This window comes from Pseudomonas sp. PDM09 (genome assembly GCF_014852305.1).
GTDB lineage: Bacteria > Pseudomonadota > Gammaproteobacteria > Pseudomonadales > Pseudomonadaceae > Aquipseudomonas.
Genome location: NZ_JACVBI010000015.1, coordinates 1 through 84,595, shown reverse-complemented (window position 1 = coordinate 84,595; position 84,595 = coordinate 1). Strand labels below are relative to the sequence as shown.

Below are 84,595 nucleotides of genomic sequence, written 5' to 3'. Positions count from 1 at the left end.
TGAATGCAGGTCTATGCCACAGAATTTCATCACGGCCTCCTCACAGCAAAAGTCTAAGTTCGCACCTTGAATTTTGCGCCACCTCCGTGAGGTGGGGAGGCCGGCTAGATGATTCTCAGATTTATTTACCCCAATTACCCCCAGCAAACTTAACCTGTGGCAGGGGAGCTGACGCCCTGGCCACAGGGAAATCCGGCTATCACTAAGGCGGGTCGTTATGCCGTCGCGACTTCTTTTGGTGTAAATGTATCGCGCGCTACGTTACCAATGGTGTTGGTCGTGTAGGCATCGAAACTTCCACCAATCAAGCCACCCAGCAGGGGCACGGCTTTACCGAGATTGATCACGCCTTTTTCACCAAATTTGGTGAACAACTTGAAGCCTACCTTTTTGTTTATCTCTATCAGCGTCTTACCGGAAATCGACTTCACTGCGTTCATCGCCAGCTTGTTGCCGACGGCAATGCCGATGTCTTTCAGCACTTCCTTGGCGGAGTTGGCTGTGAGGCAGGCGAAAACCAGGGTCTTTACCTTGTCATCCTTGACGTCGTAGCCACCCAAGTGGGCGATGGCGGCGATCATGCGAATTTGTACGAAAAGCACACTCGTGATGTTGGCGGGCAACGCGACGGGCAGTGTGATCAATCCACCGAGGCCGGTAATGAAGCCTGAGGTGGCCGATTTGGTGTTCTGCCAGCGAATCAGGGAATTAGCTTGATCGTAGGCAGGGCTTTCTTCCTTGGAGTAGCTGGCTGCGAGCTCCTCGGCGGAATCAAGACCGGAGAATCCATTCACAGATCTCTCGTAGGCCCAGTCGAGGACTTGCATTATCTTTTCTTGACTTATCAGTTCCATCTTCAGTCTCGGTGCATGATTGATGGCTTTATGATGCCATACATGTTCCTTTATCCGCATTACCTTGCTTTGAACAATTTTCCTTCGCCACATCCATCCGCCTGCGCCGACGGCAGCACCCCATTTACTAAATAATTGCCCACATCCGCGACTGTATACCTGCGGATTGTGGTTCGCCAACGTGCGGGGATTCTTGAGGTTCTGACCCCCAGTTAGCCGTCTCCACCTGATCAGTAGACTGACCGCTATTGGCCGATTCTGTTGAAAACAGTCGACCCGGCCAAATGGGCAATGCATTGAGCGGTGAAAACGTCATTTTTGTACGCTGCTATGCAAAATCCGAGTCCTGATCCTTCTACGAGTAGTGCGGATTTCAATCTCAGACGCGTTCTTTTCTGACCCGAAAACGGAAGCCGACTTTTTCAACACAATCGGCCGTTCTCCGCCGGTCGTCACTACGGCTTTGCTGGTCACGTCGAATGCAAACGGTTGATCAGCACGAATGCAATTGACTGGTCAGTGACGATGTAAATTGGTGGTCAAGTCCATGCAATTACGCAGGCTCACATTAAAAACCGACAAACGACCACCCGGCCATGGAAAGCCACCGGCCTCCAAGGTCTTCCAGTGCTATCGATTGGCGCAACAGCCGCCCTCAAAATACGGTTGACCTCGAGCAGAACGAGCGCTAAACCAGAACTGTACCAGCGCTGTCCTCGACAGCACCCAGGTAGCCAGAACCTTTGAGGCTACGCCACATCGTGGTGGTTTTCCCCAAGTGCGATTAGCGTCCGGCGGCTCGCACGGTCACAGCGATGTGATGGATGCCCACTCTTCCAGAATGCCCAATGCGGCAACTCATGCCCCCTCCTGGCTGCTTTGCAGCAACTTATCCGCTTGGCCATTTCTTGCGCCAACCTTTTGCCCGTCTCTTTGCCCCCTAAAGAGACGGGCGCATCTCACACTGCTGCAGCCCTGCTCGCATGGGGCTTTGCGGCTTTCCCCCTCGTGACAATCGGCGTGACAAACGCCGAATGCTCACTCGCCACAGCGATGCCGATGATGGTGCCGCAGCCCATGAAATGGACTGCACCTGACTGACAGTCAGGCATGCCCCGGTCATCACCTCGCTGCCTTCACCCGACTCAGGATCTCGCGGCGCTGGTCTCGTCAGCCAGTGCAGCCTCCACCCGCCCACCGCTATCGGTGTTCAGGAGGCCAGATCATGAGATGCCCAAGCTCCCGGTCGTAAAGAGCCGTCAGTCCCGCGTCAGTGGACAAACCTCACAGGTCGCAGGGACCTTGATCCCTGATAACACTCAGCAACCGTGGCGGGATGAGTGGGGAGGAAGTCGATCATCTCAGGAGAATGGCGATGCACCTGTGTGAAGCGTTCGAGCCACCACAACCCTTGCTGGAATACCAGCAGGCGCCACTGCCCTACCCCGTCGAAGCACTCGGGGAACTGTTGGGCCCTGCGGTCGAACGACTGGCCGAGGTGATCGGCGTGCCCTGCGCCATGGCCGCGCAATCGGTGCTGGCTAGCGCTGCCCTGGTGAGCCAGGGCCATGCCAATGTCCAACTCGATGGTCGAACCTATCCCTTGTCCCTCTACCTACTGACGGTGGCGTCCTCGGGGGATCGCAAAAGCGCGGTGGATCACCTGGCATTAAGGGCAGCGCGCGACTGGGAGCGGCAACAGTGGACCCTGTATGCGGAAAAGCTCAAAGCCTATCGCGCCGCTACCAGCATCATGGCCAAACCCAAAACCTCAACAGTCCGTGCTGAGGCGAAAGGCGGTGAGCTGTCCGAGCCGGTACCACCGAGACTGATCATTGCCGAGCCCACCATCGAGGCCCTGATCAAAAGTCTGTGCCATGGCTTGCCCAGCATGGGCTTGTTCAATGATGAAGGCGGCCAGTTCTTGGGCAGTAGCACCATGAGCAAAGAGAACCTGCTCAAGGCGATCACCACCTTGTCGACACTGTGGGATGGCAGCCCGATCGACCGGGCGCGTTCCATGGCCGGAGAAAGCCTGCGCGCCTATGATCGCCGCCTCAGCCTGCATCTGATGCTGCAGCCCTACCTGGCCAACCAGCTGTTCAAAGACCCGGTGATCAATGGCCAAGGCATCCTGGGCCGTTGCCTGATCAGTTGGCCCGAGCGCCTGGCCGGCCAGCGACTCTACAAGGCGATCGACCTGAGCCGGGATGCCAAAGTCCAGTGCTACCAACAGCGGATTACCGCCCTGCTGCAAAAACCCTGGTCGCTTCACCAGGATGGCTCACTCAATCCCGCCACCCTGGAGCTGACTGCCCGTGCCCGCCGAGCCTGGATTGATATTCACGACACCATCGAGTGTCAGTCTGGCGAGTTTGGCGAGCTGGCCGGCATCCAGCCTGTTGCGGGCAAGGCGGCGGCGAATGTGCTGCGCATCGCGGGCGTGCTGGCCATGGTCGAAGAGGCCAGTGCGTTGGACGAAACACACATCCAGCGCGCCTCCACCCTGATGGATTACTACCTGGCGGAGATCCAGCGTTTGACCGAACAGGAGCCGGTCAATAGCCGATGCGAAGAAGCGGATCGGCTGCTGCGCTGGCTGGTACAGAAAGGCTGGACCCACTTCAGCATTCGCGACGTCAATCGCAACGGCCCTCGCTTTGCCCGCAAGAGCGCCGACCATACCGCCTCTTTATTAGTCGTACTGATCACTCATCGCTGGCTGAGCAGCCGCGACGGCAAAACTTTCGAGGTCCGCCATGTTTCGCCTCAATGACGCGGTGCGCAGCTACCAGGCGCAACATCAACCGCCGCCAGAATCGCGACGTGTCGCCACCCTGTCGCCACGTGCCAGGCCAGAAACGACGCGGGTTGTCGCCACTGTCGCCGCTGTCGCCACGCCACCAATTGACCCTGCCAACCTCGCCCTGCTGATCGAGCAACTGCGTGAGGAAGGTGCACTACTGCAACACCACGAAAACACCCTCCTGATCCGCCCGACACACTGGCAGCAGGTGGACAGGCTCAGTCCCCATTGGAAAGCCCTGCTGCTCTTTCTGCAAGACAACGAAAATGGTGATGATGATGTCCTTGGTCGGTCGGCGTGAGGGTCGCAACTTTGGCTATGGCCGCCAGCTGAGCTACGCCGGCCCACAAGCGCTAAAGGATCTGTTTGCCGGCGGCCACTTCGCCACGGTCAAAGCGCATAGCAATCGCTGGCAAGCGTTCGTGCGTTGGTGTCGGTCAGAGAACGGCCCCGGTTTCAACGATGCGCGTCAGATCGATCGACGGACGCTGCAAGACTACGCCGCTTACCTTCGCCAGCAGATCCAGCAAGGCGAACTCTGCATCGCGACCGCGCAGAACCGCCTGAGCAGCGTCAACCGCACCCTCGCCGCGCTGCGCGGTGATCAAGACGTGAGAATCGCCAGCCCGAGTCAGGCGTTGGGACAGCAGCGCTCGAGCGTACGCACCCGCGCACCGGATGGCCAAGACCATCAACAGATCCGGCGAGTGATTGAGGCGCTTGGCGAACAGCACCGCGAGCGGGTGGCCGCGATTGTCCTGTTGGCCCGAGCAACCGGTATGCGTCTGCGCGAAGCGATCCTGGCTGACCTGCCACGACTGCAACGCGAAGCCGAACACTTGGGTCGTATCAACATCCAGGACGGCACCAAAGGCGGCCGCTCGGGGGCATCAGCGCCGCGATGGATTGTGGCCAATGAAGCGGTGAAAACGGCCCTGCAGTTGGCCCGTCATGCGTCGCCGCCCCATAGCCGCAACTTGCTGGTCCGAGACGAAAGTTACGCCGCGTTCCTGCAACAGACCGTGCTCCCTGCCCGCGAAACGCTGCATGAACACGGGCTGAAGGGTTTCCATGAACTGCGAGCGGCCTACGCCTGCGAACATTATGAGCAGCTCACTGGCCACGCGGCACCGGTCAATGGTGGCCACGGCTATCGCATTGATCGCGACCTTGATCAGCAGGCGCGCCAGCAGATCAGCCATGAACTCGGGCATAACCGGATCGATGTGGTTTCGGCCTATATTGGAGGTCGAGCATGACCAAGCTGTTCGATATGGCACTGTTCCTGAGCGGCGTACTGACTGGCTCGAAAGCCACCCAGCAACGACACTTACGCCAAGCCCGAATCATGCAAGCGGCCATTCAACGACGATGGAAGCGAGACAATCCCTGGACCTGGCAGCTCAAGCATGTGCGCTGGTTTCTCACTCAGCACCTGAAAGACCATTCCGACGCTACCCGGTATTACTATGAACTCACCGCTCTATTGATCTGGAAGCGATTAGGGAATGATAGAAAACACTGATCTATCGCTCGAATCTAGGTGACTTTTTATCAAATTATTCTTGGCAATAAACGATGGGATGTATACCCGCTTCTTTAGCGGCATGCACGAACGACGATAAGATCCAGTAGAGCTGGGTTATGTTCCCTGCCACACTCTTTCCTTTCTGGATTTTCTTGAATTCCTTCTCAATAATTTTCTTCGATATGAACGAACAGCAGATGATACACCTTCGATTGAATCGATAGTCCTGCCTGATTTTGTATAGATAGTCTTCAAACTTGCCAGGAATACTTTTTCTCGTGCGATTCAAAAGACCACCGCTATATTTCTTTTGAAGCTTTTCCTTGTGCTTTTTTAGAAATAGCTTCGGGTCAACGTCCATATTACCGATGTTTTTAATGGCCTGACCCACGACATCATGGAGATTACTGGCCGACTTGCTAGGCTTCCCATGTTTGGAGTGTATGAAAGACACGGAAAAATCAGCTTGATTAAACGTGATATGATCCGCCCATTCGTTGCCTAGATCATCGCAGAAAACGTAGTCGTCAGCACCGTGAGCTATCTCAACGATATCGAATACCGAGGTGGAGTCGAACTTGGTTATCTTCTTCGTGATTTCACCTTTCTCAGAGGTCGCTGAGGCTAGCGTAGGTAGGACTTTTAAAGTCCGAAGCATTGAAGGGATTTCGTTGATCCCCGCACCGTCCTCAAAGCACTGTCCCATAAAGTACATGTACCTTGGATCGGAGAATGTGATGGTTGCCAAACTCTGCTTCTTGATGTACGCCTGGAGTGTGGTCCGTTTGCCGTTCTGCTCAAAATGAATATTTCGGAGTGCTCGGCTATTGACGGCAATCGAATGAAGATTTTTTTTGAGTGTGGCCGCCCTAAAACTACCTAGGAGTTCGTAATCGGGCGCCGGACCAATTTCGTAAACCTGTTCCATTTCCGCAATCAAGGACTTGATCTGCTTAGATGTCATCTCAATAACACGACCATGTTTGGTTGTGTAAAAAACAGGGATACCTTGATCTATTACGTTTTCAACAAAAAACGAATATTCCAGCAGAATTGCGTTTGGCGCACTCGATTTCCAGACTAAATCAAGCTCGATAAATTTTGCGAAATTATTGAGAAAGTCTTTTTCAGTAGAAGGATTATGGATGTCGTGCAGTTGTGCCTTAGCCCATTCCACGGCGTGATGTACCGATTTCCGTTCCGATGCCTCGACCACGCGACCGCTTTGCGCGGAAATAGTTTTAGTACGCCCCTTCAATTTAAGCTTAAAGAAGTATGGTATTGATCTACCCGCAGCGTGTACAGACATAAGCCCTTTCAGATCTGAAGCTTCAAAGGCCCGGCCACGCATTGCTCGATCGGACACAGTCATGTTACGGGTCGCCATCTTTTGATACTGCGCATCGACGTCGCTAAAAGCAGAGGTCAGCTCACTACTCCGAATTAGCAACGCATGTTTGTCCATGCTTTCCGTTATGCTGGCACAAGACTTTTTGAATATAGCGATACAGTCATCTATGGCAATGATCAAAATGAACGCATAGATCGTATCTTTGAGTGGCTGCTGCCAAAAATGTACATCACGGTCGGTCTTGAAGACGCGGAGGCTATAGGAGAACTTACTGCCGTCTGGAAGCGCATCATCCTGGTCCAGAATGTCCGCGATAAGCGCGCTGCCAATAGTCATATTGGAGCTGGCAGCTTCGAGGATTACCGTGAGCGTAGCCTTAGTAAAAGGGGCCGTAGGGCGGTAAAATTGGGCATTCTGTGTAAGCAGGAGATCTTGCGACATCAAGCACCCTTCCGTGGAAATTCTGATAATTGGTAGCATAATGCCACTTATGACTTGGGGTCTACGGCATACAACTCTCGACTTCACGCCGAAAGGTTGAGTCCCCCGCCAAAAACCACCACTAAAATTTTTAGAATCAACCATCCTCTGGATACCTGTCGAGTCCGGCAGGAAAGTACAGAGCCCCAAATTTTTAGGCTTCTTTGCCGATTGCCTAACGGCGTTGCTTCCTAGCCACCTTCACCCTGCCCTAGGGCACGATCCAAGATAAAAGCACTGCAGGGACGACGCGAAACACTAGTCCTGCTATGGCCTCGGCTTATCTTGCCTACAACTCCATCACCAAAATCCGATCTTCCCCCGTGCCACTATTAAACAAGGTACATTTACACCCATCGCGCACGATCAGCAGTGCCGGAATGGAGCGACCAGGCCGGCTTGAAAAGGGAATTGAGGTTATGGACAAAAAGTCGCTTTCCGAGCGGGACATCTGCAGCAAGTACATAGCCCCAGCCGTTCAGCAAGCTGGATGGGACATGCACAAGCAGGTGCGCGAGGAAGTCAGCTTTACCAAAGGTCGCATTATCGTCCGAGGCAAACTGCACAGCCGTGGCGAAGCACGCCGTGCAGACTTCATCCTCTACCATCAGGCCAACCTGCCTATCGCTGTAATCGAGGCTAAAGACAACAAGCACTCCGTTGGGTCCGGCATGCAACAAGCCCTGGGCTATGCAGAGGCGCTGGACGTACCGTTCGTGTTCTCCAGCAATGGAGATGGCTTCTTGTTTCACGACCGCAGTGGCACATGCAGCCAGGTAGAAACCGAACTCACCCTTGATCAATTCCCCAGCCCTACCGAACTTTGGCACCGCTACTGCCAGTGGAAGGGGCTGGATACAACAGCCCAACACAAGATCGAAGCGCCCTACTACGACGACGGCTCCGGGCGCATGCCCCGCTATTACCAGATGAATGCCATCAACCGCACCGTCGAAGCCGTAGCGCGCGGCCAAGACCGTATCCTACTGGTAATGGCCACGGGCACCGGCAAAACCTACACCGCCTTCCAAATCATTTGGCGGCTGTGGAAATCGAAACAGAAGAAACGCATCCTGTTTCTAGCCGACCGCAACATCCTGGTCGACCAGACCAAGAACAACGACTTCAAGCCCTTCGGCCAGGCGATGACCAAAATCGCCAAACGCCAAATCGATACCTCCTACGAGATCTACCTGTCGCTCTATCAGGCCGTCACCGGCACTGATGAAGAGATGAACATCTACAAGCAGTTCTCCCGCGACTTCTTCGACCTGATCGTGATCGACGAATGCCACCGTGGCAGCGCCTCCGAGGATTCAGCCTGGCGTGAAATCCTCGACTACTTTTCCAGCGCTACCCATGTCGGCCTCACCGCCACACCGAAGGAAACCAAAGAGGTTTCCAGCATCACCTACTTCGGAGAGCCGATTTACAGCTACACCTTGAAGCAAGGCATCGAAGACGGCTTTCTCGCCCCCTATAAAGTAGTGCGTATCGACTTCGATAAAGACCTGCAAGGCTGGCGGCCCCCCAAAGGCATGCTCGATAAGAATGGCGAGCTGATCGAAGACCGCATCTACAACCTCAAGGACATGGACCGCACCCTGGTTATCGAGGCGCGCACCCAACTGGTGGCACAGAAGGTCACCGAACTCCTCAAGGCCACCGATCCGTTTCAGAAAACCATCGTCTTCTGCGACGACATCAACCACGCCGAGCGCATGCGCCAGGCCCTAGTCAACCTCAACCCCGAGCGTGTGGCCGAGAATCGCAAATACGTCATGCGTATCACCGGCGATGACCAGGAAGGCAAGGCCGAACTGGATAACTTCATCAACCCGGAAGAGCGCTACCCGGTGATTGCCACCACCAGCAAGCTGATGACCACCGGCGTCGATGCTCAGACCTGCAAACTGATCGTGCTCGACCAGCACATCAAATCGATGACCGAGTTCAAGCAAATCATCGGTCGAGGTACTCGCATCAACGAGGACTACGGCAAGTACTGGTTCACCATCATGGACTTCAAAAAGGCCACCGAGCTGTTTGCCGACCCCGCCTTCGACGGCGACCCGGTGGTGATCTACGCCCCGGAAGGCGATGACTCCCCCGTACCGCCGGATGACCCGCTTGCCGATGAAGATGGCATCAGCGCAGGCAACGATAGCGAAGGCGATGACCTGGATTTTACCGGCGAAGATGAGGGCAAAAAACGCATCAAGTACATCATCGACAACGTCCCGATTTATGTCATCGCCGAGCGTGTGCAGTATTACGGCCCGGATGGCCGACTGATCACCGAATCGCTGCACGACTACACCCGCGCCTGCGTGCAAAAGCAGTTCGCCTCATTAGATGACTTCCTTCGGCGTTGGAGTGATTCCGAGCAAAAGAAAGTCATCATCGAGGAGATGGCCGTCCAGGGCGTGATGTGGGAAGCCTTGGCCGAAGAAGTGGAAAAGAAACAGGGCAAGCCGCTCGATCCGTTCGATCTGATCTGCCACGTCGCCTTCGATCAGCCTGCCTTATCACGCCGCGAGCGAGCAGAGCAGGTGAAAAAACGTAACTATTTCGCCAAGTATTCTGGCGCAGCCCGTCAGGTACTGGAGGCCTTGCTGGATAAATACGCCGATACCGGCATCGAGCATATTGAGGACATCAAAATCCTGCAGCTTGACCCTTTCAGCCAGTTCGGTGCGCCCATCGAGCTGGTCAAGGCCTTTGGAGGCAAGGCTGGCTACAACAAGGCTATCCACGAACTGGAAGACGAACTTTACGCAAGCTAAGGGCTGAGCACCGACGACATGCCAAAGCAGTCGTCCCCACTATCCGGTAGAATTTCGCCCCCCTTGCGGTACGCGTTGAGAGAACTTCATGTCCATTAGCTCCACCATCAAGTCCATCCAGGACATCATGCGCAAAGACGTTGGCGTAGACGGCGACGCTCAGCGTATCGGCCAACTGGTTTGGCTGCTGTTCCTGAAGATCTTCGATGACCGCGAGCTTGAATGGGAACTGATGGATGACAACTACCGTTCGCCCATTCCCGACAGCTGCCGCTGGCGTACCTGGGCCGCCGACCCGGAAGGCATGACCGGCGACGCGCTGAAGGACTTTATCGACAACAACCTGTTCCCCCAGTTGCAGAACCTGCACGAGTACAGCAACACGCCATCGGCCTTTGTGGTGCGCAGCGTGTTTGAAGACGCCTACAACTACATGAAATCCGGCCAGTTGCTGCGCCAGGTGGTCAACAAAATTCAGGAAGGCGTGGACTTCAACAAAGCCCAGGAGCGCCACGAGTTCGGTAACCTCTACGAGCAATTGCTGCGCGACCTGCAGAACGCCGGCAACGCGGGTGAGTTCTACACCCCGCGCCCGGTCACCGAGTTTATGGTGCGCATGGTCGACCCAAAACTGGACGAGAAGGTCATGGACCCGGCCTGCGGCACCGGCGGCTTTCTCACCTGCGCCATCGAGCACAAACGCAGCCGCTATGTAAAAACCGCCGAAGACGAACGCACCTTGCAGGCCAGCATCTTCGGCGTGGAGAAAAAGCCGCTGCCGCACCTGCTGGCCACCACCAACATGATCCTGCACGGCATCGAGGTGCCCAGCCAGATCCGCCACGACAACACCCTGAGCAAACCGCTGATCAGCTGGGGCCCGAGTGAGCGCGTGCACTGCATCGTCGCCAACCCGCCGTTCGGCGGCATGGAAGAAGACGGCATCGAAACCAACTTCCCCGCCGCCTTCCGCACCCGCGAAACCGCCGACCTGTTTCTGGTGCTGATCATGCAACTGCTTAAAGACGGAGGCCGCGCCGCCGTGGTGCTGCCCGATGGCTTTCTGTTCGGCGAAGGCATCAAAAGCCGCATCAAGGAAAAGCTGCTCACCGAGTGCAACCTGCACACCATCGTTCGCCTCCCCAACGGCGTGTTCAACCCCTATACCGGCATCAAAACCAACCTGCTGTTCTTCACCAAAGGCACACCGACCAAACAGGTGTGGTTCTACGAGCACCCGTACCCGGCCGGCGTTAAGAACTACTCCAAGACCCGCCCCATGCGAATCGAAGAATTCGCCGTGGAAGAGGCCTGGTGGGGCAGCGAGGCCGATGGTTTTGCCGCACGGGTGGAGAACGAGTTTGCCTGGAAGGTCAGCGTCGAAGAGCTGCAAGGGCGCAACTGGAACCTGGACTGCAAAAACCCGCATATCGGCGAACAAGTCAGCCACGACCCGGACGAGCTGCTGCGCGACTACGCCAGCCTGCAAGGCGAAATCAGCGACCTGCGCGACCAACTTAAAGCCGTGCTAGCCGAAGCCCTGGAGCGCCAGGTATGACAGCGTTGCTCACCGACAATCTGCCGCTGCTGGCCGGTGCACCCAATGGCATCAAAAAACTGCGCGAGCTGATTCTGGAGCTGGCGGTGCGTGGCAAGTTGGTGCCGCAAGATCCCAGTGATGAGCCAGCAAGTGAGTTACTTAAGCGGATTGCTGAGGAAAAGGCACTCTCAGGAAACCTCAAAAAAACAAAGTCACTTGCAGAAATTACAGAAGACGAAAAGCCTTTCGCCGCCCCCATCAGCTGGGTTCTTAGTCGGCTGGGACATGTCGGAGAGTGGGCTGTCGGCTCAGGATTTCCCACGCAAGAACAGGGGCTAACAGATCAGCCAATTCCATTTTGCAAAGTCAGTGACATGAACCTCTCAGGTAACGAGCGATTCATTCTCACTGCAAACAACTCCATAGATGAAATCACTGCTTCGCGGCTTCGAGTTAATGTTCATCCTGCAGGAACAGTTGTTTTTCCAAAAATTGGCGGAGCTATTGCGACTAATAAACGGCGCTTGCTAGTCAAGCCAACGGCAATTGATAACAATTGCCTCGGCCTAACTCCAAACGGAACCTTGTCGTCAGATTATTTGTACCTCCTTTTGTCTTCGATTGATCTGACTAGGTATCAAGCAGGGACTTCTGTGCCTGCGCTTAGTCAAGGTGTCTTAGCCGATATCATCGTGGGGGTTCCGCCACTCGCCGAACAACACCGCATCGTCGCCAAAGTCGATGAACTGATGGCCCTGTCCGACCGCCTGGAAGCCCAGCAGGCCGACGCCGAAAGCGCCCATGCACAACTGGTGCAAGCGCTGCTCGACAGCCTGACCCAAGCCAGCGGCGTCACCGACTTCGCCGCCAACTGGCAACGCCTGGCCGAACACTTCCATACCCTGTTCACCACCGAACCCAGCATCGACGCCCTCAAACAAACCCTGCTGCAAATGGCCGTGATGGGCAAATTGGTTCCGCAAGATGCCAGCGATGAGCCGGCCAGTCAGCTGCTTAAGCGGATTGCTGAGGAAAAGGCGCGGCTGGTGGCGGAAGGGAAACTTAAAAAGCATAAGCCTCTGGACGAGATCGTTGATGAAGAACGCCCATTCTTGCTGCCGCGAGCTTGGGCATGGGTAAAGCCTGAAGAGTTTTCGATGAAAATTACCGATGGCGAACACTTCAAGCCAGATACGCAAAAAACAGGTGTTTATTTTCTGTCGGCTAAAGACATTCGAGATGATGGGGTTTCGCTGGAAAATCCATTGTTCATTTCTGAAGAGACCGCAAAAAAGGCGTTACAAAGATGCGACCCTCAATACGGTGATTTACTCATAGTTAGTCGCGGGGCAACTGTTGGACGAATGTGCAAGGTCAATGTACGTGAGAGATTTTGTCTCTTAGGTAGTGTGATATTGATCAAGCCATCTGAGCATGTCCTCAGTGATTTTCTATCGATTGCCCTTAAATCACCTGACTCATTTCGCCAGCTAGTTAATGCATCGGGATCTACGGCGCAGCCTGCAATTTATCTACGCGACCTGAAGAAAATTGCACTGCCGCTGCCTCCCCTCGCAGAACAACACCGCATCGTCGCTAAAGTCGACCAACTAATGGCCCTCTGCGACCAACTCAAAACCCGCCTCACCCAGGCCCGCCTGTTGAACGAACAGTTGGCCAGCACTTTGGTCGAACGCTCCCTCGCTGAAGATGCCCAACAAATTCCTATTGTCACGGATAGGCAAGTAGCCCGCACCCTCCTAGCCGCAGAGGTCACTCATCGACTGCACAGCCAACGCACCTTCGGTCAACGCAAGTTGCAGAAGGTGATTTACTTGGCCGAACACGCAGCCAAGCTTGCCGCTATCCAAGGTTACTACCTGCGCGACGCCGCCGGCCCCCACGATCGCCAGTTGATGAATAAGGTCGAAGGTGAGATGCAAACCCATCAGTGGTATGAGCGCATCGAGCGCGAGACGGTTGGCCATGCTTACCGCCCACTTTCCCAAGCAGGGCAGCATCGGCAGGCATATAGCAACGCCTGGTCGGTCGCTGAGCAGGCCACCATTGAGCAGGTCATCGAACTAATGCGGGACTGGGATACAGATCGTTGCGAAATGACTGTGACGCTCTATGCCGCCTGGAACGACTTTATTCTTGAAGGCCGCCCGATTTCCGATGATGCCATCGTGGGCGAAGTCATGCATAGCTGGAATGACACCAAGCTGCGTTTTGGCAAAACCGAATGGTTGGCGGTACTCGCAGAGATGAAAAAACACAAGATCCTAATGCCCACCGGCTTTGGCAAGCGCACCAAAGGCGGCATGCTCAGCTTGCCCGGCTTCGAATAAACAGATGACCCTTTTGGCCGTCCTTTGCAAGATACGGAAACGAAGCATATTGCTCATTCCAGCTTCTCTCGGTATTCCAATCGGTATTCCAAAGAAATTTACAAACCAATATTAATCAATTAAATCAAACACCTAAAAACTCAGTTCAGATTACCCCGGCCCACCACTTCATCATCTAAAGACGTCCACGGACGTCTTTTTTTGTGCCTGAAATCCAGTAAATACAGGGTTTTCAGCGCCATCGGGCTCCACTGCACTTCACGCAGATCCATTTTGAAATGTATTCCAAGGCGTATTCCAAGCCTGTGGCTGGTAAATTTTGGAATACACAAACAGCGTTGGAGTACCCATGGGAGCCCAAGCCACACGCCTTTCAGACATGAAAATCAAAGCCGCCAAGCCCAAGGACAGGGACTACACACTGACCGACGGCAATGGCCTTCAGTTGCGAGTCCGAACCAATGGTTCAAGGCTGTGGAATTTCAACTACGTCGGGGACGTTCCCAGAACTCGGCTTGGCTCAAGCGCGAAAACGCACCGTTGAGGCTAGGGAATTGGTCGCCCAAGAACTGGACCCCAAAGAGCAGCGCGATGCAGATCGCCAAGCGAAAAAAGCCGCGACAGAGCACACCTTTCAAAACTTGGCGACAGCATGGTTTGAACTGAAGAAAGACTCCGTAACAACCGCCTACGCTGAAGACATTTGGCGATCGCTCACGCTGCACGTCTTTCCGGATTTACGCGCAACACCAATTTCTGAAATCAGCGCTCCTCAGGTCATCAAGTTGCTTAGGCCACTTGAGACCAAAGGCAGCTTGGAAACGGTCAAGCGCCTGACCTAACGCCTCAACGAAATCATGACTTACGGGGTGAACTACGGACTCATTCATGCCAACCCCCTGAGCGGAATTCGATCGGTCTTCAAAAAACCAAAGAAGAAAAACATGGCGACATTGCCCCCCGATGAGCTCAATGAACTCATGGTGGCGATTGCCCACGCCAGTATCAAAAGAACCACCCGGTGCCTCATCGAGTGGCAGCTCCACATAATGACTCGACCAGCAGAAGCTGCGACTGCCCGATGGTCTGAGATCGACCTCAAGAAGAAGATCTGGACGATCCCAGCGGAGCGAATGAAGAAACGTCGCACACACATCATCCCGCTCACGGAGCAAGCTTTGGCGCTCCTGGAAGCCATCAAGCCCTACAGCGGACACAGGGAGTACGTGTTTCCCGCAGACCGTAATCCCCGTACCCATTGCAACAGCCAGACCGCCAACATGGCGCTGAAACGGATGGGGTTTGAGGGGCGACTCGTAAGCTACGGAATGCGCTCCATGGCGAGCACCATCCTGAACGAACATGCATGGGACGCCAAACTGATCGAGGTTGCCCTGGCTCATGTCGACAAAGATGAGGTTCGAAGCGCATACAACCGCGCAGACCACATTGAGCGTCGACGTCCAATGATGGCCTGGTGGAGCGAGCACATTCTAAAGGCGGCCACGGGTGACTTTTCAATAGCAGCAATCCATGAAAACAGAAGCCGGAAAGTCGTCTCGATTCGTTAATCAGAGTCAACTTGATGGCGACGGCGGCGACGGCGGCGACGGCGGCGACAGCGACAGCGGCGACAACCCTCGTCGTCTCTGACCACGGGCGAGGCGACAAACTGGCGGCCGTCGCCACCACAAGTTTCGATCATGCTTTTCCGCCAAAGCCGCTGCGGTCGGGAAGGCTTCGCAGCAACGTTTGCAGTGGCTCGCTTGGCGATCTTACAAACGGTAAAAAATCTATCTAGAGCCACCGAGATCCAAGGTCTTCTACGTCAATTGCATTCCCCAATGGCCCGGTTGATCGCTAGTCGAACGCGGGGTACACCAACGCCTCACGAGGCGCAGTTAGCGGCGATCCTGAGTAAGTTCAAGAGCGCTGAGACTACGACACATCGTCGTGCTTCTTCCCAAGGAGCGAGGAAAAACTGACCTCATAAGGAGATTGTTGTCGATGCAATTGTGCGAAAAATGCGATCCACCGCGCTCTCTGCTGGATTATCGGCCCCAACCATTGACCTAATAAAATCTGTGAACTATCCGAACCCGTCCAGCCCAGGCTGATCGCCACCGAGCCCACCATCGAAGCACTCATAAAAAACCTGTGTTATGGGCTGCCAAGCATGACGAAGGCGGTCAATTCCTCGGTGGCAGCACCATGAGCAGGAGAACCAGCTCGCCTGGCAAGCGAGGAGGCGATCATCCATGCGGCACGACAGGAAAGCCACTTCCTGGAAACGATACGAGGCATACGCCCCCTGAAACTTTTCCAGCGTCAGGGCGAGCGACGCTCTGCCTGGCTGGGGCTGCTCGTGGGCCAGATCAACGCCGGCTTGCGAATCCAGAAGCTGCAATTGATCTACACACAACTTAACAGCCTAATTTTCGGACTGGAAAATCTACTAGCGCTCGGATTGGGGGCAAACCTGGTAATGAACAACCAGTTCAGCATCGGTGTGCTGATGGCGTTCATTGCTTATAAAAGCCAGTTTGTCAGTCGCGTCGCCAGCCTGATCGATCATCTGTTCGAACTGCTGATGCTGCGCTTGCACGGCGAACGCCTCGCCGACATTGTCCTGCCCCCCCGAAGACATCGCGGTCAGACCGAGTACCGTGAACTGGCCCGCGAGTCCTAAAAGTCGACGTTTAGAGTCAATACGTTAGCAGGGGTTAGCGGTAAATCAATGGGTTGTGTCAGCTGGGGTTAGCGGGCTTTCGCCCCAGTTAGCGGGGTGAATGTGGCAAATTTGTGGCATTCGCACGCTATTGCCGCCGCGTGGCCGACTGCAGTAATCACAGCATTGAACCTTTACCCACCTACTACCGTGCAAAGGGGAAGATATTTTGAAAAAGATACAGCGAGTTCGCGGGTGCACTGCAGCCAATATTTTGCAGAAATTCTTGTGATAGTGATGTAAATCACCAAAAAAATCAGTTAGGCGAGATTTAAGTGCGGCATTTAGACTTTTTGCGCGTAAATACGCAATTGGTATTATCGACTTTCGTTTAATGTTGGATCTAACGAACGGTGGTGAACAGTCGAAAAGGAGAACCCCCATGATGCTCAAGGATCCTTCCAGCAAATATCGTCATTTTAAAACCGTGGATTTGCCAGACCGCCAATGGCCCGGCAATGTCCAGGCGCTTGCCCCCACTTGGTGCAGCGTCGATATGCGCGACGGCAACCAAGCGTTGATCGAGCCGATGAATGCCGAGCGCAAACGCCGTTTCTTCGAGTTACTGGTCAAGGTGGGCTTCAAGGAAATCGAAGTGGGTTTTCCGGCCGCTTCCCAGACCGATTTCGACTATGTGCGTGAGCTGATCGACAGTGGTGCGATTCCCGACGATGTCACGATTCAAGTGATGACACAGGCGCGTAGTCATCTGATCGAGCGCACCTTCGAGGCGTTGAAGGGCGTCCCCCGGGCGATTGTGCATGTGTACAACGCGACCGCTCCGGTCTTCCGCGACGTTGTCTTCGGTGTGGACCGTAACGGCTGCATCGAGATCGCTACCCAAGCGACGCGTGAGATCAAGCGTCACATGGACAATAATCCCGGTACGCAGTGGACATTCCAGTATTCCCCGGAAACCTTTTGTTTCACCGAGCTGGATTTCGCACTCGAGGTCTGTGAGGCGGTGACGGATGCTTTCGGGCCTACCCCGACCAACAAAATGATCCTTAATCTGCCGACAACGGTGGAAGTCTCCACTGCCAATGTGTTCGCCGACCAGATCGAATGGTTCTGCCGGCATTTCAGCCGCCGTGACAGCGTGGTCATCAGTGTCCACCCCCATAACGACCGTGGCACCGGCGTTGCCACCGCGGAGCAGGCGTGCCTGGCCGGAGCTGAGCGTGTCGAGGGCACGTTGTTCGGTAACGGTGAGCGAACCGGCAACGTGGATATCCTGACGCTGGCGATGAACCTCTACACCAGCGGCATCGACCCTCGGCTGGATTTCTCGGACATCATTCATGTCCAGCGTGAAGTGGAGTTCTGCAATCAGTTGCCGACCCATCCTCGCCACCCTTACGCCGGCGAGTTGGTGTTCACCGCCTTCTCCGGTTCGCATCAGGACGCGATCAAGAAAGGCTTTGCGGCACGCCAGGCCAATCCAAACGGTATCTGGGAAGTGCCGTACCTGCCAATCGACCCCGCCGATATGGGCCGCAGCTATGAAGCGGTGATCCGCGTCAATAGCCAGTCGGGCAAAGGTGGCGTGGCTTATTTGCTGGAGCAGCATGGCATCGTAATGCCGCGTCGCTTGCAGATGGAATTCAGCAGCCTGGTCCAACAGGAGGCGGATGGCTCCGGCCAGGAAATCAGCGGTGAGATGATCCTTGCTTGCTTCACCCGGCATTACCTGGAACAGGGCAAGCCTTACGCGTTGCGGGTGCCAAAACTGGTCAGCGAGGGTGATGTAACCTATCTGGAAGCCACCCTTGAACACGGTGCGCAGCGCATCGACTTGAGCGGCGAGGGCAACGGCCCGCTGGCGGCGCTGGTCGATGCCTTTGCCCAGCGCGGCATTCACTTCGATATCGCTGATTACCACGAACATGCCACCCGTGACGGGGCCCAAGCCGAAGCACTGGCCTATGTGGAAATCCGCGTGGGCAACCAGTTGCTGTTCGGTGCCGCCCGCGATGGCAGCAGCTTGCTGGCTTCCCTCAAGGCGGTGACCAGTGCCGTCAACCGCGCATCGCGCCTGGGCCTACTCAGCGTGGTGAGCGTCGCGGTGCCTTCGTGAGATGAACGTGCATACCGCATTGGCGTCGCTCGCCGGTAACTATGGTCACGGCGATATAGTGGCTTCGCATCGGCATGAAGAGGGTCAACTGGTCTATGCCATTAACGGTGTGATGCTGGTATCGGTCGTCGGGACCACTTGGGTGGTTCCTTCCGGGCATGCGCTCTGGGTCCCTTCGGGGGTGGAGCACCAGATCCGCATGACTGGCGAGGTGCGCATGCGCACCTTGTTGATCTCACCGGGTGCGCACCGAACGTTGACGGAGGAATGCCACGTCCTCAAGGTTTCGCCGCTGCTGCGTGAGCTGATTATCGCAGCGGCCGATGAGCCTGACAGTGAACCGGCGTCAATACGCCACGTGCAGATTGTCGATCTGATTTTTTCGGAGCTCGACAGGGCGCAAAGGGTACTGGCGCATGTGCCGATCCCGGATGAGCCGAGGCTCAAGTCGCTGTGTGCCGACTTTATCGACAACCCTTCCCAGGAGTCGAAACTGGAGAGTTGGGCGGTGCAACTCAATATGAGTTCGCGCACCCTGGCCCGGCTGTTCCAGAAAGAGTTGGGCATGAGTTATGGCGAGTGGCGCAAGCGCACTCGTTTGCTGCTCAGCATGCGGCGGTTGGCCTGCGGTGTATCCATCCTGGAAGTGGCATTGGAACATGGCTACCAGAGCCCCAGCGCTTTCACCGCGATGTTCAAGCGCACCATGGGCTATACCCCGAGCAACTGCCGCCTGGTCTGATTCTCCCCCGGCGATAGCACAACCCAATCGAACATGGCCCGCCTCCAGGCAGGGCCATGTTTTTGCGCGCGCCCGGCGTGCAGGCGAGCGCAATGCAGCGGTCCGCAGGCACGTTGTCCCAATCGAAACGATGGTTGTCTGGAACTCGGGAGATGCGCAGCCCGTAGCTCTTTTACCCTGCGTCTCTACTTGGCATTCTGGATTTATTCGATGGGTTCGCCTTCCTTTTCCCCACGGCATGGACGTCTTTCGCTGCTTGGCGTAGCGGTGGTGCTGTTGGCGGGTTGTTCCCCCTGGGTCACCCATACGCCGGCACAGCCGCACCCGGAACGCATTAATGCCCTAAGCCGCCTGCCCCAAGGTGTCTCGGCTCAAGCGTTACCCGAGCGCTGGTGGCGGTTGTACAACGACCCGAAACTCGATGCGCTGGTGCAGCAGGCATTGCTGCACAACCGCGACTTGGCGGCGGCCCAGGCCCATGTGCAATCGATGCTGGCCGGAATCGTGCAGGCCGATGCCGAGCGCTGGCCGTCGACCCAGGCGTCACTGGGCGCCGAGTACGGCAAGACGGCTGATGATCAGACCCTGGCCAAGGCGACCGATAGCCATGCGCCGTCACAGTGGGCGTTCAACCCAGGCTTTGAACTTGCTTATCAAATGGACGTCTGGGGCCAGGTCCAGCGTAGCATCGAACGGGCCCAGGTTCAGGCGGCCGCGGCGCAGGATGCCGAAGACTTATTGCGCATCACGGTGGTGGCGCAAACCACTCGCGCCTATGTCAATGCCTGCGCCCTGGGGGCACGGGCGAAGGTCCAGCGCCACTCGCTGGAAGTTGTCGGGCACAGCCTGGAGTTGACCGACCGCCAGCGTCAGGCCGGTATGGTTACAGATCTCGAATACACCCGCATGCAGGCGCTACAGGGCGAAACCTTGGCGCTGCTGCCGATGCTGGAGGCGCGCCGGCAAGCTGCGCTGTACGAACTGGCGATGCTGACCGGCTTGGCCGACCTGGAACAAGGCTCTGGCGCTGCCACCTGTGAGGTCGTACCGCAACTCAATGCCGAACTGCCGGTGGGCGACGGCTGGCAATTACTCGCGCGCCGCCCAGATATCCGTCAGGCCGAGCGAGCGCTGCAGGCGGCCACGCTGCAAGTGGACATCGTCCAGGCCGACCTGTATCCGAAGGTGACCATTGGCGCTTCAGTGTCCTCATCCGCCAACAAACCCCATGAGCTGGGAGACAGCAGCGCGATGATGTTTGGCATCGGCCCGCTGATTACCTGGCAATTCCCCAACTGGCGTGCCAATCGCGCGCGGGTCAACCAGGCCCGGGCGTTGGAGCAGGTGGAAGTGGCGCAATTCGAGGCCAGTGTGCTCAAGGCCCTTAAGGATGTACGCCAGGCCCTTGCGTTGTATGACGGCGAGCGTCAGCGCCACGCCGCTTTGAGCCAGGCCCTGGACAGCAGCCGCCAGGCCTACAAGTTGGCCCAGTTCAATTACAACGCCGGCTCTATCGACTTTCTCGACGTGCTGGACAGCGAGCGTGAGCTGATCCGCTTGCAGGCCACGCGCGCCGATGCCGATGGCCAGCTGTTGCAGCGCCAGATCAGCCTGTTTCGCGCGCTTGGCGGCGGTTGGCAGTCTTCCTCTTCCGCTACCCCGACCGCTGCGCTCAGCGGTGCTTCCGTCAATTTTTCCGGTACCCAGCCATGAATATCGCTGTCGATGAAAAAACCGCTGTCCAGGACGAGCAGGAGAATGTGGTCGAGCAACTCATGCATGCGCGCAAGCAACGCCGCAAACGCAACCTGATCCTGCTGGGAGGCGTTGTGCTGTTGATCGCAGCGGGGGTGTTCGGGGTGTACTGGATGACAGTGGGGCGTTACCTGGAACAGACTGATGACGCCTATGTGCGTGCCGACTGGATTCCCATCAGCCCGAAGGTCTCCGGATATGTGGCCCAGGTGCTGGTGGAGGATGATCAGCCCGTCAAGGCCGGAGATGTGCTGGTGCGCATCGAGGACCGCGATTACCAGGCCCGCTTGGCGGAGGCGCGTGCGCAGCTGGCGGAAACCCAGGCCTCGGTCGCCGCCCAACAGGTCAACCTGCAAGTCACCGACAGCCTGATCGCCCAGCAAAAGGCCGGCGTGGCCCAGGCTGAGGCTCACACCCGCAGCGTGGCTGCCGAGCTGCATCGCGCAAGCCTCGACCAGCGCCGCTACGAAGGCTTGGTACGTGAACACGCCGCCAGTGCCCAGCGTCTGGAATCGGCGGCCGCCAGCTACACCCAGGCCAACGCCGCGGTGGAAATTGCCAAGGCCATGCAACGTCAACAGGAAACCCGGTTGACCGTTGCTATCATTCGGCGCCAATTGGCCGAAGCCTCGCTCAAACAACAGATTGCCCGGCGCAGCCAGGCCGATGCGCAGTTGAACCTGGCGACTCATGCGCTGGAGGACACGTTGATCCGCTCGCCTATCGACGGGGTCGTGGGGCAGCGCAAAGTGCGCACTCGCCAATACGTCGCACCAGGGTTGCCGCTGTTGGCAGTGGTGCCCTTGCAGCAGGCCTATGTGGTGGCCAACTACAAGGAAACCCAGTTGCGCGACATGCGCGCCGGCCAAGCGGTGGATATCAGCGTCGACAGCTATTCGGGACGCAAGCTCAAGGGCCATGTGGTGAGTTTCTCTCCAGGTTCGGGGGCCGTGTTCGCGCTGTTGCCGTCGGATAACGCCACCGGCAACTTCACCAAGATCGTGCAGCGCTTCCCGGTGAAAATCGTCATTGATGAGCATTACGAGGGCGGGCCTATCCTGCCGGGCATGTCGGTGATCACCACCGTTGATACCCGGCCAGCTACCCAGGGCGCGGCACATGACTGAAGTCGCTGAAAAGACCGTCTCCTTTCGCGCCTGGGTGGCAGTGATCGGCGGGCTGTTCGGCTGTTTCATGGCCGGTATGAACGTGCATGTGACCAGCGCCGCGCTGCCGGAAATCGAGGGTTCCCTGGGGGCGACCTTCGAGGAGGGCTCCTGGATCTCCACCGCGTACCTGGTCGCAGAAATTGTGATGATTCCGCTGACCGCCTGGCTGGTCCAGGTATTTTCCCTGCGCCGGGTGATGCTCGTGGGTTCGTTTGTGTTCCTAGTGGCGTCCATTGCCTGTTCCTGGGCACCCAACCTGGAAGTGATGATCATCATTCGGGTGATCCAGGGCGCCGCTGGCGCGGTGCTGATCCCCTTGTCATTCCAGCTGATCATCACCGAGCTGCCGCCCAGCAAGATTGCGATGGGCATGGCCTTGTTCGCGCTGTCCAACAGCGTTGCCCAGGCCGCCGGGCCGTCCATAGGCGGCTGGCTGACGGATGCCTATTCCTGGCGCTGGATTTTCTACCTGCAACTGGCCCCCGGCATCCTCTTGTTGCTGGCAGTGGCGTGGTCCATCGATGCCAAGCCCATGCAGTTGAGCCTGCTCAAGCGCGGCGACTGGGGCGGAATCCTGGCCATGATCGTCGGCCTGGGGGGCTTGCAGATCGTGTTGGAAGAAGGTGGGCGCAAGGACTGGTTCGGCTCTGATTTCATTGTGTGGATGTCACTGATCGCCGGCATCGCCCTAGTGTACTTCGTGCTGTCGCAGCTGTACGGCAGCCGCTCCTTCATCAACCTGCGCCTGCTCAGGAGCTACAACTTCGGGGTGGCCAGCGCGGCAATGTTCATTTTCGGCGGGGCTACCTTCGGCCTGGTGTTCCTGGTACCCAATTACCTCTCCCAGTTGCAGGGCTACAACGCCCGGGAAATCGGCGTCAGCCTGATCGCCTACGGCATGGTGCAATTGGTGCTGGCGCCGTTCATGCCGCGCCTGATGAAGTGGCTCAACCCGAAACTGATGGTCGCCAGCGGTTTTTTCATCATGGCCGTGGGGTGTTACCTCGGCGCGCACCTGGATGTCGATAGCGCCGCCAATGTGATCATTCCTTCCACCGTGGTACGAGGCATCGGACAGCCGCTGATCATGGTGGCGCTTTCGGTGCTGGCGGTGTCCGGCTTGGCCAAAGATGAAGCCGGTTCCGCTTCCGCTTTGTTCTCCATGCTGCGCAACCTTGGCGGGGCGGTGGGCACCGCGGGGTTGACGCAGATCGTCGCCATGCGCGAGCGCTTTCACTCCGAACGGGTGGGGGAGTCGATCACGCTATTTTCCCCGTCCTTGCAGGAACGCCTGCGCGCCAGCATGGCCGGCAGCGAAGATTTCATCTTCAACCAACTGTTACCTGCCCAACAGCAGGTCCTGGAGGGCTTGATCCACACCGTGCGTCGTGAGGCGTACTTGATGGCCTATAGCGATGCGTTCTATGTGTCCTGTATCGCATTGATCTTGTGTGGTGTGGCGGCCTTGGCATTACGTCAACAAGCGAAGAATTGAACAGATTATGCCCGCCAGCACTGAACGGGTCTTTGTCAGCGAGCAAGAGGGAACTTGAATGGAGAAAAGGCGAAGGCCTCTTCATGGATTGATTGATTGCTAACTTAGCAACGACATATAGGTTTTTTGCACTCCGAATGGGGTGCCGGCCAACTATTGCCTGACGAAGTTGATGTTATTAACTTTGGTCGGGCTTCTGTTGTTTGCGTATTTATAGTTAAGAATTAAATTGTATTAATTTTCTAAAAAACACTTGCTGAACATCATGAGCTTACTCTAAGTTTCGCCTTGCTTCGGTGGCTGAGGTTTTGCGCTAACGAAGCATAAGCCTATAACTGATTTGAATAAGACTTAAATGCTGGCCAGCAATGGCAAGACAGGCTTGCTTATGCCTGAAAAATGATAAGCAGGTAAGTCTTGCGCGGCCAGACCTAACTAAAGCCTGATAAGGAGCGCAATATGGAAGATAAAAAGTCGCTGTTGAACGCAAAGAAAGTAGAACTGGGCAATCATCGGATCTTTGCTGAAATCAATTCCTTGCCGGTGCTGCGCGCCTTTATGGAAACCCATGTGTTCGCGGTGTGGGATTTCATGTCCCTGGCCAAGCGCCTGCAACAGGACCTGACCTGTACTCGCCTGCCTTGGCTGCCACCGTTAGACCCGGCGGCCGCTCACCTGATCAATGAGATCATCCTCGGCGAGGAGTCTGACCAGAACCTGCAAGGCGGTCATTACAGCCACTTCGAACTCTACCTGCACGCTATGCGGGAAGTGGGCGCCAGCACCGACAAAATCGAACATTTTGTCAAACTGATGCGCGACGGCGTCGACCTGCAATCGGCTCTCACGCGTTGCGGCGCCGGCTTGGCAGCCTCTGCCTTCGTGACCGACACCATCGAAACCGCTATCAACGCCACCACCCACTGTGTTGCCGCCGCCTTCCTGCATGGCCGTGAAAGCGTCATCCCCGAAATGTTCCAGCGAATCCTCGATGATTGGGACATCACCGCAGACGATGCGCCCACCTTCCGTTACTACCTGCAGCGTCACATCGAGGTCGACTCGGAAGACCACGGCCCTGCGGCGGAAAGCTTGTTGGCGCGACTGGTCAATGGCGATGCCCAGCGCCAGGACGAAGTCTACGTGTCGGCTATCGCGGCGGTGCAAAGCCGCTTGGCCCTCTGGGACAACTTGCGTGTGGCCATGCGCGAAACTGTCAGTGAGTGCGTAGCATGAACTTCGAAGTCATCGAGGCTGACCAGGCCCAATGGTTTGAGGTGAAGTCAGAACGCGACATTACCCTGACGGTATTCAAGGACACGCTGGACCCTGTGACGAAAACCGGTGTTCGCACGCGGTTGGTACGTTTCCATCCAGGGGGCGGCACGCGTGAAATCTACACCCATGATTATCACGAAGAAGTGTATTTGATTGAGGGCGACCAAACCGAGCTGGCAAGTAAGGATCGTCCCGAGAAAACCTACCGCGACGGCAGTTACTTCTTCAGGGCGGCACACACCGAGCACGGACCGTTTAATTCAAAGGACGGATGCCTGTTGTTTGAAGTGCATTACTACTGATAGTCATGAACAAAGGGAAAGATTCATGAGAGCTGAAGAATACCAATCATTTTCCGAGTCATGGGAGGAGCGTGCGACCATTCGTACGCGTCCAAGACGACGTTTGGAAGATGATGGAAAGTTGATATTCCCGATCAGCCGCCAGCCCTTGGTCATGGGCGCGACATTTATACGGGAATGCGCTCACTTGCAGCACTTTGTACTTGTTCAAAGCTTGTACAAATTTATTAATGATGTAGTGATTTTTGAAACCGAAATTGTCGACAAGACTGCCAGGAGCATTGCGAAAGATAACTTCGCCATACGCTTCCCGTTTGCCTGTCGATATGACGCGATGACCGTAGTGGTCGATGAGGACTATCACGCCCTCGTGGCGATGGACTACATGCAACAGACCATCGAGCTGACCGGCATCGAACCTATTGACTTGCCGGCGGAAATCGAACTCAGCCGTTCGATTCCCAAGGCACTGGCCATGGCGCCCGAGCACCTCAAGGCGGCCGTCGAGTTGATCTGTGTCGCCATTGCGGAAAACACCCTGACCAATGATGTCGCGGCCTTTGCCCGCGACGACTCGGTCAAGGCATCGGTTAAGGGCTTGATGGCAGACCACCTGGCTGACGAGGGGCGACATTCGGGCTTCTGGGCCAAGTTGACACGTATTTACTGGAGCACTGCGAGCGAGGAGGACAAGCGTGCGCTGGCCTCGATCATGCCGGTGTTCCTGGGTGAGTACCTGACCAATGAGATCCAGCAGGGGTTTGATTTCGCGCTAATCGAGCAACTGCCGGTAAGCCCCGGGGTCAAGATGGCCTTGCGTAAGGAGGTCGAAGGCATGAGTTTTCCGATCACGCCGTCTCACCCGCTGGTAGGCAACATCGTCCGATTCTTCAAACACAGCGCCCTGCTCGACGCTCCCTGCATGCAGGAAGCGCTCGCCGATTATCTGCGCTAGAGGACAACTTCAATGAGACATCTTGATATCGTTCTGTGTGGGCGCAGCCATGCGCTCGCCTGCCTTACGCAAGAGCTGGAACAGATGGGCCACACGGCCCACTTGTTGACCAGTGATAACGCCATTGATCTTTGCCGGTTACCGGCGCCCGACTTGCTGATAGATGACGCCAGCACGGCGCAATCCCCGCATTATCCATCGTGTCACCGCCTGTCTTTGCGGGCACACTCCCACGATGTCAGCGATGTCGTTGCGCCCGTGCGGGTGGACTGTCTATGGCGTCCTGGCTATGGCGATTGGATGTTGCTGGGGCGTCGCGAGATCTGCGCCGATACCGCCGGCAACGGGGCCGACCTGGCACGTGAAGCAGTGGCGCAGGTGGTGGAGATGGCCAGTGTGCACATTGGGCGTTTCTCGCGCAGTGCCGACTATCTTGAGGTGACCCGTGAGCCGGTGCAGGCGATCGACCGGCTGTCGAGCCTGACCCTGCTCGACAGCCTGGCCTGGCGCCATCGCCACAATGCAACTGTCAACGCCGGGATCCTGGAGGAGGCCAAGCGCCCCTTTTTACAACGCCTGGCCGATAGCCTGCTGGCCAATGCCGAGCGCAACGCCCTGAAAGTGCAGGGGCGTGGCATGTCCTACGCGCAATTGCATGCCTATAGCGTGGCGATTCAGGAACGCTTGCAGCCGTTGCTCGAGGTTTCCGCCGGTGGGCTGACGGTGGTCGCGATCTCGTTGCCCAAAGGGACGGCACTCTATGCGGCCATCCTGGCCGTGATGGGTTGTGGCGCCGTGTACTTGCCGCTGGATCCGAGCCATCCTGCGGAGCGCCGTGCGGCGATCCTCAAGCATGCCGGTGCCAGCTTGCTGATCCAGGAGACGCAGGCAGACAACCCACTGCCGAGCCTGGCCACCCTGGACATCAGCCACCTGGATTTCTTCCACCACGGCGCCCAGGGTTACAGCCGGGTAGCCCTGGCTCCGGATCAGAGCCTGCTGCGAGTACCGCTGGCCGGTTCGGCGCCCTGTGTGGCGATCTACACCTCGGGCACCACCGGGCAACCCAAGGGCGTGTTGCTGACGGTCGATAACCTGAGCCACTTCTGCGCGTGGTATGCACGCTATGTGGAGCTGAACCATCACAGTCGCGCCTTGCAGTTTTCCACCATCAACTTCGATGCCTCGTTGCTGGATATCTTCCCGACGCTAATCCAGGGTGGCGAGTTGATCGTGCCCACTGAAGACCAGCGCCGCGACCCGGTAGCGCTTGCCGAATTGATCCAGCAAGAGCAGGTCACCCATGCATTTTTGCCGCCAGCCTTGCTCAGCATCATTCCGCTTGAGTCGCTGTACGGAATGCAGCATTTGGTAACGGGCGGCGATGTATGCGAGCCCCATGTGATCGAGCAACTGGTGGGCCACTGTACGCTGCACAATATTTACGGTCCCACCGAGACCACGGTGCTCGCCACCTGCCGCACCTTCCAGCCGGGAGACAACAATCGCAACCTGGGCGTGCCAATTGCCAATACCTCGGTTTACCTGCTGGATGAACACGGCCAACCGGTAGGCGAAGCGGATAGCGGTGAGATTCACATCGCCGGGCCCGGCGTAGGTGCAGGCTACCTGGGCGCTTTGCAAATGACTGCCGAGCGTTACCGTCTGCATGAGTTGCCCGACGGTCAACGGGTGCGCCTGTACCGTACCGGCGACCTGGCGCGTTGGACCCAGGAAGGCATCCAGATCATCGGGCGCCTGGATAACCAGGTGAAGATCCGCGGGTTCCGGGTCGAGCCGGAAGAAATCGAGCACCTGCTGCAATCAAGCCAGTTGTTCCGTCAACTGGCGGTGGTCATCGATAACCAGCGGCGCATCCTGGCGTTTTTCTCCCAGCCCCAAAGTGGCGAGGGCCAAGTGGCTGGCGAACAGTTGCAGGCTTACGCGCTCAAGCATTTGCCCGACTACATGCGCCCCAGCGCCTACTGCCTGCTGGAGCACCTGCCGGCCACGGCCAATGGCAAGATCGACCGCAAAGCCTTGATAGACCTGCCGGTCAACTACAAGACCCAAGGACCGCGCCTGGCACCCCAGAACGCCACCCAACAGCAGTTGCTGGAGCTGTGGTCCAGGCTGTTGGACCTGCCCGGGCCGGACATCTCCGTAGATGACAGTTTCTTCAACCTGGGCGGTCATTCGATCCTTTTGTCGCAGATGCTCATGGGCATTCGCGAGACGTTTGGCAAAGGGGTCTCGATCAACCGTTTTATCGAACAACCCACACTGGTCAACCTTGCCAACCTGATCGACCAGGACGTCGAGGCCACCGCTACGGTCAGTCCCCAGGCGCTGCAAGACGCGATGATCCGGCCTGAGCTGGACGTGTTGCCGATCAGCCGGCTGGGAAACATACATAAGGTCATTGTGACCGGCTCCAACGGTTTCCTCGGCGTGCATATTGTCGAGGCACTGCTGGAACTGGGCAGCACCGAAGTGGCTTGCCTGGTTCGCGAGTCGGCGGGGATGAGCGCCCAGCAGCGCTTCGAGCAGGCGCTGATCCAGAACCGTCTCGAGCATCTGGACCTGAGCCGCGTGAAAGTGCTGGCGGCGGACATCAGCAAGCCGCGCCTGGGGTTATCCGAGCACGACTATGAATGGCTGGACCGTGAATATGGCGTGTTGATCTATAACGCGGCCAACGTCAACCACGTGCTCGACTATGAGTCGCTGGTCAAGGACAACGTCACTCCCGTGCTCGAATGCCTGCAACTGTGTGAAGGGCGCAGCAAGAAGATTTTCAACTTCATCTCCACCCTGTCAGCCTCAAGCACAGTGGATGAACAGGGGCGGGTGTTGGAAGAGCCGCCGGCCTTCACGCCGCCGATCTACATTCGCAACGGTTACAACCTTTCCAAGTGGGTGGCTGAGCGCATTTTGTGGAATGCCAGCGAGTCAGGCGTCTGGGTCAACCTCTACCGCCCGGGAAACATTGCGTTCAATACGCGAACCGGCGTGTGCCAGCCGCATCAGAACCGCTTGATGTTGATGCTCAAAGGCTCATTGCAGCTTAAGGAAGTGCCCGAACTGGCACTCAATTTCGACCTGATGCCGGTGGATTTCCTCGCCCGATTCATCGCCTTTCATGCCAGCCGCCATAACCGTTCCAAAGCGGTGTTCAACCTGCACAATCCGCAGCCCCTGTCATGGACTCACTATCTGGAGGCGTTTCGCGTTGCCGGTCACGACTTCCAGATGGTCCCGGTGACGCAATGGCAGCAGCGCCTGTCGGCTATCAATAGTGATAACGCGCTGTTCGGCGTGGTCGGCTTTTACCTCAATGGGTTTGAAGAAGACATCGGCGATATCTCGATGATCGAGTACCGCAATGCGCTCTCAGGCATCCAGAGCATGGGGGAAGACTACCCGGCCAAGAACAGTGCACTGCTGCAAAAAGGCTGTGACTACCTCAAGCAAATCGATTTCATCTGAACAAAAAAGGAGCTTTCTCATGGAACATTTTGAACCCGATACCCTGGTCCGCAACCCAGTGGGCAACCCTGTCGTCGCCAGCGTGACCGTGAATGGCGATGCCCGCAGCGTGTGGAAGATCGTCGGAGATTTCGCCGGTTTCGCCAAGTTCATCCCGGCGTTGTCCCATATCGAAATGACCGGCGAGGGCGTACGTTCGGTACGCAAGAAACTGTTCAAGGACGGTAATGTGGTGATTGAGCAACTCAACACCCATGACGACCGAGCCATGACCATGACATGGTCGCTGATCTATACCTCACTGAACATCGGCAACCTCTGGGCAGTGATGCAGGTGGTTGCAAAAGGAGATAAACAGAGTCAGGCAACCTGGACCATCATTGGAGAACCCTACACAGGAGGCAAAGAAGACATATCGGGGTTCGAAGCTTTCCTGCAGGGCTTTGCCGATAGTGCGATGAAAAATGTACAGGAACTGTTTGTCTGACTTTAAACACCTGTGCTGACGTAACCAAAGTGTCCTTCTGGAGGGCGCTTTGGTTGCGCTCGATCTCAACCAGACGCACACCATCAGCCTGTTTGGGTGGCACATAAGACACGGTCGAGCTCTATCGCTTACCTCTCGGGATACGAAGTACGCATTCATCCAGGCGGTCTGCTCGCTCCGCTGGATTTTCTGAGCCGGGTAAGTAATGCGGAACTGGGATACAGATCGTTGCGAAATGACTGCGACGCTCTATGCCGCCTGGAATGACTTTATCCTTGAAGGCCGCCCAGTTTCCGATGAAGCAATCGTGAACGAAGTCATGCATAGCTGGAACAACACGAAGCTGCGCTTTGGCAAAACCGAATGGTTGGCGGTACTCGCCGAGATGAAGCAGCACAAAATTCTCATGCCCAGCGGCTTTGGCAAACGCACCACAGGAGGCATGCTCAGCTTGCCCGCTTTCGAGTAAATAGAGATCTTTTTTGGCCACCCTTGGAAAGATTCGGATACACCCACCCTGCTTGCTCACGCCAGCGAAACCCTGGCCTCCATGAATGTCATGACCACCGATCTGGCCGACCCGCTCGAAGGCTCGCATCGCAACGTGGCATTGGCGATTCAGCAACTGGCCGTGCTGGCCGAGATGTTGATCAACCGAGCGCTGGATAACCTCGATTCGCCCCTGCCGGCGGTCACGCCCGTCTGCCACTGAGTGATTACGCTCGTTGATCGAATGGAGGTTTTGTCATGGATCGATACATGCCGGTCACCGGCATCGACTGCACCATTGCGTCGCTGCTGATCGACACCGAAGCACCGCTGGACGTGCTGCATGAAACGGCGGCCTACCGCATCCGCACGGCGACTCAATTGCTGGAGAGTTTCGCTGTGAACGAAGGCGTTCACAGCGAACTGGCGCGGGTGTTGGTGACTTCGCTACGCGATGGCTGCGATTTGCTGGATGTGGTTGGGCGAAGGTTACAGATGCAGGTTTCGGCGTTGTAACGAACCCAGCATGTTACCCCAACACAAAAAGGCACCTGACGAACATATCGCAGGTGCCTTTTTTGGATTGAACAGCATTAGATGACTCAACAGTAGGTTTCATGATCTGTAACTTACTGTCGACTCAATGGACGCAGAGTTGCCACGCTTTCGGCCTTGTGTAAAAAAAGGATTTCTCTGACAGATTAGAACCACGTCATCCTGGGAAATTTCCCGCAACCCGTAGCGACTTCCATGAACTGGCGAACAACGTTTCCGGCAGATAGTCTTCACGCTTCGCTGTAAACCCTGCGGACGGTTTGACAAGCCCGAAATAGCGTAAGGATCCCTAACCTCATGGAACGCCCTTATGAAAAAAATCACCCTGCATTTAGTTGAAAATACGGCCACTTCAGAGCCTGAAACCCTCGACCCCACCCAACGTCCCCAAGCCACCGAACGCGCCGTCAACGCCCGCCGGCGCAACCTGAACAGGAACATCTTCAGCGTTCGCCCCGACGTCGACACGCTCACCCTGCTCTCTCATGCCAGCGAAACCCTGGCGTCCCTCAACGTCATGACTCTGGACTTTGCCAACCGACTTGATGGGCCACAGCGCAATGTGGCGCTGGCGCTTCAGCAGTTGACGATGCTGACCGAGCTTCTGGTCAATCGAGCGCGGGACAACCTTGATCCGAACGCGTCGGTGGCCGTGGGCAAGCCTCCTGTCTTTCACTGAGTGATCGCGCTCGTTGATCAGATGAAGGTTTTGTCATGAATCGATACACGCGACGGTTACAGACGCAGATTTCTGCGTAGAAAAGCAAAATGGGCGACCTCATTGAGGTCGCCCATTTTTTTGCTCAGCCCGTGAAAATGGATTGCTACCCAAAAGTCAGTACAAATGGCGCCGCCGCTTTTTGGATCGCTCTGACCACATGAGGTGCCTGCTCTCGATGCTGGGGATAGCGCTCCAACACCACCTCCAACGCAGCCAGCAGTGTCTGGATACGCTCCTTCGGATGGGTGACTTCACATGTCTGCGCAAACTCCAGCAATCCTTGTCGCGAGGCAAACATTGACTTGTTGCCCGCCAGATCCAGCGCCAATACATCCTCCGGTATATAAGCCGTGGTATTGACGATGTCATAAGCTGGCGCCAGGTGCGCATCACGTTGCGTAGGCTCCGAGTAAAGCAAGCCAAAATTCTTCAGGTGAGCGTCGCCATTTCCGACGATGCAGCTCAGCGCCACGCTATCGAAGAGTTGATCAAGGGAGGATCGCAGATGCTGCGCGGGGCAGAACAGGCGAATCGCCTTGGCGATTGCTGCATAGCTTTTGCTGTACTTCTGATCGGCTGAAAGCCCCATCAACGCTGCCATGTCCTCGAAGCCAAGTGGATTAAGTTGGTCGTCTCGATCAAAACGACGCATCACAAACAACTTGGAATTGTCGGAGAGGAAAAACTCCGGGACGGGGATGCCCGCCTCCTTGGCAATGGACATGCAAAGGAACTCGTTGATCGCCAGACCTGGAAACTCGTCTCGGCCACTTTTGATGATCAAATCGGAAGTTTTCGAGGTGATTCGTGGTCGCGACTCCTGCTGCTCCGGCACCAGGACTTTCGGTTGAACACCTGAAATACCTGCACGCAGGATGTAGCGATCAAGCAGGTCTGCAAAGATATCTTCCGTGCCGTCCCACGTCAGAATTTCTTCAAGTTTTTCTCCCGCAAATGTCTGCTCCCCCAACAGGGCATCGACCGCCTCCGAGCGCACATGAACCCTGCCGATGGGTGAACTGCTACCAGAAAGAGCGAGTAACAACATTGGGTCAACGTTTACGGTTTTAGCCAGGCGATTACGTAGCTGCTCCAGCACATAGCCTTCCGGCAGGTTCATCTGGAAGATAGGGTGCAGGTCTCGTCGACGAAACTCGTCGGGGCGAACGGGCATCGTCAAGCTGATTGCCATGTTGGGTAATGCATCTTCGTCGTAGCGGAAAATGAAATCCTCCGCGCTGGTGAGGATTCGGCCGCTGCTCCCTTCGGGGGTACTGACTTTAAGCGAGGTCATTTTCATTAAAACAGCTCACCAAGTTCTTCCAGGGTCGGCATGGCTGCCGGAATGACAGCAAATTCGCAATCCAGAGCACCTAACACCCGCGCATAAGCACTCATGCTCACAGAAAGAGTGCCCTTCTCCACTGCGATGACTTTCTGCCGAGTCAGCCCGGCGAGTTCGGCGAGATTTGCTTGCGTCAGGCCACGATTCATACGCTTTTCGCGTATTTGCTTACCTAAGCGGGAGATCAACAGAGAATAATCCATGTTCATTTACCGTGACATTTATATTTAAATGTACCGTATGCATAACATTATTGCGACTCCCGGGTGTTTCGTTCACTCAGAGGCCATGCCGAAGGCCCATCCACATGAATTTTTCTTCACCCCACCACCTCTCCCCAACCTGTACATTGCCTCGCTCATTCAAGAAACTACGGTTTGCCCGCGCTCCCGCGGGCTTTTTTTTGTCTGCGGTTTTGTTGGCAGTTAGTTCAAATAGCCCGCGCAGGGGAAACCTTCGGCAGTTCCTGCAGGCATTTCAATCGATACAAATATTCCTGCTCCCCATGCTGCTGCGAACACCGCGCCTGATAACACTTCCTGATCAAACCAAAACCGGCCGCTTCGGCCAGCCGTTGGCTCGCCACGTTGGCGACGTCTGTGGTCAGGTAAAACGTGAAACCGGGCAGGCTTTTGATCAACTCTTCGAGCGCGGTACGCATATAACCTTTGCCCGAATACTCGGTATTGGCCCAGTAGCCGACGACGTAGCGGTTGCGGCGCCGGGGCTTCAAACCAATGCAGCCGATGATCGTGTGCGCCGCATCGTCGACGATAAACAGCCGCCGCTCACCTGTTTCGCTTTTGAATTCATCGACTGCCCGCGCGAGGAACGATCGGGCCTCGTCCTCGGTGGTGTAGGGTTTGGCCCAGGACAGAAATTCGGAATGGGTGGTAAAACTGGCGTTAAGCGCATGCTGCAACGCTTTACACCATTCGGGGTCGGGGGCACTCAATCTCAATGTATGAGTGCCCACCGTCAGCGAAAGCTCCATTGCATCTTCCTTGAATTCAAACTCCGTAGCATCAAACAGTAGCAGTGCCAGGAAGGACACTGCTACTCAGGAATTCAACGGCCCCCCGGCCTAAATCTCCGCGTTGGCGGGTGAACTCGTAAATGGCTCAACGACAGGTCGCTCAGCCTGCTGTCGCACCGGCAGCTCCAGCCGCGCCCGCCCATAGAACGCCAACGCCGTCAGCAAACAGGCCAGCCATACAAAGATTCCGGCCCAGAAGGTGTGGGACATGTAGTGCCAACCCTGTAGAACCCGCGTCGTGCCGTAGACGAAACCGAGCAGCAGCGAGCCGTGCATCAGCGCTTTGGAATATCGCCAGCGGTAGCGGCGAGCCACAAAGTACAGCGCGAGCATGGTAAAGCCGCCTGATGCATGCCCGCCCGGCCAGCAGCGACCGTCGCCTGCGACTTTCAGCAGGTCGAAATTCTGGTACCACTCCTTGTGTTCGATTTTCCCGGCGTACTGGGTCGTTTCGACCGGGCAATACACACTGGTGTGGCCTTTGAGGTAGTGGATAACGCCAGTGCTGATGGAAAACGCGAACACCACATAGAGGAAGTCCCGACGGTGTTCACTGGCGAACCGAAGCACCGGCGCGACTTTGATTTTTTCCAGGAGTGTGATGATCTTCGAATGTTTTTCAGCCTTCAGTCGCGGCCAGAGAAACGACAGCAAAGCGCCAATCATCGCGACCTCACCAGTCCAGTTCGGGATGATCCGCGCCCATTTATGAGTGATTTTTTCGAACAGATGGACATGCTGTAACGGAAACAACCGTGTGGCCGGATCATAGAAAAGATCGCTGAAGGCGATGTCTATCTTGGTCATGTCAAACAACAGGAACACCACGACCGCGCAGGCCAGCGGAATACCGAAGTTCACCCAGTAAAAGCGGTAACGGGAAGCAGTCAGCATCGTACGTCCTGATCCAGAGGGATGATGGTGAGGCTCATTCAGTGGTCACCGAATGCCAGTCGGAGGCTTCGATGAAACCGAGCATGCGCGGCGGCTGAGACTTTTTGGCGGAGATGAACAGAGAAGCGCCATAACCCAAGGTCTCGGTCGATAACTTGAGATCTTTTTCGAGTTGCGCCATGCATTCGCTGTGGGTCACCAGAATCAGGTTGCGTCCGGCCACCTTGTGCGCCAAGGCATCGCGCAGCATGTTGTCTCTGCAGTGGACCAACCAGTCTTCGCCGACGCCGACCTTGTTGAACATGTAACCGGCGGTTTGCGCCGTGCGCATCACCGGGCTGTTGTAGATGTCGGCCCGATCCAGCCCCAGATGCTCGAACTGCGCGCCGACACTCACCGCCACGCTTCGGGAGCGATCGGTGATGCCATCGTTGCCGATCAGGCAGGCGGCCGTGGAGTGATCACAACGCTCGACGTGGCGCACCAGCACGATCATGTCGCCTTTGGCCCACCCGGTCGCCAACGCCCGGGCACCCGCCACATTGCCATGGGCCAGGTCTGGGACGGCGGCGGGTCGCAACAGCCACACGGTCAGCGGAATAACCAACAAGGCAGATGCCAGCACGACTGCAGCGTTTCGATAACGGGCCAAACGGCTCAGATCGATCGAGCGTTTTATCCCGAACAGACTCAGTCTCAATTCCACATCAAGCCGCCTCGCCGGGATACACCATTGTGATTCGATGTCGCGAGGGTAAAGAGGCGCGCGTCGGCAGCCGGTGAAACCCATGTGAAAAAAAGATTAAGACTTGCCCAAAAATCTTGTTACAGAATCCGTCCAACAAAAACCTTTCAGCTCCCGGGATTGCTGCCGATACAGACCTGCTAACCCCCTTGCTGGCTCTTAAAACAACAATCTTCCAGCCAACCGACGATCAAGAAGCACAACGTTCCTGGAGGAATATTGATGAATAGCTGGTTCGGTAATATCAGCGTGAACCTGAAACTGGGCCTGGGATTCGGCCTGGTCCTGGCACTGACCTGCGTCCTCGCCCTGACCGGCTGGACGAGCCTGGGCGGGTTGATTGACCGCAGCAACTGGATGAGCGACATCACTCAGCTCAACGCCGGCCTGACCAAACTGCGTGTGGTTCGCCTGCAATACATGCTGACCAACGGCGACGAAACCGCCGCACAGAATGTGCAGACCACCCTCGACGGCTTCGTCGCTCAGCAACAAGCGTTGCTGTCGAGTTTCAAGAGCCCGGAAAACGTCAAGTTGCTCAAAGAGCAGAGCGCGACCATCAGCGCTTACCAGATATCCCTGAACAAAATGCGCAGCGCCTACCGCACCGGTAACAGCGCCCGCGACGCCATGGGCGCCAATGCTGAAACCGCCAAAACGTTGATCGAAGCGATCAGCACCGGCGTGCAGCAAATGCCCCTGAGCGACCAACGCTTCGAACAGTTCCAGGCCATCACCGCGGCCAAGGAAGCGTTCATCCTGGCTCGCTACGAAGTGCGTGGTTACACGGCTAACACCAACGCCGAGACCGAGCAAAAAGCCGTCGCCCAACTGGACACGGCCATCGCCAGCCTGAAACAGCTCAATGTGCATTTCGCCGAGACCCAGCAAGATGCGCTGCGCCAGCTGGAAACCGCGCTGAGCAACTACCGCAGCGCCTTGCAAGCGTATAAAGCCGCCAACACCGATGCAGTGCAGGCGCGCAAGGAAATGACCGAACAGGGTGCCACCATCGTGAGCCTGAGTGACCACCTGTATCAGATCCAGCTCGACCGCCGCGACGCCGAAAGCGCCCAGGCCCGCACGCTGCAACTGATCAGCACCTTGCTGGCCTTGCTGGTGGGGGTCATCGCCGCCGTAATCATCACCCGTCAGATCACCGGCCCGTTGCGCGATACCCTGGCCGTGGTCGAGCGCATCGCCAGCGGCGACCTGTCCCAGGACGTCAAAGTGACCCGCCGCGACGAACTCGGCGTGCTGCAGCAAGGCATCGCACGCATGGGCGTGACCCTGCGCGATTTGATCAGCGGTATCCGCGATGGCGTCACCCAGATCGCCAGCGCTGCCGAAGAATTGTCTGCCGTGACCGAGCAAACCAGCGCCGGGGTCAACAGCCAGAAAATCGAAACCGATCAAGTGGCCACCGCCATGCACGAGATGACTGCCACGGTGCAGGAAGTTGCGCGCAACGCTGAAGAAGCGTCCCAGGCCGCAGCCGCCGCTGATGGTGAAGCGCGCGAAGGCGATAAAGTGGTCAACGAAGCCATCGCCCAGATCGAACGCCTGGCCAGCGAAGTGGCGCGCTCCACCGAAGCCATGAGCGTGCTGCAGCAGGAAAGCGACAAGATCGGCAGCGTCATGGACGTGATCAAGGCCGTGGCCGAACAGACCAATCTGCTGGCCCTCAACGCCGCCATCGAAGCAGCTCGTGCCGGTGAAGCCGGTCGTGGTTTTGCCGTGGTGGCCGACGAAGTTCGCGGCCTGGCCCAGCGCACACAGAAATCCACCGAGGAAATCGAAGGCCTGGTGGCCGGCCTGCAGAACGGCACCCAACAAGTGTCGGTGGTGATGAACAACAGCCGCGCCCTGACCGACAGCAGTGTGGCGCTGACCCGCAAGGCCGGCGTGTCACTGGAAAACATCACCCGAACGGTGTCCAACATCCAGTCGATGAACCAACAGATCGCTGCCGCTGCGGAGCAACAAAGCGCCGTGGCCGAAGAGATCAGCCGCAGCATCATCAACGTACGCGACGTGTCCGAACAGACTGCCGCCGCCAGCGACGAAACCGCTGCATCCAGTGTTGAGCTGGCGAGGTTGGGTAATCAGTTGCAGATGATGGTGAGTCACTTCCGGGTGTAACGCCTGCGCCCCTGCCCCGTCAGAGCTGGTACTGGCGGGGATCACGGGGACGTCCGGTCATACCGTGTTTCAAAATCCTACAGCTTCCCCTCCCCCTTCCCCTGCCAAGCAGCGAAAGTTCCGGCCCCTGCTCCATGGAGCGGCTGACAGCGCGTCCTCATGCCACATCGTAGTGTCGTCAGCTCTATCAAAGGAGGCTCATCGGCATGGACGGCAATCCCTTACTCAAGTCACTGATCGGGGCCTACGGCACCGAGCAAACAAAAGCAGCACTTGAAACGTTTTTTAAAGACACGCTGAATCTCACCTCAGTGTTCGATATCACTCGGCTCACCGAAGCCGAATTCAAGGATCGCTTCAGTACTGCAATCCAAAACAGCGCGCTCAAAGATCACGCGTCCAGCATTGACACAAAAACGCTCTACGACAACGTCAAATGCCTCGCAGCCCAGATCAGCCACCTGTATCGGGAGCAGCAGACTTCAGACGGAAAAGCTCAGCACCAGTGGCACCCACACGGCATTCGTGCTGTTGAGAAACAGGGGCCGACCTACACCAATCTGTTCCAGGAGAACTGGGACGACGCCTGCAAGGTCGATTCGATCGCCGCCATCGATTCGCCTGTCGCCTATCTCAGGGCGCTGTATCTGTTCGCCAAACAACTGGAAACCAGCACCTCGCAATCAGCAGGTGAAAGAGCCAACCGAATACTGCTGGAAAAGCGTCGACCGGATCTCGCCGGGCTATGGATCGACCAGCAAAACACCTTCACAGCACAGCCCATGCTCGAGATCGTCAATGACATACTCAACAAAAATATTCAGCAGGCGCTGCAGAACACCTCAGACCAAGGAAAATCGACCTATGAGGTATTAGCTCAACGGCGTTACCCCTTCGCTCTTCCCTACGAGATTTTCCATCATCAATGCCTGTTGGGCCTCGGTGGAAAAAAATCAGCGCTGGGTGAGCTGAACTACCTCATCAGTACCCGTCTTCCGACCTCACAAACAGTCGACAAGCAGTACGGCCAGGCACTGACATCCTCTACTCTTGAGGCTCAGCTACTGTTGTCCGGGCTGGGGCCTGAACAGCAGGCACTGCTGACACAACCCCCTTTCACGATTCAGGATGAGCTCAAGAAAAATGCCTATTGGAAAAGTATCTATGGCACCGAAACGCCCTCCCCCCTGAACAACGTGAACACCTTTCTGGAGCGTACCGAACTCAAGGCAGAGCAAGTAGAAGCACTGCTTTCACAAGGCAAACATACCCCCCGCAAATCACCGTCTTACCCAACACCCACGCAAAGCTCTGGCCCCTATGGCGCCCGTTATGTAAACGGCCCTTTCCCTGCTGGTAGTGGCATTGCCAGCAGCATGAAGCTCGAAAAAAACGACACACATAAATTAATCACAGAGGCAACAGACGACAGACTCGAACGTCTGCACCGGATGATCCGCTTGCAACGCTGGCTCGATATTCCGTTCGCCAATCTGGACACCCTGATCGTCAGCACTTTTGAATCCCAGGTTCCACGCAACACGCTTATGCAACTCGACACCTATACGGTGCGCTGCCTGGGGGTTTATCGTCATTTAAACCGCCGATACTCGATAGAAGCCGAAGAGTTCGGGGCGTTGCTTTACCAATTGGCCCCTTATGCATGTGGTGATAACGCCCCCTTGTTCGATCAGGTATTCAATCGGGCCAGAGTCTTCGAGACACCACTTGTACTCGATGAACGAGCATTCTCTGCAGACGACTCGGACCCGGCTTCGCACACCATCCTTCAGCATTTGAGCGCCAGCCTTGGTCTGCCCCTGACACAGAACTCGTTGTTACTGATCGTCCAGAACACTGAGAGATATGTGGGTGCGCTGAAGTGTGATTTACCCACCCTGTCTTCGATCTACAGGCAAGCGCGGGTAGCCCGCCTGTTCGGTCTTTCGATCGCCGACAGTGCAACGCTGGCGGACTTGCTGGGGGGTGAAAGCGTTACCAGATGCCTGGCAAATGGAAAGGCTGACATTCGAACCCTCCGAATAACGGCCAACCGGGGAGCGGAAAAAGTTGAGGTCGTTGCACGCTTTCATCTACCCGATCCATTAAACCCAGCGAATCCCCCCCTGCTTTTGCCGGGGTCAACACTGAAAACCAATACTTCATGGTTCGCCTCCCCAGACACCAGCAATGAGCTTTTAATCCGATTCACCGGCTCCACCGCAGACTTGCCCAGCATCACAATCAGCCAGTTCCCTACCGCTGCCGCCGATACAGAAATATCTCTGGAAGATGCTCCAATAACACTAACCGACGGCGCACTTGATGAATTGGGGCGTGGCACGCCCACCATCACGAGTCTTATACGTTACCCACGTAATACAAATATGCAGTCGACTGTCTACACCAGGACGACGGTGACAGTGGCGGAAGATGAGTCCATCAACCTGCTTGATGTGCTGATGCAAATGGACTGGCTGACCCATTGGATCAACGAATCCGTCTACACCATCCCCCAGTTGGGACGTCTTCTCGGCCCCTTGAGCGGCGACGCTCACAGGTTTCGCGACTTGCAGCAGCACCTCAGCAAACTACACCGCGATGTGATCGACAATGCGGTCACGCCACAAGAGCTGACAATGCTGTCGCTGCTGCCAAACATCAACTGGCGACATGCGCTGGCTGAAACGCTGCTCGACGACAAAGGGCTGGTAAAAAACTTTGCACCGGACATTGAGGAGGATGTGCCGACAAAACTGGACGCTGCCCTGGACCAGCTCATTAATGCACAGAAACTGGACGCAGACTTCAGCAAAAACGAACAGCTCAAGCAGGACAGCAAAAGGAAACTCAAAGGCCTTCTACTGCTTGCCCATGACCGACAGCTGCATCTGGTAGAGAAGTTTCTGCAAGAAACCTCCCAATTGCCCATGAACTGCACAAAAGGCGTGCTGTTATGGGCTAACACCTCGGTTTACCAGATCCTGACCACCGCGTTACATGACACACACCTGGTCGAGCTCCCCGAGACCTTACTCCCGGTCCTGCGCCATGCCGAAGCAGCCGTTCAACTGAGTCTCGGCAACAGGGCCCTACGCCTGTTCCTGAAACACCCCGACTGGCTGGAAACCCCGTCCTCGCGGTTAGAACTGACACTGAGCAGCTTGTATCTGCTGGATCGATTCAACCATTGCCAGAGCACCCACCAGCACTCCGAAGAAAGTCTTCTGAACTATTTGGAAACCGCCCATTCGGGCGCTCCCAAGGAGGCAATCAACAGCTTTCTGGCCAGGCTGCTGAACTGGACTCCGGCTGAAGTTACAACGCTGACCGCGAAGCTGGATCACCAGGAGGCCCGGACGATGAAGGACGTGGATTGGGTCATGCGTTGCCACGCAGCCTGCAAAACTACGGAGCTGAGTGCCGCCTCCCTGCTCAATGCTGCAGCCCTGAACAACCAAAGCCCGACTGACACCTGGAAAAAAGTCGGCGAAGCCGCCATGGCTGTCAGCCACTGATTCCGTTACATGCTTAAGGAATGAACATGTCCGTTGCTATTGAAAAACAACTCAACGAAAGCCTGCGTGATGCACAGCTCGCGCTTTATCTTTCAGCCATCGTGCCGGAAGACCAGACACTGAAGTCGCTGAAAATCGCGGAGCATCTGAAAACCGCCAACGACCTCTACCACTATTGGCTACTCGATATGCTGGTCAGCCAGGACGTGCCAACCAGCCCGGTAGCCTGCGCCACCGCAAGCCTGCAGCAATACATCAACAGTATTCTGACCAACATGGAACCGGGGTACCACACCGCAGACATCCCCAAAGATCAGGTCGAGACCTGGCGCTCCGTGATGCATCTCTATTCGAGCTGGGCAATCAACCAGCGTGTGCACTATTTCCCTGCGGTCTATCTGGACCCGACCCTTCGCAAGACCAGTACCGACAGTTTTCAACAACTGGAAAACGACATCAATCAGAACCAACTCACCGGCGAGTCGGTGCAAACGGCGGTACTGGCGTATCTGACAAGACTCGAAGAAGTGGCCAATCTGACCACACTGAACGGTTACATCGACGGCACCGACTTCGCCAACAGCACCTATTACTTCATAGCCAAATCCCGTAACGCCAATACCTATTACTGGCGCTCGCTGGACATGGCTCAACGCCCGTCACAACCGGGTTCCACCCCAAAAAAATATGACAAGCCGGAACCACAGGCCTGGTCGGACTGGAAACGCGCCAACCTGCCGATTTCCGAAAGCGCCATCGAACAAACGATTCGACCGGTCATGTTCAACAATCGCCTGTATGTGATTTGGGCCGAATGCATCTTCCAGGACAAGACGGCGGTAAACCGACCGTCAGGGCAAGAGGTGGCAAGGATCAACCCACTGTTTCGTTTGAACCTTTGCTATAAAAAATATGATGAGAGTTGGAGCACGCCGCAGACTTGCCTACAGGGTTACGGGTCCAATGTTGCCCTGCACAATCAGGACCTTACCCAGCTCAAGAAAAACATACATACCATTGCCGTCCATGATAAGTCGCACGCTCCCGAATCCCTGCTTATATCGCTCTATGTCGGCGGGGCGTCCGAGGGGCGACAGAACCTGCTTTGGATGTCGGCTCATATCGACAAAGATACTGATATCAAACCAACAGTTTCTCTCAACGGGCTGCCCGAAAAACAAAATAAACAACATGACGCTGAAAAGTTCATCGAGCGACTCAGTACAGAATTCGAAAAATGGACATCACTCTTCCTGCCTACTCACGAGAGGAAAGTGAGACTCCAATTCAGACAGTCTTCTTCCAGCGACAATCTGACACCACCCAGTATCATTTCCCGACGCGACAGTGCTTCAGGCACCGCCGAGTTCATTGACTTTTCAGACTCATCCATCGAGCAGAGCGACATCGATACCGGGCAATCGCGCCTGCCCATCCGAATGAACATCACCTTCGCCAAACATCTGATCCAGCGTGCCGAAACGAGTATGGACGAGTTGCTGAGCTGGGATTCCCAGCACTTGCCGGAGCCCTCTTTAAAAGAAGGAGATGCGATAGAACCAATGGATTTCTACGGTGCGTATGGACGCTACTTTGTCGAGCTGTTCTTGTACCTGCCATGGCTGGTAGCGCACCGTTTCAATACTGAGCGCCAATACGGCGAAGCCGAACGCTGGCTGCATTATCTGTTCAACCCCGGCCGCAAAAAGGTCGCGAGCATGAACCCCGACTACTGGAATACGGTGCCGTTGATCAGCGCCACCATTCCAGCACCCGGTCAAGCCACCTATGCCATCCAGGGCCCGCAAGACCCGCATCAAATTGCACTCAGCCATCCGGTGCACTTTCGCAAAGCCTTGTACACGCTCTATATCGATATTCTGCTCAACCGCGGTGACACTGCGTACCGCACGTTAACCGTCGATGGGTTGACGGAAGCGAAGCTATGTTACATCCGTGCACTGGACTTGATGGGACCTCGCCCGGATCTCAAACAGACCGACCTCTGGACCGCCGTCACGCTGAAAAACTTCAGTGAAGAGACCAACTCGATACTGCGCATTTTTGAAAAAAAACTCGGCACAAATAAAACACACGTACACACCTCCTCCAAAGTGGTACCCCAATTGTGTGTGCGCCCCTATGCATCGCCCCCCTCGGTGCATACGATTGACACACCTCATTTGCGTTTACCGTTCAATCCGGTGCTGATCGCACGCTGGGAAAAACTGGAAAGCCGTCTGCATAACCTCAGACACAATCTCGACATGGCTGGCAGACCCTTGAGGCTCCCTCTGTTCGTGGTGCCCACGCCATCAGGCAGCCTGCCCGCTTCCACGCCTCAACGCGCGGCAGAGCCCGGAATTGACCTGCGCCCGAGTGCGGAAATCCCGCCTTACCGCTTCAGCTCGCTGCATGCCCACGCCATGGTTGCGGTAGATACGGTGATTCAGTTCAGTGCAACGCTGCTGTCATTCATCGAACGCAGCGAGCAGGCCAGCTTTCAGGAGCTTCAACAGCATCAGGTCTGGGATTTGGCGAACATGGCCGTGGACCTGCAGACCCAGGCGTTGAAGGTCGACCAAAAAAACAAGGAAGCCCTGCTTGCCAGTAAGGCCATCATCGAAGCGCGGAGGGATTACTACAGTGGGCTGGTCAACGAGGTAGTCAATCCAGAGGAGGTCGCTGCTACCGCCGCGCATCTGGCCGGACGTATAGCCGAAGCAGGCGCTCACGCAGCTCAATTGGTGGCTCAGGGCCTGAAGGTCGCCCCCAACATTTTTGGTCTGGCCGACGGCGGCCATCGTCTCGAAGGGGTTCCCTTTGCAGTGATGGCCGGGGCTCAAGGCGCAGCTGTCGCCGCCCATGGCACCGGCGAGGCCCTCGAACGGGCGGCGCAATACCGCCGGCGCCATCAGGAGTGGACCCAGGCTCGTGATCAGGCAAAGCTCGAAATCGCGCAGCTCGATGCACAACTGGCGCTTGAAGCCGAGCGGGAGACCGCCTCCCTGTTGCTGCTACGCCAGACTCAAACGTCACTCACACAAGCCAAAACCTCTTACGACTTCCTTAGCAAGCGTTTTACCCACTCACAACTTTACCAATGGTTCACCTACCAGCTCTCCAGCTTCTATCACCTGGTGTATGACGCCACGTTATCGCTGTGCCAGTTCACCGAACTGTGTTGGCGCTACGAAATGGTCGACCTTTCCACGCAGCCATTCTTTCAACCCCAGACCTGGAACAGCACTTATCGCGGGCTCGGACCTGGCGAGGGAATGAAGGTGAGCTTGCTAAAGATGAAAAGTGCCTATCTTTTGGGGAATGAACGCGAGCTGGAGATTCGCAAGACCGTGTCATTACGACAGCTGAAGGAAAAGGCAGAGAAGGACAGGGGCAGCACCGGGATCGCACCCTCTATCAATAAGCCCTGGGAGGACATACCCGGCGTCGCGGGCACGCCGACCGTCAAAGGTTTCAAGTCAACCCTGGTGGACAGGGGCACATGCGAATTCGAGCTCACCCAGACATTGTTTGATAACGACTATCCGGGACACCATCTGCGCCGGATCAAAAGTATCAGCCTCTCCCTGCCGGCAGTCCTGGGCCCCTATGAAGACATCCGCGCCATTCTGACCCAGACCAGCAGCCAGGTTGTCATGCCAGGTGCAGGGAAGCAGGTCATGGCTAGCCAGCGGGCCAACCAGCGGATCGCTCTTTCCAGCGGTATCGACGACAACGGCCTTTTCACGTTGAACTTTCAAGACGAACGCTACCTGCCCTTTGAATTTACCGGTGCGGTTTCAAAATGGCACCTGTCGTTTCCCCATCACACAGCACAAAAGTCCATGCTCGAATCGCTCACCGACATCATCGTGCATGTGAGCTACACGGCCAGAGTGGGGGATGCGTAATGAGTGAGCAAACAGCATTGCCTGTTATCGCGCCGTCACTACCCAAAGGTGGCGGCGCCATCCAAAGCATTGGCAAAGGCTGGGGCGTCATCGGCGCCCACGGCGCGGCTTCTTATGAGATTACCTTGCCGATTTCGCCAGGTCGCGGCTTTGCACCCTCCTTGTCACTCAGCTACGGCAGTTCGGTCGGCAACAGTATGTTTGGCATCGGCTGGGGGGTGTCATTGCCCACTGTTGCGCGACGCACCAGCAAGGGTGTACCAGCCTATGCCAAGGATGACGAAATTGTCGGCCCCAGCGGTGTTGTGTGGCTGCCCGAGCGCGATCAAAAGGGCGTCATCACCTCAACCCGCGTCGATCGTTACAACGGGCTGGAACTGGGTACAACCTATACTGTTGTGCGCCACTTCCCGAGAATCGAAAGCAGCTTCGACCGGATTGAACATTGGTCCTCGGAGGGCGACAAACCGGGTTTTTGGTTGGTGCACGGTGCCGATGGCAGCCTTCATCTGTACGGAAAAAATCCGGCATCGCGTCGTGCCGATCCTCAGGACACGAGCCGTGTAGGCGAATGGTTGCTAGAGGAGAGTCTGAACCCACACGGCGAGCACATCCTTTACCAGTACAAGGCAGAAGATGACCGCGATGGCGCCAAGGCCCAGCGTTACTTGAGCCATGTGAGTTACGGCAACTTCAAGGCCGATGCAAACCTTTACTTATGGCAAGCAGATCGGCTGAAGCCTGTGCAATGGCATTTCGAGTTGGTATTCGACTACGGCGAACGGAGTACCGAGTACGAACACAAACCTCTATATGAAGGCCAACAGTGGCAAACCCGTAGCGACGCGTTTTCCAGTTTCGCCTACGGTTTTGAATTACGTACCGAACGCCTGTGTCGCCAGATTCTGATGTTTCACCGCTTTCCTGATGAGTTGGGCACCGCCCCCGCTCTGGTCCGACGCCTGCTGCTCGATTACCGCCAGACGCCTCTGGGTTACCACCATCTGAGCGCGGCCCATGACCAAGCATTTGGCAACTCGGCAACCGCCGATAACCGTCCCCCAGTTGAATTCAGCTACATCGAGTTCAAGCTCCTGCCTGATACCCACGCCTGGCAGCGCTTTCAGAACATGCCGGGGCTCAACGACGGCCAAGGATATCAACTGGTGGACTTGTACGGCGAGGGCCTACCGGGCGTGCTCTATCGAAGTGGCGCAGGCTGGTATTACCGCGAACCCGTGCGAGCCAGAGCCAAATGCAATGAAGTGGCTTACGATCAGTGGCGAGCGTTACCCAACATTCCCGTTGCCGACACTGCAAAACCTGTGCGCCAGTCATTGAGCGACCTCACGGGCGATGGTCGGCTGGACTGGATCATTGCTCAGCCGGGCTTGAGTGGTTTTTTCTCCCTCGGCCCCGACCGGCAGTGGTCGGATTTCGCCACGTTCAATGCCTTCCCCGTGGAGTTTTTCAATCCGCAAGGACAGCTGGCCGATCTGATGGGCAAAGGGCTCAGCGATCTGACGCTGATAGGCCCACGCAGTGTTCGCCTGTACGCCAATCAACGGCAGAACGGTTTTGCAACCGCCCGCGAAGTGACTCGTAAAGAGGATGAAGACGCCCTTCCTGTACTCACCTCTTCGTCCTCCGAACTGGTGGCCTTCAGCGATATCCTGGGCAGTGGTCAACAACACCTGATACGTATTCGTCACAACGAGGTGAAGTGCTGGCCAAACTTGGGTCGTGGACGCTTCGGTAAAGGCATCGTGCTGGGCTCTCCTGGCCTTGCATACGAAACATTCGACGCCTCGCGAATCCGTCTGGCGGACCTGGACGGCTCTGGCGCCGCCGACCTGATTTATCTGGAAGCGGATCAGGCGCGGATCTTCATGAACCGCAGCGGCAATGGTTTCGCCCCTTCAGTGGCTCTGCCGTGGCCGGAAGGTGTGCGCTACGACCGTTTCTGCCAGGTGAGCATCGCCGACTTGCAAGGACTCGGCTGTTCCAGCCTGATTCTGAGCGTGCCACACATGACACCCCGTCATTGGCGCTACGACTTCGTCAGAGCAAAACCGTATTTACTCACCCGCACCAATAACAATATGGGTGCTGCCGGCAGCATCAGCTACCGCAGCTCGGCGCAGGAATGGCTGGATGAAAAAGCGGAGAGAATCAAAGCCGACAAGCCCCGCACCTGTCATGAGCCTATGGCCCTGCATCTGGTATCGAAACAGACCCAACTCGACGAGATTACCGGCAATCGTCTGACTCAGAGTTTCTCTTACCGCCAAGGCTACTACGACGGCATCGAGCGGGAATTTCGCGGCTTCGGCCTGTTGCTGCAAACCGACACTGAAACCAACCCCGATGATGCCGATTCGCAAGGTTTCACCACGCCATGCCAGACAAAGAGCTGGTTCCACACCGGGCAAGCAGTGGATCTGCCTCGTACCGATTATCACCATGCTGACAAAGAAGCCGAAGCGCTGGACAAGGCACTGCTTTGCCAATACCAGCCGGAGCTGAAGAACGACACACGCATCACGTCCCCAGACACGGAAACAACCCTCGAAATGGCCCGCGCCCTGAGCGGTCACTTACTGCGCAGCGAGATCTTCGGAGTCGATAAACGCCTGAAGACCAGAACGCTTTATTCGGTTCAGGAAAACCGCTATCGGGTACGTTTGCTACAAGCACCTGAGGGTAATCGACGCTATGCCCGGATGTTGCCACTGCTTCTGGAGTCCATCCATTATCAGTACGAAGACATCACCGATGATCCGCAATGCCGGCACACCTTCAATCTGCAGCACGACCTGTTCGGCACACTGACCCACAGCGTGAACGTCCATTACGCCCGACGTAAAACCGGCAGAGATACCCCGCCGTTCAGCGATGCCGACCAGCAACAATGGTGGCGCGATGCTCATGATCCGGCACAACAGTTCTACTACCTGAACGAAAGCCTTGCCGAATTCATTCATCTGGATAGCGCCCAAGGATGGCGGCTGGGTCTGCCTTATCGCCAGCGTACCAATGCGTTGAAGCGACCCAAGGCACCCGCGGCCGAAGGGCTGACCACAAAGGATATGACTTACGAAAAGCTCATCGAACTCGTCAAACAAACCGCCTGGACGACCCAACACGTCCTCACCGGACTGTCCGTGCAACGCTACAAAAACACCTCAACCGCAGAAACCCTGCCGGACGGAGTCGCCCACTTCGAAGCCCTGGCTGACCATCTGGAAACCGCCGAGTTGGACGAAACAGCCCTGAAAGCCTTCGACGTGTTGTCGCAAGCGGCTCGCCCCAAGGGAAGACTGCTCGAGCGAAGTGGCTATCACCGTATGAACGATTTCCTTCCCGTAGCCACGTCTCCCGGAAAACTCTGGTCAGTCAAAAGCGGTTTCTCGACCTACGCCGCACTGAAGGGTTTTTACAAGATACAGACCCTGCGGTTGAGCAAAAGCCATGGTGTGACCGAGGTCAGTTACGACAACTATCACTGTCTCATCACTGCGCTCAAACTGCCCGATGGTTGTGTCACCAAGGCTACCTACGATTACCGCTCACTCCAGCCCCGGTGCATCACTGACCCTAACGGGAACATTCAAGAAGGGCTCTATGATGGTTTCGGCCAAGTGCTGGCCACCAGCATTTACAGCAACAAGAGCAATACGCTCATAGGTTTCAAACCTATCGCTCAATACAAACGTCCGGAGTTCACCAGCCCGACCGAAGCGATCAACAATGCAAAGGGTGCTTTGCTGGACGCCGCCAATGCCATCTACTACGCGCCATTTAGCTGGATGGGGCGCGTCTCGGACGCAGCTCTGAAGGACCGCGACTGGCTGATGCGCTGCGTGGCCAACGGTGATGTGCTGCCCACCGGATACATCTGCGCTTCAGTCCGCAGGCGCCTGGCAGGCCTTAAAACACTCTTGGCCGATGAAGCGAAACTGGCAACCGAACTCGCAACCTCGGCCCGTGAGCCGATACACATCGCCACCCTGGTCGCTGATCGCTACCCCGATGACAACCAGAGACAAATCCGCATTACCGTCACCTGCTGCGATGGCTTCGGACGAACACTGCAAAGTAAGCAACAAGTCGAATCGGGTACGGCCTACGTCGTCAACGCCAAGGGAGAACTGACCCTCGAGGACGGAACACCGAAGGAGCTGACCGCAGCAAAGCGCTGGCGTATCAGCGAACGGGTGGAATACAACAACAAGGGATTGGCGATCCGGACCTACCGCCCTTATTTCGCCGATCAGCATGATTACATCAACGATGTGTCCTTGCGACAGTTCGGCCATTGCGATCTGCAGTTTTACGATGCGTTGGGGCGCCTTACGCGTACACGTCTGGCAAGACAAAATGGCCTTTCCTATATGCGGAGGCAAACCCGCCACCCCTGGTACACCCTGGACGAGGACGAGAACGATACCCTGGAAGAGGTCACGTCCGAACGACTCCCGACAATCGGAGGTGAGGCATGAGCGCACGCCTTCACTGCAAGACACCGACGATCAACGTAGTCGACAGCCGAGACCTGACGGTCCGGCATGTCGCTTATTGGCGTAGCGACGCAGCCAAGGCTGCGCAGGCGCGCATTACCCGTCAGCAGTACGATACTGCCGGACGCCTAATTGCACAGTGGGATCCGCGACTGTTTGCCGAAACGCAGAAGGCCAATCTGACGACCCTCTACAGCCTGTCCGGCAGACCACTGCGGGTAGACAGCGTTGACGCCGGGTGGCGACTGAACCTGCCGGGGGACGCCGGACAGACACTTCGCAACTGGGACCAGCGAGGCAATCATTGGCGAACGACCTTCGATGATCAACTACGGCCAATCACGATCCAGGAAGAGTCACCAGGACAGCCGGCACGCATCATCGAACGCTTCAGTTACGGCGACAACTCGAAAGATTCGGCCGCACTCAATCGATGTGGCTTGTTGATTCGCCACGACGACGAAGCAGGCACCCTGCTTATCGACGAATACTCGCTTGGCGGAAAACCTTCGTGTCAGACACGCCACTTTTTGTCGAGTGCCGAAACTTTAGACTGGCCAGCAGAGGAACACAGCCGAAACCTCTTACGAGAAACGGGTGATGGCTACAAAACGCAATGGCACTACGACGCAACGGGCGAGGTCATCCGGCAGGTGGATGCCGGTCAACACCAGCAGCGCTTTTCCTTTGATGTTGCAGGCCGACTCAAAACCGTGAGCCTGAAACTCAAAGATACCGAAATCGAAAATACCCTGGTGAAGGATCTCGTTTACAACGCCTTCGGCCAGGTTGAATCACAGACCGCAGGCAACAACGTCATGAGCCGCGCGGTGTTCGATCCCGCCAGCGGTCGATTGACCTCGATGACTGCCTCCGTATCAAACCGCACCTTGCAGTCGCTGCACTACAGCTATGACGCGGTGGGTAATGTGACGCAAATCGAGGACAAAGCTCAGCCCGTGCAGTTTGGCAGTAACCAGAGAGTCGAAGCCGTCAGCACATTCACCTATGACAGCCTCTACCAATTGAGCAGTGCAACCGGAAGAGAGGCGGCAGGAACAACCACTGCCCCCCATATTCCTGCGCTAGGCATTACACCCATCGATACCCGGCAACTGTTCAATTTCACCCAACACTACACATACGACGCTGGCGGTAACCTGACCGAACTGCGCCATGTGCGGGATCGCAACAATTACACCCGAACTTTTAACGTGGCAAATCTCAGTAATCGTCTGGTGTCATGGCGCCAGGGCTCTGAATTGCCCGGCACTGCGACAACCTTTGATGACAACGGCAATCTGCAAGACTTGCAATCGGGCCAGTCGCTGCAATGGAATGCACACAATCAACTTACCCGCGTGGTGCTGGTCAAGCGTGAGGATGGCCCTGACGACCATGAACGTTACGACTATGACGGCAGTGGTCAGCGTCTTCGCAAAACGACCACCACCCAAGGTGCATCGATCACTCACACCCGAGAGGTCCGTTATTTACCGGGCATCGAAATCCGTACCCGAGGGAAAGAGCGGCTGGAAGTCATAACGGTGCAGGCCGGTCGTGGCAGCGTTCGTTGCCTGCACTGGACCGAAGGCCAGCCCTCAGGTATTCCCGCAGATCAACTGCGCTATAGCCTTGATGACCATTTGGGTTCCAGTTCACTGGAACTTGATGGCAATGCTGACTTGATCAGTCAGGAGAGCTACTTCCCATTTGGCGGAACGGCATGGACAGCGTCTCGCTCGAGGGTGGAAGCCGATTACCGGACCATTCGATATTCCGGAAAAGAACGCGATGCCAGTGGGCTTTATTACTACGGGTACCGGTATTACGCACCCTGGTTGCAACGCTGGATCAGCCCAGATCCGACCGGGGCGGCTGATGGGCTGAACCTGTATTGCATGGTTGGGAATAATCCGCTGCGTTACATCGATCATCACGGCACTCAAAAAGACGACGCCGCCATCAAGGAAGAACTAGGGGCCTATCCCGGCATTTTGAGCGAAGTGAACAAAAGGGTTCGCACGCTGAACTACCAGCTCTACAACAGCATGAGAAAAAGAGACATCGGAAAAAGACTGCTTCAAAGTTTCGTCTATAACACAGTGAAGTATGTGATGGCATTGGGGGCGGGCCTGCTGGCCGTACCAACCGGGCCAACTGGTATCGCGGGGGCGACAGTCGCCACTTCTTTAATGATTGACTCGTTTGCCGAGAGATTCAATGCAACACAGCATCTAACCGTCGCCATATATCCCCAGACCAGTCGACTAAAGCCTGACGACATAGAATACACAGCACGGACGGCTTCCTATGACGTGAAAGCAAAGTTACAGCACGACCTGAATCCGAGGAACGCAATAGGACAGAAAAAGCTGTCGGTGATAACAGCCAACCTCGTTTTGTCAATGGTGCTTGGGGTCAAAGGACCGTGGGTTGCAAACTTTGAATCGTCGACCCAAGCTACCAAAGCCCTCGACGGCCTGCCGGGACAAAAAATCGAGCGTTTGAACAATGAGCTGATACAACTCGACAACTTTCTGGAGCACGATGCTCACGCCATCAACGCAGCATTTGACGAACTGGGTGTGGATGAATTTTATGCCGCGGGTGTTAAAGGCAGACTGGGGCGAATTATCGATCGAATGGCCGATCGTATAGGCGTAAAAAGCTCAAGCCTCATAAGCCGCAGCTCAATACAAAGTGAGATTGCCATCTCGCGCGCAACGATACAAAGAGGACGGGAGTTACTGTTCAGGCATAATGAACACAACAAATCGCAAGGCAAGTTTTTTGTTTGAAACTGGCCAGGCGAGGCCTCTCGGGAAATCGGCAGGTCTCGCTTAACCTCGCTCAATCAAACACTAATCGCATTGGTAAACACCAACCGATTGCCAAACGGATCACTGATGGTCATGTCCTGGCTCCCCCAGGGCATGGCCTGAATTTGCGGGCGGGCGAACTGATACTCCTTGGCCAACAATTGCTGCTGGAACACCTCCAGTTCATCGGTCTCAATGCGCAACGCCGAGCCCGGTGTACTGTCACCGTGATGTTCGGACAGGTGCAGCACACATTCGCCACGGGAGATTTGCAGGTACAGCGGGAAATTTTTTTCGAAGCGATGCTGCCAGTCGATCTTGAACCCCAGAAATTCGACGTAAAACTCCAATGCCTTGGTTTCATCGAAAATCCGCAGGATCGGGGTGGTTTTGCCCAAGCTCATGGAGTTGCTCCCAGATTGAGAAGGCCCAGAGTGTAGCTGGGCTGGATGTCAGCGCTTCGGCTTGGGAGCGGCTTTCTTTAATCGCAATGTGCCACCACGAGACATGGATCAATGAAAGTAATTTTCGTGGAGGGCTATCGGGCGTCGGGCAGAGGTATGGCAGGTCGTGAGTCGTTCCCACACGAGCATGGGAACGATCACTGATCGATTTCACTCGTGATGCTCGCTGGCGCGTTTGAGCAGTTTCTTGCAGCGCTCGGACAAATGCAGCACGCGTAGCTGCTTGCCAGCCTTGGCGTAGCGCTCGCGCAATGTCTTCAGCGCAGCGATGGCCGAGTAGTCGACGAAGCTCAGGTGGCGACAATCAAGGGTCACCTGCGCGGGGTCGTTGGCGGGGTCGAACTGATTGAGGAATGGCGTGGTAGAGGCGAAAAACAGTGTGCCGTGCAGACGGTAGAGTTTGCTGCCGTCGCTTTCCTGATAGCTGTCGGCATACAGCTCGCGAGCCTGTTGCCAGGCAAAGTTGAGCGCCGCAATGATGATCCCGCACAACACGGCGATGGCCAGATCAGTGAACACCGTAATCACCGTCACCGCGATGATCACCAGGACATCGTTCAGCGGCACCTTGTTCAGCACCCGCAACGAAGCCCAGGCGAAGGTCTGCTGCGATACCACGAACATCACCCCGACCAGTGCGGCCAGCGGGATGCGTTCGATCAGTGGCGAAAGGAACAGCACGAACAACAGAACCATCACCCCGGCCACTGCACCGGACAGCCGACCACGACCGCCGGAACTGAGGTTGATCACGGTTTGCCCGATCATGGCGCACCCGCCCATGCCTCCGAACGCACCAGAAATCATGTTGGCAGCGCCCAATGCCACGCACTCGCGATCCGGGTAGCCACGGCTCTCGGTGATCTCGTCGGTCAGGTTCAGGGTCAGCAGGGTTTCCAGCAGACCGACCAACGCCATCAATATCGCGTAAGGGGCGATAATGCGCAGGGTTTCCAGGTTCCACGGTAGGTCTGGTAGCGCGAAGCTCGGCAAGCCACCGGCAATGTGCGCCATGTCACCCAATGTACGAGTCGGCAGGCCGAGCAGGTAAACTGCCAGCCCGACACCCAGAATCGCCACCAGCGCCGGTGGCACGGCACGCGTCAGGCGCGGCATCAAATAAACGATGGCCATCGTCAGCGCCACCAGCCCGACCATCATGTACAGCGGCGCACCACTCAACCAGCCGTCACCGCTCTTGAAATGCTCCAACTGCGCCAGGGCAATGACAATCGCCAGGCCGTTGACGAAGCCGAGCATCACCGGGTGCGGCACCATGCGCACCAGTTTGCCCAGCCTCAACAAACCGAACGCCAGCATGATCAACCCGCCCAGCAGCACCGTCGCCAGCAGGTATTGCACGCCGTGCTGCACCACCAGCGCGACGATCACCACGGCCATCGATCCGGCGGCACCGGACACCATCCCCGGCCGTCCGCCAAACAGCGCAGTCAGGGTGCAGATGATGAAAGCGCCGTACAGCCCCATCAATGGATTGAGATGGGCCACCAGCGCGAAGGCGATGCATTCGGGCATCAGTGCGAAAGAGGTCGTGAGTCCGGCCAGGACATCGGCGCGCAGACGTTTGGGTTTCATGGCTTACCTAAAAAATACAGGCGGGAGAAGAGAGGGCGGATGTTACGGAATTGAGGGCGGGCCGACCAGTGAATGGGCTGCCGAAAACGCTTTCGCGAGCAAGCCCGCTCCCACATGGGCCCTGTGTCGCTCCCATTATCGTGAATTGACGCAAGTCCACTGTGGGAGCGGGCTTGCTCGCGAAGAACGATGACGCGGTCTACGAATCAGCCCTTGAAATCCGCAATCGCATAAGCCGCCAATTTGCCCTGGATGAAGTCCAGGAAGCACTGAATCCGTAGGGCAAGTTGCGAGTTGCGGTAGTACACCGCGTTGATCGGCTGGCGATATCCACTGTTGAATTCCGCCAGCAGCACCTGCAAGTGACCGGCGCGGATGTCGTCGATGGTCATGAAGTGCGACAGGCAGGCGATGCCCTGCCCTGCCAGCGCCAGGTGCCGGATCGTCTCGCCGCTGGACGCATTGATCGACGCCTGGATCGGCCAGCGATCACCGTGGACATACCGCAAGGGCCATTGGTTGAGGCCTTCGTTGTGGGTAAACCCAAGCAGCGTATGTTCGGCCAGGTCGGTAACGGCGGCCGGTACGCCGTGTTGTTCCAGATACGCCGGGCTGGCGACGATGTGTAGCGGGCTGCAACCCAGTGAGCGGGCGTGCAGGGTCGAATCGGCCAACGTGCCGATGCGGATGGCGATGTCGGTGCTTTGTTCGAGCAGGTCGATGATCAGGTCATTGCTGTTGAGTTCGAGCTGGATGTCCGGGTAGAGACGGCGGAACTCATCGATGTACGGCACGATGGCGTGCAGCATGAATGGCGAGGCAGCATTGATTCGCAGATGCCCGGAGGGGGTTTGCTGGCGTGAGGACAGGCGCTCTTCGAGTTCGTCCATTTGATCGAGAATCAGCTTGGCGTGCTCGAAGAAGTACTTGCCCTCCTCGGTCAGGTCCATGCGTCGCGTGGTGCGGTTGATCAGCGTGGTGTCGAGCTTGGCCTCCAGTCGCGACAGCGTGCGGCTGACCGCTGACGGCGTTTGCCCGACCTGTTCGGCAGCTGCTGAAATCGACCCGCACTCAATCACGCAGACGAAAATCTGCAACTCATCGGATCTGGCTTTCACGTGTGTCCTCGTTCGCTAATCGGCGTGGCATGAATCGCCAAGATCGCAGCCTGCGGCAGCTCCTACAAGGATTGCGCGCCGCCCCGAGTCTTCGGGTGTACACCCTCTGTAGGAGCTGCCGCAGGCTGCGATCTTTCCTGCCGTTGCGACGGATATTAGCCGGAAAACTCAGGCCGGTAAGCCAAACACCTCGGCCAAATGCTGTTCATAACGCGCCACATCAGCTTCAACATTCGGGCGCTTCATCACATCAACGCACAGGAAGGTCGGCAAACCGGTCATGCCGAGGAAGGTGTTCGCCTTGTGGAACGGGAAGTACACCGCGTCCACGCCTTTGGCTTCGAAGAAATCGGTCGGGTCGTCGAAGGCTTGTTGCGGCGCGTTCCAGGTCAGCGACAGCATGTATTTTTTACCGTGCAACAAACCGCCACTGCCGTACTTCTGCGACGCGTCGGAACGTGTGCGGCCATCGCTGGCGTAGAGGCTGCCGTGGCCTTCGGTGAAGACTTCATCGACGTACTTCTTGACGGTCCAGGGGGCGCCCATCCACCAACCGGGCATCTGATAAATGATCACATCGGCCCAGAGGAATTTGGCGACTTCCTCCGCGACGTCGTACCCCTCGTCGATGAACGTGGCTTTTACATCCACACCGCCGCGATCCAGCACGCTCAGCGCCGCTTCGTGCAGCGTCGTGTTGTAGCGACCATCGGAGTGGGCAAATTTTTTGCCGCCATTGAGCAACAGGACTTTTTTCATGGGAGAAATCTCGCAAAGTTGAAATTCGATGGCGGCAGAGTAGTGATCGACCTCGCGTGGAATAAGCCCTCATTCAGCAAAATTCATTTGACCAATACGCACGAATCAACAGGCGATTGTTGCCATAAGCTTGTGCCGATTCTGACTTTCAAGGAAAACCTGATGAGCGAACTGCAAGGCTTCATCCTGCACGCCAAGACCCGCCCGGAAAAATCTGCGGCCTTCGAAGCGTTGTTCCGTGCTTATGTCGAACCGAGTCGCGCCGAACCCGGTTGCATCGAGTACCACATGCTGCGCGACAAACAGGACCAGACGCTGTTTATCTTCTACGAGATCTGGCAGTCCCAGGCCCATCTGGATGCGCACTCGAACCTGCCGCACATGAAGCAATTCCTCGACCAACGAATGGAGTTTCTGGAACGGGATTTCGATATCCGGCCGATCGAGATGCTCAGCACTTCGTCCGCTAGCCGCTGATCAGCAAGTGGCCACCGAGCATGCCGAGGCCGATGAAGAACGCGCGCTTGAACAACACGGCGCTGATCCGCTGGCGCAGCCATTGCCCCAGCAACATGCCGAGCACTGCCGGAATCAACGCCAGCAGCGATGCACTCAACTCGCCTCCGCCGAGGGCGCCGCGCCATAACAGCCCGGCGGCCAACGCCAGGGTCGAGACGGTGAACGACAGGCCCAGCGCCTGCACCAGTTCATCCTTGCTCAAGCCCAGCGCTTGCAAATAAGGCACCGCCGGAATCACGAAAACCCCGGTGGCCGAAGTGATGATGCCCGTCAGCACACCGCACAGCGGACCGAGCCAACGCTCGGTGCGACCTGCGACCCGCAAGGTCGGCAGGAACAACCCGCTCAATGCGTATATCAACAATGCCGCCCCCAGCCCCCGCACGACCCAATGCCCGCCGGCCATGCCGATCCACAGAGTACCGGCACCCGTGCCGATGAAAATTGTCAGCAGCATCGGCCACAACCGGTTCAGCAGCCTGCGCAAATGACCGCCGAATGCCAGTTGCCAGACATTGGTCAGGGTAGCGGGAATAATCAGCAACGCCGCAGCCTGCGACGGTGCCATAGCCAGACCGAGCAAGCCCATGGCAATGGTCGGCAGGCCGAGACCGATCACGCCTTTGATCATCCCGGCCAGCAGGAAGGTGGTGATAACCAATAAGGACAGGGCCAGACCCAGATGCTGGTAGAACGCCGCGAGTGTATTCATGGGGCTATGGTGAGCCCTGAAGGTTGCCTTGAAAATCTGCCATATACTGAGGCTGCCTCTTGCTGATCAAGAGGCAGAAGACTTCGCTGGTGCAGCCGGCGCTTTCGCGAGCAAGCCCGCTCCCACAGAGATCGAATGCGGACACAAGAAGTCGGAACACCCGAGATCCATTGTGGGAGCGGGCTTGCTCGCGAAAGCATCCGCCCAGACAACAAACCTCCTGAGGCTGTGACAAATGCACTTCGACCTCACCGACCTGCGCCTCTATCTGAACATCCTCGACACCGGCAACATCACCGCCGGTGCCGCCCGCAGTCATCTGTCGCTGGCGGCGGCGAGTGCACGAATCCGCGCCATGGAAGCTTCACTGGGCATAGAGTTTCTTGAGCGAGGTCGCCGCGGTGTCAGCCCGACTCCGGCCGGCAAGGCCCTGGCGCAGCACGCCCGCGTTCTTTTGCAACAGGCCGAGCGCATGCAGCAGGACCTGGCCGAATACGCCAAAGGGGTCAAAGGCCAGGTACGGTTGTTGTGCAATACCACAGCGATCACCGAGTACCTGCCGGAGTTGCTGGCAGACTTTCTGCGCGATCATCCGAACCTCGACATCGACCTGCAAGAGCTGCCCAGCGCGCGCATTACCCACGCCTTGCGTCAAGGTGCGGCGGACCTGGGCATTGTGTCCGACGCCGTGGATGCCGAGGGCCTTCAGACTCGCTATTTCCGTGACGACCCACTGGTGCTGATCCTGCCCTGCGATCACCCCTTGGCCGACACTGGACCGTTAAGTTTCAGCGCCACCCTGCACCACGATTACGTCGGCCTGAACGCCAACAGCGCCTTGGCCGTGTACCTGGAAGAACAAGCCCTGCACAGTGGTTTACGGATGCAGATCCGCATCCGTGCCGATGGCTTCGATGGCGTGATGCGCATGGTCGCCCGAGGTGCCGGGCTGGCGATCGTGCCTTTGGCGGCAGTCGAACGCTGGCCGACTGAAACACCGTTCAAAAGCATCGCACTGAAAGAGCCATGGGCACGACGCAAACTGTTGCTGTGCGCCCGGGACTTCGCCGTGCTGCCCGGTTATGCCCAGGCCTTGCTGAATGCCTTGACTCTCCCCTGAGGGGCAGACTTTACCCTTGAGGTTTCATCTTCAGGGACCGTTACGATGAGCAAACGAATACTGGTGATTCTCGGTCATCCTTCGAGCAACAGTTTCTGCGGCGCACTTGCCGAACGCTACGCACAATCGGCGTTGCGTGCCGGGCATGAGGTGCGCCAGTTGTTTCTAGGCAAAATGGACTTCGACCCGGTGCTGCGCGAAGGCTACCAACACGTGCAACCGCTGGAAGCCGACTTGCGCCGTGCTCAGGCGGACATTCTGTGGGCTGAACACCTGACCCTGGTCTACCCGATCTGGTGGGGCGGCGTACCGGCCTTGCTCAAGGGATTTCTTGATCGGGTGTTGCTTCCGGGCTTCGCCTTCAAGTATCGCGAAGGCAAAGCCTTTCCCGACAAATTGCTGCACGGCCGCAGTGCGCATCTGCTCGTGACCATGGACACACCACCCTGGTACTACCGCTGGATCTACCGCATGCCCGGCCTGCATCAAATGCGCAAAACCACCCTGGCGTTTTGCGGCATCCAACCTCAGCGCACGCTCACCTTCGGGCCAGTCCTGGGGTCCAGCGCCGGTCAGCGCGAAACCTGGCTGCTGCAAGCCCAGGCTATCGCCAGCCGATGAGTCTGCCGATAATGGGGCTGGCTTACCCTCGGCAAAAAAAGGACTTTTCATGTACATCGGCCAAGCCGCGCATCGCTCGGGCACGACGATCAAGAGTATTCGCCATTACGAGTCGATCGGCTTGCTGCCTGCCGCTCGGCGGCAAGGGAAATACCGTGTCTATGACCAGCAAAGCGTCGACCTGCTGATCTTCATCAAGTGCGCCCAACAATTGGGTTTCAAGCTCAAGGAATTGCAGGCGGCTTTCGCTTCCCAAAACGGTCAGCCGTTGTCATGGGTTCAGGCGCAACAGGCAATCACCAACAAGAAACAGGAAATCAACGACCAGATTGCGGCGCTGACACAGCGACACGCGCAATTGGTCGAGTTCGAACGGAGCCTGCAGAACGCGTGGAAAGACTGCCCGTTAGAGGGACCTTGAACGCTCCCCGATGCATGCTCGTTGAGCAAAAAAAGCCCAAGGAGTCGAGTTTCATGACCACTTTGGTTGCAGTGAAGGGCTGGCCCTTCACTTGCGGCGTAGCGCTACAACGCAAGCCTCAACTCAAGCCCCGGCGTCTTCGTTTACTTCATGCTTGCTGATCACTTCGACGGTTTGCTCATCGAACTTGACCGCGGTGAGTAATGAATCGAGCAGCCCAGGAAAACGCTGGTCCATATCCTCGCGGCGCAGCGATAGCAGGTTTTCACGACCGTACGGCCGTTGCCAAATCAGACCGCTGTCACGCAGGACCCGCCAGTGATGCGTCATTGTCGATTTCGACGCCCCCTTGAGAATACGCCCGCACGGGTGTTCCTGACCATCGGCCAACACCTTCAACACAGTCAGACGCAATGGGCTACTCAGTGCGGACAGAACATTCTCTAATAAAATTTGGTCCTGATTAGGGTGATTTGCAACGTTCATAGGTAGGTACCTTTGATGATAAGCGGGAGATGCCTTGCTAGGATTCGTCTATACGAGAACAGTAAAACTATACACAAGAAGTACACCCCCGCGATAACCACCCCGTGCACTACAGCACCTCGAACCCTGCAATCCCCATTGGTTTTTTACTGCGCTTCGCGCTCCTGGAAGCCACCGCCCAAGGCCGCCATCAACGAAATCGAACTGTCGATATGCTTGCTGTTGAGGAAGGCCAGGCGCATCTCGTCCTGAATCAACTGTTGCTCGATGTTTAACGCGTCCAGGAACGTATCCTCCCCTGCCTTATACCGGGACTGAGAAAGATCGTAGGACGACTGGGCAATGGCACAGGCATCGCGCTGCACTGCAATCTGCTGCTCGAAAGAACGCAGTTGCGTGACCGAGATTGCCACTTCATGCAGGGCCGAGGTCAGCACCTGGTTGTAGTGAGCAATCGAAATGTCCAGTTCGGCATTGCCGGCCTTGAGGTCGGAGCGCAAGCGCCCGGCATCGAAAATCGGCAGGGAAACGGCCGGTGCGATATTCCAGAACGTGCTGACGCTGGCCAGCAACGCATCCCCGGACAAAGCGTGAGTTCCCGCCGAGGCCACCAGGTTGATGTTGGGATAAAACGTGGTCTTGAGCGCATCGATATTTTTGTTCTCGGCTTCGACCCGCCAGCGCGCCGCCACGATGTCTGGCCGACGCCCAATCAATTGCGCCGGCAACTGAGCGGGCAGCGCGACCACACTGGCTTGCAGGCTCGAAGGACGGTCGATGCTTTGCGCGCGATCGACGCCCTTGCCGACCAGGGCCGACAACTGCAGTCGGGCGATTTCGATGTCATCCAGCGCACCGATCAAGGTCGATTCCGAGCGCGCCTTGAGGCTTTGCACCTGCTTCAACTGCGACAGGTTATCCAGCCCCGAGGCATAGCGTGAATCCGAGAGTTCCACCAGTTTGCTCAACCGCGCTAGATCCCGCCGATTGAGCTCCGACACTTGCCAGGCATAGGCCAGTTGGTTGTAAGCCTTGACCACGTTGACCGTCAGAATCAGCCTCGACGATTGCAGGTCGACTTCGGCCGCCATGGCACTGTTGAGAGCCGACTCCCAGGCTGCCCGCTGTCCACCCCACAGGTCAAAGGTGTAGTTGAAATTGACCGCCAGGGATCGGGCGGTGACGTAGTTGCGACCCTCCCCGCTGTAGTCCTCGTACCGGGACAACCGGGCACGGGTGACGCCCGCCGAAGCATTGACTTCGGGGTAGCGCTCGGCCTCGCGCAAATCCAGGTACGCGTTGGCCTTGGCGACCCGTGCGGACACTTCCTGCAGGTCCGGGTTGCTGGCATAGGCCTCTTCGATCAAGGCGCCCAGTCGCGGGTCACCCAACGATGTCCACCAGTCGGCACGAGGCCAGTTGGCGGGCGGCAGTGTGTCTTGCAGCGTTTTGGCGTGCAGATCGTCAACCGACAACAAGGTGCCCTGATGATCGATCCCGGCATAGTTCACACAGCCTGCCGCCATCAGGATGGAAACAGCCAGCGGCGCCAGCATCAAGCGCGTAATCCGATACATACAACATCCTCACATGATGGGTTGCGGCGCACCGACCAGAGTGGCCTCAGGCACGCTGGCTGGCTGTTTGATCGAGCTCAGCAAGGTGTAAACCGATGGCAGGATAAACAGCGTGAACAGCGTGCCGATCAGCATGCCCACCACAATCACCAGGCCCAGCCCGAAGCGGCTGTTGGCGCCGGCCCCGCTGGCGAACAACAGGGGAGCAAGCCCCACCACCATCGCTGCGGTGGTCATGAGAATCGGCCGCAGGCGAACCTGCGCGGCATGTTGAATCGCCTGGACCCGATCCATGCCCTGCTTGCGCTGCAATTCATTGGCGAACGCAACCATCAGAATGCCGTGCTTACTGATCAACCCGATCAAGGTGATGAGGCCGATTTGCGTGTAAATGTTCAGCGACGTCATCCCCATAGCCAGCGGTACCAGCGCCCCGCAAATCGACAACGGTACGCTGATCAGAATGATGAACGGATCGCGGAAGCTCTCGTATTGCACGCTCAGCACCAGGTAAATGATCACCAGCGCCAGACCGAAGGTGAACGCCAGGCTGTTGCCTTCCTGCACGTACTGCCGGGCATCGGACTGCCAGTCGAAACTGAAGCCGGCCGGGAACCCTTCCGATTGCTTTTGCAAGAATCCCACGGCATCGCCCAGGGTCACGCCCGGTGCCGGAATGGCCTGGAACGTGGCGGAGTTCTGCTGGTTGAATTGGGTCAAGCGATTGGGCTCGACTTTCATGTTGAGCGTGGCCAGTGTCGATAACGGTACCGGATTGCCCTTCTGGTCTTTCACGTAATACAACTTGAGGGTTTCGGGGGTGAGCCGGTCCGAGGAAATCGACTGCGGAATCACGTCGTAGGAGCGCCCGTGAAAGGAGAACCGATTAACGTATTTCTCGCCGATCAAACTGTTGAGGGTCTCACCGATATCCTGCATGCGAATGCCCAGGGCGTTGGCCTTGGCGCGATCGATCTGGATTTCCACCACCGGGTTGTTGAAGTCCAGGTCGCTGTCGACCACGGCAAACAAACCACTGGCCTGGGCTGCCTGCTTGAGCAGATCCATCACGTTGAACAACGCCAGGTAATCCTGATCGCTGCGGATCACCATTTGCACTGGCAACCCACCGGTGGAACCCGGCAAGGGTGGCATCTGGAACACGAAGATGCTGGTGCCTTCGATCTCGTTGACCCGCGCCTGCAAGTCGGGCTGGATCGTGTTGGCATCGCGACCGCGCTTGTCCCAGTCCACCAGGTTGATCCCGCCGACGCTGTTGGATAGCCCGTCGGAACCGTTGGCCACCCAGTTGCTGTAGCCCTCGGGGATCTGGTTGAACGTCTCGTAAAGCTTGTGGGCGTAGGCCTCAAGGTAATTGAGGTTGGCATGCTGCGGTGCCTTGATGGCCGTCAGCAAAATGTTCTGATCTTCCAGCGGCGCCAGTTCGGTTTGCGCCGAGCGGTACAGAAACGGCAGGCTGAAAAAGATCACCAAAGCCACGCTGAGGCTGATCCAGCGCCGTGCAAGCGAGCCGCCCAGCAACGCGCCGTAGCGGCTGGCCAAAGACTGGAAGAAACGGTCGGCCCTGATGGCCATAAAGCCCTCGCTGCTTTTGGCATCCAGCAGACGGGTGCTCATGATCGGCGACAACGTCAACGCAACGATACCGGAGATAACCACGGCCCCTGCCAGGGTCAGCGCGAACTCCTTGAACAGCGTGCCGGTCAGCCCGCCCATCAAACCGATAGGCGCGTACACCGCCGCCAGGGTGAACGTCATCGCAACCACCGGCCCGGCCACTTCCCGGGCCCCGATCAACGCCGCATCGAATGGGGATTTGCCTTCCTCGATGTGGCGGTGCACGTTCTCCACCACCACGATCGCATCGTCCACCACCAGGCCGATGGCCAGAACCATCGCCAGCAACGTCAGCAGGTTCAGACTGAAGCCGAACATCTGCATCAACATCGCGGCGCCGAGCATCGACAACGGAATGGTCACCAACGGAATCAGCACCGTGCGGAACGTGCCCAGGCACAGGTAAATCACCAGGACCACGATCACCAAAGCTTCAAGCAGCGTGTAAGACACTTCATCAATCGAGGATTGAATGAAGTGCGCCACTTCGAACGGAATTTGTACCGTCACACCTGGCGGCAAGGTTTCCTGAATCTGCGGCAACAGTTCCCGTACACGTTTGACGATCACCAGCGGGTTGCCGGTCGGTGCAGCGTCCAGGCCGAGGAACAGCGCCGGCACATCACTCATCGAACCACTGGTATCGGTTGACGCGGCATTGAGCTCGACAGTCCCGACATCCCGCACGCGGATGATGCGGCCATTGTCGTTGCGCAGCACCATGTCGCGGAAATCTTCAACACTGTTCAGGTCGGTGTTGACCCGCAGGTTGCTGACCACATACAAGCCCTTGACCTGCCCCGGGGCGGCCTGGAAATTGTTGCCTTCGATTGCCTGCGACACGTCCTGGCCGGTCATTCCGTAGCCCGCCAGGCGTTGCGGATCCAGCCACAGGCGCATGGAGAGTTTCTGCTCGCCCATGATGTTGATTTTGGCCACGCCTTCGATGCCGGCGAACATCGGTTCGACGACACGGGAAATGTAATCGGACATCTGAGGAATGGTCAGGTTGGAGCTAGCGAACGCCACATAGGCCACGCTGGTGAAACCACCCGAGGTGCGTTCCACCACCGGGTCATAGGCATCCTTGGGCAAGCGGTATTTGATCTGGTTGACCTTGGCCATGACCTCGGTCAGCGCGGAGATGGAATCACTGTTGAGTGCCATCCGGATCGTCACTTGGCTACGGCCCTGGGTCGACGCCGAAGACAGGTAATCGATGCCCTCCACCGAGGCCACTGCCTGGCTGATCGGTTGCGTCACAAAGCCCTGCATCAACTCCGACGAGGCGCCCGGGTATTGCGTGGTGACGGTGATGGTCGAGGTTTCCAGCATCGGATACTGGCGGATCGGCAGGTTCAGCAACGCCCGCACGCCGAAAAGCAGGATCAGCGTACTGACCACCACTGCCAGCACGGGACGACGGAGAAAGATGTCGGTGAATTTCATTTTTCCAACCCAGTGGTGAGGTTAAGGCCAACCGTGTCCGGCACACCTTCCACGGCCACTCCGTCATGGAGTTTCAACTGCCCGGAAGTCACCACCTGCACGCCCTCGTTCAAACCTTTGTCGACAACCGCCCAGCCATCGCGGCGCTCACCGACCTTGATGCTCTCGCGCTTGACCTTCTGCACCCCCAAGTCATCGGTGTACACGCAAAAGACGCTTTCGCCGTAGGCGTTGTAGGTGATGGCCGTCTCCGGAATCACCAGCTCGGAAGTCTGCGGCAACATGACCGAGACCCGGGCATACATGCCTGGGCGCAGCAGTTTTTTCGTGTCAGTGATCACCGCCTGGACATTGATCGTGTGGGACTGATTGATCTGTGGATCGACCGCTATGATCTTTCCCTGAAACTTCACATCCGCCCAAGCGTCGACTTTCGCCTGCACGGTTTGGCCGAGCTGTACGCGGGAGCCATCGCGCTCGGCCAGGGTAAAGTTGACCCGCAGCACACCGGGGTCGGTCAGGGTCGCGACAGCGCCACCGGCCTCCAGGTACTGACCCAGATGCGCCTGACGAATCCCGAGGGTGCCAGCGAACGGCGCACGAATATGACGTTGGGCGATTTGCGCCTGCATGTGCTCCATGTCGCCTTTTGCCGCGTCATATTGAGCGCGAGCACTGTCAAAGGCCCGACGACTTTCGGCACCGGTTTTCGCCAGTTCCTGCACCCGGGCGAATTGCGCCTTGGCCGATTCGAATTCACCCTTCAGGCGAATCAGCTCACCTTGCTCCGGTGCGTCGTTGAGCGTGAGCAGAACCTGCCCCGCCGCTACTTGATCACCGGACTCAAAGTCAATGTCCACGACCTTGCCGCTGACTTCCGCCGACACCAGCACCTGGCGCTGAGCCTCAAGCTTGCCGATAGCTTCCAGGTAATAGGTGTAGGGCTGTTTCTTGACCTGCGCCAAACCGACCTTGGTACTGGGTATCCGTTGTTCAGCCGAGACTGGGGCGGGCCACTTGAAACGCCAACCGAAGGCACTGCCAACAACAATAACCAACAGTACAAACACCAGCAATTTAACTTTATTTCGAGCAAGCATGTGGCACTCCCTTGACTCTCAACTGCGAGCGCAAAAGTTTAAGAACTAATAAAAGAGGCGGCACAAACCCGGTATGTTATTAATCCCTGTGATCAATAACTCATAAAGCGCCGGGTTTATTTACAACCGTTTACGCTGCCGCGAGTGCATTGGTCTTATCCAGATAAAACCTGCCAATCGTCTGCTCGCTGTAATGACCGCGCCTGGTGATCAACGGGTTCAGCACACACGATTTCTCAAGCCATTCATTGGACTCAGCGGGAGGATTTTTCCATTGCATAAGATTTTTCATAACGGCTCCTAGCTATTATTTAATGATCAGCAGACGAAGAACAGATGAATCTTTTTATTTTTAACTCGGCAAAAAATGTCGTGTCGTACACTGGCAAGCGTTAATCTCAGTATTAGTCCGAGCTTCCTCAGGGATAAGCCTGTGCTACTTAATAAAGCCCCCAGACGAAAAGACACTACCGAACTTGAAGACACGTTACGACTTCTGAACTTTTTAGTATTAGCGTGAGCCGGCGCGTCGTGCATTCACCTCCGAAAGCGATGCCCCTTTACCGGGTTCAGCACCATTGGCACGCCCATCGTACCCAAACCAATAAATCCCAGCTCCATGCTCTGCTCCCATCCTTGTCAGCTGTTCGAAATGTCCGTTGGATGTCGACCCAGAATTGCGATTGTACGTGTACAGGCGTACATTTCAAGTGCCTCGTTTATTTAAACTCGAAGCACTGGCTTCAAACACACCTACACGCAAGGCAAGGAGGCTTTATGCAATTCGGGATCTACACCGTTGGCGACGTCACACAAGACCCGACCAACGCCAGTACCCCAAGTGAATCTCAGCGTATTCAGGCCACTCTGCAAATCGCGCAAAAAGCCGAAGACATCGGCCTGGATGTGTTCGCCACAGGTGAGCACCACAATCCGCCCTTCATCACATCCTCTCCCACCACATTGCTGGCCTACATCGCAGCGAAAACCCAGCGCATCATTTTGTCGACGTCCACCACCCTCATTACCACCAATGATCCGGTGCGGCTGGCCGAGGAATACTCATTGCTGCAACACCTTGCAGGAGGCCGCATGGACTTGATGCTTGGCCGGGGAAATACCGCACCGGTCTATCCCTGGTTCGGCAAAAGCATTGTCGACGGCCTGCCACTGGCAATGGAAAACTATCGATTGCTGCACAGGCTCTGGCGCGAAGAAGACATCAACTGGAGTGGTCGCTTTCGCACCTCCTTGAAGAACTTCACCTCCATCCCAAGACCGCTGGACGACATGCCGCCCTTCGTCTGGCATGGCTCGATTCGTACCCCGGAAATCGCCGAACAAGCGGCGTATTACGGTGATGGTTTTTTTGCCAGCCATATCCTCTGGCCCCGCGAGCATTTTATTGCCCTGGTGAAGTTTTACCGTGAGCGATTTGCGCACTACGGGCATGGCACGCCGGAACAGGCCATTGTCGGCTTGGGTGGGCATATTTTCATGCGCCGCAACTCTCAGGACGCGCGACGGGAATTGCGTCCTTACTTCGACAACGCCCCGGTCTACGGTCATGGCCCTTCCCTTGAAGAGTTCATGGAGATGACCCCGTTGTCCGTGGGCAGCCCCCAGGAAATCATCGACAAGACCCTGACATTCCGTGAGCACTTCGGCGACTACCAACGTCAGCTTTTTCTCTTCGACCATGGCGGTATTCCTTTAAAAACCGTGCTGGAACAACTCGACATGTTTGGCAAGGAAGTACTGCCGGTATTGCGCGAAGAGACCCGTAAACGCCGTTCACCGTTAGCCGCTGAGCCACCGACCCACGCCAATCGCCTGGCACGTTTGCGCTCGACGCAAACGCCACCGCTTGAACCGCGACCGGACTTCAAGACTCCGCAACATGACAGCGTCACCGGACGATAAACCGCCGCTTCAATGGCCCACGATCGACCTGTGGGCCATTGAATGGAGGCAGGCCGCGCCTTAGAGCGGTTGTCGTGCATCCAGACACAGGCTCTTGCCATCAGCGTTTACAGGTAACTAAATGTCGACCCCAGACATCCGGGTGCCCTCTCCCGACGATAGGCTGGTCATTCAATCCTGCCGCTAGCCTGGAGCTGACATGTCCGCACCTATCACCGTCCTACGCGATACCCACCCACTGCCCGTGCTCGACGCCTGCAAATGGGAAAAACTCGAAGGCGACCCGCACACCGTCAACCTCAACGCCTACACCAGCGAAGACGGTAGCAAGATCATGGGCACCTGGATTTGCACGCCAGGCAAGTGGTACGTGGAATACGTGAAGTGGGAATACTGCCATTTCCAGGAAGGCTACTGCGTCATCACCCCGGAAGGCATGGCGCCGATCCACCTGCGTGCCGGTGACATTTTCGTCATCGAGCCAGGGATGAAGGGCACATGGGAAGTGGTTGAGACCGTGCGCAAATATTTCGTGTTTGCCTGATGCAAAAAACCGAGAGACCACCCGACGTGGTCTCTCGGCAAAAAACTATTGGCATGCACAAAATCCTGTGGCGAGGGAGCTTGCTCCCGCTGGTTCGCGAAGCGAATCCAACAAGCTGATGCGGTGTTTCAGATACACCGCATGCTCAAGACTTACGACTGCTTCGCAGCCGGACGGGAGCAAGCTCCCTCGCCACAAAAGCCCACAGGCAAGCCTCCCATCACCATCCCGCAAAATCCTTATTGGGGTTTGCGATAGCTATTGATGATTGCCGAGAAGTCCTTGCCGCCTTCCCCACGCTGACTCATCGCCTGATACAACTGCTGCGCCACCGCGCCAAGTACCACCGGTTGGTGCGCCTGACGTGCCGCCTCAGTGGCCAGCCCCAGATCCTTGAGCATCAGTTCGGCACCGAAACCGCCGGTATACCCGCGCGAGGCCGGAGCCGTTTCGACGATGCCCGGCCACGGGTTGTACATCTCCGAACTCCAGCACCGCCCGGTGGAACTGTTGATGATCCCCGCGAGCACCGTCGTGTCGATCCCCAGCGCATCACCCAAGGCCATGGCCTCGCTGACGCCGACCATGGAAATCCCCAGCAGCAAGTTGTTGCAGATCTTGGCAATTTGCCCGGTGCCGACTTCGCCGCAATGGACGATGTTGCGGCCCATCTGCGCCAGCACCGGTTGCAGGGTCGCGAACAGCTCAGGCGTGGCGCCGACCATGAAGGTCAGCGTCCCGGCCGCAGCACCGCCGGTACCGCCAGAAACAGGGGCATCGGCCATGACCACGCCTTGTTTGGCAGCCGCTGCGGCAACGTCGCGCGCCGTCTGCGGATCGATGGTGCTGCAATCCACTGCGGGCACGCCCTTGGCGATCCCCGCCAGCACGCCATCTTCGCCCAGCCAGACGCTGCGCACATGCACAGCGGCGGGCAGCATGGTGATCACCAGCTCTGCATCTTGAGCCGCTTCACGTGCCGAAGCGCTGATGCTGCCGCCCAGTTGCTCCAGCTCTGCCAGCACAGCTTTGTTCAGATCGACCAGGCGCAGTGAATGGCCGGCCTTGATCAGGTTGCGCGCCATCGGCGCGCCCATGTTGCCGAGACCGATAAAAGCGATTTTCATGTCCGGCTCCTTAACGCAAGTGGATGGTGGTGTTCACACCGTCGTTGACGCTGTCGTCGTCGAACCAGCGCGCAGTGACGGTCTTGGTTTGAGTGTAGAACTGCACCACTTGCTTGCCATAAGGACCGAGGTCACCGAGCTTCGAACCACGGGAACCGGTGAAGCTGAAGAACGGTACCGGCACCGGAATCGGGATGTTGATGCCGACCTGGCCGACGTCGATTTCCGTCTGGAATTTACGCGCCGCCGCACCGCTCTGGGTGAACAAACCCGTGCCGTTGCCGAATGGGTTGGCGTTGACCAGTGCGATGGCCTGATCGAGGGTATCGACTTCCAATACCACCAGCACCGGACCGAAGATTTCCTGGGTATAGATCTGCATCTCGGGAGTGACACCAGAGAACAGGGTCGGACCGACAAAGTTACCCTTCTCGTAGCCCGGAACGCTGATGTCGCGACCGTCCAGTTCGAGCTTGGCGCCTTCCTTGATGCCGCTTTCGATCAGATCGAGAATCCGCGCCTTGGCTCGCTTGGAAATCACCGGGCCAACATCAGTGCCCGGCTCGCTGCCGGCATTGACCTTGAGTTTCTGCGCCAGCGCTTTCAGGTCTGGCAGCCATTGTTTAGCCGCGCCCACCAGCACCACCACCGAGGTGGCCATGCAGCGTTGCCCGGCCGCACCGAAACCGGCACCGACCAGCGCATTCAGCGCTTGTTCGCGGTTGGCATCCGGCAGCACAACGGCGTGGTTTTTCGCGCCCATCATTGATTGCACGCGCTTGCCGTGTTTGCCGGCCAGGTCGTAGACGTGAGTACCGACCGCGGTCGAACCGACGAACGAAACAGCCTTGATGTCCTTGTGGGTGCAAAGCGCATCCACCACATCCTTGCCACCATGAACGACGTTGAGCACACCCGGCGGAATGCCGGCCTCGATGGCCAGTTCCACCAGCAGCATGGTCGACATCGGGTCCTGTTCGGACGGCTTGAGCACGAAGGTGTTGCCGCAGGCGATGGCCATCGGGAACATCCACAGCGGAATCATCGCCGGGAAGTTGAATGGGGTAATGCCGGCACAGACGCCGATTGGCTGACGCAGGGTGTAGGTGTCGACACCGCCAGCGACGTTCTCGGCGAACTCGCCCATTTGCAGGCTGCCAATGGAGCAGGCGTGCTCCACCACTTCCAGGCCGCGGAAGATATCGCCTTCAGCATCGGCGATGGTTTTGCCCTGCTCATTGCTGAGTACCACGGCAATACGCTTGGAGTGTTCACGAATCAATGCCTGAAGCTTGAGCATGATGCGCATCCGCGCGCCGATCGGCGTCAGCCTCCAGGTCTGGAAGGCGCGATGGGCGGCGCTAATGGCGGCATCGACTTCGGCGGCTGTGGCGAATGGGACTTTGGCCAGCACTTGTTGCGTCGCCGGGTTGACGATGTCGTGCCATTCGGTGGTCTGGGATTCGACCCACTCGCCATCGATCAACAGCTTGACCTTTTGCACGGTGGTTTCTAGCGATGCGTTCATATTGGTCTCCGGACGTTGTTCTTATTTAGAGAGCGATCTTTGGAGCCAAGGCGAGAAAGTCGCCTTGAGATGAGGCGTGTGTCACGAATTGGTTATCGGACTGTTTTTGGAGTATAGATGTGCAAACTTCTAATAAGAACGCACATAAAAGCCGGTCCATCATGCAAAAAAACATCACGTCTTTAGGCTCGTTGAACTGGGATGACCTCAAGTTTTTCCTCGAGGTTGCCCGCACTCGCAAGGCCAGTACCGCAGCCAAGCGCCTGGCGGTGGACTACACCACCGTGTCGCGACGCATCAGTTCGCTGGAAACCTCGCTGGGCACGTTGCTGTTTGAAAAATCCCGGACCAGCGGTTTCGTCCTGACTGCCGAAGGCCAGCGGCTGCTGGGTTACGCCGAGTCGATCGAAAGCACTCTGCACATGGCCTGCGAGCAGGTTTCAGGCTCCGGCGTGGCGTTGTCCGGGCATGTGCGCATGGGCTGCACCGAAGGGTTCGGCAGCTTTTTCATCACTCCGCAGCTGAGCCATTTCGTCGACGCCTACCCGGCGATCTCGGTGGACATCCTGCCGCTGCCGCACTTCATCAGCCTGTCCAAGCGCGAAGCAGACATCGTCATCGCACTGGAGCGACCGGAGCATGGCCCGTATGTCTGCTGCAAACTCTGCGATTACAAATTGCAGCTGTATGCGACTCAGGATTATCTGAACAAGCACCCACCAATCCGCCGTCCGGCAGACTTGAGCAAGCATCAATTCATCAGTTATGTGGACGATCTGGCGTTCAGCTCGGAACTGCTGTATCTGGCGAATGTGTTGCCTGGTGCCAGTGCCAATCTGCGCAGCACCAGCGTGATTGCGCAGTTCGTAGCCGCTCAGCAAGGACGGTCAATGGCGATTCTGCCGTGCTTCCTGGCGGCTCAGGATCCGCAATTGCTGCCGGTGTTGCCGCAAGAGATCACCATTACCCGGCAGTTCTGGATGTACTGCCGCGAGGACCTGCGCAAGCTCAAGCGGATCACCCTGTTGTGGGATTACATCCGTGCCGTTACCGAGCAGAATCAAGCGCTGTTGATGGGGGAAAGTCGGGAAATGTTGTTCGCCGATTAATCCGCGCTCACTACGATCGACACCCGACGGTTCTCGGTGCGTCCGACCGCGGTGTCGTTGGAAGCGACGGGCTTACTGCTGCCCAGGCCGCGCAGCTGGATGTTTTCTTCTTTTATGCCGACGGTGGCCAACACCTTGCCGACGCTTTTTGCGCGACGCAGAGAAAGCTGTTCATTATAGGATTCTTTGCCTGACGCATCGGTGTGGCCGTCGATCCTCACCCGTTCGATTTCCACACTCAACAACGCCTTTCCAATGCGCTCCACGATCTCGGTACTGGCAGGATTGAGGCTCTCGACATCGCTGCCGAACAAAACTTTGCCTGACAGGCCATAGGCCCAGCCATCATCCGTCATTTCGAAACCTTGCTGCTTGAGCACAGCGATCTGCGCCGGGGTCAGGCCCTTTTGCGGTGCCGTCTGGCAACCGGTCAATGCCAGCAGGGCCAGGAACAGGGAGATCGTGAAAAGTCGCAGAGAACGCTGATTGAAGGTGAACACAGACATTAGCTCCTGGTTTGAACATGGGCGACAGGGAGCTCCGCTCCTGCCGTTTGCTGCGCGCCTCGGGAAAGGCGTTTGGCCTGGTACATCGCGGCGTCGGCAGCATCGAGCAACTCGCCCGGTGTGACCCCATGATCGGGGTACACGGCGATGCCAATACTGAGTGAAGTCAATACCTGGGTACTGCCCGGCAACTGGATGGGTATTTCCATGCTGGCGATGATTTTGTCAGCAATCCGTTCGGCGTCTTCGGCCTTGTGCAGCGGTGTGAGCAGGATTGCAAACTCGTCGCCCCCCAGACGCGCAACCAGGTCCTCTTCACGCAGTTGCGCACGAACCCGGGTTGCCACGGCGACCAGCACCGCATCGCCGGCAGCGTGTCCGAAGTTATCGTTGATCTCCTTGAACCGGTCGCTGTCCAGGAACAGCACCGCCACTCGTTCATCGAGCTTGCCGGCATTGCGCAAGGCACGCATCAGGCGGCCTTCGAAAAATGCTCGATTCGGCAGTCCGGTCAGGCTGTCATGGCTGGCTTGGTGGGCCAGGGTTTCGTTTTCGCTTTGCAGGTGGGTCTGCCAGGACTCGAGCTCATCGAGCAAGGCATTGAAGTCATTACCCAGGTTGTCGAGTTCGGCAATGTCGGCGGGCGGTACGCGCTGGTCAAAGGCTCGCTCGCTGCGGGCGGCGTGAGCCACAGTAGCCAGGCTGCGCAAAGGGCCGGTGATCCCACGCAATTGCCGCCGCGCCAGATAGAGCGCAACCCAGGCGCTGATGGCGGTACACAAGACGATTCCCATCAGACCGCTGAGCAAAAAGCGCATCAGGCTGCCACCGTGCCCGACCAGCAGGATACTGCCAATTTCCTGACCTTGATGGACGATCGGCATGCTGATGGGCTTTTCCAGAATCACCCGGGCGATCTGCATTTCAAGATCGGAGAGCAACCCCTTTTCCGGTCGTTGCCAACGTGCAAGCAACTCGCCTTGCTGGTCCATCACCTGTGCGTCGGCCACTTCTTCGGTGGACGCGATCAACGCCAGCGCCTCAGTGGCGGCGACCTTATCGTTGAACACCACCGCGGCTTCCACGGTGTAATTGATCGAACGGGCGATCAGATGCAGGTTGTGATCGGCATAAACCCGCAAGGCCAGCACCCCCAGCAGGGTCAACGAAACACTGGCCATGGCCACGCCCACCAGGGCGACGATCAAATGTCCACGACCTATAACCGACCCCAGGGTCGGACGTATACGGGATTTGAATAGACTCATGGTGCCGCCGGCTTGCGACGCGACAGTTGCAGCACACTGGGATGGATGCGCACACCGCTGCGGGCGACTGAGTCTAGGTTGACCTCGAAGGATACTTGTTCATCGCCGACCCGCAGGCAGAACAGACTGCCGACGGTGCATTGATCGCCGCCTTCGCTGATGCTCACCACCGGGCGTCCTGTCAGCGAGGCGAATAGCCGACTGCGCTCGTCGCTGGTCAGCTTGCCGATGTACACCGCGTCGCATTCACCGGCAATGACCGGGTTGTCGGCCAAAAGCCGTTGCACGATGACAGGCCGACCAGTGGCCTGGGTAGTGCCCTTGACCAGATCGTCGGTGTACTCGGTAGGGCCGACTATGCACAGACGCAACTGTTGAGGCTCAACAGGCCACCGGGCATAACTGAGGATCCCGAGCACCACCTGAGTGACTGATCTGGCGCGCTGGTCGGCCTTGCTTACGGCGGTTTCCGGCTGAGCGAAGGCAACGCCCGTCAACAAACAGAGAAGGCCGGCAAGCAGCACTTGCTTACAGCCAACAACGCGCTCTGTCGCCCAGACAGCCACCTTCATGCAGGGATTCTCTTCGATCGCAACGAAATGATGCCGCAACGATAGCACAGCACCGAAACACCAGCGAGGCCACGCACCACGGCACCTCGGACAGATTCCGTCGTCTGCTCCCCTTTTCAGTGACCCGGCTCGATCCCCTCTTCCAGCTCCAGCATCAACCCGCTCAAGCGCTTGACCTTACGCCGCACGGCCTCTTCGAATATGCCGGCACGAGGCTCAATCAGGGTGAACCAGTGTTTGGCACGGGTTATGCCGGTATAGATCAGCTCCTTGGTGAGCACAGGGTTCAGGGCATCCGGCAGAATCAACGCCGTATGGGCGAATTCCGAGCCTTGGGATTTGTGTACGGTCATGGCGTACACGGTGTCGACATCGTTGAGCCGACTTGGCAGGACAAAGCGCACACCGCCTTGACCATCGTTGCGCGGGAAGGCCACACGCAGCACTTGCCGTCCAGCATCGGGGCCTTCACGTTCCGGCAGCTTGAGGGCAATGCCAATGTCGCCGTTCATCAAACCCAGGCCATAGTCGTTGCGGGTCATCAGCACGGGCCGACCTTCGTACCATTGGTGGTCGCTGTCGATTAGCCGAGCCTTGAGCAGCGCGTCGGTCACTCGCTGATTCAAGCCTTCCACACCCCAAGGCCCTTTGCGTACCGCGCACAATAGCTGGAAGGCGTCGAAAGCTTGCAGGACCACACGAGCCCAATGGGTCCAGCGTGGATCGTCCAGTGGGCTGTCGAGCGGCGGCCGCTGGCTACGCAAAAGATTCAGGTAATGCCGATAACCTTGCGGCCCCTCGCCATGGCCTTCGAGCAGTAAACGCTCCAGCGCCCGGTCCTGCTCACCCTTGAGAGGCAGGGAAAATACGTCGCCATGGCTTCCAGCCGCCAGTAACTTGCGGGCTTCCTCGGGTTGCTGCCGGTTGACCCAACGGGCCAACTGGCCAATGCCGCTGCCCTCGCCGAAGCGCCGTGAGTGACGCAGCATCACGACTTGCTGAGCCAGGGGATGCGTTCCGTGGACGTCTTCGTGCAAATCGCTGGCACCAAGGTTTTCACCGCTGACCGCCTCAAGCCACTGGCGGGTCTGCGGGCTGTACCAACCGGCTTCGGCATCGCGGCATAGATCGCCCAGGACGGCACCGGCCTCTACCGACGCCAGTTGATCCTTGTCACCGAGCAGCACCAGACGAGCATGGGCCGGCAATGCGTCGAGCAGATTGGCCATCATTTCCAGGTCGATCATCGAGGCTTCGTCCACCACCAATACATCCAGCGGCAAGCGATTGCCAGCGTGGTGCCGGAAATGCCGGGTGCCGGGACGACTGCCGAGCAAACGGTGCACGGTGGTCACATCCGACGGGATCTTCTCCCGCACCGTTTCAGCAACTTCCAGGGTTTGAACCTGTTGGCTGATGGATTCGGTCAATCGTGCGGCAGCCTTGCCAGTGGGTGCCGCGAGACGAATGCGCAGTGGTTTCCCGGCCTCCACCGCTGGCGCCTGAAGCAGAGCAAGCAAACGCACGACCGTGGTGGTTTTGCCGGTCCCCGGGCCGCCGGTGACGATGCTGAATGCGCTACGGGTGGCCAGGGCGCAAGCGAGCTTCTGCCAGTCGATCACTTCATCAGGCCTGGCTGGGCCGAACAGGCCGGTCAGGCGTTGAGGTAAATCATTCGGTGTTGTTTCGTGTGCCGCCAGCCGCTGACGCAGGGCGTTATCAATGCGCCGCTCGTAAGCCCAGTAGCGGCGCAGGTACAAGCGTTTACCCGACAGCACCAACGGCCGATGCTGCGCGGCCTCGCGCCCGTCGACGGCCAGAGCCACCAAGCGGCTGGACGCCAGCACCCTGCACCAATGAGCCCCCTCCAGCGCCTCAAGCAATTGCGACGGCAGCAACATCGCGCCACTTTGCAGATCACCTTCCGGCGGCAGCGACAGAGCGAAGTCCGGCTCTTTCAGCGTTTCGAACAGATCCAGGCAAACATGGCCGTGGCCCAACTGGTGACTGGTCAACGCGGCTGCCAGCAGCACCAGCGGATCATCGTCGGGGGCGAGCTCATGGAGAAAGGCCACGAAGGCCTTGTCCAGCGCCCGCAGCCAACCGCGTTCGACCCAGCGCGTGAGCAGCAGCAACAAGTCATTTGCGCGACTCAGCGGGGCCAGGTCCGCCAGACTTTCGGCCGCCAACGGCGTGGGGAGCAAATCGGCGAAGGTGCGGCTCATAGCAGTACTCCCTGTTCCCAGGCGGGTTCGGCCTTGGGCTCTGGCTTGCCCTGGAACAACCGGTCCAGACGCTCGATCAGTTCCCGTGGCGGACGGGCGAAATACACGCCCTGGCTGGTCGCGCGAGTACCGCGAAGGAACAGATACAACGCCCCACCGACATGCCGATCGTAATCGTAATCGACCAGCCGCGCCTTGAGCTGGCGATGCAAGGCGAGCAGGTACAACACATATTGCAGGTCGTAACGGTTGTCCAGAATCGACTGCTCCATGGCCTGCTCGGTATAGGCCGCGTCATCGACGCCCAGCCAGTTGGATTTGTAGTCGGCGACGTAATAACGACCGTCGTGCTCGAACGTCAGGTCGATGAAGCCTTTGAACATGCCATTGAGCAGCACCGGTTCGGCGGCCACCCTGGCCACGCCGTTGTGGGTGTATTGGCGCACCAGTTCATCGAGCTTGAGCACATCGACTTTGTGGCTGGCGAACCAGAACTCCATTTCGACCCGATACTGGGTCAGTTGCTCGAACACCACCGGTGCCTGCCCGCCGCCAATGTGCAGCGGGGATTTGAGCAAGTGCTGTAGCCAGTCACTCAATGTCGTGATCCAGCCTTCCCAGCCACGGCGATTGCAGCGACGGGCGATGGCGTCTTCCACAGTTTGTGGTGCAGCGGCAAAACCTTCGTCACCGGCCCACTCGAGCAATCCATGGAGAAATGTGCCGGGGTTCGGCCCGCGAGGGAATCGATGGATATCAGCGCCGCCGGCAATCACTTCTCGCGGCGCTTGCGGATCGAGACGTTCGTCGTCAAAAAGCTTTTGTGCTTGCGGGCTCTCTGGAGCTTCGTCACTGCCCACGCTAAGACTGTCACCAATGCGCAGGGCGCTGTAGGAGGCGATCCACCAGTTTTCGCTGGCCTTGCGTTTGGGTATCAGCGGCGCAAGCAAGGTCGCTTCATTGCGCGGCGGATGGTAATGCTCGGCGCTCGCTTCAGGCATTTCACCGTAATTCAGCGCCGGGCAGTTCTGCTGCAAATCTTCCAGCCAACGCCGCAACCCTGCCGACTCGGCCAATGGCGCACCACCGCCCAACAGGTAACCCAACGCTGAAAGGTGCAGCGTCGAGCCATTGTTATTGCCGCGCTTGAGGTCAGTCACACCGAGCCAGCAGGCATGTTGTGCCCGGGTCAGGGCGACATAGAGCAGGCGAAGATCCTCGGCCAAGCGCTCATCATCGGCTTGCACAATCAACTCCGGTGTCGGCTTCAAGCTCACTTGAGCGTTGCCCATCGCGTCGTGGTAATACAACGGCAAACGGCTGCCATCCACCGGTTTTGCCGAGCAGATGAATGGCAGAAACACCAACGGATATTCAAGCCCTTTGGATTTGTGAATGGTCACGACCTTGACCAGTTGCTCGTCGCTTTCCAGGCGCAGGATCTGTTCTTCGCCAGCCTGACCGGACAATGCCAGATGTTCGGCCAAATGCCGGATCAGCGCTTGCTCGCCATCAAGCTCGGCGGCGGCCTGCTGTAGCAGCTCGGACAGGTGCAGCAAGTTGGTCAGCACCCGCTCGCCATCGTTGCGCGCGATCAACGCCTGGGGCAGTTGGAAGTCGTGCAGCAAACGTCGCAGCATTGGCAGCACACCCTGTTTGCGCCAGAGCTCGCGATAACCGCGGAACTGCATGACCCGCGCTTCCCACGCCAGTTCGTCCTGATTCAGCCGTTCCAGTTCAGCCAGCGAAAGGTTCAGTGTGATGCAGGCCAGCGCGGCGCGGAGGGGACGCTCGACATCCGGCTCGGCACACGCCTTGAGCCAGGTCAGCAGGTCATGGGCTTCCTGCGCGGCGAACACGGAGTCCTTGTCTGACAGGTAAACACTGCGCACGCCGCGGGCAGAAAGTTCGCCACGCACGGCCTGGGCCTCTTTGCCGTCGCGCACCAGAATTGCGATATCCGATGGCAGTAGACCTTTGAAGTCCTTACCGTCCTGGATGAAGCCAGTACAGCCTTGCTGACCGCCATTGAGCAGCGCGGTGATTTCACTGGCGCAGGCGGCGGCCAATTGTTGCCGATACACCGCGCCAGACAGTGGCTGATCGGCGGACAGGTGCCAGATGTTCAGGGCCGGTACAACCTGACCATCAATCTGCAGGACTTCTTTGCGCCCCTGGGATTCGACGGGCAGGAACGGGACCGGGTTCTCGCCACTTTTCTCACGGAACAGGAATGCTCCGCGTCCCTGCCCACGAGATTCGGCGCGCTCGAACACATGGTTTACCGCACTGACCATGCCATGACTGGAACGGAAGTTGGTGCCCAGGGTATGCAGGCGGCCAGTGGTGGCCTGGCGGGCACGCAGGTAGGTGTAGATGTCGGCTCCGCGGAAGGCATAGATCGCCTGCTTCGGGTCACCGATCAGAAACAGACCGGTTTCGGGATTGTTGTCTTCGATGCGATAAATGCTCTCGAAGATTCGATACTGCACCGGGTCGGTGTCCTGGAATTCGTCGATCAACGCGACCGGGAACTGCTCGCGGATCAGTGTGGCCAGGCGCTCACCGCCGTCAGACTGCAAAGCCGCATCGAGGCGCAGCAGCATGTCATCGAAGCCCATTTCCGCGCGGCGACGCTTTTCCTCCTCGAACCGTGCACCCACCCAGTGAGCGGCGTGTTGCAGCACGGCGGCATCGGGGGTCGGCAAACTATCGAGACTGGTCTTGAGACCGGGCATTGCATCGAGACCGGGATGACGGGGAGCTTCACCCTTCCAGGCTTCAGCCATGCCATCGGGGGTCAGGCGAGTGAAGCCGGTGCCAATGTCCAGTTGCTCGAGAGATTCATCTTCGGCCCAGGCCCGGAGCTTTTCGAACCAGGGTTCGAAGTAGCGCGGCTGCATCTTGCGGCCATCGACGCTCTTGCTTGCGACACCCTGGTGACAGATGGCAAGCAACTCATCCGCCCATTGGCGCCAGGGCATCTTGAGCTCGAGCAAAGCGGCCCGTCGTTCCTGCAGGCACTCGGCAATCAACTCGGCAGGCTCTTTACCTTCAACGCTGTCACGCTCACTGGCGAACAACCCACGCACTCGTGGTAGCAACGCCGCAGGGCCGCCCCAATTGCCGCGAACCCAGTTCAGTGCATCGCCTTGCATTGGATAACAGAACAGTCGCCAGTAGTCGCGCAGGACTTCGCCGAGCAAATCACTATGATCGGTTTCCAGGGTCTGGGTGAACAGGCTTCCACTGTCGAACGCATGTTCGCGCAACATGCGCTGGCACCAACTGTGGATGGTCGATACCGCCGCTTCATCCATCCACTGGGCGGCGATGTCCAGGCGGTTTGCACAGCCGGACCACTGTTCGGGGAGGTACTGCTCGCGCAACTCGGCAATGAGGCTATCCGGTGCCGGTGTCTCATCGCGGAAAAACCGTGCGGCTTCGGCCAGCCGTGTGCGAATACGTTCGCGCAGCTCTTTGGTCGCGGCATCGGTGAAGGTCACCACGAGGATTTGCGGCGGCAGCAACTCACGGCCAAAACCACTTGATTCGCCGCCGTGGCCAAGGACCAGACGCAAGTACAGCGCAGAAATAGTGAAGGTCTTGCCGGTCCCGGCGCTGGCCTCAATCAGCTGGCTGCCACGAAGCGGGAATGCCAGGGCCAGCGGTGTTTTCGTGGTCATGCGCGCGCCTCCTCGCTGGTCAATGAACGCCAAGGGGCTTCAAGCAGAGGCCGATACAAAGCGTCGCACCAATCGGGGAAGGTTTCATCGGCAATCAGAGCATCGTAGTCGGCGAATTGCCGAGCGAGTGCCGGGCTTTCGCGGCGCTCGCCGTCAGTGGTCTGGTCGTCGCCTTCATAAGTCTTGCGGGCAGCGGCGTCAGCTTTGGCCGGGTCGGTTTGAGCGAGCCAGGCGAACGCTGTTTTTACTGCAATCGGCAGCGGCTGGCGCATGCCCGTTTGCCAAGCCAACAACAGGTCGCCCAGAACCCGGGATGCTGCGGCCTCCTCCATCGGACCGAGCAGCAAACTGTCGTCGCTGGCCACCAGCGCGGTGGTCATCGGCATGCCGCTGGCACAGGCAACCAGGTGATTGACCCAAGGTCGCGTCAGGCGATGCCATTTGCGGGCCTTGATCAAACCGATGCTGTTGGGAATCGTAGTCACCGACAACAACCCGCCATCTGCGCGTTGATGCAGGCCACTGAGCCAGCCTTCCAGACGCAATCCTTGTAGTTCCAGACTCACCGGCAACGCGCTGGTGAGCGGGGTCGGCCATAACGCCAGGAGTTGCTGATAGCGCAGCAGCAGATCCGGCAGCGGCTCGATCAACTCTCGCTGAAGACATTCGCCAAAACCGGCCATGGGTAAGAGCCCGCTGTTTTGCAGGCGTTTTGCCTGCGCCTCCAGTACCTGATCGGTTTGCTCCAGTTGCCCCAGTGCCGCTTCAAGCAAGCTGTCGCTGAGGCTATAGCGTTGCAGCGCGTCGAGTACAAATGGCTCTTCATCAGCCAAAGGCACTTCTGCAGCCTCGAAGAACACTTTGAGCCGGTGGCTGAAGAAATGTCGTACAGGGTTGCGCAGAAAATCCTGCAGCTGACCCAGGCTCAGCGGCTCGTCCTGGACGTAGGGTTCAAGCACTTCGATATCAGTCGTCAGATCACTGGCTTGATGTAGAACCTGCCACTCGCTGGCGTAGCTGAATAGATCATCGCCTTCATGAAAGTAGCGAGCGCTGAAAGGTTGCAGCGGGTGTTCCTGAGTCATGGACTCAAGCAGGTCACCATTATCATCGTGCAGTCGCCAGCCGCTGCCGAGATGATCACGCAACTGCCCTATCAACACCGAAGCAGGGCGCTCGCTGTTGTCCCGAATACTGCGGCCGACCCAACTGATATAGAGTTGGTCGCGTGCCGACAACAATGCTTCCAGCAACAGATAGCGATCATCTTCACGTCGGGAGCGATCACCGGGGCGGTAGTCACTGCCCATCAGATCGAAATCCAGCGGCGGTTGCGCGCGAGGGTAATCGCCGTCATTCATGCCAAGTAGACAGACCAGTTTGAAGGGGATCGCTCGCATGGGCATCAAGGTACAGAAATTAACGGCCCCGGCAAGGAAGCGCTGAGACAGGCGACCTTGGTCGAGACCCGCCAGCCAGGCTTCACGGACTACGGTCAACGGTAATTCGTCGTGCAAACCTACGGACTCGCAGGTCTCAAGCCAGGTCTCACGCAGCTCTTCGAGTTGGGCCAACAAATAGTCGTCATGCTCGTTGCTGGCCAGGAAGAATAACTGCACCAAAGCTTGCAACCGCGAGCCCCATTGTTTGGGCGCTGCAGGTTGAGTGAGTTCCTGGTGAGCAACTTCCAATGTATCCAACAACGCCACCAAAGGGCCTATGAGCGCGGCATCCAGACCACCAATTTCGTCGTAGGGTTCAATCCCCTCGCAGGCACTGGCGCTGCCCACGGCATAACCCAGCAACATCCGTCGCAGACCGAAACGCCAGCTGTTTTGCTCCAGTTCCTCAGGCAGACCCAGGCCCGCACGCTGCTCGGCGTTCATCCCCCAGCGAATGCCTGCGCCTTCGATCCAGCGATGCAAGGTCGGCAGATCTCGTTCCTCTACGCCAAACCGGGCGCGTAATGCGGGAACGTCGAGCAGATCCAGGATCTCGCTGACAGGGAAACGACTGTCGGGAAGTTTGAGCAGGTGTTCGACAGCAATCAGTAGCGGATCCCGGCCTCGCTGGCCTTGATCCGCAAGTGTGAAAGGAATGAAGCGCGGATCAAAGCGATCGATCTGACCAAAAACAGCACGGATATGCGGGGCATAACTGTCGATGTCCGGGACCATCACGATTACGTCGCGAGGCCTGAGGTCTGTGTCAGCACTGAATCGTGCGAGCAACTGATCGTGGAGTATTTCCACTTCGCGTTGAGCGCTATGGGCGATGTGAAAACGGATCGAATCGTCCTTTTTCAGATCGACAGCAGCCCAACGCTCGCGAGTCTCGTTCAAGGGACGCAATTCCAGGATATCGTCCTGCAACTGATTGAGCATGCTCTGTGGCTGGCTTTCGCTGAAAAGATCGATGCGCCCGTCGCGAAACGCCGAGCGATAGCTATTGGGATCGTCGTAGCTGTCGAGCAGATTAATGTAGTCCCGCCCCTGCTTGCCCCACGCGGCCAGTAGCGGATGGGCATGCTGATGGAGCGTTTGCGCGTCGAGCACGACCGGCATGCCGCTCTTGCGAGCCTGGCGCTTGTACTGATGTCGCAACAGATCTTTATCGGCGACGATGTCCGCCCAATGGTGACGACATGGGTTGTGTACGCACAGCAAGACCTGGCTGAATCGAGCAAGCCCGGCAAGCGCTTCCAGGGCCTGAGCAGGCAGTGAAGAAATCCCGAAAACGATCACCCGCGAAGGCAATCCACTCGGCGCTACGTCGAGGCTATTGATGCGTTCGATAAAGCGTTGGTGGACGCCTGCGCGGCTTTGCGCCATGCCTTGTTCACCGACATCCAGCAACAGCGCACGCCACAGCTCCGCCTGCCAACAGTTGGCCGGGGTCAGGGCTTTGGCTTCGCCTCTACCATTTCGTAACTGATGACGACCTTCTGCCCAGTCTTCGAGCCAATCGGCACGGTAGACCTGATATTGGTCGAACAGATCCGCCAGTCGCTCCGCCAATTGATAGCGTTTACGTAAGTCGGTGTCATGGGTAAGAAAGCGCTGCAGAGGTTCGAAGTGCGGTTGGTTGATTAACTGTGGCAACAGACGCATCAGACGCCAGGTCAGCGGGGCTTTATCGAGAAGGGATTTGACCGGGATCTCGTCACGTCCCAGCACCATGCGATAAAGCTGCCACATGAAGCTGCCCGGTAACTGCACATCGATGGCAGCGGCAATTCCGCAGCCGCCCATGTCGTCATCTTCGGGGTCTTCGGCCAGTGCCAGCTTCAGCCATTGGGCGATGCCGTTGCTCTGTACCAGGGCGATTTCATTTTCCAAGGGAGCCAGCGGGTAGCGCCGCATCCAGCTGACCACCAGGCTGCGCAACTCGTCCAGACGGTTGCCGTGAACCACCATAAAACCAGCATTGAGGGACGTAGCGTCCGGCATAAAGGCTTCCTTGGGAAAATACAAAAGCTAGGGCCGAACCTTAGCACTGTCATCAGACTGTGACAGCCGGGAGCGGTCCGATAATGCTGTACGAACTTTCCTGCGGGCAAAACAAAACCCCTACCTGCATACGCAGATAGGGGTTTCGGAATTTAATCTTGACGATGACCTACTCTCACATGGGGAAACCCCACACTACCATCG

General features: G+C 57.4%; 58 protein-coding genes and 4 pseudogenes. 36 read left to right on the top strand and 26 right to left on the bottom strand.

Annotated features, from left to right (window positions below; genetic code table 11):
- Window positions 1–215 precede the first annotated feature (215 nt).
- Window positions 216–854, bottom strand: coding sequence for an EcsC family protein (locus IB250_RS28080; protein WP_192346928.1), 639 nt, complete (start codon window positions 852–854; stop codon window positions 216–218).
- Between the two features lie 1,375 nt (window positions 855–2,229).
- On the opposite strand from IB250_RS28080, the gene IB250_RS28075 reads away from it, so the two are divergent.
- The 4 genes from IB250_RS28075 to IB250_RS28060 are packed head-to-tail and all read left to right on the top strand — an operon-like array spanning window position 2,230 to window position 5,185.
- Complete coding sequence (locus tag IB250_RS28075; RefSeq protein ID WP_192346926.1) at window positions 2,230–3,630, top strand: YfjI family protein; 1,401 nt, start codon at window positions 2,230–2,232, stop codon at window positions 3,628–3,630.
- Window positions 3,614–3,961 (top strand): hypothetical protein, encoded by a 348-nt coding sequence (locus IB250_RS28070; protein WP_192346924.1) that lies wholly within the window; start codon window positions 3,614–3,616, stop codon window positions 3,959–3,961. Before IB250_RS28075 ends, IB250_RS28070 begins: the two co-directional genes overlap by 17 nt.
- A complete protein-coding gene (locus IB250_RS28065) occupies window positions 3,939–4,919 on the top strand; it encodes an integrase domain-containing protein (protein ID WP_192346934.1) in 981 nt (326 codons plus the stop codon). Before IB250_RS28070 ends, IB250_RS28065 begins: the two co-directional genes overlap by 23 nt.
- On the top strand, window positions 4,916–5,185 hold the full coding sequence (locus IB250_RS28060) for a hypothetical protein (protein WP_192346922.1): 270 nt from the start codon (window positions 4,916–4,918) through the stop codon (window positions 5,183–5,185). Before IB250_RS28065 ends, IB250_RS28060 begins: the two co-directional genes overlap by 4 nt.
- A gap of 34 nt (window positions 5,186–5,219) precedes the next feature.
- Here IB250_RS28060 and IB250_RS28055 read toward each other — a convergent pair whose 3' ends face one another.
- Window positions 5,220–6,980 (bottom strand): hypothetical protein, encoded by a 1,761-nt coding sequence (locus tag IB250_RS28055; protein WP_192346920.1) that lies wholly within the window; start codon window positions 6,978–6,980, stop codon window positions 5,220–5,222.
- A 458-nt stretch (window positions 6,981–7,438) separates the two neighbouring features.
- On the opposite strand from IB250_RS28055, the gene hsdR reads away from it, so the two are divergent.
- The 3 genes from hsdR (at window position 7,439) to IB250_RS28040 (ending at window position 13,696) form a co-directional block, all read left to right on the top strand.
- The gene (gene hsdR / locus IB250_RS28050) at window positions 7,439–9,805 is read left to right on the top strand and encodes an EcoAI/FtnUII family type I restriction enzme subunit R (protein WP_192346918.1); all 2,367 of its coding nucleotides are present in this window, start codon (window positions 7,439–7,441) and stop codon (window positions 9,803–9,805) included.
- Window positions 9,806–9,893: 88 nt separating this feature from the next.
- On the top strand, window positions 9,894–11,363 hold the full coding sequence (locus tag IB250_RS28045) for a type I restriction-modification system subunit M (RefSeq protein ID WP_192346916.1): 1,470 nt from the start codon (window positions 9,894–9,896) through the stop codon (window positions 11,361–11,363).
- Window positions 11,360–13,696: a restriction endonuclease subunit S gene (locus tag IB250_RS28040; RefSeq protein WP_192346914.1), complete on the top strand. Its 2,337-nt coding sequence runs from the start codon at window positions 11,360–11,362 to the stop codon at window positions 13,694–13,696. Before IB250_RS28045 ends, IB250_RS28040 begins: the two co-directional genes overlap by 4 nt.
- 140 nt (window positions 13,697–13,836) lie before the next feature.
- Here the strand turns inward: IB250_RS28040 and IB250_RS28845 are convergent, their stop codons facing one another.
- A complete protein-coding gene (locus IB250_RS28845) occupies window positions 13,837–13,968 on the bottom strand; it encodes a hypothetical protein (RefSeq protein WP_263864807.1) in 132 nt (43 codons plus the stop codon).
- 77 nt (window positions 13,969–14,045) lie between these two features.
- Here IB250_RS28845 and IB250_RS28035 point away from each other — a divergent pair.
- From IB250_RS28035 to IB250_RS27960, 16 genes and pseudogenes are all read left to right on the top strand, one after another.
- Window positions 14,046–15,267 (top strand): annotated as a pseudogene (locus tag IB250_RS28035) (integrase domain-containing protein).
- A 653-nt stretch (window positions 15,268–15,920) separates the two neighbouring features.
- Window positions 15,921–16,328, top strand: a pseudogene (locus IB250_RS28030) (ABC transporter transmembrane domain-containing protein); the annotation flags it as partial.
- Window positions 16,329–16,806: 478 nt separating this feature from the next.
- Window positions 16,807–18,501 (top strand): 2-isopropylmalate synthase, encoded by a 1,695-nt coding sequence (gene leuA, locus IB250_RS28025; protein ID WP_192346913.1) that lies wholly within the window; start codon window positions 16,807–16,809, stop codon window positions 18,499–18,501.
- Window position 18,502: 1 nt separating this feature from the next.
- Window positions 18,503–19,243, top strand: a complete 741-nt coding sequence (locus IB250_RS28020) for an AraC family transcriptional regulator (RefSeq protein WP_192346911.1) — start codon at window positions 18,503–18,505, stop codon at window positions 19,241–19,243.
- A gap of 210 nt (window positions 19,244–19,453) precedes the next feature.
- On the top strand, window positions 19,454–20,956 hold the full coding sequence (locus tag IB250_RS28015; protein WP_192346909.1) for an efflux transporter outer membrane subunit: 1,503 nt from the start codon (window positions 19,454–19,456) through the stop codon (window positions 20,954–20,956).
- Window positions 20,953–22,125, top strand: coding sequence for an HlyD family secretion protein (locus tag IB250_RS28010; RefSeq protein ID WP_192346907.1), 1,173 nt, complete (start codon window positions 20,953–20,955; stop codon window positions 22,123–22,125). The genes IB250_RS28015 and IB250_RS28010 overlap by 4 nt, the downstream gene beginning before the upstream one ends.
- Window positions 22,118–23,662, top strand: coding sequence for an MDR family MFS transporter (locus IB250_RS28005; RefSeq protein ID WP_192346905.1), 1,545 nt, complete (start codon window positions 22,118–22,120; stop codon window positions 23,660–23,662). The genes IB250_RS28010 and IB250_RS28005 overlap by 8 nt, the downstream gene beginning before the upstream one ends.
- Before the next feature lie 459 nt (window positions 23,663–24,121).
- Complete coding sequence (locus IB250_RS28000) at window positions 24,122–24,898, top strand: DUF3050 domain-containing protein (protein WP_192346903.1); 777 nt, start codon at window positions 24,122–24,124, stop codon at window positions 24,896–24,898.
- Window positions 24,895–25,242 (top strand): DUF4437 domain-containing protein, encoded by a 348-nt coding sequence (locus IB250_RS27995; RefSeq protein WP_057450903.1) that lies wholly within the window; start codon window positions 24,895–24,897, stop codon window positions 25,240–25,242. Before IB250_RS28000 ends, IB250_RS27995 begins: the two co-directional genes overlap by 4 nt.
- Before the next feature lie 25 nt (window positions 25,243–25,267).
- Window positions 25,268–26,197 carry a diiron oxygenase gene (locus tag IB250_RS27990; RefSeq protein ID WP_192346901.1) on the top strand — a complete coding sequence of 310 codons (930 nt, stop codon included), beginning with the start codon at window positions 25,268–25,270 and terminating at the stop codon, window positions 26,195–26,197.
- Window positions 26,198–26,209: 12 nt separating this feature from the next.
- Window positions 26,210–29,686, top strand: a complete 3,477-nt coding sequence (locus tag IB250_RS27985; RefSeq protein ID WP_192346899.1) for an amino acid adenylation domain-containing protein — start codon at window positions 26,210–26,212, stop codon at window positions 29,684–29,686.
- Window positions 29,687–29,705: 19 nt separating this feature from the next.
- The gene (locus tag IB250_RS27980) at window positions 29,706–30,173 is read left to right on the top strand and encodes an SRPBCC family protein (RefSeq protein ID WP_192346897.1); all 468 of its coding nucleotides are present in this window, start codon (window positions 29,706–29,708) and stop codon (window positions 30,171–30,173) included.
- Window positions 30,174–30,408: 235 nt separating this feature from the next.
- The gene (locus tag IB250_RS27975) at window positions 30,409–30,642 is read left to right on the top strand and encodes a hypothetical protein (protein ID WP_225603910.1); all 234 of its coding nucleotides are present in this window, start codon (window positions 30,409–30,411) and stop codon (window positions 30,640–30,642) included.
- A 30-nt stretch (window positions 30,643–30,672) separates the two neighbouring features.
- Window positions 30,673–30,885 (top strand): annotated as a pseudogene (locus IB250_RS27970) (DUF6124 family protein); the annotation flags it as partial.
- 35 nt (window positions 30,886–30,920) lie between these two features.
- The gene (locus tag IB250_RS27965; RefSeq protein ID WP_007900566.1) at window positions 30,921–31,178 is read left to right on the top strand and encodes a hypothetical protein; all 258 of its coding nucleotides are present in this window, start codon (window positions 30,921–30,923) and stop codon (window positions 31,176–31,178) included.
- Between the two features lie 349 nt (window positions 31,179–31,527).
- A complete protein-coding gene (locus IB250_RS27960; protein ID WP_192346895.1) occupies window positions 31,528–31,896 on the top strand; it encodes a DUF6124 family protein in 369 nt (122 codons plus the stop codon).
- Window positions 31,897–32,041: 145 nt separating this feature from the next.
- On the opposite strand, the gene IB250_RS27955 is transcribed toward IB250_RS27960, so the two are convergent.
- The 5 genes from IB250_RS27955 to IB250_RS27935 all read right to left on the bottom strand — a co-directional run bounded on the left by IB250_RS27955 (window position 32,042) and on the right by IB250_RS27935 (window position 35,919).
- Window positions 32,042–33,238 carry a type II toxin-antitoxin system HipA family toxin gene (locus IB250_RS27955; protein WP_192346893.1) on the bottom strand — a complete coding sequence of 399 codons (1,197 nt, stop codon included), beginning with the start codon at window positions 33,236–33,238 and terminating at the stop codon, window positions 32,042–32,044.
- Window positions 33,238–33,486: a helix-turn-helix transcriptional regulator gene (locus IB250_RS27950; RefSeq protein ID WP_032830757.1), complete on the bottom strand. Its 249-nt coding sequence runs from the start codon at window positions 33,484–33,486 to the stop codon at window positions 33,238–33,240. Before IB250_RS27950 ends, IB250_RS27955 begins: the two co-directional genes overlap by 1 nt.
- Before the next feature lie 227 nt (window positions 33,487–33,713).
- Window positions 33,714–34,277 carry a GNAT family N-acetyltransferase gene (locus tag IB250_RS27945; RefSeq protein ID WP_192346932.1) on the bottom strand — a complete coding sequence of 188 codons (564 nt, stop codon included), beginning with the start codon at window positions 34,275–34,277 and terminating at the stop codon, window positions 33,714–33,716.
- 90 nt (window positions 34,278–34,367) lie between these two features.
- Window positions 34,368–35,213, bottom strand: coding sequence for a phosphatase PAP2 family protein (locus IB250_RS27940; RefSeq protein ID WP_192346891.1), 846 nt, complete (start codon window positions 35,211–35,213; stop codon window positions 34,368–34,370).
- Window positions 35,214–35,247: 34 nt separating this feature from the next.
- Window positions 35,248–35,919 (bottom strand): histidine phosphatase family protein, encoded by a 672-nt coding sequence (locus tag IB250_RS27935; RefSeq protein ID WP_192346889.1) that lies wholly within the window; start codon window positions 35,917–35,919, stop codon window positions 35,248–35,250.
- A 261-nt stretch (window positions 35,920–36,180) separates the two neighbouring features.
- Here IB250_RS27935 and IB250_RS29175 point away from each other — a divergent pair.
- From IB250_RS29175 to IB250_RS27910, 6 genes and pseudogenes are all read left to right on the top strand, one after another.
- Window positions 36,181–37,194: pseudogene (locus tag IB250_RS29175) on the top strand (methyl-accepting chemotaxis protein); the annotation flags it as partial.
- Window positions 37,195–37,236: 42 nt separating this feature from the next.
- Window positions 37,237–38,100: a methyl-accepting chemotaxis protein gene (locus IB250_RS29170; protein ID WP_404943041.1), complete on the top strand. Its 864-nt coding sequence runs from the start codon at window positions 37,237–37,239 to the stop codon at window positions 38,098–38,100.
- Window positions 38,101–38,306: 206 nt separating this feature from the next.
- Window positions 38,307–41,618 (top strand): Tc toxin subunit A, encoded by a 3,312-nt coding sequence (locus IB250_RS27925; RefSeq protein ID WP_192346886.1) that lies wholly within the window; start codon window positions 38,307–38,309, stop codon window positions 41,616–41,618.
- 26 nt (window positions 41,619–41,644) lie between these two features.
- A complete protein-coding gene (locus IB250_RS27920) occupies window positions 41,645–45,532 on the top strand; it encodes a neuraminidase-like domain-containing protein (RefSeq protein WP_192346884.1) in 3,888 nt (1,295 codons plus the stop codon).
- The gene (locus IB250_RS27915) at window positions 45,532–50,034 is read left to right on the top strand and encodes a SpvB/TcaC N-terminal domain-containing protein (RefSeq protein ID WP_192346882.1); all 4,503 of its coding nucleotides are present in this window, start codon (window positions 45,532–45,534) and stop codon (window positions 50,032–50,034) included. Before IB250_RS27920 ends, IB250_RS27915 begins: the two co-directional genes overlap by 1 nt.
- Entirely contained in the window at window positions 50,031–52,853 is a 2,823-nt protein-coding gene (locus IB250_RS27910; RefSeq protein ID WP_192346880.1) for an RHS repeat domain-containing protein, read from the top strand. Before IB250_RS27915 ends, IB250_RS27910 begins: the two co-directional genes overlap by 4 nt.
- Before the next feature lie 56 nt (window positions 52,854–52,909).
- Here the strand turns inward: IB250_RS27910 and IB250_RS27905 are convergent, their stop codons facing one another.
- From IB250_RS27905 to IB250_RS27890, 4 genes are all read right to left on the bottom strand, one after another.
- Window positions 52,910–53,278, bottom strand: a complete 369-nt coding sequence (locus IB250_RS27905) for a glyoxalase superfamily protein (RefSeq protein WP_192346878.1) — start codon at window positions 53,276–53,278, stop codon at window positions 52,910–52,912.
- Window positions 53,279–53,488: 210 nt separating this feature from the next.
- The gene (locus IB250_RS27900) at window positions 53,489–54,934 is read right to left on the bottom strand and encodes a SulP family inorganic anion transporter (RefSeq protein WP_192346875.1); all 1,446 of its coding nucleotides are present in this window, start codon (window positions 54,932–54,934) and stop codon (window positions 53,489–53,491) included.
- Between the two features lie 206 nt (window positions 54,935–55,140).
- Window positions 55,141–56,052 (bottom strand): LysR substrate-binding domain-containing protein, encoded by a 912-nt coding sequence (locus tag IB250_RS27895; RefSeq protein ID WP_192346873.1) that lies wholly within the window; start codon window positions 56,050–56,052, stop codon window positions 55,141–55,143.
- A gap of 168 nt (window positions 56,053–56,220) precedes the next feature.
- Window positions 56,221–56,811, bottom strand: a complete 591-nt coding sequence (locus IB250_RS27890; protein WP_192346871.1) for an NAD(P)H-dependent oxidoreductase — start codon at window positions 56,809–56,811, stop codon at window positions 56,221–56,223.
- Window positions 56,812–56,973: 162 nt separating this feature from the next.
- Between IB250_RS27890 and IB250_RS27885 the strand changes: the two genes are divergently transcribed.
- The gene (locus IB250_RS27885) at window positions 56,974–57,288 is read left to right on the top strand and encodes a putative quinol monooxygenase (RefSeq protein ID WP_192346869.1); all 315 of its coding nucleotides are present in this window, start codon (window positions 56,974–56,976) and stop codon (window positions 57,286–57,288) included.
- On the opposite strand, the gene IB250_RS27880 is transcribed toward IB250_RS27885, so the two are convergent.
- Window positions 57,278–58,042, bottom strand: a complete 765-nt coding sequence (locus IB250_RS27880) for a sulfite exporter TauE/SafE family protein (protein WP_192346868.1) — start codon at window positions 58,040–58,042, stop codon at window positions 57,278–57,280. The genes IB250_RS27885 and IB250_RS27880 overlap by 11 nt on opposite strands.
- A gap of 235 nt (window positions 58,043–58,277) precedes the next feature.
- On the opposite strand from IB250_RS27880, the gene IB250_RS27875 reads away from it, so the two are divergent.
- From IB250_RS27875 to IB250_RS27865, 3 genes are read left to right on the top strand one after another with little or no spacing between them, the layout of a single operon-like run.
- Window positions 58,278–59,162: a LysR substrate-binding domain-containing protein gene (locus IB250_RS27875; RefSeq protein WP_192346867.1), complete on the top strand. Its 885-nt coding sequence runs from the start codon at window positions 58,278–58,280 to the stop codon at window positions 59,160–59,162.
- A 45-nt stretch (window positions 59,163–59,207) separates the two neighbouring features.
- On the top strand, window positions 59,208–59,783 hold the full coding sequence (locus tag IB250_RS27870; protein WP_192346865.1) for an NAD(P)H-dependent oxidoreductase: 576 nt from the start codon (window positions 59,208–59,210) through the stop codon (window positions 59,781–59,783).
- Between the two features lie 49 nt (window positions 59,784–59,832).
- Window positions 59,833–60,204: a MerR family transcriptional regulator gene (locus IB250_RS27865; RefSeq protein ID WP_052965737.1), complete on the top strand. Its 372-nt coding sequence runs from the start codon at window positions 59,833–59,835 to the stop codon at window positions 60,202–60,204.
- Between the two features lie 123 nt (window positions 60,205–60,327).
- Here the strand turns inward: IB250_RS27865 and IB250_RS27860 are convergent, their stop codons facing one another.
- The 5 genes from IB250_RS27860 to IB250_RS27840 form a co-directional block, all read right to left on the bottom strand.
- Window positions 60,328–60,690, bottom strand: a complete 363-nt coding sequence (locus tag IB250_RS27860) for an ArsR/SmtB family transcription factor (protein WP_192346863.1) — start codon at window positions 60,688–60,690, stop codon at window positions 60,328–60,330.
- A gap of 146 nt (window positions 60,691–60,836) precedes the next feature.
- Window positions 60,837–62,267, bottom strand: coding sequence for an efflux transporter outer membrane subunit (locus tag IB250_RS27855; protein ID WP_192346861.1), 1,431 nt, complete (start codon window positions 62,265–62,267; stop codon window positions 60,837–60,839).
- Window positions 62,268–62,276: 9 nt separating this feature from the next.
- Window positions 62,277–65,354 carry a MexW/MexI family multidrug efflux RND transporter permease subunit gene (locus IB250_RS27850; RefSeq protein WP_192346859.1) on the bottom strand — a complete coding sequence of 1,026 codons (3,078 nt, stop codon included), beginning with the start codon at window positions 65,352–65,354 and terminating at the stop codon, window positions 62,277–62,279.
- Complete coding sequence (locus IB250_RS27845; RefSeq protein WP_192346857.1) at window positions 65,351–66,454, bottom strand: efflux RND transporter periplasmic adaptor subunit; 1,104 nt, start codon at window positions 66,452–66,454, stop codon at window positions 65,351–65,353. The genes IB250_RS27850 and IB250_RS27845 overlap by 4 nt, the downstream gene beginning before the upstream one ends.
- A gap of 130 nt (window positions 66,455–66,584) precedes the next feature.
- On the bottom strand, window positions 66,585–66,746 hold the full coding sequence (locus IB250_RS27840; protein WP_192346855.1) for a hypothetical protein: 162 nt from the start codon (window positions 66,744–66,746) through the stop codon (window positions 66,585–66,587).
- A gap of 485 nt (window positions 66,747–67,231) precedes the next feature.
- Between IB250_RS27840 and IB250_RS27835 the strand changes: the two genes are divergently transcribed.
- Window positions 67,232–68,377, top strand: a complete 1,146-nt coding sequence (locus IB250_RS27835) for a CE1758 family FMN-dependent luciferase-like monooxygenase (protein ID WP_192346853.1) — start codon at window positions 67,232–67,234, stop codon at window positions 68,375–68,377.
- Window positions 68,378–68,576: 199 nt separating this feature from the next.
- Window positions 68,577–68,921 (top strand): cupin domain-containing protein, encoded by a 345-nt coding sequence (locus IB250_RS27830; RefSeq protein WP_192346851.1) that lies wholly within the window; start codon window positions 68,577–68,579, stop codon window positions 68,919–68,921.
- Between the two features lie 239 nt (window positions 68,922–69,160).
- Here the strand turns inward: IB250_RS27830 and mmsB are convergent, their stop codons facing one another.
- The gene (gene mmsB, locus IB250_RS27825; protein ID WP_192346849.1) at window positions 69,161–70,048 is read right to left on the bottom strand and encodes a 3-hydroxyisobutyrate dehydrogenase; all 888 of its coding nucleotides are present in this window, start codon (window positions 70,046–70,048) and stop codon (window positions 69,161–69,163) included.
- Window positions 70,049–70,058: 10 nt separating this feature from the next.
- Window positions 70,059–71,576: a CoA-acylating methylmalonate-semialdehyde dehydrogenase gene (locus IB250_RS27820; protein WP_192346847.1), complete on the bottom strand. Its 1,518-nt coding sequence runs from the start codon at window positions 71,574–71,576 to the stop codon at window positions 70,059–70,061.
- A 161-nt stretch (window positions 71,577–71,737) separates the two neighbouring features.
- Here IB250_RS27820 and IB250_RS27815 point away from each other — a divergent pair, with 161 nt between their 5' ends.
- Window positions 71,738–72,685 carry a LysR family transcriptional regulator gene (locus IB250_RS27815; protein WP_192346845.1) on the top strand — a complete coding sequence of 316 codons (948 nt, stop codon included), beginning with the start codon at window positions 71,738–71,740 and terminating at the stop codon, window positions 72,683–72,685.
- On the opposite strand, the gene IB250_RS27810 is transcribed toward IB250_RS27815, so the two are convergent.
- The 6 genes from IB250_RS27810 to recC form a co-directional block, all read right to left on the bottom strand.
- On the bottom strand, window positions 72,682–73,185 hold the full coding sequence (locus IB250_RS27810) for an OmpA family protein (RefSeq protein WP_192346930.1): 504 nt from the start codon (window positions 73,183–73,185) through the stop codon (window positions 72,682–72,684). The two genes, IB250_RS27815 and IB250_RS27810, sit on opposite strands and share 4 nt — an antisense overlap.
- Window positions 73,186–73,190: 5 nt before the next feature.
- Entirely contained in the window at window positions 73,191–74,459 is a 1,269-nt protein-coding gene (locus IB250_RS27805; protein ID WP_192346843.1) for a diguanylate cyclase domain-containing protein, read from the bottom strand.
- The gene (locus IB250_RS27800; RefSeq protein ID WP_192346834.1) at window positions 74,456–75,031 is read right to left on the bottom strand and encodes a YfiR family protein; all 576 of its coding nucleotides are present in this window, start codon (window positions 75,029–75,031) and stop codon (window positions 74,456–74,458) included. Before IB250_RS27800 ends, IB250_RS27805 begins: the two co-directional genes overlap by 4 nt.
- Window positions 75,032–75,147: 116 nt before the next feature.
- Window positions 75,148–77,256 (bottom strand): exodeoxyribonuclease V subunit alpha, encoded by a 2,109-nt coding sequence (gene recD, locus IB250_RS27795; protein ID WP_192346832.1) that lies wholly within the window; start codon window positions 77,254–77,256, stop codon window positions 75,148–75,150.
- Window positions 77,253–80,942 carry an exodeoxyribonuclease V subunit beta gene (recB, locus tag IB250_RS27790; protein ID WP_192346830.1) on the bottom strand — a complete coding sequence of 1,230 codons (3,690 nt, stop codon included), beginning with the start codon at window positions 80,940–80,942 and terminating at the stop codon, window positions 77,253–77,255. Before recB ends, recD begins: the two co-directional genes overlap by 4 nt.
- On the bottom strand, window positions 80,939–84,391 hold the full coding sequence (gene recC / locus IB250_RS27785; RefSeq protein ID WP_192346828.1) for an exodeoxyribonuclease V subunit gamma: 3,453 nt from the start codon (window positions 84,389–84,391) through the stop codon (window positions 80,939–80,941). The genes recB and recC overlap by 4 nt, the downstream gene beginning before the upstream one ends.
- Between the last annotated feature and the right edge of the window lie 204 nt (window positions 84,392–84,595).

Coding starts and splice junctions, on each gene's coding strand:
- IB250_RS27850 (WP_192346859.1), bottom strand. CDS start 65,354: ATGAAATTCACCGACATCTTTCTCCGTCGTCCCGTGCTGGCAGTGGTG.
- IB250_RS27830 (WP_192346851.1), top strand. CDS start 68,577: ATGTCCGCACCTATCACCGTCCTACGCGATACCCACCCACTGCCCGTG.
- IB250_RS27910 (WP_192346880.1), top strand. CDS start 50,031: ATGAGCGCACGCCTTCACTGCAAGACACCGACGATCAACGTAGTCGAC.
- IB250_RS27870 (WP_192346865.1), top strand. CDS start 59,208: ATGAGCAAACGAATACTGGTGATTCTCGGTCATCCTTCGAGCAACAGT.
- IB250_RS28080 (WP_192346928.1), bottom strand. CDS start 854: ATGGAACTGATAAGTCAAGAAAAGATAATGCAAGTCCTCGACTGGGCC.
- IB250_RS28040 (WP_192346914.1), top strand. CDS start 11,360: ATGACAGCGTTGCTCACCGACAATCTGCCGCTGCTGGCCGGTGCACCC.
- IB250_RS29170 (WP_404943041.1), top strand. CDS start 37,237: ATGGGCGTGACCCTGCGCGATTTGATCAGCGGTATCCGCGATGGCGTC.
- IB250_RS27840 (WP_192346855.1), bottom strand. CDS start 66,746: ATGAAAAATCTTATGCAATGGAAAAATCCTCCCGCTGAGTCCAATGAA.
- IB250_RS27890 (WP_192346871.1), bottom strand. CDS start 56,811: ATGAAAAAAGTCCTGTTGCTCAATGGCGGCAAAAAATTTGCCCACTCC.
- recB (WP_192346830.1), bottom strand. CDS start 80,942: ATGACCACGAAAACACCGCTGGCCCTGGCATTCCCGCTTCGTGGCAGC.
- IB250_RS27820 (WP_192346847.1), bottom strand. CDS start 71,576: ATGAACGCATCGCTAGAAACCACCGTGCAAAAGGTCAAGCTGTTGATC.
- hsdR (WP_192346918.1), top strand. CDS start 7,439: ATGGACAAAAAGTCGCTTTCCGAGCGGGACATCTGCAGCAAGTACATA.
- IB250_RS27985 (WP_192346899.1), top strand. CDS start 26,210: ATGAGACATCTTGATATCGTTCTGTGTGGGCGCAGCCATGCGCTCGCC.
- IB250_RS27865 (WP_052965737.1), top strand. CDS start 59,833: ATGTACATCGGCCAAGCCGCGCATCGCTCGGGCACGACGATCAAGAGT.
- IB250_RS27955 (WP_192346893.1), bottom strand. CDS start 33,238: ATGAAAATGACCTCGCTTAAAGTCAGTACCCCCGAAGGGAGCAGCGGC.
- IB250_RS27920 (WP_192346884.1), top strand. CDS start 41,645: ATGTCCGTTGCTATTGAAAAACAACTCAACGAAAGCCTGCGTGATGCA.
- IB250_RS27885 (WP_192346869.1), top strand. CDS start 56,974: ATGAGCGAACTGCAAGGCTTCATCCTGCACGCCAAGACCCGCCCGGAA.
- IB250_RS27950 (WP_032830757.1), bottom strand. CDS start 33,486: ATGGATTATTCTCTGTTGATCTCCCGCTTAGGTAAGCAAATACGCGAA.
- IB250_RS27965 (WP_007900566.1), top strand. CDS start 30,921: ATGGATCGATACATGCCGGTCACCGGCATCGACTGCACCATTGCGTCG.
- IB250_RS28845 (WP_263864807.1), bottom strand. CDS start 13,968: ATGGATCTGCGTGAAGTGCAGTGGAGCCCGATGGCGCTGAAAACCCTG.
- IB250_RS27815 (WP_192346845.1), top strand. CDS start 71,738: ATGCAAAAAAACATCACGTCTTTAGGCTCGTTGAACTGGGATGACCTC.
- recC (WP_192346828.1), bottom strand. CDS start 84,391: ATGCCGGACGCTACGTCCCTCAATGCTGGTTTTATGGTGGTTCACGGC.
- IB250_RS28010 (WP_192346907.1), top strand. CDS start 20,953: ATGAATATCGCTGTCGATGAAAAAACCGCTGTCCAGGACGAGCAGGAG.
- IB250_RS27900 (WP_192346875.1), bottom strand. CDS start 54,934: ATGAAACCCAAACGTCTGCGCGCCGATGTCCTGGCCGGACTCACGACC.
- IB250_RS28055 (WP_192346920.1), bottom strand. CDS start 6,980: ATGTCGCAAGATCTCCTGCTTACACAGAATGCCCAATTTTACCGCCCT.
- IB250_RS28020 (WP_192346911.1), top strand. CDS start 18,503: ATGAACGTGCATACCGCATTGGCGTCGCTCGCCGGTAACTATGGTCAC.
- IB250_RS28005 (WP_192346905.1), top strand. CDS start 22,118: ATGACTGAAGTCGCTGAAAAGACCGTCTCCTTTCGCGCCTGGGTGGCA.
- IB250_RS27945 (WP_192346932.1), bottom strand. CDS start 34,277: ATGGAGCTTTCGCTGACGGTGGGCACTCATACATTGAGATTGAGTGCC.
- IB250_RS27835 (WP_192346853.1), top strand. CDS start 67,232: ATGCAATTCGGGATCTACACCGTTGGCGACGTCACACAAGACCCGACC.
- IB250_RS27880 (WP_192346868.1), bottom strand. CDS start 58,042: ATGAATACACTCGCGGCGTTCTACCAGCATCTGGGTCTGGCCCTGTCC.
- IB250_RS27960 (WP_192346895.1), top strand. CDS start 31,528: ATGAAAAAAATCACCCTGCATTTAGTTGAAAATACGGCCACTTCAGAG.
- leuA (WP_192346913.1), top strand. CDS start 16,807: ATGATGCTCAAGGATCCTTCCAGCAAATATCGTCATTTTAAAACCGTG.
- IB250_RS27940 (WP_192346891.1), bottom strand. CDS start 35,213: ATGCTGACTGCTTCCCGTTACCGCTTTTACTGGGTGAACTTCGGTATT.
- IB250_RS28070 (WP_192346924.1), top strand. CDS start 3,614: ATGTTTCGCCTCAATGACGCGGTGCGCAGCTACCAGGCGCAACATCAA.
- IB250_RS27855 (WP_192346861.1), bottom strand. CDS start 62,267: ATGTATCGGATTACGCGCTTGATGCTGGCGCCGCTGGCTGTTTCCATC.
- IB250_RS27925 (WP_192346886.1), top strand. CDS start 38,307: ATGGACGGCAATCCCTTACTCAAGTCACTGATCGGGGCCTACGGCACC.
- IB250_RS27990 (WP_192346901.1), top strand. CDS start 25,268: ATGAGAGCTGAAGAATACCAATCATTTTCCGAGTCATGGGAGGAGCGT.
- IB250_RS28065 (WP_192346934.1), top strand. CDS start 3,939: ATGTCCTTGGTCGGTCGGCGTGAGGGTCGCAACTTTGGCTATGGCCGC.
- IB250_RS28045 (WP_192346916.1), top strand. CDS start 9,894: ATGTCCATTAGCTCCACCATCAAGTCCATCCAGGACATCATGCGCAAA.
- mmsB (WP_192346849.1), bottom strand. CDS start 70,048: ATGAAAATCGCTTTTATCGGTCTCGGCAACATGGGCGCGCCGATGGCG.
- IB250_RS27875 (WP_192346867.1), top strand. CDS start 58,278: ATGCACTTCGACCTCACCGACCTGCGCCTCTATCTGAACATCCTCGAC.
- recD (WP_192346832.1), bottom strand. CDS start 77,256: ATGAGCCGCACCTTCGCCGATTTGCTCCCCACGCCGTTGGCGGCCGAA.
- IB250_RS27975 (WP_225603910.1), top strand. CDS start 30,409: ATGACTGCGACGCTCTATGCCGCCTGGAATGACTTTATCCTTGAAGGC.
- IB250_RS27860 (WP_192346863.1), bottom strand. CDS start 60,690: ATGAACGTTGCAAATCACCCTAATCAGGACCAAATTTTATTAGAGAAT.
- IB250_RS28075 (WP_192346926.1), top strand. CDS start 2,230: ATGCACCTGTGTGAAGCGTTCGAGCCACCACAACCCTTGCTGGAATAC.
- IB250_RS27845 (WP_192346857.1), bottom strand. CDS start 66,454: ATGCTTGCTCGAAATAAAGTTAAATTGCTGGTGTTTGTACTGTTGGTT.
- IB250_RS28015 (WP_192346909.1), top strand. CDS start 19,454: ATGGGTTCGCCTTCCTTTTCCCCACGGCATGGACGTCTTTCGCTGCTT.
- IB250_RS27915 (WP_192346882.1), top strand. CDS start 45,532: ATGAGTGAGCAAACAGCATTGCCTGTTATCGCGCCGTCACTACCCAAA.
- IB250_RS27995 (WP_057450903.1), top strand. CDS start 24,895: ATGAACTTCGAAGTCATCGAGGCTGACCAGGCCCAATGGTTTGAGGTG.
- IB250_RS28060 (WP_192346922.1), top strand. CDS start 4,916: ATGACCAAGCTGTTCGATATGGCACTGTTCCTGAGCGGCGTACTGACT.
- IB250_RS27805 (WP_192346843.1), bottom strand. CDS start 74,459: ATGAGTCTATTCAAATCCCGTATACGTCCGACCCTGGGGTCGGTTATA.
- IB250_RS27800 (WP_192346834.1), bottom strand. CDS start 75,031: ATGAAGGTGGCTGTCTGGGCGACAGAGCGCGTTGTTGGCTGTAAGCAA.
- IB250_RS27980 (WP_192346897.1), top strand. CDS start 29,706: ATGGAACATTTTGAACCCGATACCCTGGTCCGCAACCCAGTGGGCAAC.
- IB250_RS27905 (WP_192346878.1), bottom strand. CDS start 53,278: ATGAGCTTGGGCAAAACCACCCCGATCCTGCGGATTTTCGATGAAACC.
- IB250_RS28000 (WP_192346903.1), top strand. CDS start 24,122: ATGGAAGATAAAAAGTCGCTGTTGAACGCAAAGAAAGTAGAACTGGGC.